This is a genomic window from Arthrobacter sp. efr-133-R2A-63 (assembly GCF_030209795.1).
Classification (GTDB): Bacteria; Actinomycetota; Actinomycetes; order Actinomycetales; family Micrococcaceae; genus Arthrobacter; species Arthrobacter bambusae_A.
On record NZ_JARVRG010000031.1, the window covers coordinates 1 to 108012 of the forward strand.

General features: G+C 64.2%; 90 protein-coding genes and 1 riboswitch. Of the genes, 54 read left to right on the top strand and 36 right to left on the bottom strand.

Annotated features, from left to right (window positions below; genetic code table 11):
* Window positions 1-226 precede the first annotated feature (226 nt).
* From QRN45_RS17225 to QRN45_RS17245, 5 genes are read left to right on the top strand one after another with little or no spacing between them, the layout of a single operon-like run.
* Window positions 227-1222: a Gfo/Idh/MocA family oxidoreductase gene (locus QRN45_RS17225; protein WP_241708203.1), complete on the top strand. Its 996-nt coding sequence runs from the start codon at window positions 227-229 to the stop codon at window positions 1220-1222.
* On the top strand, window positions 1222-2280 hold the full coding sequence (locus QRN45_RS17230; RefSeq protein WP_241708204.1) for a Gfo/Idh/MocA family protein: 1059 nt from the start codon (window positions 1222-1224) through the stop codon (window positions 2278-2280). The genes QRN45_RS17225 and QRN45_RS17230 overlap by 1 nt, the downstream gene beginning before the upstream one ends.
* A 35-nt stretch (window positions 2281-2315) precedes the next feature.
* Window positions 2316-3416 carry a Gfo/Idh/MocA family oxidoreductase gene (locus tag QRN45_RS17235; RefSeq protein WP_284764137.1) on the top strand — a complete coding sequence of 367 codons (1101 nt, stop codon included), beginning with the start codon at window positions 2316-2318 and terminating at the stop codon, window positions 3414-3416.
* Window positions 3416-4234: a TIM barrel protein gene (locus QRN45_RS17240; RefSeq protein ID WP_241708206.1), complete on the top strand. Its 819-nt coding sequence runs from the start codon at window positions 3416-3418 to the stop codon at window positions 4232-4234. Before QRN45_RS17235 ends, QRN45_RS17240 begins: the two co-directional genes overlap by 1 nt.
* On the top strand, window positions 4231-5262 hold the full coding sequence (locus QRN45_RS17245) for a Gfo/Idh/MocA family oxidoreductase (RefSeq protein ID WP_241708207.1): 1032 nt from the start codon (window positions 4231-4233) through the stop codon (window positions 5260-5262). The genes QRN45_RS17240 and QRN45_RS17245 overlap by 4 nt, the downstream gene beginning before the upstream one ends.
* 99 nt (window positions 5263-5361) lie before the next feature.
* Here the strand turns inward: QRN45_RS17245 and iolB are convergent, their stop codons facing one another.
* From iolB to QRN45_RS17270, 5 genes are all read right to left on the bottom strand, one after another.
* Window positions 5362-6255, bottom strand: a complete 894-nt coding sequence (gene iolB, locus QRN45_RS17250) for a 5-deoxy-glucuronate isomerase (RefSeq protein ID WP_284764138.1) — start codon at window positions 6253-6255, stop codon at window positions 5362-5364.
* Between the two features lie 17 nt (window positions 6256-6272).
* Window positions 6273-7013, bottom strand: a complete 741-nt coding sequence (locus QRN45_RS17255; protein WP_078106216.1) for a GntR family transcriptional regulator — start codon at window positions 7011-7013, stop codon at window positions 6273-6275.
* Between the two features lie 248 nt (window positions 7014-7261).
* Window positions 7262-7711, bottom strand: coding sequence for a hypothetical protein (locus tag QRN45_RS17260; protein ID WP_241708209.1), 450 nt, complete (start codon window positions 7709-7711; stop codon window positions 7262-7264).
* The gene (locus QRN45_RS17265; RefSeq protein ID WP_241708210.1) at window positions 7708-8112 is read right to left on the bottom strand and encodes a cupredoxin domain-containing protein; all 405 of its coding nucleotides are present in this window, start codon (window positions 8110-8112) and stop codon (window positions 7708-7710) included. Before QRN45_RS17265 ends, QRN45_RS17260 begins: the two co-directional genes overlap by 4 nt.
* Window positions 8113-8240: 128 nt before the next feature.
* Window positions 8241-9020, bottom strand: a complete 780-nt coding sequence (locus tag QRN45_RS17270) for a gamma-glutamyl-gamma-aminobutyrate hydrolase family protein (protein WP_241708211.1) — start codon at window positions 9018-9020, stop codon at window positions 8241-8243.
* 63 nt (window positions 9021-9083) lie between these two features.
* On the opposite strand from QRN45_RS17270, the gene QRN45_RS17275 reads away from it, so the two are divergent.
* Window positions 9084-10217 carry an LOG family protein gene (locus QRN45_RS17275; RefSeq protein WP_284764140.1) on the top strand — a complete coding sequence of 378 codons (1134 nt, stop codon included), beginning with the start codon at window positions 9084-9086 and terminating at the stop codon, window positions 10215-10217.
* 284 nt (window positions 10218-10501) lie between these two features.
* On the opposite strand, the gene QRN45_RS17280 is transcribed toward QRN45_RS17275, so the two are convergent.
* From QRN45_RS17280 to QRN45_RS17325, 10 genes are all read right to left on the bottom strand, one after another.
* Window positions 10502-11302: an IclR family transcriptional regulator gene (locus QRN45_RS17280; protein WP_284764141.1), complete on the bottom strand. Its 801-nt coding sequence runs from the start codon at window positions 11300-11302 to the stop codon at window positions 10502-10504.
* A gap of 123 nt (window positions 11303-11425) precedes the next feature.
* A complete protein-coding gene (locus tag QRN45_RS17285) occupies window positions 11426-12682 on the bottom strand; it encodes an aminopeptidase P family protein (RefSeq protein ID WP_284764142.1) in 1257 nt (418 codons plus the stop codon).
* Window positions 12683-12714: 32 nt separating this feature from the next.
* Window positions 12715-14118 carry an MFS transporter gene (locus tag QRN45_RS17290; protein ID WP_241708215.1) on the bottom strand — a complete coding sequence of 468 codons (1404 nt, stop codon included), beginning with the start codon at window positions 14116-14118 and terminating at the stop codon, window positions 12715-12717.
* A 280-nt stretch (window positions 14119-14398) separates the two neighbouring features.
* A complete protein-coding gene (locus QRN45_RS17295) occupies window positions 14399-15373 on the bottom strand; it encodes an ABC transporter substrate-binding protein (RefSeq protein WP_284764143.1) in 975 nt (324 codons plus the stop codon).
* 56 nt (window positions 15374-15429) lie between these two features.
* The gene (locus QRN45_RS17300; RefSeq protein WP_284764144.1) at window positions 15430-17463 is read right to left on the bottom strand and encodes an ABC transporter permease; all 2034 of its coding nucleotides are present in this window, start codon (window positions 17461-17463) and stop codon (window positions 15430-15432) included.
* Window positions 17463-18497, bottom strand: coding sequence for a quaternary amine ABC transporter ATP-binding protein (locus QRN45_RS17305; protein WP_078106208.1), 1035 nt, complete (start codon window positions 18495-18497; stop codon window positions 17463-17465). Before QRN45_RS17305 ends, QRN45_RS17300 begins: the two co-directional genes overlap by 1 nt.
* On the bottom strand, window positions 18494-20017 hold the full coding sequence (locus QRN45_RS17310; protein WP_241708217.1) for an aldehyde dehydrogenase family protein: 1524 nt from the start codon (window positions 20015-20017) through the stop codon (window positions 18494-18496). Before QRN45_RS17310 ends, QRN45_RS17305 begins: the two co-directional genes overlap by 4 nt.
* A gap of 8 nt (window positions 20018-20025) precedes the next feature.
* A complete protein-coding gene (betA, locus tag QRN45_RS17315) occupies window positions 20026-21777 on the bottom strand; it encodes a choline dehydrogenase (protein ID WP_264637469.1) in 1752 nt (583 codons plus the stop codon).
* 56 nt (window positions 21778-21833) lie between these two features.
* The gene (locus tag QRN45_RS17320) at window positions 21834-24341 is read right to left on the bottom strand and encodes a GcvT family protein (RefSeq protein ID WP_241708219.1); all 2508 of its coding nucleotides are present in this window, start codon (window positions 24339-24341) and stop codon (window positions 21834-21836) included.
* Window positions 24342-24391: 50 nt separating this feature from the next.
* Window positions 24392-24742 carry a bifunctional 3-phenylpropionate/cinnamic acid dioxygenase ferredoxin subunit gene (locus QRN45_RS17325; protein ID WP_241708220.1) on the bottom strand — a complete coding sequence of 117 codons (351 nt, stop codon included), beginning with the start codon at window positions 24740-24742 and terminating at the stop codon, window positions 24392-24394.
* Between the two features lie 234 nt (window positions 24743-24976).
* On the opposite strand from QRN45_RS17325, the gene QRN45_RS17330 reads away from it, so the two are divergent.
* From QRN45_RS17330 to QRN45_RS17345, 4 genes are read left to right on the top strand one after another with little or no spacing between them, the layout of a single operon-like run.
* The gene (locus QRN45_RS17330; protein WP_241708221.1) at window positions 24977-26173 is read left to right on the top strand and encodes an NAD(P)/FAD-dependent oxidoreductase; all 1197 of its coding nucleotides are present in this window, start codon (window positions 24977-24979) and stop codon (window positions 26171-26173) included.
* Between the two features lie 42 nt (window positions 26174-26215).
* Complete coding sequence (locus QRN45_RS17335) at window positions 26216-27352, top strand: aromatic ring-hydroxylating oxygenase subunit alpha (RefSeq protein ID WP_284764145.1); 1137 nt, start codon at window positions 26216-26218, stop codon at window positions 27350-27352.
* A 59-nt stretch (window positions 27353-27411) separates the two neighbouring features.
* Entirely contained in the window at window positions 27412-28500 is a 1089-nt protein-coding gene (locus QRN45_RS17340) for an S-(hydroxymethyl)mycothiol dehydrogenase (protein ID WP_284764146.1), read from the top strand.
* Window positions 28497-29105: an MBL fold metallo-hydrolase gene (locus QRN45_RS17345; protein WP_241708224.1), complete on the top strand. Its 609-nt coding sequence runs from the start codon at window positions 28497-28499 to the stop codon at window positions 29103-29105. Before QRN45_RS17340 ends, QRN45_RS17345 begins: the two co-directional genes overlap by 4 nt.
* 30 nt (window positions 29106-29135) lie before the next feature.
* Here QRN45_RS17345 and QRN45_RS17350 read toward each other — a convergent pair whose 3' ends face one another.
* Window positions 29136-29960 carry an IclR family transcriptional regulator gene (locus QRN45_RS17350; RefSeq protein ID WP_241708225.1) on the bottom strand — a complete coding sequence of 275 codons (825 nt, stop codon included), beginning with the start codon at window positions 29958-29960 and terminating at the stop codon, window positions 29136-29138.
* Between the two features lie 111 nt (window positions 29961-30071).
* On the opposite strand from QRN45_RS17350, the gene QRN45_RS17355 reads away from it, so the two are divergent.
* Entirely contained in the window at window positions 30072-30809 is a 738-nt protein-coding gene (locus tag QRN45_RS17355; RefSeq protein WP_284764147.1) for a VOC family protein, read from the top strand.
* Window positions 30810-31095: 286 nt separating this feature from the next.
* On the opposite strand, the gene QRN45_RS17360 is transcribed toward QRN45_RS17355, so the two are convergent.
* The gene (locus QRN45_RS17360) at window positions 31096-31767 is read right to left on the bottom strand and encodes a GntR family transcriptional regulator (RefSeq protein WP_078106198.1); all 672 of its coding nucleotides are present in this window, start codon (window positions 31765-31767) and stop codon (window positions 31096-31098) included.
* Between the two features lie 153 nt (window positions 31768-31920).
* Here QRN45_RS17360 and glyA point away from each other — a divergent pair, with 153 nt between their 5' ends.
* The 8 genes from glyA (at window position 31921) to QRN45_RS17400 (ending at window position 42301) form a co-directional block, all read left to right on the top strand.
* The gene (gene glyA, locus QRN45_RS17365; protein ID WP_284764170.1) at window positions 31921-33273 is read left to right on the top strand and encodes a serine hydroxymethyltransferase; all 1353 of its coding nucleotides are present in this window, start codon (window positions 31921-31923) and stop codon (window positions 33271-33273) included.
* Window positions 33270-34490 carry a sarcosine oxidase subunit beta family protein gene (locus QRN45_RS17370; protein WP_078106196.1) on the top strand — a complete coding sequence of 407 codons (1221 nt, stop codon included), beginning with the start codon at window positions 33270-33272 and terminating at the stop codon, window positions 34488-34490. Before glyA ends, QRN45_RS17370 begins: the two co-directional genes overlap by 4 nt.
* A gap of 24 nt (window positions 34491-34514) precedes the next feature.
* Window positions 34515-34844 (top strand): sarcosine oxidase subunit delta, encoded by a 330-nt coding sequence (locus QRN45_RS17375; protein WP_372489641.1) that lies wholly within the window; start codon window positions 34515-34517, stop codon window positions 34842-34844.
* The gene (locus tag QRN45_RS17380; protein ID WP_241708227.1) at window positions 34841-37786 is read left to right on the top strand and encodes an FAD-dependent oxidoreductase; all 2946 of its coding nucleotides are present in this window, start codon (window positions 34841-34843) and stop codon (window positions 37784-37786) included. The genes QRN45_RS17375 and QRN45_RS17380 overlap by 4 nt, the downstream gene beginning before the upstream one ends.
* Window positions 37779-38414, top strand: coding sequence for a sarcosine oxidase subunit gamma (locus QRN45_RS17385; RefSeq protein WP_241708228.1), 636 nt, complete (start codon window positions 37779-37781; stop codon window positions 38412-38414). The genes QRN45_RS17380 and QRN45_RS17385 overlap by 8 nt, the downstream gene beginning before the upstream one ends.
* Entirely contained in the window at window positions 38414-39787 is a 1374-nt protein-coding gene (locus tag QRN45_RS17390; protein WP_241708229.1) for an L-serine ammonia-lyase, read from the top strand. The genes QRN45_RS17385 and QRN45_RS17390 overlap by 1 nt, the downstream gene beginning before the upstream one ends.
* Before the next feature lie 2 nt (window positions 39788-39789).
* Window positions 39790-40689: a formyltetrahydrofolate deformylase gene (purU, locus tag QRN45_RS17395; RefSeq protein ID WP_078106191.1), complete on the top strand. Its 900-nt coding sequence runs from the start codon at window positions 39790-39792 to the stop codon at window positions 40687-40689.
* 301 nt (window positions 40690-40990) lie between these two features.
* Window positions 40991-42301: an S-layer homology domain-containing protein gene (locus QRN45_RS17400; protein WP_284764148.1), complete on the top strand. Its 1311-nt coding sequence runs from the start codon at window positions 40991-40993 to the stop codon at window positions 42299-42301.
* Between the two features lie 11 nt (window positions 42302-42312).
* Here QRN45_RS17400 and QRN45_RS17405 read toward each other — a convergent pair whose 3' ends face one another.
* The gene (locus QRN45_RS17405) at window positions 42313-43812 is read right to left on the bottom strand and encodes a PucR family transcriptional regulator (protein ID WP_241708231.1); all 1500 of its coding nucleotides are present in this window, start codon (window positions 43810-43812) and stop codon (window positions 42313-42315) included.
* Between the two features lie 108 nt (window positions 43813-43920).
* Here QRN45_RS17405 and QRN45_RS17410 point away from each other — a divergent pair, with 108 nt between their 5' ends.
* Window positions 43921-45468, top strand: coding sequence for a purine-cytosine permease family protein (locus QRN45_RS17410; RefSeq protein ID WP_241708232.1), 1548 nt, complete (start codon window positions 43921-43923; stop codon window positions 45466-45468).
* Window positions 45469-45479: 11 nt separating this feature from the next.
* A complete protein-coding gene (locus QRN45_RS17415) occupies window positions 45480-46448 on the top strand; it encodes a polysaccharide deacetylase family protein (protein WP_241708233.1) in 969 nt (322 codons plus the stop codon).
* Window positions 46449-46879: 431 nt separating this feature from the next.
* On the opposite strand, the gene QRN45_RS17420 is transcribed toward QRN45_RS17415, so the two are convergent.
* Window positions 46880-47740, bottom strand: a complete 861-nt coding sequence (locus QRN45_RS17420) for a matrixin family metalloprotease (protein WP_413542321.1) — start codon at window positions 47738-47740, stop codon at window positions 46880-46882.
* A 103-nt stretch (window positions 47741-47843) separates the two neighbouring features.
* Window positions 47844-49022 carry a VIT1/CCC1 transporter family protein gene (locus QRN45_RS17425; protein WP_241708234.1) on the bottom strand — a complete coding sequence of 393 codons (1179 nt, stop codon included), beginning with the start codon at window positions 49020-49022 and terminating at the stop codon, window positions 47844-47846.
* A gap of 267 nt (window positions 49023-49289) precedes the next feature.
* Here QRN45_RS17425 and QRN45_RS17430 point away from each other — a divergent pair, with 267 nt between their 5' ends.
* A complete protein-coding gene (locus tag QRN45_RS17430; RefSeq protein WP_078106185.1) occupies window positions 49290-49478 on the top strand; it encodes a hypothetical protein in 189 nt (62 codons plus the stop codon).
* A 37-nt stretch (window positions 49479-49515) separates the two neighbouring features.
* On the opposite strand, the gene QRN45_RS17435 is transcribed toward QRN45_RS17430, so the two are convergent.
* Window positions 49516-49836 (bottom strand): hypothetical protein, encoded by a 321-nt coding sequence (locus tag QRN45_RS17435; RefSeq protein WP_241708235.1) that lies wholly within the window; start codon window positions 49834-49836, stop codon window positions 49516-49518.
* Window positions 49837-49850: 14 nt separating this feature from the next.
* A riboswitch (SAM riboswitch) is annotated at window positions 49851-49970 on the bottom strand.
* An 85-nt stretch (window positions 49971-50055) separates the two neighbouring features.
* Window positions 50056-51588, bottom strand: a complete 1533-nt coding sequence (locus QRN45_RS17440; RefSeq protein ID WP_241708236.1) for a sodium:solute symporter family protein — start codon at window positions 51586-51588, stop codon at window positions 50056-50058.
* Between the two features lie 303 nt (window positions 51589-51891).
* On the opposite strand from QRN45_RS17440, the gene QRN45_RS17445 reads away from it, so the two are divergent.
* The 3 genes from QRN45_RS17445 to QRN45_RS17455 all read left to right on the top strand — a co-directional run bounded on the left by QRN45_RS17445 (window position 51892) and on the right by QRN45_RS17455 (window position 54502).
* Window positions 51892-52467, top strand: coding sequence for a helix-turn-helix domain-containing protein (locus tag QRN45_RS17445; protein WP_241708237.1), 576 nt, complete (start codon window positions 51892-51894; stop codon window positions 52465-52467).
* A 281-nt stretch (window positions 52468-52748) separates the two neighbouring features.
* On the top strand, window positions 52749-54164 hold the full coding sequence (locus QRN45_RS17450; RefSeq protein ID WP_241708238.1) for an ammonium transporter: 1416 nt from the start codon (window positions 52749-52751) through the stop codon (window positions 54162-54164).
* Window positions 54161-54502, top strand: a complete 342-nt coding sequence (locus tag QRN45_RS17455; protein WP_078106169.1) for a P-II family nitrogen regulator — start codon at window positions 54161-54163, stop codon at window positions 54500-54502. The genes QRN45_RS17450 and QRN45_RS17455 overlap by 4 nt, the downstream gene beginning before the upstream one ends.
* A gap of 69 nt (window positions 54503-54571) precedes the next feature.
* Here QRN45_RS17455 and QRN45_RS17460 read toward each other — a convergent pair whose 3' ends face one another.
* Window positions 54572-56560, bottom strand: coding sequence for an APC family permease (locus QRN45_RS17460; RefSeq protein ID WP_241710173.1), 1989 nt, complete (start codon window positions 56558-56560; stop codon window positions 54572-54574).
* A gap of 209 nt (window positions 56561-56769) precedes the next feature.
* Between QRN45_RS17460 and QRN45_RS17465 the strand changes: the two genes are divergently transcribed.
* From QRN45_RS17465 to QRN45_RS21025, 13 genes are all read left to right on the top strand, one after another.
* Window positions 56770-59496: an exo-alpha-sialidase gene (locus tag QRN45_RS17465; protein ID WP_284764149.1), complete on the top strand. Its 2727-nt coding sequence runs from the start codon at window positions 56770-56772 to the stop codon at window positions 59494-59496.
* Between the two features lie 184 nt (window positions 59497-59680).
* Window positions 59681-60745, top strand: coding sequence for an agmatinase (gene speB, locus QRN45_RS17470; protein WP_078106159.1), 1065 nt, complete (start codon window positions 59681-59683; stop codon window positions 60743-60745).
* Window positions 60742-62394, top strand: coding sequence for a thiamine pyrophosphate-binding protein (locus QRN45_RS17475; protein ID WP_171983411.1), 1653 nt, complete (start codon window positions 60742-60744; stop codon window positions 62392-62394). Before speB ends, QRN45_RS17475 begins: the two co-directional genes overlap by 4 nt.
* 178 nt (window positions 62395-62572) lie before the next feature.
* The gene (locus QRN45_RS17480; RefSeq protein ID WP_284764150.1) at window positions 62573-63055 is read left to right on the top strand and encodes a MarR family winged helix-turn-helix transcriptional regulator; all 483 of its coding nucleotides are present in this window, start codon (window positions 62573-62575) and stop codon (window positions 63053-63055) included.
* A gap of 11 nt (window positions 63056-63066) precedes the next feature.
* The gene (locus QRN45_RS17485) at window positions 63067-65106 is read left to right on the top strand and encodes an MDR family MFS transporter (RefSeq protein WP_284764151.1); all 2040 of its coding nucleotides are present in this window, start codon (window positions 63067-63069) and stop codon (window positions 65104-65106) included.
* Window positions 65107-65355: 249 nt separating this feature from the next.
* Window positions 65356-67089: an ABC transporter ATP-binding protein gene (locus QRN45_RS17490; protein ID WP_241710177.1), complete on the top strand. Its 1734-nt coding sequence runs from the start codon at window positions 65356-65358 to the stop codon at window positions 67087-67089.
* A complete protein-coding gene (locus QRN45_RS17495) occupies window positions 67086-69182 on the top strand; it encodes an ABC transporter ATP-binding protein (RefSeq protein ID WP_284764152.1) in 2097 nt (698 codons plus the stop codon). The genes QRN45_RS17490 and QRN45_RS17495 overlap by 4 nt, the downstream gene beginning before the upstream one ends.
* Before the next feature lie 26 nt (window positions 69183-69208).
* Window positions 69209-69625 (top strand): acyl-CoA thioesterase, encoded by a 417-nt coding sequence (locus tag QRN45_RS17500; protein WP_284764171.1) that lies wholly within the window; start codon window positions 69209-69211, stop codon window positions 69623-69625.
* 51 nt (window positions 69626-69676) lie between these two features.
* A complete protein-coding gene (locus QRN45_RS17505) occupies window positions 69677-70417 on the top strand; it encodes a copper homeostasis protein CutC (RefSeq protein ID WP_284764153.1) in 741 nt (246 codons plus the stop codon).
* A 151-nt stretch (window positions 70418-70568) separates the two neighbouring features.
* On the top strand, window positions 70569-72500 hold the full coding sequence (locus QRN45_RS17510; RefSeq protein WP_284764154.1) for a DUF5107 domain-containing protein: 1932 nt from the start codon (window positions 70569-70571) through the stop codon (window positions 72498-72500).
* A 143-nt stretch (window positions 72501-72643) separates the two neighbouring features.
* Window positions 72644-74878 carry an McrB family protein gene (locus QRN45_RS17515; RefSeq protein WP_241710181.1) on the top strand — a complete coding sequence of 745 codons (2235 nt, stop codon included), beginning with the start codon at window positions 72644-72646 and terminating at the stop codon, window positions 74876-74878.
* Between the two features lie 91 nt (window positions 74879-74969).
* The gene (locus tag QRN45_RS17520; protein WP_241710207.1) at window positions 74970-76160 is read left to right on the top strand and encodes a 5-methylcytosine restriction system specificity protein McrC; all 1191 of its coding nucleotides are present in this window, start codon (window positions 74970-74972) and stop codon (window positions 76158-76160) included.
* A 156-nt stretch (window positions 76161-76316) separates the two neighbouring features.
* A complete protein-coding gene (locus QRN45_RS21025; RefSeq protein ID WP_502870729.1) occupies window positions 76317-76469 on the top strand; it encodes a PLDc N-terminal domain-containing protein in 153 nt (50 codons plus the stop codon).
* On the opposite strand, the gene QRN45_RS17530 is transcribed toward QRN45_RS21025, so the two are convergent.
* The gene (locus tag QRN45_RS17530; RefSeq protein ID WP_078106150.1) at window positions 76411-76878 is read right to left on the bottom strand and encodes a very short patch repair endonuclease; all 468 of its coding nucleotides are present in this window, start codon (window positions 76876-76878) and stop codon (window positions 76411-76413) included. The genes QRN45_RS21025 and QRN45_RS17530 overlap by 59 nt on opposite strands.
* 333 nt (window positions 76879-77211) lie before the next feature.
* Here QRN45_RS17530 and QRN45_RS17535 point away from each other — a divergent pair, with 333 nt between their 5' ends.
* Together QRN45_RS17535 and QRN45_RS17540 are read left to right on the top strand one after the other, a co-directional pair.
* Window positions 77212-78480, top strand: coding sequence for a glycosyltransferase family 2 protein (locus QRN45_RS17535; RefSeq protein ID WP_284764156.1), 1269 nt, complete (start codon window positions 77212-77214; stop codon window positions 78478-78480).
* A gap of 2 nt (window positions 78481-78482) precedes the next feature.
* Window positions 78483-78740 (top strand): hypothetical protein, encoded by a 258-nt coding sequence (locus QRN45_RS17540; protein WP_284764157.1) that lies wholly within the window; start codon window positions 78483-78485, stop codon window positions 78738-78740.
* On the opposite strand, the gene QRN45_RS17545 is transcribed toward QRN45_RS17540, so the two are convergent.
* The 6 genes from QRN45_RS17545 to bioB are packed head-to-tail and all read right to left on the bottom strand — an operon-like array spanning window position 78724 to window position 84217.
* Window positions 78724-79827 (bottom strand): cytochrome P450, encoded by a 1104-nt coding sequence (locus QRN45_RS17545; RefSeq protein WP_284764158.1) that lies wholly within the window; start codon window positions 79825-79827, stop codon window positions 78724-78726. The two genes, QRN45_RS17540 and QRN45_RS17545, sit on opposite strands and share 17 nt — an antisense overlap.
* Window positions 79824-80504 carry a dethiobiotin synthase gene (gene bioD, locus QRN45_RS17550; RefSeq protein WP_241710186.1) on the bottom strand — a complete coding sequence of 227 codons (681 nt, stop codon included), beginning with the start codon at window positions 80502-80504 and terminating at the stop codon, window positions 79824-79826. The genes QRN45_RS17545 and bioD overlap by 4 nt, the downstream gene beginning before the upstream one ends.
* Window positions 80501-81664: an 8-amino-7-oxononanoate synthase gene (locus QRN45_RS17555; RefSeq protein WP_502870730.1), complete on the bottom strand. Its 1164-nt coding sequence runs from the start codon at window positions 81662-81664 to the stop codon at window positions 80501-80503. The genes bioD and QRN45_RS17555 overlap by 4 nt, the downstream gene beginning before the upstream one ends.
* Window positions 81665-81672: 8 nt before the next feature.
* A complete protein-coding gene (locus QRN45_RS17560; protein ID WP_284764160.1) occupies window positions 81673-82998 on the bottom strand; it encodes an adenosylmethionine--8-amino-7-oxononanoate transaminase in 1326 nt (441 codons plus the stop codon).
* Window positions 82995-83192, bottom strand: a complete 198-nt coding sequence (gene bsaP / locus QRN45_RS21030; RefSeq protein WP_078106145.1) for a biotin synthase auxiliary protein BsaP — start codon at window positions 83190-83192, stop codon at window positions 82995-82997. The genes QRN45_RS17560 and bsaP overlap by 4 nt, the downstream gene beginning before the upstream one ends.
* Window positions 83189-84217 carry a biotin synthase BioB gene (gene bioB, locus QRN45_RS17565; protein WP_284764161.1) on the bottom strand — a complete coding sequence of 343 codons (1029 nt, stop codon included), beginning with the start codon at window positions 84215-84217 and terminating at the stop codon, window positions 83189-83191. Before bioB ends, bsaP begins: the two co-directional genes overlap by 4 nt.
* Before the next feature lie 218 nt (window positions 84218-84435).
* On the opposite strand from bioB, the gene QRN45_RS17570 reads away from it, so the two are divergent.
* The 5 genes from QRN45_RS17570 (at window position 84436) to QRN45_RS17590 (ending at window position 91182) form a co-directional block, all read left to right on the top strand.
* On the top strand, window positions 84436-86187 hold the full coding sequence (locus tag QRN45_RS17570; RefSeq protein WP_284764162.1) for a purine-cytosine permease family protein: 1752 nt from the start codon (window positions 84436-84438) through the stop codon (window positions 86185-86187).
* Between the two features lie 232 nt (window positions 86188-86419).
* Entirely contained in the window at window positions 86420-87052 is a 633-nt protein-coding gene (locus QRN45_RS17575) for a DUF6318 family protein (RefSeq protein WP_284764163.1), read from the top strand.
* A 54-nt stretch (window positions 87053-87106) separates the two neighbouring features.
* Complete coding sequence (locus QRN45_RS17580; protein ID WP_284764164.1) at window positions 87107-87994, top strand: hypothetical protein; 888 nt, start codon at window positions 87107-87109, stop codon at window positions 87992-87994.
* Window positions 87995-88146: 152 nt separating this feature from the next.
* On the top strand, window positions 88147-89217 hold the full coding sequence (locus tag QRN45_RS17585; RefSeq protein ID WP_241710193.1) for an alkene reductase: 1071 nt from the start codon (window positions 88147-88149) through the stop codon (window positions 89215-89217).
* A 204-nt stretch (window positions 89218-89421) separates the two neighbouring features.
* A complete protein-coding gene (locus QRN45_RS17590) occupies window positions 89422-91182 on the top strand; it encodes an MFS transporter (RefSeq protein ID WP_241710194.1) in 1761 nt (586 codons plus the stop codon).
* A gap of 38 nt (window positions 91183-91220) precedes the next feature.
* Here the strand turns inward: QRN45_RS17590 and QRN45_RS17595 are convergent, their stop codons facing one another.
* The 3 genes from QRN45_RS17595 to QRN45_RS17605 all read right to left on the bottom strand — a co-directional run bounded on the left by QRN45_RS17595 (window position 91221) and on the right by QRN45_RS17605 (window position 96453).
* Window positions 91221-94886 (bottom strand): TM0106 family RecB-like putative nuclease, encoded by a 3666-nt coding sequence (locus tag QRN45_RS17595; RefSeq protein ID WP_284764165.1) that lies wholly within the window; start codon window positions 94884-94886, stop codon window positions 91221-91223.
* Between the two features lie 92 nt (window positions 94887-94978).
* Window positions 94979-96064, bottom strand: a complete 1086-nt coding sequence (locus tag QRN45_RS17600) for a DUF1648 domain-containing protein (RefSeq protein WP_284764166.1) — start codon at window positions 96062-96064, stop codon at window positions 94979-94981.
* The gene (locus QRN45_RS17605; protein ID WP_284764172.1) at window positions 96061-96453 is read right to left on the bottom strand and encodes a GntR family transcriptional regulator; all 393 of its coding nucleotides are present in this window, start codon (window positions 96451-96453) and stop codon (window positions 96061-96063) included. The genes QRN45_RS17600 and QRN45_RS17605 overlap by 4 nt, the downstream gene beginning before the upstream one ends.
* Window positions 96454-96531: 78 nt before the next feature.
* Between QRN45_RS17605 and QRN45_RS17610 the strand changes: the two genes are divergently transcribed.
* The 6 genes from QRN45_RS17610 (at window position 96532) to QRN45_RS17635 (ending at window position 102535) form a co-directional block, all read left to right on the top strand.
* Window positions 96532-96990 (top strand): nucleoside deaminase, encoded by a 459-nt coding sequence (locus QRN45_RS17610; protein ID WP_078106136.1) that lies wholly within the window; start codon window positions 96532-96534, stop codon window positions 96988-96990.
* Window positions 96991-97122: 132 nt separating this feature from the next.
* A complete protein-coding gene (locus QRN45_RS17615) occupies window positions 97123-97560 on the top strand; it encodes a CBS domain-containing protein (protein ID WP_078106135.1) in 438 nt (145 codons plus the stop codon).
* 109 nt (window positions 97561-97669) lie between these two features.
* On the top strand, window positions 97670-100096 hold the full coding sequence (locus QRN45_RS17620) for a Tex family protein (protein WP_284764167.1): 2427 nt from the start codon (window positions 97670-97672) through the stop codon (window positions 100094-100096).
* A gap of 122 nt (window positions 100097-100218) precedes the next feature.
* Window positions 100219-101628 carry a sensor domain-containing phosphodiesterase gene (locus QRN45_RS17625; RefSeq protein ID WP_284764168.1) on the top strand — a complete coding sequence of 470 codons (1410 nt, stop codon included), beginning with the start codon at window positions 100219-100221 and terminating at the stop codon, window positions 101626-101628.
* Between the two features lie 276 nt (window positions 101629-101904).
* Window positions 101905-102360 carry a hypothetical protein gene (locus tag QRN45_RS17630; RefSeq protein ID WP_241710200.1) on the top strand — a complete coding sequence of 152 codons (456 nt, stop codon included), beginning with the start codon at window positions 101905-101907 and terminating at the stop codon, window positions 102358-102360.
* Window position 102361: 1 nt separating this feature from the next.
* Entirely contained in the window at window positions 102362-102535 is a 174-nt protein-coding gene (locus QRN45_RS17635; RefSeq protein ID WP_216353791.1) for a hypothetical protein, read from the top strand.
* Window positions 102536-102593: 58 nt separating this feature from the next.
* On the opposite strand, the gene QRN45_RS17640 is transcribed toward QRN45_RS17635, so the two are convergent.
* Both QRN45_RS17640 and QRN45_RS17645 read right to left on the bottom strand, forming a co-directional pair.
* Entirely contained in the window at window positions 102594-102992 is a 399-nt protein-coding gene (locus QRN45_RS17640; protein WP_078106131.1) for a DUF1622 domain-containing protein, read from the bottom strand.
* A gap of 18 nt (window positions 102993-103010) precedes the next feature.
* Entirely contained in the window at window positions 103011-103916 is a 906-nt protein-coding gene (locus QRN45_RS17645) for an MSMEG_6728 family protein (protein ID WP_241710202.1), read from the bottom strand.
* A 369-nt stretch (window positions 103917-104285) separates the two neighbouring features.
* Here QRN45_RS17645 and QRN45_RS17650 point away from each other — a divergent pair, with 369 nt between their 5' ends.
* The 3 genes from QRN45_RS17650 to QRN45_RS17660 all read left to right on the top strand — a co-directional run bounded on the left by QRN45_RS17650 (window position 104286) and on the right by QRN45_RS17660 (window position 107091).
* Window positions 104286-105311: an adenosine deaminase gene (locus QRN45_RS17650; RefSeq protein WP_241710203.1), complete on the top strand. Its 1026-nt coding sequence runs from the start codon at window positions 104286-104288 to the stop codon at window positions 105309-105311.
* Window positions 105312-105489: 178 nt separating this feature from the next.
* Complete coding sequence (locus QRN45_RS17655) at window positions 105490-106314, top strand: pullulanase X25 domain-containing protein (protein ID WP_264637476.1); 825 nt, start codon at window positions 105490-105492, stop codon at window positions 106312-106314.
* Window positions 106315-106737: 423 nt separating this feature from the next.
* Window positions 106738-107091 carry a GNAT family N-acetyltransferase gene (locus QRN45_RS17660; RefSeq protein WP_284764169.1) on the top strand — a complete coding sequence of 118 codons (354 nt, stop codon included), beginning with the start codon at window positions 106738-106740 and terminating at the stop codon, window positions 107089-107091.
* A gap of 28 nt (window positions 107092-107119) precedes the next feature.
* Here the strand turns inward: QRN45_RS17660 and QRN45_RS17665 are convergent, their stop codons facing one another.
* Window positions 107120-107875: an ArsR/SmtB family transcription factor gene (locus QRN45_RS17665; RefSeq protein WP_078106162.1), complete on the bottom strand. Its 756-nt coding sequence runs from the start codon at window positions 107873-107875 to the stop codon at window positions 107120-107122.
* Window positions 107876-108012 lie beyond the last annotated feature (137 nt).

The window sequence follows — 108012 nt, forward strand, 5'->3', positions numbered from 1 at the left end:
GAACAACTCGGCGGACACACCCAAGCCCTCAAGGAAGTCCAAGCCGAAGTCGCCGGGGTAACAGAAGTCACCGACGTTGCCGACTCCTCAAGGGAAGGCAGCCCGCGGCACGCCTAGCGCGGAGGCAGCACGGATGGAGACGGGGGTCCGCCAGATGGAGCGGATGGGCCCCCGCTCGCCATGCCACAGCGGGAACGGGAACAACGTAAGTAGACGGGAAGACAACATGCCAATCCGGGTAGGCGTTATCGGCGCCGGCGTTATGGGCGCAGACCACATCAGGAACCTCTCCACCACCATCAGCGGTGCCGAAGTCACCTTCGTGGCAGACCTCGACGCCGGACGTGCGGCAGCCGCAGCGCCGCCATCCGCGCGCATCACCACGGATCCTTCCGAACTGATCTACTCCAGCGACGTTGACGCCGTCGTCGTCGCTTCCCATGACTCAACCCATGCGGGACTCGTGCTGGAGTGCTTTGAGGCAATGACCCCAGTACTGTGCGAAAAGCCGTTGGCCCCCACGCTCCTGGAAAGCCATGAAGTCGTGGAGGCAGAAGCCGACCTCCTGGCCGCAACGGGTGCCCGGCTGCTGTCGATGGGCTTCATGAGGCGCTTCGATCCCGGTTATGTGGCGCTGCGCGAAGCGACCCGGGCACGCACGCACGGCGAGCCTTTGCAGGTCCACTGCACCAGCCGGACCGCCTCCGCGGGACCCGGCGCGAGCTCGGAGTCCGCCATCACCAACTCGGCCATCCACGAGCTCGACATCATCCCTTGGCTGCTGGATTCGCCCATCACCGAGGTGTCCTGGCAGTCGGGGCGGAGTTCCCGGCGCAGCACCGGTGACCTGCGGGATCCCGCCTTCATGCTCCTGCGCGCGGCCGACGGCACCCTGGCCACGCTCGAACTTTTCCTCAACGCGCAGTATGGCTACACCACCCGGTGCGAGGTCGTGTCTGAGTTCGGCACCACGGCACTGCCCGAACCAGCCGCCCTCGATGTCCGGCACGAGGGGAGGCGCAGTACCGAAATCCCCGCCGATTGGCGTCCACGCTTCGCCGACGCTTACCGCCTGCAACTCCAGGCCTGGATTTCAGCCCTAGAAAAGGGGGAGCCTGCGCCCCTCGCCACGGGTGAGGACGGGCTGCGCGCGTCGCAGCTCGCACAAGCCATGATCCGTTCGCTCCACAGCGACGGGGCCTACACGAAGGTGGCCTACTGATGGTTTCATCCGGCCTTCCGGAGTCCGGTCTTCCGGTGGCCCGTGTGCCGGATTCCCGTGACGCGCCAGCGCTGCGTTGGGGGATCATGGGCCCGGGGTGGATTGCCGAACGCTTCACCGAGTCGGTGCAGGCCTATTCAACGCAAGTGATTGCCGCCGTCGGCTCCCGTTCCTTGGAGCGGTCCAAGACGTTCGCGGACGCTTTCGGCCTACCCGCCGCTTATGGAAGCTACGAAGAGCTGGCTACGGCTCCGGACATAGACATCGTTTACGTGTGCACTCCACACAACTTCCACCACGCGGCTGCAGCACTCGCCATCGACGCGGGCAAACACGTCCTCATCGAGAAGCCGATCGGCCTGAACGCTGTGCAGGCGCGCGATATCGCCGCGCGGGCAAGGGCAGCCGGCGTCTTCGCCGCCGAGGCCATGTGGAGCTTCTTCCTTCCGAAGTTCGACGTGATCCGGCAAGTGCTCGACGGCGGGACGCTGGGCACCGTGACAACGGTCCTTGCAGAATACGGCGAGCACTTCGAACGCAGCCACCGCATCTTCGATCCCGCACTGGCTGGTGGGCCCCTGCTGGACCTGGGCACCTACCCGCTGGCCCTCATCATCGAGGTCCTGGGGGCGCCCGAACGATTGAGCGCTTTCGGACAGCCCCACGAATCCGGTGTCAACGCCCAGCTCTCCGCCATCCTGCAATTCCCGGGCGGAAGCCAGGCCGTGATGAATACGCACCTGCATAATTTCACCCCCACAATGGCCACGATCGTTGGCTCCGAGGCCACGTTGACGATCGATGGCCCTTTCAACATGCCCGGCGGTTTCGAGGTCCGGTTTCCGGACGGCACACGGCTTCGCTACAACGAAGCGGCGGGCGGCCATTTGGAAGGCTTGCACTACGAAGCCGCCGCGGTGGCCCGCGCCATCGCCGCCGGTGACACGGAAACCCGACAACGGCCCCTGGCCTCCTCCATCCGGACGATGGACGTCGCCGATGAAATCCGCCGCCAAATAGGCATTGAATTCCCGGGCGAAGGCAACGCGCCCGCCTGAGCAATTGTTGTACTGACTATCGAAAGGACCGGCCCATGGCCTACATCGAACAGCATTCAGCCGAACTTCCCACGCCTGTGCGGCTTGGCCTCATAGGCTCCGGCTGGATGGGAGCGTTCCACGGCGAAAGCATAGCCCGCAGGGTTCCCGGCGCGGTCCTTGCCGCCGTCGCCGATCCCAACGTGGACTCCGCCGCGTCCGTGGCTGCCCAGCTTGGTACGGCGAAAGTCACCGCAGACGCAGCCGACATCATGGCCGATCCGGAGATCGATGCTGTGATCATTGCCAGCCCGGCGCGCTTCCATGCTTCCCTGATCGCCCAGGCCGCGGCCGCGGGCAAACACGTGTTCTGCGAAAAGCCCGCGGGGCAGAGCCTCGAAGAGCTCGACGCCGCGCTCCTCGCCGTCGAAACGGCACGGGTACATTTCCAGATCGGCTTCAACCGCCGCTACGCCACTGACTTCCAGGCCGCCAAGAAGGACCTGGCCGAAGGGATTGTGGGGGAGCCGCAGCTCTTGCGCTCGTTGACGAGGGATCCAGGCACCGGGAGCATCGGACACGCAGCCAGGATTCCGGCCTGGACGATCTTCCTGGAAACCCTCATCCACGATTTCGACACGCTGAACTGGTTCAACGAAGGCGCCGAGCCGGTGGAGGTCTACGCCGTCGCGGATGCTTTGGTGGAACCGGGCTTGCGTGACCAGGGATTCCTGGACACCGCCGTGGTCACTGTCCGCTACAGCAATGGAGCCTTGGCAGTGGCGGAAGCCAACTTCAGCGCTCTTTACGGCTACGACGTCCGGGGCGAAGTCTTCGGCTCCAAGGGCATGGTCCAGGCAGGACGGCCCACTGAAACGGCTGCCCTGAGATACACGGCAGAGGGCCTTTCGGCCGAAACCCCGAGGCTCAACGTGGAACTGTTCCGCGATGCCTACACTGACGAACTCGTGGACTTCACGGCGGCAGTCCGCGCGCGCCGCGATGGCACGCAGCCGCCGTCGGGCGCCTTCACCCTCACCCCAGGAGCTGCTGACGCGCGGCGCGCCTTGGCGATGGCGCTGGCGTGCATCGAATCGGTCCAGCGCGGCGGACCCGTGGAGGTACCTACCGTCTCGAGCAACAAGGCCGGTGTCTGATGCGGCTCGCCGTGTGCGCCGAAATGGTCTTTACGGAGCTGCCGTTCACCGAACGGGTACGCCGGATCCACGAGGCGGGATTCGACGTCGAACTCTGGGACTCGAGGAACAAGGACATTGCAGCACTCAGGTCGAGCGGCGCGGTCTTTTCCTCCATGACCGGATACACCTCGGGGAGCCTGGTTGACGCCGAAACCGCCGACGATGTGGTGAGGACCGCCAAAACGCTGATTCCGACCGCCTTGGAACTCGGCGTCAGCCGCATGGTGGTGCACTCGGCCCAGCTCATCGACGGCAAAGCAGCCCGTCCCGTCTACCGGTCCAACGGCAGCATGTGGATCACGGGTGTCCGGACCTTGGAGCGCCTTGGCGCGCTCGGGGAAAAGCACGGACTGACGTTCTGCCTCGAAAACCTCAACACCGTGCTGGACCACCCCGGAATTCCGCTGGCGCGGGCCAAGGACACCCTCACGCTCGTGGAGGCGGCCGGACACCCCCATGTGAAGATGATGCTGGACCTGTACCACGCACAATTGGGGGAGGGGAACCTCATTGAGCTGGTCCGCACCGCCCTGCCGCATATCGGCGAGATCCAGGTGGCGGACGTCCCGGGCCGTTGCGAGCCCGGGACCGGCGAGATCAACTATCCGGCTGTTGCCCGTGCGCTCGCGGCTGCGGGCTACGAAGGCACCGTCGGCATGGAGGCATGGGCCAGAGGCGACGACATGGCGGCGCTTGAGGCGTTCCGCCGGGCGTTCACGGTTGAGGCCGAAGAGTCCCTGGACAGCTCAGCTTTTTCAACGGAGGTAGCACTATGAAGGACGTCGTTCTCGGGCTGGTTGGAGTAGGGCGGATCGGCGTGATGCACGCCAACAACATTGCAGCCCTCAACGGGGAACTGAATGCGCAGGGCATCAAGGTGCAGTTGCGGCTCACGGATGTGGCCGAAGAACATGCCCGTCGGATCGCGGCGGGGCTCGGCGCGCAATTCCTGCCCTCCGTAGAGGCCTTGATCGCGTCCGGAGCGGATGGGCTGGTCATCGCGACCGGAACGGGCACCCACCCGGAACTGATCCGCGCGGGAGTGGACGCCGGTATTCCGGTGTTCTGCGAGAAGCCCGTGGCCATGAATGTGGCCGAGTCGCTGCCTGTCCTGGAGCATATCCGTGCCAACGATGGTGTGGTGCAGATCGGCCACCAACGTCGCTTCGATGCCGGATACCTCGAGGCCAAGCGCGCCTACCAAGCCGGAGAACTCGGGTGGATCCACTCGCTGCGCGCCGTGACCTGCGATATGGCTCCGCCGCCCGTGGAGTTCCTGGCGACGTCCGGCGGGCTGTTCCGTGATTGCTCGGTCCACGACTTCGACATCCTGCGCTGGTTGACCGGCCGCGAAATCGTGGAGGTCTATGCCAAGGGTTCCAACAATGGCGATCCCGCCATCGGCGAAGTGGGCGATGTGGACACCGCCTTGGCTCTGATCACGTTCGACGACGGGACCGTTGGCACCGTGTCGGCAACGCGTTACAACGGGGCTGGACACGACGTCCGACTCGAAATCCAAGGCTCGAAGCATTCCCTCATGGTTGGCCTGGACGAGCAGACAGCCATGGAATCAGCCGAGACCGGCGTAGCGTTCCCGTCCGGAGAACCTCACAAGACCTTCGCCGAACGCTTCGACCAGGCCTATCGTTCTGAAATGGCAGCCTTCGTTGAACTGGTCCTGGGCCAACGGGAGAACCCGTGCACTCCGGAGGACGCCGTCGCGGCTTCCCGGGTGGCGGATGCGGCGCAGGAGTCGCTCGCGAGCGGGGTCCCGGTCAGAGTGGCACTCGTGACGGCCTAGGCCAGTTAGGCGGTTCCAGGCCCCAACTGACTCGCAGTTGTTGTCGTTTTGGAGGCCCAGAACGACAACAACTGCTAGTCAGTTGGGTGTGGGAACTCCTTAGGCGCCGAACGGCAAGCGGGGGTCGATGTCCTGTCCGTCCCAGCTCTGCCGTACCCACCCGTGGTGGGGGTCGTCGCTGATGAGCCATTCGCGCACGGGCCCCGGGCCGGCCATGACGTTCAGGTAGTACAAGTCGTAGCCGGGAGCGGCCATGGCGGGGCCGTGCCAGCCATAGGGAACAAGAACGACGTCGCCGGTCCGAACCTCCGCGGCAACGTCGATCGGGCGCTCATCGGAGGCGTAGACGCGCTGGTAGCCGATCGCGTCGGCGTCAGCAGGCGCACCGGAGGGGTCGGCCACGCGGGTCTCGAAGTAGTAGATCTCCTCGAGCTGCGTTTCGCCGTCCTTTTCCTCGTCATGCTTATGCGGGGGATAGGAAGACCAGTTGCCCGCGGGCGTGAGCACTTCGCAGACGATGAAACGGTCGGCCTCGAGGGCGGCGGGAGTACCGAAGTTATGGACCTGGCGCGAACAGTTGCCTGCTCCGCGCAGCTCAACGGGGGTCTCCGCGGCGGTCACCAGCCTAGTGGGGTATGACGCGTTGGCCGGGGCGGTCGCGACGGCGACGCGGCCGCCGTCGGGCGAGCTGATGGTGACAGCGGCGTTCGTGCCGGAATACAGGACATCGCTGGGGCCGTGGAAAACCGACGCCCGCCCCGCAAGGGGATAGTCGACGTCGTCGACCGTCACTGTGAAGGCGCCGTTGAGCGGAACCACGATCCGCTCTTCTGCTGCGGCGGGAAGCTCGACGGCGGCGCCCGCGGCGAGCGTGGCGACCTTAAGCCCGGTGTGGGCCCAACCGTCCACGGCCAACGCGGAATCGGAGGTTCCGAGAGAGATGTCCCAATCGCCGTCGTTGGCGGTGCCCAGTGGATAGACCCAGTTGGCCATGGAGTTATGTCCTTGCGTTAGCGCTGTACGAGTGTCATTTCAAAGCTGTAGGAATCGGCCCGATAGACGTGGTGGCCGGTCTCGACCATGCGTCCGGTGTCGTCGACGGCGGTGCGCTCCATGGTGACCAAAGCCGAGCCGACCTCCGCCTCCAAGAGCGGCGCCTGGTAGTCGTTGGCGATCATGGCGCCGATCCGCTGCGAGGCGAGGCGGAAGTTGACCCCGCCGCGGCGGAGGATGGCGTAGAGGCCTTCTGCCTGGAGCATGGATTCGTCCATGGAGGTTATGTCGTCGCGGACCCAGTTCTCCATGAGCGCCAGCGGCTTACCGCCCACTTTGCGCAGGCGGGTGAAGTGGTAGACCTTGGAACCGGCCGGAAGCTGGAGTGCGGTCAGCGTGGCTGCGTCGGCTTCCATGTGCGAGAAGCTGAGGACCTGCGTTGTGGGCTTCTTGCCGTTGTTGGTCAGGTCGTCGTACAGGCTGGAGAGTTCCAGGGGCCGGCGGACCTGGCTCGACACCACCTGCGTGCCGACGCCGCGCTTGCGGACCAACAGGCCCGAACGGACAAGCTCGTCCATCGCCTTGCGCATCGTGGGCCGGGACAGGTTCAGCTGGGCGGCGAGGTCAATCTCGTTGTCCAAACGGCTTCCGGGCTCCAACACTCCGCTGTGGATGGCGGCCTCGATGCCCTGGACCACCTGATGGTACAAAGGCACAGGGGAAGAACGGTCGATAGTGAGGCCAAGTTGATTCGCCATTGCATGCTCCCTCGCATTCCGGGACTGTCCCGGAAGTTGCAAGCATGTCCGCTCATGTTCGCTTGATAGGACATACTGCTTTACTGATGATAGCAGGAGCATTGCGCGGGTCAAGGGTGCCTGAGGTGCGTTTATCGTGCCTTGTCACAGGTTTTGTAGGGACATGTCCAGACATCAGGACGAGGCATCAATTGCCTTAGCCGCGGGTGGGCCTTTCTGCGTCCGGTGCCATCCGGCGTCGGGCGCTTTCAGCGGCGGAGTCGGGCGCTGCTGCGTTGACGGACGTAGCCGACGGCGGCAAGCACCGCGCCCAGTCCCTCGGCGGCCGCGCTGAGGGTCTTCTCGAAAAACCATACGGGCTCGTACATGGACGGGAGCGGACCGATGGCCGGTATGTCGACATATCGGTAGAGGAGGACGGCTATGAAGGCGCTTCCAGCAACTACCACCGCGGCCGCGTAGGCCGGCCGGTTGCCGCGGATCAGGACATACAGGCCGACGAGGATTGCAACAGCGGCCTCGATCCGAAACAGGTTGCCTTCCCCGATTCCACCAGGCGCACCCAATTGGTAGCCGGAGGCCAGATCGAGGTGCACTACAGCGTCGATGCCCAGGGCTGCCGCTATAAGCAGTCGCAGCAGGATGTCCCTCGGCCTGCGGTTCATCGGCTTGCGGCGGGCCGCTTCACGGGTGCTCACTTTACGACCAGCGTTCCGTGCATGTTCGAGTGATAGGCGCAGTGGTAAGGGTAGCTGCCCGGTGTGGTGGGCGCCGTGAACTGCGCTGTCCCGCCCCCGCCATCGATGGCAGCGTCGAACGACTTTCCATCGTCCGAGGTGACCGTGTGAGCCTGGGCGTCCTCGTCCTTCACGGTGATTTTGGCCCCCGGGCTGACCGACACGGGTCCTTGGTAGCCGAAGTCCTTGATGGTAATGGTGAGCGATGGGGAGGTCCCGGAAGGCGGAGCAGTCGAGGAGGCGGCAGAAGGCGGGCTTGACGATGCGCCCTGGTAACCAGTTCCGGATGCCCCGCAACCGCCCACGGCGATCAGGGCGGCCGCTCCAACGATGACCATCATGGCCTTGGGGTTGTTCCTCATGATTGGTTCCCCGCTCCTCGTGTCCGGTGGCGCGAATGTGCTTGCCACATTGATGAGACGAATTCCGGAGCGGTCAGGTTCACGGGAACTAGTACTTTGCTTGCCGCCGGCGGAGGCGGCCCGCTCGGTCACCCCACCGGACGCAGCGTCCTGCAGACCTCCACGAAAGCCTTGAACGGGGCGAGCCGTTCCTCCTCAGGCAGCTGCGAGGCCTCGGGATGCCATTGCACGGATGCCACCCAGCGCTGCGGATCCTCGAGGGCCTCCACTGTCCCGTCCTCTGCGACCGCCGTCACCACCAGGCCATCGCCTACCCGTGCCACGGCCTGGTGATGTCCCGAAGCGATACGCACCGAGTCGCGCGAGCCATAGAGCCCGGCCACCTTGGAATCCGGTGAAAGTTCGACGTCGTGCCACGCCCAGGCGCTGAGCCCACCGTCCGCCGTGGTCACGCCGTTGTGTTCCACCGCAGACGGGTACATGTCCTGGATCAGCGTCCCGCCATAGACAACGTTGAGGAGCTGATGGCCACGGCAGATGCCAAGGGTGGGCAAACCGGCGTCGAGCGATCCACGGGCGACCGCCAAGTCCAGGCGATCCTGGTCGGGGTTCACGTCATAGCAGGCGTCGGTCGCTTCTTCCCCGTAGAGTCGCGGATCCAGGTCCCCACCGCCGGGCAGCAGGACCCCGTTGAGGGATCGGAGTTCGGCGGCCAGCGGACCTGCTTCGTCGGTGAAGGAAGCGTCCAGCAGCACAGGCTCCGCACCGGCGTCGCGCATTAGTTCGACGATGAAGTCGAAGAGTTCATTCGCCTCGACCACGCGGGCATCCGCGCTTTCGGAACTGCTGAGGCGGACAGGAATGCCGATCCGGGGCCTTAAGCTTCTTTGCTGTTCGGAAGTCTGCATCCTCCATGATGCACTGGCCGGTCGACTCCTGCGCAACGGGAACCGCGGGCTTACGCTGATGCCATGAATCCGTCCCGCGCCCTGACTCCCAGTCCCCGCACGCTCGAGATTGAGAGCGTGGCCCATTTCGACAAGCTGCTGAGCTCCGGTGCCGCAACGATGCACGGATGGCACGCCCAGTCGCTAGACCTGCGGGGCCGACGAGCGGACCTCGAGAGGCTGGATCCGCAAGGCGCCATCTTCCTGGGCTGTACCTTCGACGACGGCGTCGAGGACTCCCTGCGCAGCCGCGGCGCCCTCATCTTTCCGAAACTCCGCGGAGTGCCCTTCAACCCGTACCGGGGCAGCCTCTACAGCGCCGCCGAACTGTACGAGGACATTGACTCCACCGAGTACGAAGCAACCCTGGACGCGCAGGTCTATCACTGGAGCATCATGCCGGGGCAGCGGACCAGCCTGGATGCCACCCTCGCTGCCGCGCTGCACGACCACGCGATCGGGGATGCGCTGGACGAGCTCCTGGGCAACGGGGATTTCGCGGGGACCAAGGTCGTGGGAGTCATGGGCGGGCACGCCGCACAACGCGGAACCACGGACTTCCACGACGCCGCGCGGCTGGGGCGGCTCCTGGCTCTGTCGGGCTTCACGGTAGCCACCGGGGGAGGACCGGGTGCCATGGAAGCCGCCAATTTGGGCGCCTACTTGAGCGGCCTGCCCGACGCCGACTTCACCGTCGCGCTGCAATCGCTCGCGGCGGTGCCGGGTTTCCGCCCCTCGGTGACGGCGTGGGCGCGGGCGGCGGCCGCCGTCGTCGGGCAACATCCGAGCGGAACGACGTCGCTGGGCATCCCCACCTGGTTTTACGGGCACGAGCCGCCCAACCTCTTCGCCACACACATCGCCAAGTACTTCGCCAACTCCGTGCGGGAGGCGATCCTGCTGGAGCTATGCAACGGCGGGATCGTATTCCTTCCGGGCTCCGCCGGCACCGTGCAGGAAATCTTCCAGGATGCGTGCGAGAACTTCTACGGCGCCCCGGAAACCGTCACGCCCATGGTGCTCGTAGGTCGCGACCATTGGGAGCGCAAGTATCCAGCGTGGCCCATGTTGCAGAGCCTTGCCGCCGGGAAAGTGATGGAGGGCCGGATCTTCCTGGTGGACAGCGTCGAGGAAGCACTCGCCGTCGTCGCGGGCTAGGCGCCTCACACGGGACATGCCCAGCCAGCCCTGGCTTGGCGTCCCGACCCGGCACTTAGGGACATGTCCAGCCTTGGCCTGGAACATTGGGCATATTGCGAATATGCCCATCTTTGGACTTCAGGGCTGGACATGTCCCTATCGGCGAAAGCATTATGCCCGCTGCTGAGCCCTAGGGCTGGGCATGTCCCTTGGCCGGTTGGTGGACATGTCCATTGCGTGACTTCAGAGCGGGGCATGTCCGGTGCGATGCGGGGATGCCAGGTTAGTGCGGGGATGCCAGGTTAGTGTGGGGGCCGCCCGCCCAGTCGAACGGTGACTTTGCGGGCTGCGTCTTGGCATGCCTCGCCGAGGCTGGCGAGGGTGTCCTGCGAGACCCGGAACTTCGGCGCAGGTATGAGGACGGAGGCCACGATGTCTCCGCGGTGGTCAAAGACAGGCGAAGCAACACCGACTTCTTCGATTGACGTTTCGCCGAAATTGAAGGCCCATCCCCGGGTCACAGACTCCTTGAGCCGGATCAGGTAGGCCTCGAGGGACTCCTCGTCGAGACCGGGCAATCTGATGGAGCCGCTGCGGAGGAGCTTGCGGACGCGGTCGGCGTCTTCGGCGGCAAGAAAGACCTGCACCGAAGAGCTGAGCGCCTCGTTGTAGCGGGCACCCAACGGTGCGAGGTGCTTGACCTGGTGGCGGCTGGCGATTTGCTCCACGCACATGGATTCGCTCCCGTTCCATACCATAAGGGCGCTCGTCTCGCCTGTCCGTTCGCTCAGCTCGCGCAACACGGGATAGGCCACCCGGCGCTCTTCCAGCTCGGCGAGGAGCGGCCCGGCAAGGGCGATCATCCCCAGGCCCAGCCGGAAGCGGCGGGACTCGGGGTCGCGCTCCACCAAGTGTTCCTGTTCGAAGGTCGCGAGGATTCGGGACACCGTGCTCTTGTGCAAGCCGATCCTGCCGGCGATCTCGGTGACACCCAGGAGGGGTTCCTCGGCGGTGAAGCTGCGCAGCACGGCAATGGCGTTCTCAAGTACCGAAGCGCCTCTGGAATCGCCGGTGGCCGGGGTTTCACGTTCTGCTGGGGTCATGATGGTCACTATATGGCTCTTTTAATGGGGACATGCCCAGCCTTGGCCTAGAGCAATGAGCATATGAGTCATATGTCCACTGCTCGGGCGCAAGGCTGGGCATGTCCATGGGTAACGTGGGGGTCAGGCGCCGATGATGTTGTATTCCGGGCCGAAGGGGAACTTGGTGATGTTCTCGGCACCGTCTTCACCGACCACCAGGATGTCGTGCTCCCGGTACCCGCCGGCACCCGGCTGGCCATCGAGGACGGTGATCATCGGTTCCATGGAGACCACCATTCCCGGTTCCAGAACGGTGTCGATGTCTTCGCGCAGTTCCAGTCCGGCTTCGCGGCCGTAGTAGTGCGAGAGGACGCCGAAGGAGTGTCCGTAGCCAAAGGTGCGGTTGGCGAGCAGTCCATGCGAAACATAGATCTCGTTGAGCTCCGCGGCGATGTCCTTGCAGACCGCCCCGGGCTTGATGAGTTCCAGTCCGCGCTTGTGCACGTCCACGTTGATGTTCCACAGCTCCAGGGAGCGTGCATCGGGTTCGCCGTAAAACAGAGTCCTTTCCAGGGCCGTGTAGTAGCCCGAGGTCATGGGGAAGCAGTTCAGCGACAGGATGTCGTGTTCCTGGATCTTGCGGGTGGTTGCCCAGTTGTGGGCGCCGTCCGTGTTGATGCCGGACTGGAACCACACCCAGGTATCGCGGATTTCTGAGTCCGGGAACGTGCGGGCGATCTCGTGCACCATGGCCTCGGTGCCGATCAACGCCACCTCGTACTCGGTGATGCCGGCAGTGATGGCATTGCGGATCGCTTCGCCGCCGAGGTCGCCGATCCGGGCGCCGTGCTTGATGACCTCGATTTCCTCGGCGGACTTGATCATGCGCTGGCGCATCGCGGCCTGGGCGACGTCCACAAGGGTCGCTCCGGGGAAGGCGGCCTGGATCTTGTTGCGGTTGTCCAGGGGAAGGGAGTCGTCCTCGACACCCAGGCGCCGGACGTTGATCCCGCGGGTGCGCAGCACTTCCTGGATGCCGAAGATGTAGTTGTCCCGGCGCCAGTCCGTGTAGACCAGGTTGTCCCCGTAGCTGCGGCGCCACGGCATGCCGGCGTCGATGTTGGCGGTGACCGTGACGGTGTCGTCGGCCGTGACCACCATGGCGTAGGAGCGGCCGAAGTAGGTGAACAGGAAATCGGAGTAGTACTTGATGGAGTGGTAGCTGGTCAGGACAACGGCGTCCAGTTCCTTCTCTGCCATGATCCGGCGAAGGCCCGCAAGGCGTCGCTCAAACTCTGCGTCAGAGAAAGTCAGGGAGACCTTCTCTCCGTTGTTGAGGACCTTGAGGCGCTCAAGCTTGGTGACGTCGCTGACGGCTTCATTCTCGGTGATGGTCATGGGTGGTGTTCCTTTCAATGGGTGGGTTGTTTTCAGTCCTGCTGCAGGGGCTTCTTGGAGGTCTCCACAGCGAAGAGGACCGCGATGAGGGAAATGACGGAGGCTGCCACGAGGTACCAGCCGGGGGCCAGTTGGTTGTGGGTCAGGCCGATGAGGAGTGTTGCCATGAACGGGGCGGTGCCGCCGAACAGGGCGTTGGAGAGATTGAAGCTGACGGCGAAGCCGCTGTAGCGGACCCTCGTGGGGAAGAGCTCGGCGAGGAAGCTGGGCAGCGTGCCGTCGTTGAGTGTAAGCATCGCGCCCAGCAGGATCTGCACCAGGACGATGACCAGGAAATTGCCGGTATCGAGGAGCATGAACGCCGGAACGGTTAGCACCACGAACAGCACGGAAGCGGTGATGAGCATGCGCTTGCGGCCGAACCTGTCCGATGCGATCCCGGTCAGGAAAATGAATCCGATATAGCTGAGGAGGGCAATCGTCGTGGCCAGGAACGATTCGGCTGCGCCGAAGTGAAGCTCCTCGGAAAGGTACGTGGGCATATAGCTGAGGATCACGTAGAACCCGACGGCGTTGAGCAGCACGGCGCCCGTCGCAATGATCAGCTGCTTGCGGTACGTCTTGAACATGGCGAAGGCCGGAGCCTTGACCGCGGTGTCCTTCGCGGCCATTTCGCGGAATGCCGGGGTGTCCTCGAGTTTGGTGCGGATGTAGCGGCCAATCAGGCCCATCGGGGCTGCCAGGAGGAAGGGCAGGCGCCAGCCCCACTCGCCGAGCTGGTCGGCGCTCAGCACCGAACTGAGCAGCGCCGCCAGCAGGGATCCGAGCAGCAGGCCTGCCGCTGTACTGGCGGGTACGACGGCGGCATAGAGTCCGCGTCGATTGGCCGGTGCGTATTCCACCAGGAAGGCTGAGGCACCCGCGTATTCGCCTGCTGCCGAGAAGCCTTGAACAACGCGGACGAGCAGCAGGAGGACCGGCGCCATGACACCGATGGTGTTGTAGCCGGGGATCAGTGCGATGCAGAACGTTGCCACGGACATGAGCACGATCGACAGGGAGAGTGCCTGTTTGCGTCCGAGGCGGTCACCGATGTGGCCCCAGATGAATCCGCCCAGTGGACGGACGAAGAACGAGACGGCGAAGACGCCGAACGTGGCGAGCAGGGCTGTCTGCCGGTCCGATGCGGGGAAGAAGACGGTCGAGATAATCCCGGCAAGGTAGCCGTAGACGGCGTAGTCGAACCACTCGACGAAGTTGCCGATGAAGCTGGCAGTGATGACTCGGCGTCGGGTGTCTTTACTGACTGTGTGGCTGTCGGCTGGCTTTGGTGTGCCGCCCGGGGCGGCTGTCGCATCGGGAAGGCCGGATCCGCCTTTGGATCCGGCATGAGCGCTTCCCGGGATTGCTGCGACGGAGGATGTTTCGTTTTTCATGAATCCACCAAGAACTTTGGGGTTGCATTCAACGCAACGCTGTTGCACCAGAATAGATGTGTCGCGCATCACCGTCAAGGGCTTCCGGTAACTATCCAACTGTCTCGCAATAGATGTCGTCATGGACGCTCAAAACGACAACAAGTGCGAGCTAGTTGGGGAGGGTGGCGCACTCACTGCAACATGGTTGCTTTCTTTGGGTGGAATCTCGGTCCGGAATGCAAAAAAGAAGCTCCCCGGATCCAGGGATCCGGGGAGCTTCAAAGCAAGCGTGAAAGGACTATTTGAGCCAGGCAGCCACCGCATCCGGGTGGGCATCCACCCATTTCTTGGCAGCGGCATCGGGCTTCATGCCGCCCTGGATGTCCGTTGCGACGGAGTTCTGGTCCGCGTTGGTCCATGAGAAGGCCTTGAGCAGTTTCGCGGCGGGAGAACCGCTGTCCGCAAACTTCTTGGCCATCACTTTGTTCAACTTGTAGTCGGGGTAGTCGCAGGCCACCTTCTCGGCGTCGGCATCGCAGCCCGGAGTGTAGGCGGGCAGGCTGACCTTCTTGAGGGGGACCTCGGAAAGGAACCATTGAGGCTCGTAGAAGTACCCCAGCAGCGGCGTCTTGTTCTTCTCCGCCGTACGGAACGACTGGATCAATGCTGCTTCCGAACCGGAGAAGACCACTTTGTAGTCGAGGCCTAGATTCTTGACGAGGGCTTCATCGTTGGTGACGAACGCCGGGTCGCCATCCAGTACCTGGCCTTTGCCGCCCGACTCGGACGTGGCAAACAGGGACGCGTATTTGTTCAGGTTCTTGCTGTCCAGGATGTCCGGGTATTTCTGGACCATCCATGGTGGTACGTACCAGCCGATATGCCCTTCGTTGCCCGTGGGACCAGCGTCCACCGCGACCTTCTGGTCGGTGATGTACTGCTTTGCGAGGTCCTCGTGACCCCAGTTCTCAAGGATGACGTCGACTTCTCCCGAGCCGAAGCCCTGCCAGGAAATCTGTTCCGACAGGTCCTTCTGGACTACAGTGCAACCAAGTTTGTTTTGGGCTATGTAGCTGTAAACAGCCGCATTTGCCGTGTAGCCCACCCATGCGTTGAGGGCCACGTTGACGGTTCCGCAGGGGGTGCCCGAAGCGCCGGCTGCGGCCGCCTGATTGACTGTTGCGCCGCCGCAGCCGGCTAGCAACAGGGCGGCAGCGACGGTTCCGGCGAGCGTGGGAATTGTTCGTTTCAACAGCAGTCCAGCTTTACTCATGGTTGGATCTCCTTGGGTGGGGCAGTGTGTTGGGGGAGTGCGTGAGACTGTGCCCGTTAGTGGGCGGGTGATTTTGCCGAAGGGACTTTTCGGACGGGGTTGGCTGCGGCAGCCTGGGTCATGCGATCCAACAGGATGCCGAGGAAAACGATGGCCAGGCCTGCGGCGAGGCCCTTGCCGAACAGCGAACTTTGGACAAAGCCGGCAACGACGTCGTACCCAAGGCCACCCGCTCCGACCAGCGCTCCGACTACCACCATGGCGAGGACGTAGATCAGGCCCTGGTTGGCCGCGAGGGCCAGGGATTGCCGAGCCATGGGCAGCTGGACCTTCGTGATGACTTGCCAGGGAGTTGAGCCGCTGGACACGGCAGCTTCCATGACGGTGGGCGAAATTGCGGCGATGCCGTCGGCCGTGATCTTGATGGCCACGGGCGCCGCGTAGATGATGCCGGCAATGATGGCGGTGAACCGTGTGGCGCCGAAGAGGCCCAGGAACGGAACGAGGTAGACGAAAGCCGGCATGGTCTGTCCGGCGTCGAGCATGGGCCGCATGAGCTGGTCCACTTTGTCGGACCTGCCCATGGCCACGCCGAAGATGACGCCCAGGACCATGACCACTGCGGTGGCAACGAGGGTTCCTGCCAGGGTGACCATGGCATCGCTCCACAGGCCCAGGTAAATGATCACGGCCAAGCACGTTGCCGTGACCGCTGCCAACTTCCAGCCGCCGAGGGCAAACGCCGCCACGACGATCACGGCAACCAGGAGGTAGAAAGGCGTCTCTGTCAGGAGTGACTGGAACGGGTTGAGGATTCCGTTCGTGACTGCCTCACGGAAGGACACCGTAAAGAGGAAGAGGTTGGTCTGGAGCCATTCGCTCGCGGAGCTCACTCCGCTGACAATGGCCGGTCCAATGTTGAGGTCCTTCGGGAAGGCGGCGGCCCAGAGCATCGTCCGGGACAACTGGACGGTGACGAGCACCACAAGCAAGCTGACGGCCAGCAGAATGTATCTGATTCGCCGCGATATCCGGCGCCTGCGGTTTGCTCCGGGTTCGGCCCGGCGGCTTGCGGCCGTAGTCACGCGGTCCAACACTATGGCCAGCAGGACGATCGACAGTCCGGCATTGACCGCCGTGCCGACGTCGAGCGACTGCAGGGCGCGGATAACCACCTGTCCCAGCCCGGGGGCAGCGATCAGCGCCGCGATGGTCACCATGGACAGCGCGGCCATGGTGCTTTGGTTGATCCCCATGACGATGGTGCGCCGGGCGAGCGGGAGCTGCAGGGTGACGAGCCGCTGCCAACCGGTGGTTCCCAAGGAGTCGGAGGCTTCGCGGGTGTTTTCCGGGATGCATCGGATGCCATGCGCCGTCAGTCGGATGACGGGCGGTGCTGCGTAGATCACGGTGGCGATCACGGCGGAGGCGGGTCCGATCAGGAAGATGAGGGCCAGCGGTGCCAGGTAAACGAAGGTGGGAAGGGTCTGCATGAAGTCGAGGACGGGGGTGATTACTTTGGCAACCCGGCCGTAGACTCCTGCGAGGACTCCGAGGGGGATGCCGAGAGCCAAGGTGAAGAGCACGGCTGTGAGGACGAGGGCGAAGGTGTAAGCCGCTTCCGTAAACAGCCCCTGAAGGCCGAAGAAGACGAAGGCGGCTGCTGTCAGCAGGGCCACGCGGGCGTTGCCCACCGCCAAGGCGATCCAGCTGAGCAGCGCGACGGTTCCCAGCCAGCCGATTTCCGGCAGCCGAAGCCCGGTGGTGCTGGCGGCGAAAACGCCGATGAACAGGTTTGCGACGGCGTCGACGGCGGCCCGGAGGGGTGTGAAAACGTACTGGAAGACGGGATTGTCGGCCCGGTTTGAGGCCACCCAGGCATTGAATTGGTTGAGGGAGCGGTGGAGGTCGGTGAGCTCCGACGCCGGCAGCGTGAGGGTCGCCGTGCCGTGGAGGAACAGGAATCCGACGAGCCAGACGACGCCGGCCCCGCCCAGAAGGAGGGTGCGGCGGCTTAACCGCTTGCGCGGTGCGCGGACGGAAACGAGGCCGGTCTGAACCGGGGCGCGATCGCGGACGAGTGTGGACATCACGCCGCAACTTCCGTGCTGCGGATGACCGACAAGATGCTGTCGCGGTCGATCTGGCCGGTGATCTTGCCGGAGTCTTCCACCAGGACAGGGCACGATGAGTTCATGACGGTGGGAATGGCGTCGCGGATGATCGTGCCTGCGCTCAGGACCGGAGCATCCCCGGGAGTGCCTAGTGCTACGGGATCGGTGATCCACTTGAGTGTCAGGACATCCGCGCGAGGCACCTCGGAGACGAAGTCGGCGATGTATTTGTCCGCAGGCGATCCGACGAGATCGTCGCCTGTGCCGCATTGGACCGTCTCCCCGTTCCGCATGATCAGGATGCGGTCCCCGAGTTTGAGCGCTTCGGAAAGGTCGTGGGTGACGAAAACCATCGTCTTTCCCATTTCTTTGTGCAGCCGGATGACCTCCGCCTGCATATCGCGCCGGATGAGCGGGTCCAAGGCGGAGAACGGTTCGTCGAAGAGGATAGTGTCCGGATCGCCTGCCAAGGCGCGGCCAAGTCCGACGCGCTGTTGCATTCCGCCGGAGAGTTGATCGGGGAAATGCTGCTCGTAACCTTTGAGGCCTACGAGCTCGATGATTTCGCGGGACCTGGCATAGCGCTCGTTCTTGGCGGCGCCACGGATCTGCAGCCCGTAGGACACGTTGTCCAGCACGGTGCGGTGCGGCAGGAGGCCGAAATGCTGGAAGACCATGGACATTTTTCGCCGACGCAGCTCCCGAAGCTCGCCGGTTCCCGCTTGCATCACGTCCTTGCCGTCCACCAGGACGCTCCCCGACGTCGGTTCGATGAGCCGGGTGAGGCACCGGATCAGGGTGGACTTTCCTGATCCGGACAGGCCCATGACGACGAACACTTCGCCCTTCGCGACGTCGAAGTTCATGTCGCGCACTGCGGCATTGCACCCTGTGCGTTCAAGCAATTCGGCCGAGCTCAAAGCCGAGAGCCCGGGATCCTTGGGGATCTTTTCACCTCCGGGGCCGAAGACCTTCCAGAGGTTGCGCACTGATATGTCAGGACTGCTCATTGCTGTACTCCTGCCTGTGACGGCTCGAACCAATGGCTGGGCCCGGGGCTGATGTTTTGCCAGATGTGCTTCGTTTCTCGGTATTCGGCCAAGCCCGCGAGCCCCAATTCACGGCCATTGCCGGACTGTCCGAAGCCGCCCCATTCGGCCTGCGGAACGTACGGGTGGTAGTCGTTGATCCAGACCGTCCCGTGGCGCAACGCTTCGGAGACCCGCTGGGCTTTCGATGCGTCTGCCGTCCACACGGCGCCGGCCAGTCCGTAGACGGTGTCGTTGGCCAGCCGGACGGCCTCTTCCTCGGTGGTGAATGCTTCCACCGTCATGACGGGGCCAAAGGATTCCTCTTGGACCACGCGCATCGAGGTGCTGCACCCGTCCAGCACGGTGGGCGGGTAGAAGCTGCCACCGGCCAACTCCGGGCTGTCCGGAATGAAGCCGCCGCACAGCAGCCGGGCGCCTTCCGCAAGCCCGGCCTGCACATAGGCGTGGACCTTGTCCCGGTGGGCGGTGGAGATCAGCGGGCCTGTCTGGGCTTCCTGGTCGAAGGGCCCGCCCAGCCGGATCCGGCGGGCACGGCGCACCACTTCGGCTACGAATTCCTCGTGGATGGACTCTTCGACGATGAGCCTGGCCCCTGCCGAGCAGACCTGGCCGGAATTCAGGAAGACGGCCGTCAAGGCGTTGTCGATGGCGGCTTCCCGGTCGGCGTCGGCGAACACGATGTTCGGGTTCTTGCCGCCGAGCTCGAGGGCCACTCGCTTGACCGTCTGCGCTGCCGCCACCATGATCCGCTTGCCGGTTTCAAGCCCGCCCGTGAACGAGACCAGATCGACCCGGGGATCCGAGCTAAGTACCGCCCCCACTTCAGTTCCCGTTCCGGTCACGAGGTTCGCGACACCGTCTGGCACCCCTGCTTCCCGCAGGGTGTCCATGAGCAGGATGGACGTGGAGGGTGTCAGCTCACTGGGCTTGAGGACAAATGTGTTGCCGGCCAAGAGCGCAGGTGCAACCTTCCACGAAGCCTGCAGGAGCGGGTAGTTCCACGGCGTGATGAGCCCGCAGACTCCTACGGGTGCATGGACGACCCGGCTGATGGCGCCGGGCCGGCCGGTATCGACCACACGGCCCGCGTCCGTGCCTGCCACGCTGCCGTAGTAGCGGAAGCAGGCTATGACGTCGTCGATGTCGTATTCGGCTTCGACCAGCCGTTTGCCGGTGTCGAGGGCTTCGGCCGCGGCGTAGCCGGCTTTGTCCCGCTGCAGCAGGCCGGCTACGCGGAGCAGGATCGCGCCGCGTTCCAGCTCGGGCATGCCCGGCCAGAGGCCGTCGTCGAACGCTTTCCGGGCGCTCGCCACGGCGGCCTCGGCATCGGCCGCGGTGCACTCCGCGACGTCGGCAACGTGCGTGCCGTCCGCCGGGCAGCTGATGCTCCGGGTGCTTCCGCTGGACTGCTGCCAAGCGCCGTCGACATAGCTGCCGCGCACTGTTGTTTGGATCTGTGAAAGTTGTGGGCTGTTCATGCCGCTCCTTAGTTCCTTGCCGAAGTGGCCTCGGGCTGGCTTTCCAGGCTTTCCAGACTGTCGGGAACCGGCCCGTCCGCCCCCGGAACCGCGCCGTGCCGGTAGAACTCGGCGGCGATCGGCGCGAGGGGTTCGCGGCCCTGAATCAAGTCCGCGGCTTTCTCGGCCAGCATCATGACCGGCGCATAGATGTTGCCGTTGGTCACGTACGGCATTGCCGAAGCGTCAGCCACCCGCAGCCCCGAGATGCCATGCACCCTCATGCTGAGCGGGTCTACCACCGCCATGGGATCGGTGGCCGGGCCCATCTTGGCTGTGCAGGAAGGGTGCAAGGCGGTTTCTGCGTCGCGGGCTACCCAGTCGAGGATTTCCTCGTCGGTCTGGACTGCTGGACCGGGGGAGAGCTCACCGCCATTGAATGGCGCCATGGCGGACTGCTCCAGGATGTTCCGGGAAATCCGGATGGCTTCGACCCACTCGCGCCGGTCCTGGTCCGTGGAAAGGTAGTTGAACTTCATGGACGGGTGGACGGTTGGATCCGTGGAGGTGATCTTCAGGCTGCCACGGGCGTCGGAATACATGGGCCCGATGTGCACTTGGTAGCCATGCTTGGCGTCGGCCTTCTGGCCGTCGTAGCGGACGGCCACCGGCAGGAAGTGGAACATCAGGTTCGGGTAGGCGACGTCCTCGTTGGAGCGCACAAAGCCGCCCCCTTCGAAGTGGTTGGTGGCCGCGGGCCCCTTGCGCCCGAACAGCCACTGCAGGCCGATCCACGGATAACGCCACAGGCTCAGGCTTGGCTGCATGGACACCGGCTGGGTGCAGGCATGCTGGATGTAGACCTCCAGATGGTCCTGCAGGTTTTCGCCCACACCGGGGAGGTCAACCACGGGCCTGATCCCGAGCGATTTGAGGTGCGTGGCGTCCCCGACGCCGGACAACTGCAGCAGCTGCGGGGTGTTGATGGCTCCTCCGCACAGGACGACTTCCTGGGCGTCCACGCTGTGCTGCTTGCCGTTGCGTCGGTAGCTGACGCCCGTGGCCCTGACCTCGGACGTTCCAATGCCGTCGAAGTTGATTTTCGAGACGAGGGCCCGTGTCCTTACCGTGAGGTTGGGCCGGTCCAGGTGCGGCCGCAAGTAGGCGCGCGACGCGGAGAGCCGCTGGCCCTTGTGCACATTGCGGTCGAAGGGACCGAAGCCCTCCTGCCGGTACCCGTTGACATCGCTGGTCCGTGCGAATCCGGCTTCTTGGGCGGCGCGGAAGAAAGCCTGGAAGAGGGGATTGCGCGCAGGGCCGCGTTCAAGGACGAGCGGTCCGTTGTGTCCCCGCAGTTCATCGTCGGGATCCGCGGCGAGGGCGGTCTCCATGCGGTTGAAGTAGGGGAGGCAGTGAGCGAAATCCCAGGTCTCCATCCCGGCGTCGGCTCCCCAGCGTTCGTAGTCCAACGGGTTGCCGCGCTGGAAGATCATGCCGTTGATGGAGCTGGATCCCCCCAGCACCTTGCCGCGGGTGTGGGCGATCCGGCGTCCGTGCATGTGCGGCTCGGGGTCGGATTGGTAGCGCCAGTCGTAGAACCTGTTCCCGCTGGGGAACGTGAGCGCTGCCGGCATCTGGATGAACAGGTCCCAGGGGTAGTCGCTCCGGCCGGCCTCCAGGACCAGGACGGTCTTGGTGCGGTCTGCGCTGAGCCTGTCCGCCAGCACCGATCCGGCGCTGCCCCCACCCACAATGACGTAGTCGAACTTTTCGTTGGCCATTAGTTGAACTCCTTTGAAGTGATCCCCATTGCTTGTGTCCGGTAGCCAGGAGGGCGTTAGCCCCGCAGTTTTTCCATGGTCGGATCCACGAGGGGATCGGCGGAGATGGTGGCCGGGATCCGCTTGCCGAAGTATTCGATCTCGACGGCGTCACCCTCGCCCGCTTCTGCGGGCAGCCAAGCGTAGGCGATGGGCTTCCGGACCGTGTAGCCGTAGGCGGCGCTCGTGACGTATCCGGACGGTTCGCCGCGGTAGTAAACGGGTTCCTTGCCCAACACCACGGACGTGCCGTCGTCGACCGTCAAGCAGCGCAGGCGGCGGTTGACGGGCAGTTCGCGGCGGGCTTTGAGGGCCTCGGCGCCGATGTATCCTTCCTTGTCCTTGCTCACGGAGAAGCCAAGTCCCGATTGGTAGGGTTCGTGCTCCGGGGTCATGTCGGTACCCCACAGCCGGTAGCCCTTCTCCAGGCGCAGGCTGTTGAACGCGCCGCGGCCAGCCGCGATGATGCCCTGCTCCTGGCCCGCCGCGAACAGCAGGTCCCAGAGCCTTTGGCCGTTTTCCGCCGTCGTGTACAGCTCCCAGCCCAATTCGCCTACGTAGGACAGCCGCATCGCTGTGACAGGAATCCCGCCGATCCGGACCTTCTTGGTGCGGAAGTACTTCAGTCCGTCGTTGCTGAAATCGTCGTCGCTCACCTTGGCGATGACGTCGCGGGCGAGCGGCCCCCAGAGCCCTACGCAACACGTGGAACCGGTGATATCGCGGATCTGGACCCACTGGCTGACGTCCTCGGCGGTCTGCTTACGGGCTTCGGTGGTGAAGTAGTCGAAGTCGATGTTGCCGTTCGCGCCCACCTGGAACGTGGTCTCATCCAGCCGGGCAACCGTAATGTCGCTGCGGATGCCGCCGTCGTCGTTGAGGAGCAGGCAGTACGTCACCGCACCCGGCTTCTTGTCGACCTTCCCGGCGCTGAGGCGCTGCAAGAGGGTGACGGCGCCCGGCCCGGAAACCTCCAGCCGCTTGAGCGGCGTCATGTCATAGAGCGCGACGGCGGTCCGCGTCTTCCACGCTTCGGCGGCGGAAATAGGGGAGTGGAACATGGCGGCCCATGAGTCGCGGTCAGGCGCACGCCATTCTTCCGGGAGCACTTCGAGCAAACCGCGGTTGGCCTCGAACCAGTGCGGGCGCTCCCAGCCGTGGGCTTCGAGGAAAAACGCCCCGAGCTCCTTCTGCCGGGCATTGAACGGGCTCAAGCGCAGCTCGCGCGGAGAGACCCTCGGTTGCAGCGGGTGCAGGACGTCGTAGATCTCCACGAAGTTCTGCTGGGAGGTTTCGCTGACGTAGCTCTCCGCGGTCTGGATTTCTTCGAAGCGGGAGACCTCGCATTCGTGGAGCGGGATGCGGGACTGGCCCTCGATGAGGCGCTCGGCCAGGGCTCGGGCCACGCCGGCGGAGTGCGTCACCCAGACGGCCTCGGCCACGAAGAATCCGTCAACGTCCTTAGACTCGCCGACGAGTGGACCACCGTCGGGGGTGAACGAGAAGATCCCGTTGAAGCCATCGGCAATCCGGGCACCCGCGAGGGCAGGAAGGAGTTCCTTGGAGTCTTCCCAGCACGGCAGGAAGTCTTCTTCGGTGAACGGCAGGCGGGACGGCATCCGGTGCTCGGACATGTCAGCCGCAGTAACCTCGGGCAGTTCCCGGAGGTCCACGGGCATGGGCCTGTGGGCGTAGGAGCCGATGCCCATCCGATCCCCGTGCTCGCGGTAGTAGAGGTCCTTGTCCTGGTGGCGAAGGATGGGCATCCATGCGCCGTTGGCGGGGTCAATCAGCCGTGAGGCATCGTTCCGGCCCACGAGCTCGGGCACGGAGGTGGTCTTGACGTACTGGTGGGCGAGCGGGAGGAGCGGCACGGACATGCCCACCATGGCGCCGATCCTGGGACCCCAGAACCCGGCGCAGGAAACCACGATGTCTGCCGGGATCACGCCGTCGGGCGTTTCGACGCCGGTGACCTTGCCTCCGGCCTGTTCAATGCCGGTCACGGGAGTGGAACCGCGGAACGTGACCCCTGCGGCGCTCGCCTTGGCGATGAGCAGGCCAACGGCGCGGGCCGCGGAAGCCAAACCGTCGGAGGGGACATAGAGTCCGCCGAGCACCTTTTCCTGGTCGAGCAGCGGGTAGTGCTTGGCGCACTCGTCCGGATCGATGAGCCGGCCTTCCACACCCCACGACGCCGCGTAGCCCAGCTTGCGTTTGAGGTCCTCCAGACGCTCCGGAGTGGTGGCCACCTCAAGGCCGCCCACCTGGTTGAAGCAGGAGACGCCGGATTCGCTGAGCGAGAGCAGCTTGTCCACGGTGTAGGACGCGAATTGGGTCATGGCCTTGGAAGCATTGGTCTGGAACACGAGGCCGGGGGCGTGCGAGGTTGAGCCGCCCGCCAACGCCAACGGGCCCTGCTCGACAACTGTGATGTTGGTCCAGCCGCGGGTGGACAGTTCATCCGCAAGATTGGCGCCGACGATGCCGGCTCCGATGATGACGACACGGGGTGATGTGGACATGCGGGAAGCTCCTGAATTAAGAGGTGTGGAAGTTTGGGGCTCGCCGGACCCTAGACGTGGCCGTCGATGGTCAACCCAGGTGGAAGGTTCGGGGCGTCCTCGGATTCTTTGACCATGATCTGGCCATCCACCACCAGGACTTCGTGGACCCTGATGGGCAATTTTGCGGGAGGCGCGTCGGCGGCTCCCGTGCGCAGGTTGAACTTTGAAGCATGGAGAGGGCACTCTACCCAGCAGTCCTCCACCCAGCCGTCGGCGAGCGAGGCGTCTTGGTGGGTGCAGGTGTCGTCGAGGGCAAAGAGTTCGCCCTCTTCGGTGTGAAACACGGCAATGGGCGGAGACGTTTCGAGTCGAATCGCGTCCCCCGGAGCCAACGAGCTAAGCGGGCAAGCACTGTGCATCTCACGAACCTTCTTTCACCGGGCTGGTCGAAACCTGTGGGGCGGTTGTCTCATGATCAACGCTGATCACAATACGCAACAGAGTGATCGACCTCACATAGGCTTGTCAAGGGGTTGAATTTCCTGCGCAGATTCCTTGACATGCGATGTGAAGTCGGTCACGCTGTTTCGCATAATGAAGTGTGTTGCGTATGGCGCAATAAAATTTTCGAACGGCTCGGCGAGGAGGAAGCCATGGAGACATTGGCGATCGTGGGCGCATCATTGGCGGGTCTTTCCGCCGCCCGCGCTGCCCGGGCGCAGGGCTTTTCCGGCCGGCTGCTCATCATTGGCGATGAGCAGCAGCGGCCCTATGACCGCCCGCCCCTGTCCAAGGAGTTCCTGGCAGGAAAAATCGGTATCAAGCACGTCATGTTGGAAGCCGGGGAGGCGGATTCAGATGACCCGCTCCAGGCCGAATGGCTGCTGGGCTCGCCGGCGCGAAGCTTTGACGCCGCCACCAGGACCATCACGCTAGGCGACGGACGCGCCGTGGTGGCTGACGGCGTCGTGATTGCCACGGGAGCCTCAGCCCGCACGCTGCCCGAACTCGCGGGCCTAGCCAATGTCTTTACCTTGCGGACTCTCCAAGACGCACAGGATCTGGCCCCGGAGCTCGTTGCGGGCGGCCGCCTGCTGGTTGTAGGCGCCGGCTTTATCGGCGCGGAAGTCGCGTCAACAGCCAAGGGCCTGGGAATGGACGTAACTGTCATCTGCAAGAGCAAAGTGCCTCTGAGCGCTCCGCTCGGTCCGGAGATGGCTGCCGTCATGGCCACACTCCATGGGATGAATGGTGTGGAGCTGGTTTGTGACACGGGAATCGACTCGTATTACAGCTACGAAGGAAATGTGACCGGCGTCCGGCTGAGCGATGGACAGTACCGTTCCGCCGATGTCGTACTCCTTGGTATCGGTGCGGTGCCCAACGTCGGGTGGCTGTCCGGTTCGGGCGTGGAGCTCGACGACGGGGTCACATGCGATCCGATGGGACGGACCAACGTTCCCGGCGTGGTTGCCGTGGGAGACTGCGCGGCCTGGTTCGACCCACGCAGCGGGCGGCACCAACGGGTGGAGCATTGGAGCGGCGCCCAGGAACGTGCCGCCCTGGCCGTGGCCGGACTCTTGGATCACTCAGCCGCGCCTCTTCCGCTCAACTTGCCGTACTTCTGGTCTGACCAATACGGAGTGACGCTCCAGTTCGCCGGCCATGCGCAGGACGCAGAGCGTGTCGAGATCGAGGCGGGGCAGCTCGAGGACCACAGCTTCCTTGCCGTGTACTACCGGGGCGGGGAAGCGGTGGGCGTTCTGGGTGTGAACCAGCCGCGCCTGTTCACCCGTTGGCGCCGGCAACTCAACGCCCGCAACGCCCCGCCCGTCCTGACAACCCCATGAACATCCCAAGCCCCACTGCTTCATCACTGAATAGGAGTCGGAATGACCACTGAAGTTGTTTCCCCCAGCCTGATCCCCACTCTCCCCGGCCACACGTATGTCAGTGAAGACATCTTCCGCGCCGAGCAAGAGCACATCTTTGAACAAATGTGGTTCTGTGCAGTGCGGACCGCGGACCTGGAAAAGGCCGGTTCGTTCAAAACGGTGCAGATCGGCCGCGAGAGCGTGCTCATCAACCGAACCCGCAAAGGCGAAATCCGCGCGTTCTACAACATCTGCCGGCACCGTGGCGTGAAGCTGTGCATGGAGGAGTCCGGTGAAGCCAACCGCTCGTTCCAGTGCCCGTACCACGCCTGGACCTACGATCTCGAGGGAAAGCTCATCGCGGCCCCCAACCTCACCAAGATGCCGGATATCGACCGCAACGAATACGGACTGGTCAAGGTCCACGTCCGCGAGTACATGGGCTACGTCTGGGTCTGCCTTGCGGATGAACCACCGTCGTTCGAGGAAGACGTCATGGGTGCGATCGAGGAGCGCCTCGGTGACCTGCGTGCTGTTGACGACTACGACATCGCGAACCTGAGCCTTGGCCGGCGCATCAAGTATGACGTCAAGGCCAACTGGAAGCTCATCATCGAAAACTTCATGGAGTGCTACCACTGCGCCACGATCCACCCCGAACTCACCGAAGTCCTGCCCGAGTTCGCCGATGGCCTGGCGGCGCAGTATTTTGTGGGCCACGGCGCCGAGTTCGGCGACGACATCAAGGGCTTCACGATTGACGGTTCCGAGGGCCTGGACCGAATCCCGGGAGTGGGCGATGACCAGGACCGCCGGTACTACGCAGTGACCATCAAGCCGAATGTCTTCGTCAACCTGGTTCCGGACCATGTCATCATCCACCGCATGTTCCCGCTGGCCGCCGATCACACGATCGTCGAATGCGATTGGCTGTACCTGCCCAGCGTGGTGGAATTCGGCAAGGACGTGAGCGCTTCGGTGGAGCTCTTCCACCGGGTCAACGAGCAGGACTTCGACGCCTGCGAACGCTGCCAGCCAGCCATGGGTTCCAAGATCTACGCCAAGGGTGGCGTCCTGGTACCGAGCGAGCACCACATTGAGGCGTTCCACAGCTGGGTCACCAGCAAGATCGCTGACGTCCCTGCCGACAGCTAGCCTGAGGAATGTCCGTCGATGTAACGAGCTACCGGAACCTAGGAAAAGGAACACAGCCAATGGTTTACAAAGTAAGGGCGGTCATCGCCAAGGAAAAGAACGCTCCGGTCTCCCTGGAGACCATCCTGGTGCCGGAGCCCGGTCCGGGCGAAGCGCTGGTGGACATCCTCACCTGCGGCGTGTGCCACACCGACCTGCACTACAAGCAGGGCGGCATTACCGATGATTTCCCCATCCTGCTCGGCCACGAGGCCACGGGTGTAGTCAGCGCCGTAGGGCCGGACGTCACCGAAGTAGCGCCGGGGGACCGCGTGATTCTGAACTGGCGTGCCGTGTGCGGGGAATGCCGGGCCTGCGCCAAGGGCCAGCCGCAGTACTGCTTCAACACGCACAATGCCACCCAGAAGATGACCCTGGAGGACGGCACTGAACTTACACCGGCCTTGGGGATCGGCGCCTTCGCAGAGAAGACCCTCGTGGCCGCCGGGCAGTGCACCAAAGTGGACGACGACGTCGATCCCGCCGCCGTCGGGCTGCTCGGCTGCGGTGTGATGGCAGGAATCGGCGCCGCCATCAACACCGGGGAGGTCAAGCGGGGCGAGTCCGTGGCCGTCATCGGCTGCGGCGGCGTCGGCATCGCTGCCATCGCCGGGGCAAGGCTCGCCGGCGCCACGACGATCATCGCCGTGGACATCGACGCCAACAAAATCGAGATGGCTAAGTCCCTGGGAGCCACGCACGGTGTCAACTCCAGCCAGGAAGACCCCATCGAGGCTATCCGGGCGCTGACCGGCGGGAACGGTGCCGACGTGGTGATCGACGCCGTCGGACGCCCGGAGACCTACAAGCAGGCCTTCTACGCGCGCGACCTTGCCGGCCGCGTGGTACTGGTCGGCGTCCCGACGCCGGGCATGTTGCTCGAACTGCCCCTGCTTGATGTCTTTGGCCGCGGCGGTTCGCTGAAGTCCTCCTGGTACGGGGACTGCCTGCCGTCCCGCGATTTCCCGATGCTCGTGGCGCACTACAAGCAAGGCAACCTCGACCTGGACGCGTTCGTGTCCGAACGGATCACCATCGACCAGGTGGAAGAAGCGTTCGCCAAGATGCACGAAGGCAAAGTGCTCCGCTCGGTCGTGGAAATCGCATGAGCGTCACCATCGAAAACCTCGTCACCTCGGGCACGTTTTCGCTCGACGGCGGCACATGGGACGTGGACAACAACGTTTGGATCGTCGGCAACGACGATGAATGCGTCATCATCGACTGTCCGCACGATGCGTCGGCAATCATCGACCAGGTCCGTGGCCGGAAGGTGCGGGCCATCCTGCTCACCCATGCGCACAACGACCACATCGGAGCGGCGCTCGACGTGGCGAACGCCGTGAACGCCCCGATCCATCTGCACCCCGCGGACATGGTTCTGTGGGAGCAGGTGTATCCGGACGCCGGCCCGGACCGTCACATTGCGGACGGTGACGTCTTCGAGGTGGCGGGCACGGCCCTGCAAGCCATCCACACACCGGGCCATTCGCCGGGTTCCACGTGCTTCTACCTGGAAAGCGAAGGCACCGTCTTCACGGGCGACACCCTCTTCAACGGCGGCCCGGGAGCCACCGGCAGGTCCCACAGCGACCACCCGACCATCCTGGCCTCGATCAGGGAGCGCCTCCTGACGCTTCCGGCGGAAACCGTGGTCCGGACCGGCCATGGCGGGGACACCACCGTCAAAGCGGAGAAGGAAAACCTCGCTTAGGCGGCGCGGGATCGCCGGGTTCGGCGGTTTCTACGCGCCGCTGGCTGCGGTGTAACCCATCTTGACGCTGATTGAATACCCGGCCTGCTTGAGCGCATCGAGCAGGCCGGGTATTTTTTCCGGCTCGAAACGGAAAGCCGGGCCGGAAAGGCTGATGGCTCCGATCACGGTGCCGCTGTGGTTGCGGATCGGAACGGCGACGGCGTTGAGTCCGCGCTCGAGTTCTTCATACGTGGCGGCGTATCCGGCCTCCGCAATGACCGGCATTTGCTGCTCCAGCGCGTCGCGGTCTGTGATGGTCTGTGGCGTGTATCGCGCCTGGCCGGCTTCCCTGAGAACTCGGTCACGGGTGGCAGGGGGCAGGGCGGCAAGCATGACCTTGCCGCTGGACGTGGCGTGGAGCGGGGTGAGCCCGCCGATCCAGTCCTGGGTGCCAAGCGTGTTGGGGCCAATGGCCTGGTCCACATTGACCGCGAAATTCGACCGCAGCACGGCCAGGTTGGCAGTCTCAGCGAACTTCTCCGCCAGGGCTTCGAGATCTTCCCGGGCCTCCCTGACCAAGCTGAGGCGGGCCGGAATGGCGCTGGCCAAACGCAGGATGTTGAAACCGAGTTGGTATTTTCCGCGCTCGTGATTCTGCTGGACCATGCCACGGGCGTCCAGGGCGCTCAGCAGTCGCGACGCCGTCGACTTGTGGACGCCCATTTCCTCCGCGATCTCACTCACGCCGGCATCTCCGTTGCGGGCGATGATCTCAAGCACAGTGATGGCCCGGTCCACGGACTGCACACCTGCGTGCTGCCCGGCGGCGGGATCGGTATCGGGGTCGTTGGCAATGCTTGCATCAGCGTCCATGTGGTTCATCGTCTCAAACGCGGTCAAATGGGCAGCCTCTCCTGGCTGCGTGTCCTGGGATGTTGCCAGCCGTGCCGGTCATCTTGGATAGCGGTTATAGGATCGGTCGATATGGCACTGCGACTTGTTCAGGTGAATTTCAAGGCACGCGATGACGCGGTCCTCGGGCGGTTTTGGGCGGAGGCCCTCGGCTGGGAAGTTTCCAGCGAAGGACCCGGCGTGAGCAATGTTGAACCAGTGGGCTTCGCCGGGCCGGACCCCACAGCCGTGTGCGTCGATGTCGTCACCGTCCCGGACCCCGAAAATGTAAGGTACCGCGCGCACCTCGATCTCGCCACCACCTCTGCGACCCATCAGTCGGAGCTGGTGGCGCGGCTGGTGAAGCTAGGTGCGACCCCCGCAGACATCGGTCAGGGCGATGTGCCTTGGACGGTCCTGGCCGACCCGGAGGGCAACCTGTTCTGTGTGCTGGAGCCTCGGCCGATCTACGGGGACACCGGGCCGATCGCCGCAGTGGTGGTCAATTGCGCGGATCCGCGGGCCATGGCCCGGTTCTGGAACGGCGCGATGGACTGGACTCTGCACGAAGTGACCGACGATTTTGCGAGGCTGCGCTCGGCGAAGGGTGTCGGGCCGTACCTGGAGTTCGTCCGGACAGCCGCCGCGGATGCCGTGTCCGGCCGTGTCCATCTCGACCTGAGGCCGTACCGGGGCGATGATCAAGCGGCAGAGGTGGCCCGGCTGCGGGAACTGGGCGCCACGGACGCCGACGTCGGCCAAGGCGATGTGCCATGGGTGTGCCTCGCCGACACGGAGGGCAACGAGTTCTGCGTCCTCACCCCCGGCTGACGCCGCGATCGCCTAAGCCGTTCCTTCTTGGGCCCCGCCGTGCCACACTTGATGGACTATCGAGTGACTGGGGGGATCCGGGTCAGGAGATTGGTATGCGAGTTCTGATGCACCCCCGCACCTCGGGCCACCGAGTGATGGCGAGCCAGCCATGATCATCGGTTGGGCTTACTTCATGGCCGGAGTAATGACGGTTGATGGACTTCTGCTGGGCTTGCTGCTGCTGAACGTGAAGTGGCCCAAACACTGGAAGAGGAACGGCTAGCGGCAGCGGTTTCCCGCGGGCCTAGAGCACCTTGCGGATCGTCTGTTCGAAACTCACCACGTGATGCAAGGCGAGCGCCGCCGCCCGCTCCTCGTCGCCGTCGGCGATGGCGGTGAGCAACTCGGCGTGTTCCGCGACGTGGCCAGTCACGGATGGCATCTTGTCCAGCATGTGGCACCAAATGCGGGTTGCGAGGTTGTCGTACCGGATCAGCACGTCCTCGAGGTGCGGATTGGCCGCGGCCTTGTAGATGAGCCGGTGCACCTGGATGTCGTAGCGCATGAGTTCCTGCTGGCCGGCGTCGTGTGCTTCCAAGCCGCTGATGGCTGCGGCGACCTCGCGCAGTTCTTCCCGCAGCTTAGGGCTGGCCATGCGGGCGGCCCGCCGTGAGGCCAGGGGCTCAAGCAGCTCCCGGATTTCGGAGACGTCGGCGAGTTGGGTGATGTCGACGCCCGTGGCGAAGGTTCCGCGGCGGGGATACGACACCACGAGGTGGTCGCTTTCGAGCCGCTTGATGGCCTCGCGCACCGGGGTCCGTCCGATGCCGAGTTCGGCTGCAATCTGACCGTCGTTGATGGGGTCTCCGGGTTTGATGTCCAGCATGATGAGCCGGTCGCGCAGGAGCAGGTAGGCGTTTTCCGCCAAGGACGTTCCTTGCGTGCCTGTGTCCAGTGCCTCCAGTGCAGTGCTCATGTGTCCTCTCCCGTTGTCACAATTCCAAGTCTGGCGGATCAGTTGCTGCCGGGCTGTTGACGGTTGTGTGATCTCCAACATACTATGGCAACAGTTCTAATATATCAGTTGCTGATTAGTCAGTAAATATAAGTATCTCAAAAGGAGAACATGATGGTTGAACCGCTGATCCGCCCGCTCGCCCTGGCGGACCCGGAGGTTGAACAGGCGATCGCCCAGGAACTCATCCGCCAGCAATCCACGCTGGAAATGATCGCCTCCGAAAACTTCGCCCCTGCAGCCGTCATGCAGGCACAGGGCTCGGTCCTGACCAACAAGTACGCGGAAGGCTACCCGGGCAAGCGCTATTACGGTGGCTGCGAGCACGTGGACGTCATCGAGCAACTGGCTATCGACCGCGTCAAGGCCCTCTTCGGCGCCGAAGCCGCAAATGTCCAGCCGCACTCCGGCGCCCAGGCCAATGCCGCAGCCATGTTCGCGCTCCTCGAGCCGGGGGACACCATCATGGGCCTGGATCTCGCACACGGCGGCCACCTGACCCACGGCATGCGTATCAACTTCTCGGGCAAGCTGTACAACGTCATCCCGTACCACGTCAGCGAATCCGATCTCCGGGTGGATATGGCGGAAGTGGAAGCCCTGGCCCTGGAACACCGCCCCAAGCTGATCGTTGCCGGCTGGTCGGCGTACTCGCGCCACTTGGATTTCGCGGAATTCCGCCGAATCGCCGACCTCGTGGGCGCCTACCTCATGGTGGACATGGCCCACTTTGCCGGACTCGTCGCGGCCGGACTGCACCCCAATCCCGTGCCGTATGCCGACGTCGTGACCACCACCACCCACAAGACCCTCGGCGGTCCCCGCGGCGGAGTGATCCTGTCGAAGGAACAATACGCACGCAAGATCAACAGCGCAGTTTTCCCCGGCCAGCAGGGCGGTCCGCTGGAACACGTGATCGCGGCCAAGGCTGTCGCGTTCAAGATGGCGGCCGAGCCCGAGTTCCAGGAACGCCAGGTGCGGGTATTGGAAGGCGCCAAGCTCCTTGCCGAACGGCTCCTGAAGGACGACGTCGCCGCGGCAGGGATCTCGGTGGTCAACGGAGGCACCGACGTCCACCTCGTCCTGGTTGACCTGCGCCACTCGGAACTGGACGGCCAGCAGGCCGAGGACACCTTGCACCGCATCGGCATCACCGTGAACCGCAACGCCGTCCCGTTCGACCCCCGGCCGCCGATGGTTTCCTCGGGCCTCCGGATCGGCACCCCGGCACTCGCCGCCCGCGGCTTCGGCGCCAAGGAATTCGCCGAGGTCGCGGACATCATCGCGACGGCGCTGATCACCGCCGCAACAAGCGGCACCCTGGGTGACCACACCGCCGTCGAACTCCGCGCGAGGGTGACCGCGCTCGCCGAACAATTCCCGCTATACCCCCACTTTTCCCGGACCGGCAGCAACGACGCCGCTGCCACCGAACGTGAGGCAGAAATGATTGGAGCAGCCCAGTGAGCGCAGACCAACTTCCCGAACACCCGGATTTCCTGTGGCGCAACCCGGAGCCCAAGGCTTCCTACGACGCAGTGATCGTGGGCGGTGGCGGCCACGGCCTCGCCACCGCGTACTTCCTGGCCAAGAACCACGGCATGACCAACATCGCCGTCCTGGAGAAGGGCTGGCTGGCCGGCGGCAACATGGCCCGCAACACCACCATCATCCGTTCCAATTACCTGTGGGACGAGAGCGCCGCCATCTACGAGCACGCCCTCAAGCTCTGGGAGATCCTGCCCGAGGAACTTGAGTACGATTTCCTCTTCAGCCAGCGCGGCGTCATGAACCTCGCCCACACCTTGGGCGACGTCCGCGAAAGCGTCCGCCGTGTCGGTGCGAACAAGCTCAACGGGGTCGACGCCGAATGGCTGGACCCGCAGCAAGTCAAGGAACTCTGCCCCATCCTGAACATCAGCGACAACATCCGCTATCCGGTGATGGGCGCCACGTACCAGCCCCGGGCGGGCATCGCGAAGCACGACCACGTCGCCTGGGCCTTCGCCCGCAAGTGCGACGAGCTCGGCGTGGACATCATCCAGAACTGCGAAGTAACGGGCTTCCTGAAGGATGGCAACCGCGTGGTGGGGGTCAAGACCAACCAGGGAACCATCCACACCGAAAAGGTTGGACTCGCCGCGGCCGGCCACAGTTCCGTCCTCGCCGAAATGGCCGGGTTCCGCCTCCCGATCCAATCCCACCCCCTCCAGGCGTTGGTGTCGGAGCTGCACGAACCCGTCCACCCCACAGTGGTCATGTCCAACCACGTGCATGTCTATGTTTCCCAGGCACACAAGGGCGAACTGGTCATGGGCGCCGGCGTCGACTCCTACAACGGCTACGGCCAGCGCGGCTCCTTCCATGTGATCGAGCACCAGATGGCTGCCGCCGTCGAACTCTTCCCCATCTTCGCCCGGGCCCACGTGCTCCGGACCTGGGGTGGAATCGTGGATACCACCATGGACGCCTCGCCGATCGTCGGACTCTCGCCGGTGGAGAACATGTTCGTCAATTGCGGCTGGGGAACCGGTGGCTTCAAGGGCACTCCGGCTGCCGGCCTGACCTTCGCCCACACCATCGCCACGGGTACCCCGCACGAGCTCAACAAGCCTTTTTCGCTGGAGCGCTTCGAGACCGGTGCCCTGATCGACGAACACGGCGCCGCCGCCGTCGCCCACTAGCCGCAGCCCTTTAGGAGACCAACCATGCTGCTTATCAGCTGCCCCAATTGCGGGCCACGAGACGAAACAGAATTCCACTACGGCGGCCAGGCCCACGTCGCCTATCCGGAAAACCCGGACGCTCTGACCGACCGCCAGTGGGCCGAGTATTTGTTCTACCGCGACAACACGAAAGGCGCTTTCGCAGAACGCTGGGTGCACAGCACCGGTTGCCGCCAATGGTTCAACATGCTCCGCGACACCGTCAGTTACGACATCCAGGCGATCTACAGAATGGGCGAACCGCGCCCTGACCTGGAACGCCCCGTCGTGAACAACCCAGCCGCCACCACTCCGGAAGGAGCAACGAAGTGACCCCGCAGAACGCCCGCCTCGCCACCGGCGGCCGCATCGACCGCAGCATCTCCTGGCGTTTTACCGTGGATGGCCAGGAATTCACCGGCCACCCGGGAGACACCGTTGCCTCCGCACTGCTGGCCAACGGCCGCATCAACGCAGGCAACTCGCTCTACGAGGACCGGGCCCGGGGCATCATGTCCGCCGGCGTGGAAGAATCCAACGCCTTGGTCAAGGTGGCTGCCCGCTTCCCGGGCCATGTCGCCGAGTCGATGCTTCCCGCGACCACCGTCTCCCTCGTGGACGGGCTCAACGTTGAGTTCCTTAACGGCCTCGGCAAGCTCGATCCCAACGAGGACCGCGCCGAGTACGACAAGAAATACGTCCACACCGACGTCCTGGTGGTCGGCGGCGGCGTTTCCGGCCTCGCGGCGGCCCGCGAAGCGGTCCGGACCGGCGCCCGGGTCATCCTGATCGATGACCAGCCCGAACTCGGCGGCTCGCAGCTTTCCGGCTCCACCGCCCCGGAACTCGCCGAGGTGATCGAAGGCAAGCAGGCCCTGGAATGGATCGCCGACGTCGAGGCCGAACTCGTTTCCGCCGCCGAATGCACCGTCCTCAACCGCACCACGGCGTTCGGCTCCTATGACGCGAACTATGTGATCGCGGCACAGAACCGTACGGACCACCTCGGCAGCCCGGCCGCGGACGGCGTCTCCCGGCAGCGTATTTGGCACATCCGTGCCAAGCAGGTGGTCCTGGCCCCCGGCGCGCACGAGCGTCCGCTCGTCTTCGAGAACAACGACCGGCCCGGCATCATGCTGGCCTCGGCGGTCCGCAGCTACCTCAACCGCTACGCAGTCGCCGCCGGGCGGCGGGTCGTCATAGGCACCACCAACGATTCGGCCTACTTGCTTGCTGCGGATCTGCTCGCCGCTGGCGTCAAGGTTGCCGCCGTCGTCGACGCCCGGCCGAAGCTCAGCGACAAGGCCGCGGCCGCCGTCGAGAGCGGCATCCGCGTCCTCGTCGGCAGCGCCGTCGCAGATACCTCCGCCGCGGCGGAGGACGGCCGGATCGACGGCGTCACCATCCGCAGCCTCAACGACGACGGCGAAGTCACCTCGGGCGTCGAACGGCTCGCTTGCGATCTGCTGGCGGTTTCCGGTGGCTGGAGTCCCGTAGTCCACCTCCACAGCCAGCGCCAGGGCAAGGTGCGTTGGGACGATGACCTGGCCGGCTTCGTGCCGAGCTCCGTCGTCAAGGACCAACACGTGATCGGCGCCGGACGCGGAAGCTACGGGCTCGCGGACTGCCTGGGCGAAGGCGTATCCGCGGGCGCCGCGGCCGCCATCGCCGCGGGGTTCAGCTCCGAGACGATGCCCGCCGAGATCAAGGCGCCGGTTGCCTCCGCCCCCACCCGCCAGTTGTGGCTGGTGCCGGGGCAGAGCGGAAACGCGGGGGAGTGGCACCACCACTTCGTCGACTTCCAGCGCGACCAGTCTGTGGCCGACGTGCTCCGTTCCACCGGGGCCGGCATGCGCTCGGTGGAACACATCAAGCGGTACACCTCCATCAGCACCGCCAACGACCAAGGCAAGACGTCCGGCGTCAACGCCATCGGCGTGATCGCCGCGGCACTCAAGCAGGCCGGCGAAGCATCCCGCGGCATCGGTGACATCGGAACCACGACCTACCGGGCACCGTTCACGCCGGTCGCCTTCGCGGCCTTGGCGGGACGCCAGCGCGGCGAGCTGTTCGATCCCGCCCGCGTCACCTCCATCCACCCCTGGCATGTTGCCCAGGGAGCGCTCTTCGAGGACGTCGGCCAGTGGAAGCGCCCGTGGTACTACCCGCAAGCGGGCGAAGACATGGACGCCGCCGTGCTCCGCGAATGCGCCGCAGTCCGCGAATCCGTGGGCTTCATGGACGCCACCACCCTCGGCAAGATCGAGATCCGCGGCAAGGAGGCCGGTGAATTCCTGAACCGCATCTACACCAACGCGTTCAAGAAGCTTGCCCCCGGTTCCGCCCGCTACGGGGTCATGTGCACCCCGGACGGCATGATCTTCGACGACGGCGTGACCCTGCGCCTCGACGAGGGCCGCTACTTCATGACCACCACCACCGGCGGTGCCGCCAAGGTCCTCGACTGGCTCGAGGAGTGGCACCAGACCGAGTGGCCGGAGCTCGACGTGGTGTGCACATCGGTGACTGAACAGTGGACGACGATTGCCGTCGTCGGGCCCAAATCCCGTGCGGTGATCGCCAAGGTCGCCCCGCAACTGGCGGCCGACGGCGGGTTGGACGCCGAAGCGTTCCCGTTCATGACGTTCCGCGAGACCACGCTGGCCTCGGGAGTCCAGGCACGGATTTGCCGGATTTCCTTCTCCGGCGAGTTGGCTTACGAAATCAACGTTCCGTCCTGGTACGGGCTCGACACCTGGGAATCCGTCGCCGCCGCAGGTGCCGAGTTCAACATCACCCCCTACGGCACCGAGACCATGCACGTGCTGCGTGCCGAGAAGGGCTACCCGATCGTCGGGCAGGACACCGATGGCACTGTCACCCCGCAGGATGCCGGGATGGAATGGATCGTCTCCAAGGCCAAGGACTTCATCGGCAAACGTTCGTACAGCCGCGAGGACGCGGTCCGCACCGACCGCAAGCACTTGGTCAGCGTCCTCCCGGCGGACGGTTCGTTCCGTCTCCCGGAAGGCACCCAGCTCGTGGAAAAGGGAATTCCGGTCAACCCGGCATACGGCCCGGTGCCGATGCAGGGCTTCGTGACCTCGAGCTACCACAGTGCCGCTTTGGGCCGGTCCTTCGGCCTGGCATTGATCACCAACGGCCGCAACCGGATCGGCGAGACCCTCGCGGCCTCTGTCGGCGACCAGTTGCTGGATGTCGTTGTGGGAGAAACCGTACTTTTCGACGCTGAAGGGACCCGTAAAGATGGCTGAAACAGCAACCCCCGTAAACCCCGAGGCGCTCCGTGCGGCCCGCCGTAGCCCGGCGTCGCACCTCGCTCCGAGCTTCGAAACCGGCTCCGTTTCCGGAACCGTCGCTTTGAAGGAGATCCCGTTCCAGACCATGGTGGGGGTCCGGGTTGCCAGGGAGTCCGACGCCGGAGCCCGGCTCGCGTCCGTGACCGGCGGCTTGCCGGCCGCCTGCGGGGAGATCAGCGGGAACGAAAGGGCCACTACTTTGTGGCTTGGGCCGGACGAATTCCTGGTGGTCGCACCGGAATCGGCCCACGATTCCCTGGGCGGAGACCTTGTCAGGGCACTAGTGGAGGCACTCGGCGAGGACCCGGGCCAAGTGGTGGACTTGTCCGCCAACCGCACCACCTTCGAACTCTCCGGAGTCCGTGCCCGGGACGTCCTTGAAAAGGGGTGCTCGCTGGACTTGCATCCCCGGGCTTTCCGCACCGGGACGGCCCTGGCCACGGAAATCGGCAACATCCCCGCGATGCTGTTGAAGACCGGCGAGACCAGTTTCCGGATCTTCCCACGGGCTTCCTTCGCCGACTTCCTGGGCCGCTGGCTGCTCGATGGCATGAGGGAATTCGCCTCTCCCGAGGTCCCCTGATGGCACTGAGTGTGCTTGACCTGTTTTCCATTGGCATCGGGCCGTCGTCTTCGCACACGGTCGGCCCGATGCGGGCGGCAAAGCGGTTCACCGATGGCCTGGAATCCTCCGGGCAACTCGCGGCAACGGTGCGCGTCCAGGCAGAGCTTTTCGGCTCGCTGGGCGCCACCGGCCGCGGCCACGGCTCCGATAAGGCCGTAGTGCTGGGACTGCAGGGCCAATCGCCGGAAACCGTAGACACGTCTACTGCCGACGACCAGGTTGCCGCGGCCGCCCTCGACGCCGAATTGCGGATAGCCGGACATCACCGCGTGGACTTCAATTGGGACGAAGACGTGGTCCTGCACCGACGCAAGTCCCTCCCTGCCCACCCCAACGGCATGACGTTCCGGGCACTCGACCACGCCGGGGAAGTGCTTCGCGAACGAAGCTTCTATTCAATTGGGGGCGGCTTCGTCGTGGACGGCGACGCCTCGGGAAGCGACAAAGTGGTCGCCGACAGCACTGAGTTGCCCCACCCCTTCACTACCGCGGACGAGCTCCTGGCTATCTGTGCACGGGAGGACATGTCCATTTCCGATGTCATGCTCGCCAACGAGCTCGTGTGGCGCAGCGAAGCCGAACTACGCGAGCGGCTGCTGCAGATCTGGGCCGTCATGCGCGAATGCGTGGACAACGGCTGCGCCGCGGAAGGGATCCTGCCGGGAGGCTTGAACGTGAAGCGGCGGGCGCCGTCGTTGTTCAAGACCCTCACTGCGGACACCGCCGTGAGCGACCCGCTCCGGGCCATGGAATGGGTCAACCTGTTCGCGCTGGCCGTGAACGAAGAAAACGCCGCAGGCGGCCGCATCGTCACGGCACCCACGAACGGGGCAGCCGGCATTGTGCCGGCGGTGCTGCACTACTACACGAAATTCGTGCAGGGAGCCGACGACGACGGCGTGGTCCGCTTCCTGCTCGCGGCGGCTGCCGTCGGGATCCTGTTCAAGATCAACGCGTCCATTTCCGGTGCCGAAGTCGGTTGCCAGGGTGAAGTGGGCTCCGCCTGTTCGATGGCCGCCGCCGGTTTGTGCGAGGTCCTCGGAGGCACTCCCGAGCAAGTGGAGAACGCCGCTGAAGTGGGCATCGAACACAACCTCGGCCTCACCTGCGATCCCGTCGGCGGGCTGGTGCAGATCCCGTGCATCGAACGCAACGCCATCGCCAGCGTGAAGGCCATCAACGCCGCCCGCCTAGCCCTGCACGGCGACGGCAGCCACAAAGTGTCCCTTGATAAAGCCATCAAAACCATGCGAGAGACAGGAGCGGACATGAAAAGCAAGTACAAGGAGACCTCCCGCGGAGGCCTCGCCGTCAACGTAGTGGAGTGCTAGCCATGACTGTCACACAGAATGAACCCGTTACTTCGGCGCTGCCGGCTACCACCGTTGAGCATGTCCTGACGCTCGACTGCCCGGAGACCCGGGGAATCGTGCATGCCGTCTCCGGCTTCCTCCTGGAACACGGCTGCGACATCATCGAGAACAAGCAATTCGACTCCCAGCTGGATCGCCACTTCTTCATGCGGGTCCACTTCGCATCGGAAGGCGACGAGTCGACGATCGACTCGCTGCGGGAAGCCTTCGCGCCCGTTGCCGAGAAGTTCGGCATGCGCTGGGAACTGCAACGCCAAGGGGCCAAGCGGCGGGTGCTGATCATGGTTTCGAAGTTCGAGCATTGCCTTAATGACCTTCTGTTCCGGGCCCGGACCGGGGAACTGCCCGTCGAGATTGTCGGGGTAGTCTCCAACCATCCGGACCACAGGCGTACGGTCGAGTGGCACGGCATCCCCTTCTTCCATGTGCCCGTTACGGCGGACACCAAGGCGGCGGCCGAGGGACAACTCCTGGACCTCATCGACCGTCTGGACGTCGAACTGGTGGTCCTGGCCCGCTACATGCAGGTCCTCAGCGACGATCTCGCGCGGAAGCTGGACGGACGTGCCATCAACATCCACCATTCGTTCCTGCCCAGCTTCAAAGGTGCCAAGCCGTACCACCAGGCCTACGCGCGAGGCGTCAAGACCGTGGGTGCCACCGCGCACTACGTCAACGGCGAGTTGGACGAGGGGCCGATCATCGCCCAGCAAGTGGTGGAAGTGGACCACACTTTTGGTCCGGATGACCTGGTGGCGGCAGGTCGCGATACCGAGTGCAAAGCACTCAGTAACGCCGTTCGCTGGCATTGCGAAGGCCGGGTGATCCTGCAGGGAAACAGGACGGTGGTGCTGAAGTAAGGCGTGGCGGCCCGACCCGTTGCGGGCCGGGCCTTCCTCGCATATGGTTGCACTTGCCGGTCAGCCGGCAAAACATTGGGGGGCGAGGTACTCGCCATTTTGAAAGGCGCGTACATTCGTGGTCCGTCGACAAGGCGGCATAATAGCCGCTTGCTTTTTTGCCGTCACAGCAGTCGCAGGAGCAGCTGTCCCTGCCCATGCCGTTGATCCAGTCATCACCATCGATCCAACGCCTGCGTGGGCGCAGATCTATGCCAATAACCCGCCGGTGCAGATTCCGTCGTCGGCGACGAGCCTTGACATGAAACTCCCGCCGGACGTTTCCGCTGTGCTCGGCAAGAGCGTGAACAGCACACTCCAGTACCGGGTGTACAACACTGAGGACAACACGGCAACGCCGCTTCTTTCCGGCACCGCCGTGGCCGATTCCTCAACCCTCCACGTGTCTATCCCGATCCCGCAGGGCTTGGCGGGCCTGACACCGGGGTCCATGCAGTATTGTCATGACGCCACGGGGAACTGTGCCAACACCTCGGTCCCGGCCCAGGCCTATTCCGGGTTTGTCGTAGCGGTCCTGGGGACGCCCATCGCGCCGGGAAACGGCGAGATTTTCGTCCAGAGCGGCCTGACGGCCGGAGGGCCGGCAGGGTCATCGACCGTTTCGATGGACCTTGGCCTCCCGCAGGCCCTGCCGCTGACCTTCTTCATCCAGAAGGACTCCACCACCTCGCTGGCTTCCTATACGGACAAGCTGATTTTCCGCAGCGTGCCGGGGTATTTCACCTCGGGCCCGGACAAGACCTGGACGAACGCCTTCCCTTACGGGTACTTCTGGAAGTCAGGCTCTCCCGGAACCAGTATTAATGCCCAGGTGAACTACAGCGCCGACGGAAGCAAGGCGATCGCGACGGTGCCTACTGGCTCCATTCCCCAGGTGTGTTCCACGCACCCGGAATATTTCGTCATGGGCGTCGCAGATGGCGCGATCGATGCTGCGCGGTACGCCCTGGCCCGGGTTGCTTTGGGGTCTCCGCAATGCACCCAGCGTTTCTCCGACGCCCCCCTCAACAGCGGGTTCTACCGCGAGATCCAGTGGCTCGCGAGCCAAGGCATCACCACGGGCTACGGCGACGGAAGCTACGGGGCGACCCTCGCCGTTCACCGGGACGCCATGGCGGCCTTCCTCTACCGTCAGGCCGGCTCGCCTTTCTGGACTCCGCCCGCAAACTCGCCATTCGTGGACATGACACCCAATTCACCCTTCTACAAGGAAGTGACCTGGCTGGCGAACTACGGCATCACCACAGGGTGGGTGGACTCCAAAAACGGCCAACGAAGCTTCCACCCTGGTGACAACATCAGCCGGGATGCCATGGCGGCCTTCCTCTACCGGTTCAGCGGAGCGCCCAGCTGGAATGCCCCGGCGACGTCGCCGTTCAGTGACATCACCCCCCTCTCGTCCTTCTACAAGGAGATCACCTGGCTCGCCGCGGCCAAGGTCAGCACAGGTTACGGCGACGGCACGTTCCGGCCGTTGAGTGCGGTCAACCGTGATGCCATGGCCGCGTTCCTTTACCGCTGGCAGACAGCGTGGTACCTGGGAACCCAGTAGGAGTAAGCGGACTAGAGCCGGGCCAGGCGGGTTGCCAAGTGAAGGGCGGCCAGCCGGCCGGTTCCCCGCGGGTCGCCGCCGCACAGCTCGAAAATCCGTTGGAGCCGGTGGTGCATCGATTGCCTTTCCAGGTGCAGTTCACGTGCGGCCTGGGCCGTGTTGCATCCCGTATCCAGCCATACCGCCAGGGTCCGAACCAGCTCCGAACGCCGCTGCTCGTCGTGCTCGACGACGGCGCCGAGCTGCCGCCGCACGAATCCCTCGCGGGTTGCCGCGTCGAGGCTTCCTTCCGCCAAACGCTCGACCGCGAAGTCCTCGGCGTCGACAACGCCGTTCGCGGCTCCGGATCCCGGGCCGGTTCCCGCGACCGGGATGAGCTCAAGCGTCCGGCGCGCCTCTGCCAGCGACCAGGATGCCTCGCCGATTCCCTGCGCCAGCGGACCCACCGCGATGATCGAGCCGTCGGGGACCTCCAAGGCCTCAAGCGCGTGGAGCAGCGCGATGCGCGCGGCCACGGCCGTGGCGTGGGGGAGTGCGGCCAGGGCGATCAATTCGGCATTGTCCGCATAGCTCGCGCTTTGCGGAACCGCGTGCTGCAGGATGGCGTCGAGCTGGGTCCGAAGCTGACCCGCCGCTGAGGAACGCACCACGACGGCGGCTGCCGAGCCGCTGGCCGGAAACCCCGAGGCCGGCCCCAGCTGCTGCAGTCGCCATGACTGGGTTCCCGAACTGATGGCCCGCATGAGCTCGATGCCGGCAAGTTCCCTGAGTCCGGGCGGCATCCGTTGCAGCAGGGCCAAGCCGAGGATGTCGACGCAGCGTTCGCCCGCTACCCGCGCGAGGTTGGCGTCGCCGTCGTCGGGCACTTCCAACTCCAGGCGGGCGGCCAGCACGCCGCGGACGGGCACATCGACAGTGGTGACGATCCCGGATTCGGGCTGCGCGGCCGCCGTCGCGCTTCCCAAAGTGATGCCCGACGGCGAGACGAGCCTCGCGCCGGCACCTGTCCGGCCGGCCAGCACGGCGAGGAGCTGATCCAGTCCGCCTCCGTGTGCCAGTTCCGCCGCCATGGCATGGCTCGTTTCATCGCCGAACTGCAATTGCGCGACCGATTCGCTGACCAGCAGCGAGTTGATGGCTTGCATGATCCCGACGAACGGGGCCACCTTGCACAACTCGATGATGGGCAGCCCGGTCGCCTGGCCGGCGTCGAGCATTGAGTCCGGAATAGCGGGCAGCTCGGGACCCGTCTCGATGGCCAGAGCGGCGATGCCGCGGGCGGCGAGTTGGCGGACATAGTCCACGCGACGCTCGTCCGAGGCAGTGGCGAGGGCCTGCCCGCCGCTCAGGAGCAGCTCCCCGCCCCGCAGCAGGGGAGCGATGTCCAGCACTTCGCTCGAATGGACCCAGCGGAGCTGCCGGGACAGGGCATCGGGCACATCCGTCCTCAGGACCGGTTCAGCCGCCTTCAGGCTCTCGTGTTCGAAGGCGTCGGCAAGAAGCAGGGACATGACACTCCGTAACTAATTTTCGGAATCTATCGTACACATCGTATCTTGTTGCTGTGATCTGGGGCACATACATTGAAGGAGTCCCTTTCCTACACGGAGGATCCCCCAATGCACGAGAACTTATCCACTGCGACGCCTGGGGCTGCAACGGCGCAGACCGACGTCGAGCAGAACCTGCAGTCCATCCCCGAATCAGCGCGTACCCGCAGCGTAGCGGGCCAATTCTGGATCTGGGCAGGCGCAAACCTTGCCCCGATCAACTGGGTCCTCGGGGCCCTCGGCGTCCAGCTTGGACTGGGCTTTGCCGACACCGTCACCGTCCTGGTGGTGGGAAACCTGATCGGCATGGCGCTCTTCGGTCTCTTTGTCCTCTTGGGGCAGCGGACCGGTGCCACCGGCATGGTCCTTGCCCGGGCAGTCTTCGGCCGCCGCGGCAACTACCTCCCGAGCGCCATCCAAGCCCTCCTGGGAATCGGTTGGTGCGCCGTCAACACCTGGATCATCCTGGACCTGGTGATGGCACTCCTCGGCAAGCTCGGCATGGTCGATCCGGAGCAGCCCAACGTGGGACCCAAGATCCTGGTGGCCTTCCTGATCATGTCCGCCCAGGTCACTATCGCCTGGTTCGGCTACAAAGCCATTGCGGCTTTCGAGAAGTGGACCGTCCCGCCCACCATCGTGGTGCTGATCGCCATGTCCGCCGTGGCGTGGTTCGGCATGAACATCGATTGGGGCTACGCAGGCCCTCCCGGTGCTGTCCTTGAAGGCGGCGCACGCATCGCGGCCATGACTACCGTGATGACAGTGATCGGCATCGGCTGGGGGATCACCTGGTTCACCTACGCGGCGGACTATTCACGCTTCGTCAGCAAGTCCGTCCCCAGGCACAAGGTCTACCTGGCCTCCGTCTTCGGCCAATTCCTGCCCGTGGTGTGGCTCGGCATCCTGGGCGCCAGCCTGGCAACGAAGAGCGGCACGGCCGATCCCGGCCACCTCATCGTCGACAACTTCGGCGTCCTGGCGATCCCGGTGCTCTTCTTGGTACTGCACGGTCCCATCGCGACGAACATCCTGAACATCTACACCTTTTCGGTGGCTGCCCAGGCACTGGACATCAAGGCCAAGCGCCGTTCCTTGAACGTCTTCGTCGGGCTCCTGGCCCTGGTCGGCGTCGTATTCTTCATCCTGCAGTCGGACTTTGCCTCGACCCTGAGCACCTGGCTCGGCGGGCTCGTGGCGTGGGTGGCCGCATGGGGAGGGATCATGCTGGTGCACTACTTCTGGGTGGACAAGCGCAGCCCCGTGGGTGTCGACCGGCTCTTCGACCCCGTGGGTACCCGGCGGCTCCCGGCATTCAACTGGGCCGGGATCACCGCGCTTCTGGTGGGCATCTTTGCCACGTGGCTGTTCATGTACGGCGTCTTGCCGATCATGCAGGGCCCGATCGCCACCGCCATGGGCGGGATCGACTTGTCCTGGCTGGCAGGCGGACTTGTCGCCGCGGCTGTCTACGGCGCTCTCGGCCCACGGGTTCATGCCCGGTACCTTCCGCTGCCATCCGAAGCCGCAGTTTCTCCCGCTGCCGCAGTGCCTTCCGCCGATGGGTCGGCGCAGCCCCTTGCGGAAGACGCCGTCGCCAATCTGGTCAACGACTGAAAGGACGCCCGATGACCACCAATGCTTTTCCTGACGGGGCACACCCGATCGCTTGGCCGGATAACTTCAAGGCCGCGGCATCGTTCACGTTCGATGTCGACGCCGAATCCTGCACCATAGCGCACGACCCCACGAGCACCCGGCGCATGTCCCTCATGAGCCACCAGTCCTACGGTCCGAGGGTCGCCGTTCCGCGACTCTTGAAGATCCTCGAGCGCCAAGAGATCCAGGGAACCTTTTTCATCCCGGGGTTCACTGCGGAAAGCTACCCGGACGTGGTGCGGCGGATCGTCGACGGCGGCCATGAAGTGGCCCACCACGGCTACCTTCACGAACCGATGCAGGGAATCGACGCCGCCACCGAGGCCAACTACCTGGACCGCGGGCTCGAAGCCCTCGCGAAGGTAGCCGGGGTCAGGCCGGTCGGCTACAGGGCGCCGTGGTGGGAACTGAACTGGCATTCGCCGGCGCTCCTCGCGGACCGTGGGTTCCTCTACGATTCAAGCCTGCTCGACGGCGATGCGCCCTACCGCATGGCGGTTGCCACGGACTCGGGTGACTCGCGGGACACTGATTCACGGGACATCGTGGAGATCCCGGTGGACTGGGCTTTGGACGATTGGGAACAGTACGCGTTCTACCCGGGAGTGACCGGAAGCGGAGTCATCGAGAGCCCGGCCAAGGTACTCGAAATGTGGACCCTGGAAGCCGAAGCCCACCACGCCCAAGGCAGTTGCTTCGTCCTGACCAACCACCCGTTCATCTCCGGTCGACCATCCAAAGCCGTTGCTTTGGAGCAGCTGATCGAACGGGTCAAGGCCATGGACGGGATGTGGGTGACCACTTTGGAACGGATCGCTGAACACACCAAGACCACCGTCAACGAGATCCACCGCCACGCCCGCATTGAGGTGCCCTCATACCCGGGCGCAGGAGCCAGCTTCAAGCCCGCGCGGCTGCTGGAAGCCATCCCGAGATAGCTCAGCTGTTGAGCATGCTCTGCCTTGGCCTCGAACAGTGGACATAACCTCTGGAGGCTGTTGAGCATGCTCCGCCTTTGCTTCGAACAGTGGACATAGCAGTTCCATGTCCACTGCTCGAGCTGAACAGGGGGCATGTCCCGCGAGGGGGCGGCTCTGAAGGGTGAGCATGTCGCCCGCGGCTCAGGTCCGGAGCAGGCTCAGCCTTGGGTGGGAGCATTGGACACCTGGAGCATGCGCAGCCGTGGCCACAAGCAGTGGGCATAATGCCGAGAGTCCGTTGGGCATGCGCAGCCTTGGCTTCGAGCAGTGGGCATAATGCCGAGAGTCCGTTGAGCATGCTCAGCGCTGGCCTCGAGCAGTGGACATAGTAGTGCTATGTCCACTGCTGAGGCTGAACAGGGGGCATGTCCCGCAAGGGTGGGCCGGGGTCACAAGTCCGTCCGGCACGGGGCGGTGTGGAGTTTGTAGAGTCCGTTCAGGTCTCCGGCCGCTAGGCCATCCGGGGCGCCGATCTCCGGGTACATGAGCTGGATTGGATCATCGACGTGGTCAAGCCCCACCACATGGCCCAGTTCGTGTTGGATCACCGCGGAGACGTAATGGGCGCCGCCGGGGACATCAAGTAGTTCCGTGATTTGCGGGGCGTCCAGGTCGAGGCTTCCCGTGACGTAGCTCTTGGGTCCCGTGCCGAAGCTGTACATGGTGCTGCCGCCGGTGCCGATGACGGATCCAGTCAACGCCGGAGCCGCCTCGGGAGTGGTCCAGGAAATCAGCAGGGGAGCCCAACGATCTCCGTAGAGCGCGGGCTGGTATGGCTTGCGCTTCTCGGAGGGGATTTCCTTGCTGGTGCCGTCGTCAACGAAAGTCAGGCCCGTGGCGGCAGCGATCTTGGCGATCGCGTCGGCGATGAGCCCCTCGGATCCCGCCGGGGCAAGGGCTGCGTTGACCACATAGTGCAATGGCCGGCACGGGGAGTAACCCACGGGCGTGCCGTCGGCGTTGGTGGCCAGAAACTTGTAGGAACTGCTGGCCACGGCAGGTTTTGCAGGGGAGCCGAGCGGGTGCCCGGCTTCTTCCAGGCCAGGGGGCGGGGTATCCGGCGCCCGGGCGGCTTTTTGTGGCCCCTGCCCGGAGGCCGCCGGCCCGGGGCTGCTTGCCGTGGCCTGGACAGAAGGAGCCAGCTTGGGAAGGAGCCCTGTGAAGCCGGGATCGCCGCGAAGGAAGCCACTGACAAGCACGGCCACGGCAGCAACCGCCGCCACCACCATCAAGTTTCGGAACAGCGCCAGCGCGGTACTGGCGCGCTTGGGCCGCGGGCCGCCGTCGTACCCGTAGTTTGAATGCAAGTCTCCCCCAAATCCTTGATCCCGCCGCCCCGGCGGGCCGGCGCTGCTAACCGATGACAGCGCCGAAGACGAGGCCCAGCCCATACGTGGCCGCAGCCGCACCGAGTCCGATGGCGAGCTGCCGGAGACCACGGGTCAGCGGCGAGGTTCCGGACAGCAAGCCGACGACGGCGCCCGTCGACAGAAGCGCGATGCCCACCAGCGTACCGGCCACGGCAAGTGCCGAGAAGCCCGTCATGCCGAAGATGAACGGCAGGATGGGCACGATGGCGCCCGAAGCGAAGAAGCAGAAGCTCGAGATCGCGGCGCCCCATGCGGAGCCAACGGCCTCGTGCTCATTGACGGTTTCTTCCACTTCGGGGTGGAGCGAAAGGCTTGGATCGCAGTCGCAGCTGTAGAGGCCCATGCGCTCGGCGGCCCGGTGTTCGGCGGATTCGCGGGACATGCCCCTGGCTAGGTACACCAGCACCAGCTCATTGTGCTCGATGTCCAGGGCCGGGGCTGCGGTCAGCGTGGCCTGGGTGGGGCGGGTGGCCTTGAGGAGCTCGAGCTGGGAGCGGACAGAGACATACTCGCCCGCTCCCATGGACAGTGCGCCCGCCAGCAGTCCGGCGATGCCGCTGAACAGGACCACGGTTGCGGGAACTCCGGTGGCCGCCATGCCCATCACGAGGGAAAGGTTGCTGACCAGGCCATCGTTGGCGCCGAAGACGGCAGCGCGGAAGGTACCGGACAACCTGTTGCGGCCGCGGGTCGCCAGGCCGCGGACTACTTCTTCGTGGATCTGTTCGTCAGCCGCCATGGCGCGGGTTGCTGCCGGATCCTTCGCGTACGGCGAGCGTCCTTCAGCCCGTTGGGCGAGGGCCAGCACGAACACCGATCCGAAATTCCGGGCCAGGAAGCCGAGCATTTGGCTCCGAACGGAGGCCGCCTTCGGCATGCCGGCGTGTTGGCCGAGGAGCTTGAGCCAGTGTGCCTCATGGCGGCCCTCGGCCTCTGCGAGGGCCAAAAGGATATCGCGCTCCTCGCCGTCGCGTCGCTGAGCCAGTTGGCGGTACACGGCGGCTTCGGCACGTTCGTCGGCCAAGTACTGCCGCCAGCGCTTGATGTCCGACGACGACGGGGGAGTCTTGGGGGCTGCTGCGTCTTGGGAGGGACTGCTTGAGTCCTGCGGATTGTCTGGATGCGAGTTGTCTGAATGCGAGGGTTTTGTGCGGGGGTGCACCGGGACTCCTGGGTTGCTGGGGCGGGCTTCATCGCCTCATTGCAGCTCCACTTTATCGCCAATTTCCGCGGTTTTTCGGCTGGCAATCCTCACTGGACTTTTTAGGCGCGCCTCAAAAACCGGGAGGCTCGCCGGAGGCCTTGACCGCCGCAGGGGGCAGTGCTGGGATGGATGGACAGGGTCCACGAATTGGCGGGGTGGCGTTGGATCGGCTGCCTCACGTGCCTGTGCGATGGGCTCAGCGGCACGTCGAACGGAGGTTGCACCATGGACAGCACCGAGACCCACGCCCGCCACCCGGACCGTCCCACGGTCGAGGCCGATCCCGCCTATGACTACAGCGAAGACCTGGAGGTGGACGAGGACTGGGAGGAAGAATCCGAGGTCCTGGACGACGACGAACGGGTGGTCCCGCTCGACGCCGAGGAACACCGAGAGGCCGAAGAGATCGAATAGCGCCGACTCGCTGAACTTGGCCGCTAAAAAGCGCTTGCTAGAACGCGCTCAGGATGAAGTGCTTCTGCACGCCCGCACGGTGCCCGGTTGCCGCAACCGTGAGCGTAAGTTTCCGTGTGGCCGGGAACCAGCGGGCGGGCTGAACCGCTTTTGAGAGTGCTTCGGTGATGAGCCGCGGCTCATGATGCCAATAGCGTTCCAGGTTTCCGTCCACCACGAACGTGATGGAGCCTTGGGAGAGGTCGACGCCGGGAATCACCCGGACGAACTCGTCCACCCGACGGGGGCGGGGCAAGAAGAGGGCGCTGGACTGGATAGTGCGGTCGGCTGTGGCGGTGGCGCCGTTTTCGAAAGGCATGGCCTTCTCCTATGGAGTTGCTCTTGCCCGTTCGGTTGTCTCTGGTCCGAACCGGGCCGCTTCTTCATCCGAACCACCCGTGAACATGGGGTTGGCGTGTGGCAAGTCGGAGCTTGGCGCCACATCTCTTGAAGCTGTTCCTACTGTACATGCGACGGCGGCGCCGCACCTCTCGAAGGAGAAAGCGCGGCGCCGCCGTCGTACCTGGTTTTGTGAAACCTAGTGGGTGGCCACCGGGTGGGCCTCCAGCGGGAGTTCCTCCGCGGCCGTTCCGGCAACGCGGCGTTCCCAGGCTTCGCGGACGGCCGGCTCGGTGGGCGGCGTGAGGAGGGAGACCACGAAATAGACGGCGAACGAGGCGCCGAGGCCCCAGTAGATCGGATCGTTTGCGTAGACGCCGTCTTCGCTGGGGATGATTCCCGTGGCGTAGGCGATCAGCAAGGCAAGGGTCAGTACAGACCCGACTGCCATGGACCAGGCTGCGGCAATACCCGTGCCGCGCTTCCAGACCAAGCCGCCCAGGATGGCAACCAGCAGGCCACCTACCAGGATGTCGTAGGCGATGGTCAGGGCCACCACGACGTCTTGCGCCGCCATGGAGATCAACACTGCAACGATGCCCAGGCCAAGGACCCAGTAGCGGTTGGCCTTGACGTCATGCTCGGGATTTTCGGTGTCGTTGGTGTTGATCGTCTTGCCGAACCAGCTGGCCACGAACGGGACCACGTCGGCGCGGGCAACGGTGGCCGCGGCGATGAGGGCTCCGGACGCTGTGGACATCATGGCGGCGACTGCTGCGGCCATGACAAGGCCGCCGATGCCGATCGGCAGGATGTGCGTGGCTACCTCGGCGTAGACGACGTCCTTGCCAAGGGCCTTGACATCGATGTTCGGCAGGGCCACCCGGGCAGCCAGGCCGATCAGGGCGCCGGCCACGCCGTACAGGACGCAGTAGATGCCGGCGGTGGCGCCGCCCCATCGGGCCACCTTGGGGGTCTTGGCGGTGAAGACGCGCTGCCAGATGTCCTGGCCGATCAGCAGGCCAAGGGTGTAGACCACGAAGTACGTGATGATGGTCTGAGCCCCGATGCCGTCCAACTGGAAGAAGCTGGCGTCAACACGGGCACGGATGCCTTCGAAACCGCCTGCCGCGTTGAGGACGAACGGGAGCATGAGGAAGAAGATGCCCACGGTCTTGATGATGAACTGCACCTGGTCGGCGAGGGTGATGGACCACATGCCGCCGATGGTGGAGTAGACCAGGACGATGGCGCCGCCGACGGCGATGGCGAGCCAGCGCTCCCAGCCGAAGAGGACAACGAAGATGGTGGCGTAGGCGCCCGTGGACGTGGCGCACAGCATGAGGGTGTAGGCCAGCATGACGATGCCGGAGGTCTGCGTGGCACGCTGGCCGTAACGCAGGCTCAGCATCTGGGAAACCGTGTAGATCTTCAACCGCTGGATGGTGCCGGCGAACAGCAGGCTCAGGAGGAGGACACCCGAACCGATCGCGACCACCAGCCACATGCCGGAAACGCCGAACTTGTAGCCGAGGCCGACGCCGCCAACCGTCGATGCGCCACCGAGGACGACGGCGGCCATGGTACCGGTGTAGAGCATCGGACCGAGGCGGCGCCCTGCCACCAGGAAGTCGCTGTTGTTCTTGGTGCGCGACTTGCCCCACCAGCCGAAGGCCAGCATGGCGAGCAAATACACCACCACGATCGCAATATTGATGAACGAAGAGTCCACGGTTGGCTCCTGAAAGTGATGCGCAGAGCTCTGGGGGATTCCGACGCCGGTCCGCGGGGTTTCGTGCGGGGTTGCGGAAGGTCTCTGCGCTGGTGATTGGGGAGAGTAGTCTGTGATGTATGCCTCACAAACAACACTTGTTGCCTATGAGGATACGTAGTGATGCGAGTAACAGTCAAGATGCCGTCTCGCCCAGCGGACGCATCGGCACTCCTCCAGCTAGCCAAAGGCCCTGCCACGCCGGCGATCCGGCTACTATTGCTGCAATGACAGGGCCGCATAAACGGCCTGAAAGGTTCGTGAATGAAGGCTCTCCCCGTTGAACCGAGCAACGTCCCTGTTGCCATCGGTTCCAGAATCCGTGCCGCCCGCCAATCGCAGCGGCTCACCATCGAGCAGGTTGCCGACGCCACCGGCCTGACCAAAGGGTTCCTGAGCCGTGTGGAGCGTGACCTGACATCGCCGTCGGTCGCTTCCCTCGTGACGCTTTGCCAGGTTCTTTCGGTGTCCATCGGAGACCTTTTCGCCGCACCGGAGACGCATCTGACCCGGCGCGACGACGGACCACGGATTTCGCTCGGCGGCCAGGGCATCGTGGAGCGTCTCCTGACGGCGCGCTCCGAACGGCGATTGCAGATCCTGCAGGCCTCGATCGAGCCCCGGGGCCGGGGAGAGGCCGAGCTTTACGCCGTCGATTGCGATGTCGACGTCCTGCACGTCGTCAAGGGCCGCATCACCTTGATCCTCACCAACGAGGAGTACGAGCTCGAAGAGGGAGACACGCTGTCCTTCCCGGGCCGCGAACCCCACACCTGGGTCAACCCCACGGACGAGCCCGTTGAGGTGCTCTGGATCCTGGTGCCGGCAGCCAGCCGCTGACGCCGGCGGCTTGCGACACGAGGCTTTGCGATACGCGGCGTTGCGACACGCGGTGTGTAACACGCCTGAAACGTGACTGACTTCAGGATTTAACGCTAGGGCCTTGGGTGTTACGTGCCTGAAATGATCCGTGCCGAATGCTGAAACAGGGCGACTGTACCTTCGAGTCAAGGCAACTCGTCAAGGTCGGTATCCCGTGGGGTACCAGGACCTGTTCGTTTTAAAAATGGTCTCGCCGTGCGGGCGCCATGGAGCGCCGTATATGCAGGAAGGCTCCCGAAATGAACCCAGTATTCTTCAGCGTAGGGCTGGATGTGAACCCCCAGACCCTCGATCCCGGCGCAACAGCCTGGATGCTTGCAGCTTCCGCCCTCGTCCTTCTCATGACGCCAGGTTTGGCGTTCTTCTACGGCGGGCTCGTCAGGATGAAATCCGTCCTCAACATCATGATGATGAGCTTCGGCGCCATCGGCGTGGTCGCGGTGGTCTGGGCCCTGTGGGGCTACGGACTCGCGTTCGGCCCGGATACGATGGGCGGCTTCATCGGAGACCCCTTCGCGAACTTCGGACTCAGTGGCCTGGCCGGCGTTATCGGCGGAAAAGCCCCCGGGCTGCCGGACATGGTCTTCATAGGATTCCAAGCGACGTTCGCCATCATCACGGTCGCGCTGATCAGTGGCGCGGTGGCCGAACGTGTCAGGTTTGGACCATGGCTGCTGTTTGCCGGCCTGTGGGTCACCATCGTCTACGCGCCGATTGCCCACTGGGTGTGGGGTGGCGGCCTCTTCGGATCCACCGGGATCATCGGCAGCAAGATCTCGGCGCTCGACTTTGCCGGTGGCACGGTGGTCCACATGAATGCCGGCATGGCCGGGCTGATGCTTGCGGTGGTGCTCGGCAAACGGCTCGGATTCATGAAAGACCCCAACATCCGGCCGCACAACCTCCCCTTCGTGATGCTCGGGGCGGGCCTGCTGTGGTTCGGCTGGTTCGGATTCAACGCCGGTTCGGAACTGGCCGCCGATGGGATCGCCGCTCTCGCTTGGACGAACACCCTCCTGGCCACGAGCGCCGCGCTCCTCGGCTGGCTGCTCGTCGAAAGGCTCCGCGACGGCCACGCGACGTCCCTCGGTGCCGCATCCGGCGCCGTCGCGGGCTTGGTAGCAGTCACCCCGGCGTGTGGATTCGTGGATCCCATAGGCGCGATCGTCATCGGCATCATCGCCGGTGCCGTCTGCGCGCTGGCTATCGGGCTGAAGTTCAAGATCGGCCTGGACGACTCCTTGGACGTCGTCGCCGTCCACTTTGTCGGCGGCCTGTGGGGGACGCTGTCCCTCGGATTCTTCGCTGTACCTTCCGCGAAGACTGAAGGCGGGCTATTCTACGGCGGCGGATTGAGCCAATTCTGGCCCCAGATATTGACTGCACTCGTCGTCACCGCGTGGACGGCCATCATGACGACGCTCATCGGGCTGGCCATCCACAAGACAGTGGGCATGCGCGTCAAGGAACACGAAGAGCTGGCGGGCATCGACATCACGGAGCACGCGGAAACCGCCTACGAGCTGGCCATGGTCGGCGGATCCTTCAATCCCGGAGAGCCACAGAACGGCAAAACCCCGTTGGGTTCCAGCGGTGAACCAGAAGCCAATTCCAACGGGAAAACAGATCGGATGCGCAGCAAGGCGTCGACGTGAAACTGGTTACGGCCATCGTGAGGCCGGAGCGGATCGACGAGGTCCGGGAAGCCTTGGAACGCTTTGGAGTCAACGGGATGACCGTCAGCCAGGCGAACGGATATGGGCAACAACGGGGCTACACCGAGGTGTACCGGGGCGCGGAATACAATTCCGATCTCCTGCCCAAGATCCGGGTGGAGGTCCTGGCCACGGACGAGCTGGTGGACGGAATAGTGGAGGCCATCATCTCCGGCGCCAGTACAGGCCAGTTCGGGGACGGCAAGATCTGGACCGTCGAGGTTTCCCAGGCGGTGCGCGTCCGGACAGGGGAGCGCGGCGCCTCCGCGATCAGCTAGAAGGACCGTATTGGTGCCGTTCCACGCGTCGGTGCCGCTCCCAGAGGAGCGGCACCGACGCTGCCATGTTCAGCCCACGTGGACCCACGGCCTGCGCGTGATGTCCGGTTCGGCTTCGCGGAGCACTTCGCGGGTCACCGGTGCGATCTCGCCCTCGCCGAAGAAGAGGAACTTGCTCAGGTTGGCGATGGGGTTGCCTTCGGTCCAGCGGAAATAGATGTGCGGCATCAGTCCCGTCACGTCGCGGATGTGGAGGAGCACTGCGGCCAGCGTGTTGGGCACGTTGTTGCTGTGGATCTCGAGGATCTTGAAACCGTGACGGCGTATGCCCTGGACGAGGAGTTCCTGCTCGAAGTCGGAGCTGTCATCGACGATGATCTCGATGAAAATCGCGTCGCTGTCCACCGGCAAGTGGTTGGCCTGCTGGGCGTGCTGCAGCTTCAGCTGGTACCGGTCTGCGCTCAGCCGCTTGGGCTCGTGCGCGATGATCCGGATGGGGCCTTCCTCGTTGGAGGCCGTGAACTCGAGGGCCATCTGGTCCATCTTGATGTGGGTAGCCCTCAGTTCGAAGGACCGGCGTACCCGCGACGCGAAGCTGACCAGGACAATGCCCAGGATGAACAGTGCCGCGATCCTGATGCCGTCCGGGCGTTCCACGACATTGGCCACTGTGGTGTAGGCGAAGACCACAGCCACCACCCCGAAAGCGATGGTCTTGCCCCTCTCTTTTTTCCGGCGTGCGGACAGGGTGACCGCTATCGAGGCCGAAGTCATGAGCACCAGGACGCCGGTGGCGTACGCGCCGCCTTGGGCCTCCACGTTCGCCTCGAAGACCAAGGTGATGATGAATCCAACGGCCGTGAAGACCAGGACCAGTGGGCGGACCGCTTTGGTCCACGCCGGGGCCATGCCGAAGCGCGGCAGGTAGCGCGGCACGAGGTTCAGCAAGCCGGCCATGGCAGAAGCGCCGGCAAACCACAGGATGGCGATGGTGCTGATGTCATAGACCGTGCCGAAGCCGTCGCCCAGGAATTGGTGCGCAAGGAAGGCGAGGGCTCGTCCGTCTGCCTTCCCTCCCGGCTGGAATTCGGCGGCCGGAATCAGGAATGTGGTGATGAAGCTGGAAGCCACCAGGAAGGCACTCATGATGAGCGCCGCCGTCGTGAGCAGTTTGTGGGTGCCGCGGATGCGGCCCGCCGGATTTTCCTCCGTGTCGCTGGGGCTGCCCTTGATCTGTGGCATGACCGCGACGCCGGTTTCGAATCCTGAGAGGCCGAGCGCAAGCTTCGGGAAAACCAGGAGCGCGATGCCCACCATGATCAACGGGTTGCCGTGCTGTTGGTTCAGTGCGGCCCACCAGTCGGTCACCACATGTGCCTCGGTCACTACGTGCACCAAGCCGACCGCGACGACGACGGCGTTCAGCACCAGGTAGATGCCCACCAGAACGACGGCGACGTTGATGGCTTCCTTGAATCCCCGGAGGAACACCACGCCCAGCCCGGCGATGAGCGCCAGGGTGATGGTGATTTCCTGCCCGTGGAGCCATTCCGGGGCAAAGGGGTTTTCGATGGCGTGGGCGCTCGCGTCGGCGGCGGAGAGGGTCATGGTGATCATGAAGTCCGTCGCGGCGAATCCCAGCAAGGCGAGCACGAAGAGTTTGCCGCCCCAGCGGGGGAGGAGCCGCTCGAGCATCGCGATGGAGCCTTCGCCACGCGCGCTTTCGGAAGCGACCCGGCGGTAGACCGGCAGGGCGCCGAGCAAGGTGACGGCGACCAGGACGATCGTGGCCAGCGGCGAGACGATGCCGGCCGCGAGCGCGGCAATCGCGGGCTGGTAGCCGAGCGTGGAGAAGTAGTCGACGCCGGTGAGGCACATGACTTTCCACCAGGACTGGGGCGTGTGGTCCTCGTCCGGTTTGCCGTGTGGACCCTGGCGCTTTCCCGATGTTTCAGGCATTCCGTCAAGCAGCCAACGCTTGAATTGCCCCTGCTTGATGTCTCCCGCGGGTCTGCGCCGGTCAGAGGGTTCGGCAGGCGGCCTGGTCAGCGTTGTCACATGGTCCTTTCGCGCAGCCTGGAAGCTGCTCCAGATGGAGCGTACGGGCGGGGCAGGGAGGGGATGCCCGTCTTTATGGAATCTTTACGCCGCCTGTGAGGGGGGTCACTTCCAGGTGGACACATTCACATCATTTGGCATGTGAGCAGCATCACGTAGCATATAGAACGTCCTATGTTGGATGTGAAAACAATACGAAAGGGCTACGCATGAATAACCCGCTACTCAGTGACAGGGCCAGGGGGCGGCTGCCGTGGAGCAGGCTCGCCGTCTCCATGGCGGCTGCCGCAGCTCTCATGACGTCAACCGTTGTGCCCGCTTACGCTGCGTTGGATCCGTTCCCGAGTCCCAACGTCCCCTCCAACCCTCCGGGAAGCTACGCCGAGCAGGTCCTCGCTTCGAACGGCGACAACGCCATCGACCCCGTCCTGGGCAAGTACTACAGGATCGTCGCGCTCGCGGATTTGGGCGACGGCGTTCTCCTGGCTTCCTACGACGGCCGTCCCGATGGGGGCGATTCTCCTTCGCCCAACTCCATCGTCCAGCGGCGCAGCACCGACGGCGGAAAGACGTGGGGCAGTCCTACCTTCATCGCGCGGGGACAGTTAAGTTCAGCAGGCGTCCAGAAATACGGTTTCAGCGATCCCAGCTACGTCGTGGATAAGGTCACCGGGGCGGTATTCAACTTCCACGTCTACTCCAAGAACCAGGGATTCGCGGGCAGCGTGCTCGGCAATGACGATTCCGACCCCAATGTGATCAGCTCCCAAGTGTCCGTTTCCACCGACCGCGGACTCACATGGTCCACGGACCCCGGCAACCAGCCGACCCTGCCCGTTCCGTCCAGCTATCCGGCGGGTTCGGCCTACGCCGGGTTTGCGGGTCCGCTCATCACCGCCACCGTCAAGCCGAACGGGAGCACCATCAACGGCGTTCCCAACGTCGGCGGAGTGGTCAGCATGTTCGCCTCGTCGGGTGAGGGTATTCAGCTCAAGTACGGAGCGCATGCCGGAAGGCTCATCCAGCAGTTTGCCGGAACCATCGTCCAGCCCGATGGGAACCGCCAGATCCAGGCCTACAGCGTCTATTCCGATGACCATGGCAAGTCCTGGAACATGGGCACGCCCACCGGAACCGGCATGGACGAGAACAAGACGGTGGAACTCTCCGACGGCCGCGTCATGTTGAACTCGAGGGACAGCACCGGCGCCAATCCGCACTTCCGCAAAGTGGCGTATTCCTCCGACGGCGGAGTCACCTACAGCACGCCCGTTGCGGAGACGCAGCTCCCGGATCCGCGGAACAACGGTTCCATCACCCGGATGTATCCGGATGCCGCAGCGGGATCGGCGGACGCCAAGAAGCTGCTGTTCTCCAACTCGCCCACACCCACCGCCGGCGGCGCGCGCGTAGACGGCACGGTCCGCTACTCCGCCGACGACGGCAAGACGTGGGGCTCCTCGCGCGTCTTCAAGGCCGGAAGCATGTCCTACTCCACCCTGAGCGCCCTGTCGGACGGTACTTTCGGCGTCCTGTACGAAGGTGACAACAACACCATCACCTTCGGGAAATTCGACACCGCCTGGCTGAGCCCGGTTGCCGCCGTCGTTGTCCCGGGTGCGGTCACCGTCACGAACGGCGGCAGTGCGCAGCTCAGCGTGACCGTCACCAACAACGACAGCTCGCCGCTTCCCGCGTCGACCGTCAGCCTCGACGCGTTGCAGGATTGGACGTCGACGACGGCGGACCTCGCCTCCCTCGATCCGGGCGCCTCGGCGACTGTGCAGCTGACTGTCGCGGCGCCGTCGTACGCCAAAGCAGGCGCGGTACCCCTGACGGCCAGGTTGAACGTCGGCGGGGCCTCGATGACAGCGCCGGTATCAGTGACCGTTGCGGGTGGTTCTGCAGGCAACGTGGTGGGCGCCTACATTTTCGGTGCCCGCAACGACGCCGGAAGGGACCTGGCAAGCCACCCGTACACGGCGGGCAGCCCAGTGCCCTACAAGTTCCGGGTGTACAGCACGGGCAACGTCACTGAATCCGTTGTCCCCCAGTCCGGCAACTTCCAGCCGTTCCTGCCGCCGGGTTCGGGCAACTGCCGGTTCAGTGCCCTCGGTGTGTGGGGCAATTACCTCTGCGGAACCCCGCAGCACACCGTGACGGCGGACGAAGCGGCGCAGGGATTCTTTGTCCCGATCACTGTCTGGCAGGTAACGGGAGCCGGCGCCGCCACCCAGAATTACACCGTCACGGGTGACGAGGTGGACCTGCTGGTCCGCAATCCCCAGTTGAGCGGATCGGTGGTGTCCACGTTCAACGATGTGGACGGGGACGGGTTTGCCGGTCCGGGCGACACAGTGACCTTCGCCTACACCGTCACGAACACGGGCAATGTGGCCTTGACGGACCTTTCGGCTGCGGCCCTTGGATTGTCCAAGCCGACCCTGGCCGTGGGTGAGTCGGTCAACCTCACCTCCACCTACACACTGACCGAGGCCGACATTGCTGCCAAGCAGCTCCCGGCCACGACCATCCCTGTCAATGCGAACAACGGCGCCAAGCTTGCATCGCTTCAGCTGGACAGGCAAGCCGTCGCCCTGAAGGTCAAGCCTGCCATGCCCGGTTCGGAACCTGCCTTGGCTTCCCAGGAGTTGATCGGTGCCCATCCGCCGCTGGACTTGGGGCTCGGTACGGACAAATACCGCGGCGGCCAGACCGTGACGGTCCACAACGTGGAGTACGGCCAGTGGTACTACGTCTACCTGAACAAGCGCAGCTACCGTCTGGGCTGGTTCTTCCCGTCGCAGCAAAACACGCTGTCCTTCGTCCTGCCCAACGACGTGAAAAACGGCATGGACAGCCTCGTCGTGCTCGATTCGGAAGGCCATCAAGTGTCATTCGGAGACTTCCAAGTGACGCCTTTCGGGAGCAAGTAGCCCGGGCGGGGACATGAGGTGACAAGCTGGGCCGGGCTCCGGGGGAGTCCGGCCCGGTCTTGTTGTGGTCGAACGAAGGGTCCGTTCTACTCGTAAACAAGTGATGCATATAAGGCAACTTTGAGTGTATGATTGGTGTCACAGTCACTGTCCGATCCACCTATTCACAAAGGAGTGGCGCATTTTGGAAGAGCTTCGTATTGAGGCCAACGGCAACCTTGGTCCCATTGATTCGGCCCGAATCCCGCGCTATGCCGGTGCTGCCACCTATGCCCGACTGCCCCGCTTGGACCAGGTATCCAAGGCCGATGTCACGGTGGTCGGCGTTCCCTTCGACTCCGGTGTTTCCTACCGCCCCGGCGCCCGCTTCGGTGCCAACCATGTGCGTGAGGCCAGCCGCTTGCTGCGTCCGTACAACCCGGCCTGGGATGTCAGCCCCTTCGAGAACATCCAGGTCGCCGACGCTGGCGACATGGCGGTGAACCCGTTCAACATCAACGAGGCCATCGAGACCATCCAGCAGAATGCACTGGACCTGACCGCCAATGGAAGCAAGCTCGTCACGCTTGGCGGCGACCACACCATTGCCCTGCCGCTGCTCCGGGCCGCCGCCGAACGCGCAGGCGAACCCGTTGCCATGCTGCACTTCGATGCCCACCTGGACACCTGGGACACCTACTTCGGCGCCGAGTACACGCACGGCACCCCGTTCCGCCGCGCCGTCGAAGAGGGCATCCTGGACACCGAGGCCATCAGCCACGTCGGCACCCGCGGCCCGCTTTACGGCAAGAAAGACCTCGACGACGACCACCGCTTCGGCTTCGGCATCGTCACCTCGGCGGACGTCTACTACCAGGGCGTCCTGGAAACCGTGGCCAAGATCCGGGACCGCATCGGCAACCGCCCGCTGTACATTTCGGTGGACATCGACGTCCTCGATCCGGCCCACGCTCCGGGCACAGGCACGCCTGAAGCCGGCGGCATCACCAGCCGCGAGCTTCTCGAAATCATCCGCGGATTCCGTGGCATGAACCTCGTGGGCGCAGACATCGTTGAGGTCGCCCCGGCCTATGACCACGCCGAGATCACCGGCGTCGCAGCCAGCCACGTTGCCTACGAGCTCGTCACCCTCATGGCCGACAACGCCGTCGAAGGCAACCGCCACGGCGCGCTCAACGGCTATGCCGCCCAGGCCCTGGGCCAGGAATCCCGGCGCCCGGCCGGCTTCGCTCCGGCGGTCACGAAGTGACGGACCAGCGCAACGGCGGGGACCTCGTCGTCGAGACCCTCGAGGCGCTCGGCGCGAAGACGGTCTTCGGGATCCCGGGCCAGCACGCCTTGGGATTGTTCGACGCGATGGGCCGCGGCAATCTGCACTTCGTGTCCTCCCGGGTGGAGAACAACTCGGCCTTCGCCGCTGACGGATATTCCCGTGCCACGGGTGAGGTCGGGGTCCTGTTCCTGTCGACGGGCCCGGGGGCTCTGACATCCTTGGCCGGCTTGCAGGAAGCGTATGCGACCGGCGTGCCGATGGTGGTCGTGGCGAGCCAGATCCCCTTGGACGGTCTGGGTGCGCGCCGGAAGGGCATGCTCCACCAGCTCGATGACCAGAAGGCCTCGGCCGCGAACGTCACCAAGAGCCAGCGCCTCATCCAGCACGCGTCCGGGATTCCTTCGGCCATCCAGGACGCCTGGACCGAGGCCATCTCCTCCCCGCAAGGGCCCGTGTGGATCGAGATTCCGCAGAACGTGCTCCTGGATCCGATCATGGTCCCGCCCGTGGAGGATGCCCTTGCCGAAGCGGCCGACAACCCGCCGCGCGTGGAGCTGATCCGCGAAGCCGTCAAATGGCTCTCGACGGCGGAGCGGCCGGCGATCATCGCCGGCGGCGGCACCCGCCGTGGCCGGGCCGAGAAGTCGCTCCTGTCGATCGCCGAGAAACTCCGTGCCCCGGTCATCTGCACTCCCGGTGGCAACGGGGCGTTCCCGTGGACCCACGAGCTGTCCTTGCAGTCCTGGATCGAAGACCGCCACATGACGGATGTCCTCGAGGACGCCGACGTGCTGATCGTCATCGGTTCCTCCCTGGGTGAGGTAACGTCCAACTACTTCACCTTCGAGCCGCGCGGCCGCATCATCCAGATCGACGCCGAACCCCGGGTCCTCGAGTCCAACCGGCCTGGCCTGGGCATCCGCGCCGACGCCGGCCAGGCGCTTTCCGCGCTCGACGAGGCGTTGCCTCCGGCTGCGACGGCACCGGACTGGCGCGGCGCTACGCCCGAGGCTCTTGTCAAGGAGTCCCTGGCCAAGGTCAGGGCGCGACTTGAAGAGCAGGACCTCGGCAAGGAACTGAAGTTCATGGCCGACATCCGCGAAGCGGTTCCGGCTGACATGCAGACCTTCTGGGACATGACCATCTCGGCCTACTGGGGATGGAGCTGCTGGGATTCCCGCGAGGGCCAGTTCCACTCGGCCCAGGGCGCCGGCGGCCTCGGCTACGGCTTCCCGGCCGCGATCGGCGGTGCCGTGGGGCTGGAAACCGTGGGCAAGCCCGGCCGGGTGCTGGCTGTGTCCGGCGACGGATCCTCCATGTACTCGATCTCCGAGCTGGCCACCGCCAAGCAGCACAACGTCCCGGTCACCTGGCTGATTGTCGACGACGGCGGCTACGGCATCCTGCGCGAATACATGGTGGGCGCCTTCGGCAAGGCCACGGCCACAGAGCTCGCCCGTCCCGACTTCGTCAAGCTCGCCGAGGCCTTCGGTGTCCCTGCCCGCAGAGTGGCCCCGGAGGATGTCGGGGACGCGCTCCGGGAAGGCTTCGCCGCGGACGGTCCCAACGTCGTCGTGGTTGAAACCCTCCTGAAGATGTTCGGCCCCACGCACTTGGGCGACTGACTCAAACCCGCCTCAAACCCCAGCGCGAGCTGGCAGTTGATGACCCCTTTGTCGAAAGACGGGGGCATCTGCTGCCGGCTCGCGCTTGGTGGTTAACGCGCGTCACACATCATTAGTTTCCCAAAGCAATCATTTTGGCGTATAGTTGCTTTAGGCAAACAAAAGTGAGGTGTCTTCCATGGCTGTCGCATCCAGCACAGCAACCGAACTCGTCCATCAGATCTTCGATCTCCAGCGGGTGCTGCGTTGCATCGTGACCTCGAACATCGCGAAAGATGCCGACGTCGGATTCGCGCTGCAGGGTGTCATGCGCTTCATCGGCGAGGGGGAGTCCCGGGCCACGAAGCTAGCCTCCCGCCTCGGCGTCAGCCCCCCGGTCCTCAGCAGGCACATCGCCGAACTCGAGGAACTCGGCCTGGTGGTCCGCCGCCCCGATCCCGCCGACGGCCGCGCGCAATTGGTGGCCCTTTCGGAATCCGGGATTGAGAAGGTCCGGGACTTCGAAGAACAGCGCAGCCTCAACCTGCGGGCCTACCTCGCGGAATGGAGCGAGGAAGACGCCTTGGAAGCAGGGCAGGTCCTGGAGAAATTGACCACATCACTCAACTATTCAGTCCGGGCAACGGTGGCCGGCTCCCACCACTCGAACCACACAGCTTAGGAGCAGCAGCAATGGCAACCCGAATACAAGAACGTTCGACGGCGGTGCCGGCGTCATCCGCGCCCATGACGCACCGCCAGATCATGGAGGCCCTGACCGGCCTCCTTGCGGCATTCTTTACCGCCATCCTGAGCAGCACCATCGTGGCCAACGCCCTGCCGACCATCATGTCCGACCTTCACGGCACCCAAACGGACTTCGCGTGGGTCATCACGGCCGCGCTGCTGGCCAACGCCGCTACCACGCCCATCTGGGGCAAGCTCGCCGACCTCTTCGACAAGAAGCTCCTGGTCCAGCTGAGCATCGTGATCTTCGTGGCCGGCTCTGTCATGGCCGGTTTCTCCCAGAGCATTCCCTTCCTGCTGACGGCCCGCTTCATCCAGGGCATCGCCTTGGGCGGCCTCACCGCTTTGGCCCAGGCCATCATCGGCACCATGATCCCGCCGCGGGACCGTGGCAAGTACTCGGGCTACATGGGCGCCGTCATGGCGGTCGGTACCGCCGGCGGCCCGCTCCTCGGTGGCTTCATCGTTGACAGCCCGCTCGGCTGGCGCTGGACGTTCTTCGTCTGCGTGCCGCTCGCCGTCGTCGCGCTCATCCTGCTCCAGGTGACCCTCAAGATCCAGCACGTCAAGCGCCCGGCCAAGATCGACTGGCTCGGTTCCGTCCTGCTGACCTCGGGCGTGAGCCTGCTCCTCATCTGGGTTTCCTTCGCCGGCAACCCGGACTACTACGACTGGATCTCCTGGCAGTCCGCCCTCATGGTAGGCGGCGGCGTGCTCCTGCTGGCCCTCCTCGTGGTGGTCGAATCCAAGGTGGCCCAGCCCATCATCCCGCTGAAGATCATCTCCCAGCGCACCACCGCTTTGGCGATCCTGGCCTCTGTGGCCGTTGGTATCGCGATGTTCAGCTCCTCCACCTTCCTCGGCCAGTACTTCCAGGTAGCCCGTGGTGCCACGCCCACCGAGGCAGGCCTCCTGACGCTGCCGATGATTGCGGGCAACCTCCTGGGCTCGGTGGTCTCCGGCCAGCTCATCAGCCGCTTCGGCAAATGGAAGCGCTTCCTCCTGGCGGGTACTGTGCTCCTGGCCGGCGGCCTTGCCTTCACCGGCACCATCGACCACACCACGGCGCTGTGGGTCACGTGCTGCTACACCGCGATCTTCGGCCTCGGCCTTGGCTTGCTGATGCAGAACCTGGTCCTCGCGGTCCAGAACACCGTCCGCGCCCAGGACATCGGAACGGCCAGCGCGTCCGTGGCATTCTTCCGCTCCGTCGGCGGTGCGATCGGTGTTTCCGTGCTCGGCGCCATCATGGCTACGCACGTCAAGGACCTTGCCACCCAAGGCTTCGCCGCGGCCCACATCCCGGTGAGCGGTGGCTCGGGCGATGCGAGCATGGACCTGACGGACTTGCCCGCCCCGATCCGCGACATCATGCGTGCCGCCTACGGCGACGCGACAGCCCAGATCTTCATGATCTCCGCCGTCATCGCAGTGGTCGCTTTCCTCGCGGTGCTGTTCATCAAGGAAGTTCCGCTGCGGAAGACCGTGGACGCAACGCCGGAGAAGGAATTGCTGGCGAACGCTTCCGGCGAGGCCGCCATGACGCTGGACACCTCTGCATTGCCGGTCATCGAATCCGCCGAGTTCGCCCAAGCAGCCGACGACGGCGGCACCCCCTTGGGTGCCAGCCGCGCCCGGGCGGCGGCCGAGAAGGAGCACGATGAGCTTGACCTTGAGTTTGCCCGCATCCTCACCCAGGAACGGCCTGACCCCGCCGCCGGCCTGCGCGAAGTCCAGGACCAGCTCGCCCGCACCCAACGCTTGCTGGCCGAGCAACAGCTTCAGCTGAGCAGGGCACAACGCGAACTCCAGGCACGCGTGCACGAACAGCAGGCCACCGCCGTCGAGCAGTCGCGGATCGCCGAGGAGTTGGCCGCGCTGCGCAAGGAACTCAAGCGGGAGCGCCGCCGCCAGGAAAGGGCAGCCTTGCTGCTCCTCGCCGGCGACGCCTCGCGGGCAGGGGAGACGGGGCGGCACGCCGGCTAGGGGAGCCTGGCGGGCAAACGCCTGCGGGACGCGTGGCCGGAGCCGCTGCAGCGAGTTTGGACGCTGCGGCGGCTCAGCTACGTCGCAAGGATGATATTCGGCTACCGATATTTCGTTGAGGCAACGGATTTCGTAGAGTTGAGGGACTAATTCTGTCAGCGCCTGCTGCTATCCATGTGTTTAGTCATTCGCATTATTTAGTCATTCGCACAGTCATCATTCGCGCACTCTCATTAAGGATCCGTGGGCATGCTTGTCACCCTGATACGGCGCTACTCCAAGCCGTATTTGCCGCAGATACTGGCCGTCATCATCTTCCAGCTGGCGTCTACGATCGCCACCCTCTATCTTCCAAGCCTCAACGCAAAGATCATCGATGAGGGGGTTTCCCGGGGGGACACCAACTACATCTGGCAAACCGGTGCCCTGATGCTCGTGGTCGCGCTCGGCCAGGTCATCGCGGCCATCGCGGGGGTCTACTTCGGATCCCGCGTGGCCATGGCCATGGGACGCGACTTGCGCAGGGACGTCTTCCGCAAGGTCAGCAGCTTCTCGGCCAAGGACGTCAACAGCTTCGGCGCGCCCACGTTGATCACCCGCGGCACCAACGACGTCCAGCAAGTCCAGATGCTCATGCTCATGGGCCTGAACTTCATGGTTTCCACGCCCATCATGTGTGTTGGCGGCATCATCATGGCCTTGCGCGAGGACCTCAGCCTCTCCTGGCTCGTGTGGGTCTCCGTGCCCCTGCTGGTGGCCGTGGTTGGCTACCTCGTGGTGAGGCTCATGCCGCTCTTCCGCTCCATGCAGATGAAGATCGACGCCATCAACGGCGTCCTGCGCGAACAGATCATCGGCATCCGCGTGGTCCGGGCGTTCGTTCGTGAACCCTACGAGGCTAAGCGCTTCGGCGACGCCAACAAGGACCTCACCCTGGTTTCGGTCAAGATCGGCAACCTGTTTGTGCTGATGTTCCCGGCCATCGGAATGATACTGCACCTTTCCACGGCGGCAGTGCTGTGGTTCGGCGGCCAACGGGTGGATGCGGGCAACATGCAGGTGGGTTCCTTGACTGCCTTCCTGCAGTACCTGCTGCAGATCCTCATGGCCGTCATGATGGGTACCTTCATGGCCATGATGATTCCGCGCGCATCGGTGTGCGCGGACCGCATCGGTGAGGTCCTCGACGTCGAACCCTCCATCCACGATCCGAAGGCGCCGGTGGCGCCCGCGGAAAAGAAGGGTCGCGTCGAATTCCGCGATGTCACCTTCAAATACCCCGGTGCCGAAGCTCCCGTGTTGAGCAACATCTCCTTCACCGCGGAGCCGGGCCAGACCCTTGCCATCATCGGGTCCACCGGCGCAGGCAAGACCACCTTGGTGTCGCTGCTGCCGCGCCTGTACGACGTCGCGTCCGGCGATGTCTTGCTCGACGGCGTCCCGGTCACCAGCCTGGACCGCGATGAAATCACCAGTCGCGTGGCCACGGTGCCGCAGAAGCCCTACTTGTTCTCCGGAACCATCGAGCACAACCTGCGCTTCGGCAAGACCGACGCCACGGACCAGGAACTCTGGGATGCGCTGGAAACCGCGCAGGCCAAGGACTTCGTCATGGAAAAGTCCTCCGGCCTGAACCGACGGGTGGCCCAGGGCGGCACCAACGTTTCCGGCGGCCAGAGGCAACGCCTCTGCATCGCACGGGCCCTGGTGACGCAGCCCAAGGTCTACCTTTTCGATGACTCCTTCTCGGCCTTGGATGTGGCCACGGACGCCCGCCTTCGCCGGGCGCTGAAGGAAAAGACGCAGGATGCCACGGTCATCATCGTGGCCCAGCGCGTATCCACCATCGCGGACGCGGACCAGATCCTGGTCCTGGACAACGGCAGGATCGTTGACCGCGGCACCCATGAAGAACTCCTGGAAACGTCACCCACGTACCAGGAGATCGTCGAATCCCAGCTGAGCGCGGAGGAAGTGGCATGAGCGAACAGAATCAGCAAAAGCGCGATTGGGCCGCGAAAGCCGAAGCGGCGAAGGCCGCGCGCGAAGCCGCGGAAGCGAAGGACGCAGCAGCTGACGGTGCAGTGACCGCTGTGGACGATGACGACATCGAAGAAACCGAATACACCCCGGGCGAAGCCGACGGCGGAATGTTCGGCAACCTGCCGGCCAAGAAGGCCAAGGCGTTCGGACCGTCGGCCAAGCGGCTCCTCGGGCTGCTCAAGCCGGAGGCCGCCGGAGTCGTCTTCGTCATCGGCCTCGTGGTGGTCTCGGTGGTCCTGAACGTCATCGCCCCGAAGATCCTCGGCAGCGCCATGGACGTCATCTTCGGCGGTGTCATGGGCAAGCAATTGCCTCCCGGAGTGAGCCAAGCGGCCTTCGCCGAGGGCCTCCGCCAGGCCGGCCAGAACAACTTCGCGGACATGGTCTCCAAGATGGAGCTCACCAACGGGATCAACTTCTCCAAGCTCACGTTCCTGATCTCGATCGTGCTCTTGATGTACTTCGTAGCCAACATCTTCCTGTGGGCCCAGGGCTACATCCTGAACAAGATCGTCATGAAGGTCATCAACCGGCTCCGCAATGACGTCCAGGCAAAGCTCAACCGCTTGCCCCTGAACTACTTCGACACCCGCCAGCGCGGCGACATCCTCTCCCGCGTGACGAACGACGTCGACAACGTCCAGCAAGGGCTGCAGCAGGCGTTCGCGCAGCTGGTCAGCTCGGTGCTGACAGTCTTCGGCATCACCATCATGATGTTCATCGTGTCATGGCAGCTCGCCCTCATCGCGCTGGTTGCCCTGCCGCTCTCCGGCGTCCTTGCCGGCGTCATTGGCTCGCGCAGCCAGAAGCTCTTCGCTGCCCAGTGGAAGAACACCGGTTCCCTCAATGGCCAGATCGAGGAATCGTTCTCGGGCCACGAGCTCGTCAAAGTCTTCGGGCGCGACGCGGACATGCTGGAGCGTTTCGACGAACGCAACGAAGCCTTGTACAAGGCCTCGTTCGGGGCGCAGTTCGTTTCCGGCATCATCTTCCCGGCGATGAACTTCGTCTCCTACCTCAGCTACGTGGGCATCGCCGTCGTCGGTGGTTTGCGCGTGGCCTCCGGTTCCATGAGCCTGGGCGACGCCACGGCGTTCATCCAGTACTCGCGTGAATTCACCCAGCCGCTCGGCCAGATTGCAGGCATGGCCAACATGCTCCAGTCAGGCGTGGCTTCGGCTGAGCGCGTTTTCGAGTTCCTGGATGCCGATGAGGAAGAGCCGGAGAACGCGGCCCGCCACCTGCCCCCGCGCACGGACGGCCACGTCGAGTTCGAGAACGTGTCCTTCAGCTACGTCGCAGACAAGCCGCTCATCGAGAACCTCTCCCTCAGTGCGGAGCCCGGACACACCGTGGCGATTGTCGGCCCCACAGGCGCGGGCAAGACCACCCTGGTCAACCTTGTCATGCGGTTCTACGAACTCAATTCGGGGCGTATCACCCTGGACGGGGTGGACATCAAGGAGCTGAGCCGTTCCGAGCTTCGTTCCAAGGTGGGAATGGTGCTGCAGGATGCCTGGCTGTTCGGCGGGACCATCTACGACAACATCAAGTACGGCAACCTCGACGCCACCGAGGAACAGATCATGGAGGCGGCGAAGGCCACGTACGTGGACCGCTTCGTGCGTGCCTTGCCGGATGGCTACCAGACCATCATCGACGAGGAAGGCAACAACGTCAGCGCGGGCGAGAAACAGCTCATCACCATCGCGCGGGCCTTCGTTTCCGATCCCTCGCTGTTGATCCTGGACGAGGCCACGAGCTCCGTTGACACCCGTACCGAGCTGCTGTTGCAGAAGGCCATGGCTGCCCTCCGCACGGATCGCACCAGCTTCGTCATCGCCCACCGCTTGTCCACCATCCGCGACGCCGACACCATCCTCGTGATGGAAAACGGCAGCATCGTGGAGCAGGGCAACCACAACCAACTGCTCTCATCGCAGGGCGCGTACTACCGCCTGTACATGTCGCAGTTTGCCGGTGAGGATGCCGGGGAAACCGTGGTGGATGACTCGACGGCGGTGCACAGCTGAGCCAGCGAATCACCGTCCAAGTGCCGATGCGTTGGGGAGACATGGACGCGTACGGGCACATCAACAACGTCCAGATCGTGCGCATGCTCGAGGAGGCCCGCATCGCGGCCTTCGGTCCGCCCCGCGGTGCCGGACTCCCCGGAGTGGAAGCTCCGGTCTCTGTGTTCGACTCTGTTGAAGACGGAGTCATGACCCTTGTGGTGGAGCACAAGGTCCGGTATGTCCGGACCTTGGAATACCGGAACATGCCGGCAGTCGTCGAGATCTGGGTCGGCGCCGTGAAGGGGGCGAGTTTTGACGTGCACTACGTCATCAAGGATCCCGTGACCGGCCAGGACTGCGTCAACGCCACTACCCATCTGGCGTTCGTCGACGAGTCCACGGGCCGCGTCCGCAGGCTCACTCCCGAACAGAAGCAGCAGCTGGAGCCGTACCGGACCTAGCGAAGCATTGCAGCAGCGCCCTGGGCGCCCCGGTGGCCGTAGAGTTTCCCCATGAAACTCGAGATCGTCGCCGTCGGCGCCCAGGGCGCTGCCGTTGCCGCCGAAGAAGGCGCGGACCGGATTGAACTTTGCAGCGCCTTGGAGCTCGGGGGACTGACCCCGAGCCAAGGGCTGATGGAAGCCGCGCAGGAAGCTGCCGACGGACGGCTGGAGATCCACCCGCTGATCCGCAGCAGGCCAGGAGATTTCCTGTACTCCGACGCCGATGTGGACACCATGGACCGCGAGATCCGGTTCCTGCTCAACCAAGGGGCTCACGGAGTGGTGATCGGAGTCCTCACAGCCGCCGGGGATATCGACGTCCAGGCCACTCGAAAGCTTGCCCACACGGCCCTGGAGACCAACCCCGACGCCCAACTGACCTTCCACCGGGCCGTCGACCATACTCCGGACCCGGCGGACGCCGCCGAGCAGCTCGTGGAGCTTGGATTCACCCGGGTGCTCAGCTCCGGGGGCGCCGCCACGGTGGGAGCCGGGATCGGGACCCTCGAGCGGATGGTCCGGCGGGCAGCGGGGCGGCTTGAGGTCATGGCTGGCGGCGGACTCGCCCTGGACGATATCCCGGCATTGCATGCCGCGGGACTAAGCGCGGTCCATTTGTCAGCCAAGGCCACGGTTTCCACGTGGAAAAACCGTGCGGATTCCTTCGGTGCGCCCGGCGATTCAGACCCGACGGCGTACATGGTCACCAACCGGGACCTGGTGAGGGCCGCCCGCGCCGCCTCCCGCTGACGCCCCCAACTAGCTAGCAGTTAATGTCGTTCTGGGCGCCCAAAACGACATTAAGTGCGAGTCAGTTGGGTGGGTCCCTTTACACGGCGGCGACTTGGGTCAAGGATAGGTGAAGCATTGCGATCGAAAATAGCCTCCAGGAGTCACAAAGATGCAAAACCTGAGCTTCTCCACCATCACTCTGAACATGGCGGAGTTGGGCCCCAATAGCCCGCTGCCCGTGGTCATGGCTGAACTGGACCAGCCGTACAGGATCGGCGACGGGGTCCCGCAGGAACTGCAGGCCGCAGCCCGCTACGGCCAGGTGCCGAACATGTTCCCGTACCTGATGCGGGACGGCTACTCGCGCGAGCGGACCGCCCACGAGGTGCCAGCGGTCGTGCTCGAGAACAGCAAACTGCGGGCCGTTGTCCTCCCCACCTTGGGCGGCCGGCTGTGGGAGCTCATCGACAAGGCCTCGGGCAAACATCTCCTGCACACCCATGGGACCCTGCAGTTCGCCAACATCGCCCTGCGCAAGGCCTGGTTCGCCGGCGGCCTCGAATGGAACATCGGCACCCGCGGGCACTCGCCCACCACGTGCGATCCGGTGCACACCGCGATCGTCAAGACCCCCGAGGGCCACGACGTCCTGCGCATGTGGGAGTTCGAACGCCTCCGCGAAGTGGTTTTCCAAGTGGACATGTGGCTTCCGGAGGACTCGGACGTGCTGCTGACTGCGGTCCGGATCAGGAACCCCCATGGCCACGAGGTCCCCATGTACTGGTGGAGCAATGCCGCCGTTCCCGAGACGGCGGAGACTCGCGTGATTGCGCCCGCCACGGAGGCCTTCGGCAGCGATTACACCACCGACATCGCCCGTGTCCGGCCCACGGAACACCAGGGCCTGGATGCCACCTGGTTGATCAACAGCCCGCACGCGGCGGACTTCTTCTTCGACATCCAGCCCGGGCACCGGCACTGGATTACCGCGGTAGACCACGACGGCGACGGCCTGGCCATGCTGTCGACCAGCCTCCTGCGCGGGAAGAAGTTGTTCGTGTGGGGCCAGGGCGACGGCGGGAAGCGCTGGCAGGAATGGCTCAGCCCCGGTGCCGGCCCCTACGCGGAAATCCAGGCCGGGCTGGCGCAGACCCAGTTCGAGCACCTGGCCATGCCTGCCGGCGCCGAGTGGAGCTGGGTGGAGGCCTACGGCAACGCCAAGCTGGATCCGGCGACCTCCCATGGCAAGGATTGGGCTGCGGCCGTGACCCACGCCAGTGCCCGGCTCGAAGAACTCGTCCCGGACGCGGAGCTTGAAGTGGCCCTCGCCGAAGCCGCGCGGAACTATGCGCTGCACCCGGACAAGATGCTCGTGCGCGGCAGCGCTTGGGGTGCTTTGGAGAGCGCCCGACGCCGACACTCAGGCCGCGCGTGGCTGGACGAAAGCGGCACGCCCTTCGCCGACGATGCAACCCCTGAGGCCACCGAGGAAACAGGCCCGTGGCACAGCCTGCTGGATGGGGCTGGTTTCCTGGGCGCTGAGACCTTCGTGGCTGGGGCCGATTGGGAAGAACTGTTGGCCAAGGATGGCGGTGCGGAGGCGCAGTTCCACCTCGCCACGATGACGCACGCCCGGCAGGACCTCGACGGTGCGATCGCCGGATACGGTTCCGCGCTGATTTCCGACGGTCTCTCGCCACGGTCCACGGTCCTCGCCCACCGGGGCCGCGCCCTCGCGCTGCTGGCCACCGGCAAGGTCGACGAAGGCTTGGCTGAACTGGCCGTCGCGAGCCGGCTGGAGCCGTCCAACCTCCCCCTGCTCAGCGAAGCCATGACCCTCAGCATCCGGCATGGGAACCCCGCGCAAGCACTCGCCTTGGCGAGCGAGGCACCTGCCGGAATGTCCGACGTCGGGCGCGTCCGTTTCCTGATGGCGCTCGCCCTCTGGGGCGTCGGCAACGGCCAGGAGGCTGCAGGGATGCTCCGCGAGGGCATCGAGATCCCGGACATCCGGGAAGGCGAGGACGGGATCGCCGAGCTGTGGCAAGAAGTGTGCCCCGGGGAGCCGGTGCCTGCCCATTACCGCTTCGGAATGCACTGAACTTCCGGAGCGCACAGGCTCGGGGCACATGCGGCAGGAGGCAAGTTGCGGGACGCATGTGGCAGAACGTAAGAGGCGGGGCGCCTGTGGCGGGGGTGCCGACTTTGCTGATGCCAGCACCAAGTTAAACCATGTAAGTTGGCATGGTGACTCCCTCCACCAAAACCCCACTGACCCGTGCCCCCGGTATCTCCAAGGAGATCGAAGATGCGGCCTGGTTCGTGCTGGGCCCGGGGCTGCAAGGCAAAGCCTCGGCGCTCGACGGCAGCACCCGCACTTGGACAGTGGACGCCGCCAGCGAGCTCCTGGAGCGCTTGGAACGCGGCGTCGGAGATGCCAAGGCACCCATGATGACCAACCTGCGCCAAAACCTTGAAGGGGCATCACGCGAGGCCAAGCTGCTCGCCGTCGAACTCCTCTTCCTGCAGTCCTTGCCCCTCGCGCACGAGGTCAAATCGCTCAAGGTCAAGCGCGCCCGCGTGGCCGAAGCCGCGTCCTGGCTCGATCCCGAGCTACAGCTCCCCAAGGAGTTGTACAAGGGCATGACCGATCACGGCGTCATCCGTGACCGGACCGCGGAATTCAACTGGACCATCTGGGACCACCTGACCTGGCTGTGCCGCTTCGTGGCCCACATCGATGGCCAGTCCAACGCGAGTATCACCAAGGCCCTCAAAGACCCGCTGAAATTCCACGAACTCGCCGCGGCGACCCCCGAGGACCAGCCGGCCATCCGGCGCAGCATCGAATACCTGGCGTGGCCCAGCTACTTCGAACCAGTGGTTGCCGACGTCGAGCGGCGCGAAATCCGGGACGCTTTCGCCTCACTCGTTGGCGGCGCGCACGGCGAAACGGAAATCGACATCACCGCGGACGTCAACCGCATCCGGCTGTACTTGGATGAACAGGCGGGCCAGCGCATCGATTGGTACGACCGCCAGCTCGTGAGCCAGTGGCGCAAAGTGGGAGATCCCGGCCGGCGTGCGTGGCTGCTGCGCACGCACCAAGACTCTGCAGAGCTTCTCGCCGCGTGGCGGGACGAGGAAAAGGCGACACTCGACGTCGAGCACCTCCGCGAACTCACCCCGGGCGTGACAGCTGGCCTGGTGCAGCATGCCGTGGACGAGGACTACAAGCACCTTGGCTACGTGGAGCGGGAGGACACCAAGACCGCTGTTTTCGCGTTCCTGACCGTGATGAAGCCCGGCGACCTCGCCCTTTTCCAGAACTCCGGAGCCATCAGGATCGGCGTGGTCCTGGGCGAGCCGGAACACAACGAGGACAACCGCCGGCTCCGCCGCAAAGTGCGTTGGTTTGATGAGACCCACCCGATCGCCGAGGCTCCGCGGCACGTCCAGCGCCAACTCTCCACGTCGGGGATCGTCGTGGACGTCACCAGGGTCATCCAGTCGCTGCAGTCCCTCCTGCCCGCCGAAGCCGAGTCCGACGGCGAGGAAGCCGCCGCCCCGGACGCCGTCGTCGAGCCCGTCATTGAAGGGTTCCGCCCCCTCACCGAAGAGTTCGCGGCTTCCCTCCACATGGAGCTCGAGCCGCTCAAGGAGATCGCCGAACTCCTCGAGGAGAACCGCCAACTGGTGCTCTACGGCCCTCCGGGAACGGGAAAGACCTACCTCGCGAAGCATTTGGCGGCCGAGCTCGCTGGCGACAGCACCGATGAGCGCGTCAAGCTGGTCCAGTTCCACCCGTCCTACGCGTACGAGGACTTCTTCGAGGGGTACCGGCCGGACAAGACCGACGACGGCCAGGTGTCGTTCAAGCTCGTCGCCGGGCCGCTCCGCCGCCTCGCCGAAGAGGCCGCGAAGCCCGGGAACTCCAACAAGCCGTACTTCCTCATCATCGACGAGATGAACCGCGCCAACCTGGCGAAAGTGTTCGGTGAGCTGTACTTCCTGCTGGAATACCGCGACGACCGGATCTACCTTCAGTACAGCCCCAACGAACCGTTCAGCCTGCCGGACAACCTCTACATCATCGGCACCATGAACACGGCAGACCGCTCCATCGCGATGATGGACGCGGCGATCCGCCGTCGCTTCGCGTTTGTCGAGTTGCATCCCAAGGTGGAACCGATCCGCGGTTCGCTCCGGCGGTTCCTCACGGCCCGCGGCCTGGACACCCTCAACGCGGACCTGCTGGACGCCCTGAACGACTCCATCGACGATTGGGACCGGGACTTGATGATCGGCCCCTCCTACTTCATGAAGAACGCGGCCCAGAACCCTGCCGGGCTGCGCCGGATCTGGAAATACGAACTCATGCCGCTTCTTGAGGAGCACTACCACGGTCAATTGAACCGGGCCCAGCTGGAGGAGCGCTTCGGTCTGGACCAGTTGTTGGGTCGACTTGCAGTCCGCTAAGACCGCGCCGCCGCGGCCTACCCGCGCACCGGGTACCGGAAAGCCAGCGGTCCGCACGTTCCCGAAAGCTTCCACGGTGCGGCACATCGTCATGGACGAGCTCTCCGGCGGGATCGTGGACAAGCTTGATCCGGACACAGCCGCCCTCCTCAACTCGAGTGGGCTCGCGAAGGCCTCGCCCATGGGGATGGGCCTTTACCGCATCGAGCCGGTGGGCAAGGTGGGGTCCGTGCGGACGCCGACCGTACAGTTCGAGGTGCGGCCCAAGGACCGCCTCGGCCTGAACCGGCTGCTTTTCTTGCTTAGCTACGCCGGGGACCAGGGATTCCGCGAGGATTCGGTGGCCGCCGTCGAGCACAAGGACCTGTGGAGCGCCCTCGCCGAGTCACTCGCCCAGTTGTCGGAGCGCGCCCTCAGCCGCGGTCCGCTGCAGGGGTATCTCACCGTGGACGAGTCCCTCCGGACGGTCAAGGGCCGTATCCGGATCTCGGACCAGATTTCGCGCCGTCCCGGGATGCTGGTTCCGCTTGAAGTCTCCTACGACGAATTCACCGAGGACATCGCCGAAAACCGCATCCTGCGGGCCGCCCTCGAGCGGATGGGCAAGGTTCCCGGGGTGCGGCAAGATGTCCTGAGCCGCCTGCGGCAGCTCAAGGGAAAGCTCGACGCCGTCACGCGGCTGCAGTCCGGGGCGCCCCTCCCGACGTGGCAGGCCAACCGCATGAACCTCCGATACCACCCGGTCCTGCGCTTGGCCGAGCTCATCCTGCGCAATGCCTCGGCCGAAGCGGGGGCGGGGAAGCAGCAGACCGCCTCGTTTGTGGTGGACATGTCCACTGTGTTTGAAGAATTCGTGGGCGTGGCTTTGCGGGCGGCCATGCGGGCACATCCCGGTGAAATGCGGCTTCAATACGGCGCGACGCTCAACGAAGCTGTGCGGGATTCGGACCGGCTCACAGTGCGCCCCGACGCCGTGCATTTCCTGGGTGGCAGGCCCGTGGTGGTGTACGACTCCAAATACGCCTCGGCTACCGATTCCGGGGCATCGTTGAACGCGGACCACTACCAACTCCTGGCCTACTGCACGGCCTTGCAAGTGCCCACGGCGTGGCTGGTCTACGCGGGCAAGGGGGAGATGAAGCTGCGGCGGATCCTCAACACGGACATCGACATTGTGGAGTACCCCCTGGACCTGTCCCGCCCGCCGGTGGAGATCCTTGCCGCCGTCACGGACCTGGCCCAGCAGTCCTGGGGAGAAGTGGTGCGCCAGGCGCGACGGTGAGGTGCCTGCGTGTTCCGTCCAGGCGGCGGGCGGACTAGCCTGAGAGGGCAAGTCACTGCAGATGGAGGCGCCATGCACAGCAAGAAAAAGAAAAAGTCCTGGAAGGACATAACTCCGGGGCAACGGGTAGGCGTGCTTGTGGTGGGTGCGGGACAGATGGCGTTGCTCATCGCGGCACAACGCAGCATTTCCAAGACCCCCGCGGCCCAGATCAGGGGAAACAAAGCCGTATGGCGGGCCGCAAGCTTCATCAATTTCTTTGGGCCGCTGAGCTATTTCCTGTTCGGCCGCCGTCGAGGAACTGCGTGAGCTGACTCTCCAAGGCCGAACGGTCCCGCAGTTCGCATTCCCACACGGTGAGAACCTCCCATCCTGAGGCTCTCAGCAGTTCGCGCTGCCCGGCGTCGCGCTCCCGGGTGCGGTTGCGCTTGGCTTCCCAAAAGTCCGCGTTGGCCGTCGGAGCGTGCAGGCCTGCCTTGCAATCGTGGAAGTGCCAGAAGCACCCGTTCACGAAAATCACCTTGCGACGGCCGGCAAACACGAGATCCGGGCTGCCGGGCAACTTCCCGCCCGCGGCCCGGCCGTGGAGCCGGTACCGGTAACCCTTGGCATGCAGGAGCCGACGGACCAAGAGCTCGGGCTTGGTGTTCTTGCCCCGGATCTTGGACATGTTCAGGCTGCGTTGCTCAGGCGTCAGCAGGTCGCGGCTCTCGCCCATATCCTCAGTCTACGCAGCGCCCCTGAAACGCCCGCTCACGTATCGCGCCCAAATCCGAAACGCCCGCTCACGTATCGCGCCCAAATCCGAAACCCTCGCTCGATTGATCTTCAGGCTCCCGCGAGAACGTGAATTCTTCCCGCGGTGAACGACTGATAACATTCGCCGGTGAGTCGAGGGATATTTCAGCGTTTAGTAGGCATCGTTATAGCGGTAACAGTTGGCGGTGCGGCGGCTCTCTTGTGGTTCGCTATTGCGTCAACCGGGAATTCTGCAGTCGAGTCGCGGGCCGAGGGCATTGTCCTTGGCGTCTGGAGCGTCCTCTACGATTCCGTGGCGCCGCAACCCCGCGTCATTTTGACGGCCATCGCCTTTGCACTTCTGCTGTCCGCTGGAGTGGCTTTGCTGGAGCGGCGCATTGCCAACAGGTCCCGCCGATCCGCCAATCCCCGGACGCCGCTGGCGCCAAAAATCGTCATGGCGGAAACCCGCGGTATGTACGCCGGCCCGGTAACGGTGACCGTCTTGATTCCGGCACACAATGAAGAAGCTTCGTTGCCGGCCACCATTGCCTCCCTTTTGACCCAATCGCATCGTCCGGAACGCGTGATCGTGGTGGCCGACAATTGCACCGATGCAACCGCAGCCCTTGCGCGCGAAGCCGGGGTTGAGGTGTTCGAATCGGTGAACAATACGAAAAAGAAGGCCGGCGCACTCAACCAAGCGCTGAAGTGGCTGCTGCCTGGCCAAGGCGATAACGACGTCGTGATGGTGATGGATGCGGACACCAGCCTTGACGATGGTTTCCTGGAGGTCGCAGTCTCGCGGATGACCAACGACAGGGCCTTGATGGCCGTGGGTGGCCTCTTTTACGGCGAGGAGGGGCACGGAATTGTCGGCCAGTTCCAGCGCAACGAATATATTCGGTATTCCCGTGAAATCGGACGACGGCGTGGCCGCGTTTTTGTACTGACCGGCACGGCCTCGCTCTTTCGCCCCCGGGCCCTGCGCACTGTTGCCCAGAGTCGCGGTGAGTCGATTCCGGGAATTCAGGGAGACGTTTACGATACGGCAGCTTTGACTGAGGACAATGAGCTCACGATTGCCTTGAAGTCGCTCGGCGGCCTCATGATTTCCCCCATGCAGTGCACCGTCGTCACCGAGTTGATGCCGAATTTCCGCACATTGTGGGCTCAGCGGCTTCGTTGGCAGCGGGGTGCCCTGGAAAACCTGGGGGCCTACGGAGCAACACCCCAGACGCTTCGATACTGGGCGCAGCAATTCGGCATTGGATATGGGGTGATTGCGCTCAGCGCCTACCTGCTACTGATCCTCTTGATGGTTTTGTCGCTGGATAACTGGGTCTGGTTCCCGTTCTGGCTGGGAATCGGGATCGTCTTTTCGATCGAGCGGGTTGTCACTGTGTGGAAGGGTGGCTGGCGGGCACGCCTTTTGGCAGCCACGCTCTTTCCGGAATTGTTCTTCGATATGTTCCTCAACGAGATTTATGTCAAGGGAATCATCGACATTTCCCTTGATCGGCAAGCCACCTGGAAACACCTCAACCATTCACAAAGCGGCGAAACCTCGAAGGCGCAGTAATCATGGCTATTCTTGCTTCCATTCCTACCGGAATCTTGCTTCCCGAAGGAATCCTGCACTCCGATTGGTTTGCCGTTCTGGCGACCTTCGTAGCGATTAATACTTTGATGTATGGCGCGCTGGCCATCGCGAAGATCTTGCCGAAAGTGCACCCCGGCGATTGGGTTCGCACCCGGAATCAGCGATCGGAAACCCGGAGCATCCATCCCGATGCCCCCGCCGTGAACGAAGCTATGGACTTCCTCAAAAACCGACGCTGACCGTCCGCGGTGCCTGGAAGGACAGCAAGCGTAACCACTCAGGGTTCGGGTCTGCCAAACGAACGCCTTGCAGCGCTGCCGCAGTTTCCTGCACGACGACGGCGGCCTCCAGCTCCGCGAGTTTCGCACCAAGGCAGCGGTGGATGCCAGAGCCGAAGGCCAGTCCGTAGGACGTAAGGCCCTGCTCCGACACTGAGTGGTTGCCCGTGAGTTCCAGCAGGATTTCCGCACCGGCCGGTATGTGCCCGCCGTCGAACATCGTGTCCCGTGCGGCAATCCGGCGCCACGTTGGAACGGAAGATTCCGTGGCCAGGACGTGCCGGATGAGGTCCCGGGCCGTGGAGCCGGAAGCTGCGTCGTCCCAGGCAAAGCCGACCGATCCCTCGGCAAGCCGGAATAGCGCCGTGCTGATGAGCTGCGTGGTGGTTTCCTGCCCCGCGATGAGCAAGAAGTACCCGAGGGAACAGATTTCCGGAGTGCTCAGACCGTGCTCCGCCAAGGAGCCGAAGAGATTCCGCCCTGGCGAGGCCACGGCCTCGAGGACGAGATCCCGGAGCCAGCCGTAGAACTCCGCGGCGCTGTGGGCCAGTTCCAGTTGCCGCTCGGAATCCGGCCAACCCCAGAACAGTTCCAGGGAGTCCAAACTCCAGGCCTTCAATTTCGCAAGATCCCGCACCGGGAGTCCCAAAAGCTCCAGCATCACGATCGCCGGCGGGTGCGCAGCCACCGCATGGACGAGATCCACGCGCCCGTCCGCCTTCAGCAGCCCGGCGGCCGTCGCTGCCGCATCCCGCGCGATGCCGCGAATACGTGACTCGAAAGCGCCTACGGTGGCGGGGGTGAAGAACCCGGCCACCACCTTCCGGATACCGGCATGGGAATCGGTATGGTTGCTGGCCAGCACGGGCGGCAATGCGAATCGGGCTCGCTGCAGGACCCGCAAGGACGGTCCGGACAACGGTGTCACAGCGATGAGGGCGTTCGCCGGGCTGAAGTCATCAGGTCGGTGCAGGACCTCCCGCACCGCCGCGGGGTCCCGCAGCACCATATAGGGACATGTCCGGGCGCTGGCAGAAGCGGTACTCATGACCAGGCGCCGCTCAGCCAGTGCGCGCTTGCTTCGCGGAAGGTCACCGGAGGAAGGTCCGCGGCGCGTTCCGGGATCACTCCGAGGAGCGGCCGCGACGCGCCAAGTGTCGCCCGGTTGCCGTGTTCCAGCACGCCCGGGTCGTCCGGCCACGACCCCAGAACGACGCCCCGGATGGCCAGGTCCCTGCGTTCCAGGGCTTCGAGGGTGAGTGCCGTGTGGTTGAGGGTTCCCAAGGCTGGACGGGCAACCACAACAAAGCCTGCATCCGGCCCAAGGTGCCTGCCCAGATCCGCCAGCGTGCCGCCGTCGTGGTCTAGCTCCACAAGAAGTCCACCGGAACCCTCCACGAGGACGTGGTCATGGGTGCTCGCGAGTTCGCGGACCCGCGTGGCATGTGCCGCCAGCGGCGGCAAAGCGACTCTGTCGAGCGCCGCTGCGGGCACGGGGGCGAGGGGTTCTTGAAGCACGACGCCGGCCTCGGCCGTGAGCGGTCCGGCCAAGCGGGCGATTTCGGTGCAGTCGGAGTCGCCAACAGCAGCTCCGCTCTGGCACGGCTTGTACACGGCCACAGACCGGCCCTCAGCCTGCAGGGCGGACGCGAGTGCCGCCGTCGTGACCGTTTTGCCGACGCCGGTGTCTGTCCCGGTGACCAGCACTATTGGTGGCAGTCTCATGGCGTTTCCTCCAAAATACGGCGCAACGTCGCGCACGCGTAGTCGATGTCGTGGGGCGTCAGGGTGGCGCGGGCCGTCAGCCTGAGGCGGGAGACGCCGTCGGGAACTGATGGCGGGCGGAAGCAGCCGACGCGGACCCCGGCCCTGTGCGCGGCCTTGCTTGCCTCCTGGGCAGCAGCGCCGGAGCGCATGGGGATGGATTGCACGGCACCGGCCTGTTGAAAGGGTTCGACGGCGGTGCCCCTCCACTGCAGAAAATGCATCAGTCCCGCCGTGAGGCTGGAAGCGTTCCGGTGGACGGCCGCGGCGCGCCAAGGTTCCGCACGGATGATTCCGACGGCGGCCAGTGCAGCGGCAGCCGACGACGGCGCGAGTCCTGTGTCGAAGATGAAGCTGCGTGCCCTGTTGACGAGGTGTTCCCGGAGCAGCGCGCTGCCCAAGACGGCTCCACCTTGGCTACCGAGTGACTTGGAAAGCGTCGCGGTCAGCACCACGTTGGGGTGGGCGGCAAGTTCCGTTCCGGCCACCGAACCGCGGCCCTGAAACGCGCCGTTGCCCGCCACCCCGAGGCTGTGGGCTTCATCCACGAGGAGCATCGCGTCGTGCTCTTCGGCCAATGCCAGCAACTGGGGGAGCGGGGCGGCGTCCCCGAAGACGCTGTAGATGGACTCGACCGCGATCAAGGCCCGGGGTTCAGTGCGGGTGCGCAGCTGGTGCCCGGTTGCGCCGAGATCGTTGTGCGGAACCGTTTCCACCCTCGAACGACTCAGCCGGAAACCGTCAATGAGCGAAGCGTGGCAATGTTCGTCGGCAACGATGAGGGTCCCGGGTCCGCCGAGCGCCGTCGTGACTCCCAGATTCGCCAAGTATCCGGACGAGAAGACCAACGCTGATTCCATGCCTGTCAGGTCCGCGAGCCCGGACTCGAGTTCCAGGTGCAGCGCAGTGGTTCCGGCAACCAGCCGAGACGACGTGGCACCGGTACCCCAACGGCCGATCGCTTCCCGGGCAGCTTCTGCCAGCCTCGGATCCGTCGCGAGGCCAAGATAGTCGTTGCTGGCCAGATCCACTCCCGGGTCCCCACCGAGGCGCGTCATGGGCGTCCGGACGAGGCCCCGGCGCTCGCGGACCGCGGCCTGCTGTTCCAACCACGCGGTCATGGACCTGCTCATGGGCCGTGCACCTCGGCCACGGCCGCCACCGTGCCTTCGCCCATCCGCCGGACCTCGTCGGCGGTACTGATGTAGGGCGGCATCGCGTAAACAAGGTTCCGGAATGGCCGCAGCCACACTCCGCGCCCGACGGCGGCACTCGTCACGGCGGCGACGTCCACGTCCGTGTTCAACTCGAGGACGCCGACGGCGCCGATCGTGCGGACCTCCTTGACGGCGTCGAGCGCATTGGCGGCTTCGAGGCCAGCCGCGAGGCCCGAGCCGATCCGGGCCACATCCCTGCGCCACGTGCCGTCGTCGAGAATGCCCAAACTCGCATTGGCCACTGAACACGCGAGCGGATTGCCCATGAACGTGGGCCCGTGTAGCAGCGCACCCGCACCGCCGCTCGAGACGCGGGCCGCAACCTCGCCTGTACAGAGCGTCGCGGCGAGCGTGACGTAGCCACCGGTGAGGGCTTTGCCGACGCACATGACGTCCGGAACGATCCCGGCGTGTTCCGCGGCGAACAGCTCGCCTGTGCGGCCGAAGCCCGTGGCGATCTCGTCGAGGATCAGGAGGATCCCGTGCCGGTCGGCGATGTCGCGGAGGATGCGCAGGCATTGGGCGGCGTAAACGAACATACCGCCGGCGCCTTGAAGCACCGGCTCCACGATGATCGCGGCCAGTTCGTTGGTGTGTTCCTCCGCCAGCTGCTCGACGTGCGCCTGCCATTCCGCGATTTCCCCGGGTGGCGCGCCCACGGCGGGTGGCCGCGCAGCGAAAACATTGGCAGCGAGCAGCCCGGGGAACGCCGAATGCATGCCGTCCACGGGGTCGCAGACGCCCATCGCCGCGAAGGTATCGCCGTGGTAGCCGCCGCGGATGCTGAGGAACCGTTGCCTCTTGGGGAACCCCGAAGCCGTTTGGAACTGCACCGCCAGTTTGAGCGCCACCTCGACGGACACCGATCCCGAATCCGCCAGGAAGACCCGCTCCAACCGTGGCCGATCCGCCGCGGAAGGAGCCATGGCAACCAGCCGTTCGGCCAGTTCGACTGCGGGTTCATGGGTGAGGCCGCCGAACATCACATGGCTGAATGTTTCTAGTTGGCGCTTCGCCGCGGTGTCCAGGACAGGGTTCCGGTAGCCGTGGATGACTGCCCACCAGGAGGACATGGCGTCGAGCACCTCATGGCGTCGGCCGGTTTCGTCGCGGAGCCGCAGCGTCACGCCGTCGGCGTCTTCGACTTCCCACAACGGCAGCGTCACCGACACCGGAGCGTACGGATGCCAAAGGCTTGCCCTGTCGCGCTGGATGACGTCACGCTGGATGAGGCTCATGGCGTGACCCGGCCGTGGCGCGAGCATTCCGCGGTCCAGCCGAGCGGCGTGACCTGGACTTTCATGCGGCGACGGCATTGGGCGCAATAGCGTGGGGGCTCCATCGCCAGGCGCTGCTGGCAGCTTTGGTGAGCGTCCGACGTCGGGCGCTCGCCGCACAGACCGCAGTAACTATCCGTGACGTTGGTGCTCACAGCGACTTCTGGAGTTCCTTGATGGGCATGTTCAGCTCGACGAGGAGGTCGAGGTCCGCATCGGCGGGACGGCCCAGGGTGGTCAGGTAGTTGCCGACAATGACCGCGTTGATCCCGCCCATGAGGCCTTCGCGCGTGCCGAGATCGCCCAGGGTCAGTTCCCGTCCGCCGGCGTAACGCAGCACGGTCCGTGGCATGGCGAGGCGGAACGCTGCGATGGCGCGGAGGGCGTCCTTGCCGTCCATGATTCCTTGGTTCTCGAGGGGAGTCCCGGGGCGCGGATTGAGGAAGTTCAGCGGGACTTCGTGGGGTTCGAGGGCTGCTAGCTGGCTGGCGAGTTCGGCTCGCTGGGCGGTGGTTTCGCCCATGCCGATCAGCGCACCGCAGCAGAGCTCCATACCGGCCGCCTTGACCATGTTGCAGGTGTCGAGACGTTCCTCGTAAGTGTGGGTGGTGACGACTTCGGGGAAGAAGCTGCGTGCTGTTTCGAGGTTGTGGTTGTAGCGGTGGACGCCCCACGCGGCGAGCTGGTCCACTTGACGCTGGGTGAGCATGCCCAAGGAGCAGGCGATGTTGATGTCCACTTCCGCGTTGATGCGGTCGATCGCGAACTTGATCTGGTTCATGAGCTTGATGTCCGGTCCTCGGACGGCTGCGACGATGCAGAACTCGGTGGCCCCGGTGGCAGCCGTTTCCTTGGCGGCCTTCACGAGCTCCGGGATGTCGAGCCAGACGCCCCGGACCGGGCTGTCGAACAATCCCGATTGGCTGCAGAAATGGCAGTCCTCAGGGCATCCTCCGGTCTTGATGGAGATGATTCCCTCCACTTCGACGTCCTCGCCGCAGTGCTCCAAGCGGACCTCGTGGGCAAGCTGCAGGGCCTCAGGGATGGCCTCGTCCGGGAGCTCCAGGATCTCGAGCAGCTGGGATTCGCTGAGGCCTTCGCCGTCCGCGAGGACTTGCTCGCGGGCTGTTTCCAGAATCGGATAGGTGGACGTAAGCCTTGGGTTTGGCTGGGTGGTCATGATGCTCCTCGGCCGCTACTTGCAGGGGATGGTGCGTTCCTTCATGACGGTAACGGGCTTGTGGGGAGGTGATTTTGTTGGACGTCCACAAACCCGGAGCTGCAATCTTGGCGGCCGACTCGCTGGATAAGTTACAGCGCGGAAACATCGTGGAGACTCGGTCGTTTCATGCCGCCGATAGCGTCAAGGGCGATGTCCAGACGAGGAAAGTTGCGGGGATGACTGACGATTCGAAGACAACACAAGTGCTTGAACCACCGACGGCGGGTGGCTCCCCAGGAGGAACCGCCGTCGTCGAACCTTCCGAGGCGCTAGGCGCCGGGAGCCGCACGGCGGGCAACGCCGACGCGTTGAGCGCAGCGAAGGAGAGCCTGGAGGACTACACCCTCAGGTTCGCGCCACGGTCCTACCGCAAGTGGGGTGCGGGCGTGGTGGCAACAAGTGCCCTGGGCGGAATTGCCTATTTGGCTGATTTCTCCATCGGGGCGAACATCGGTATTTCTTACGGTACCGTTAATGCGATTCTCGGAATTGTGGTGGCGGCGGTGGTCATTTTCGCCACCGGATTTCCTTTGGCTTACTACGCTGCCCGGTACAACATTGATCTTGACCTCATCACGAGGGGTTCCGGATTCGGCTATTACGGCTCGGTGGTCACCAACGTTATTTTCGCGACGTTCACGTTCATCTTCTTCGCGCTCGAGAGTTCCATCATGGCGCAAGGGCTGGAACTTGGGCTGGGGATTCCGCAGTGGCTCGGTTATGCGGCGTCCACGCTTCTTGTCATTCCCTTGGTGATTTACGGGATGAAGGCCCTGTCCAAGCTGCAGGTGTGGACCACCCCGTTGTGGCTCCTGCTCATGGTGGTTCCCGTGGGGTATTTGGTGATTTCGCACCCGGACAGCATCGGGGAATTCTTCGCGTTCACGGGCAAATCCGGCGCTGAAGGCACCAACCTGGCCTCCGTGATGCTGGCCGCGGGTGTCTGCCTGTCGCTCATGGCGCAGATCGCGGAACAGATTGACTACTTGCGCTTCATGCCGCCCAAGACAGCGGAGAATAGGGTCGCGTGGTGGCGAGCCGTGATCCTGGCCGGTCCGGGCTGGGTGATCTTCGGCGCGATCAAGCAGATCGTGGGCATGTTCATTGCCATTTACCTGATCGCGACCTTGGATCCGGCCGCCTCCGCGCATGCCAACGAGCCGGTGCACCAATTCCTTGGCGTGTACCAGGAAATGATGCCGGCCTGGCTGGCGATGACCTTGGCCGTGGTGCTCGTTGTCATTTCGCAAATCAAGATCAACGTGACCAACGCCTACTCCGGTTCGCTCGCGTGGACCAACAGCTTCACGCGTGTCACCAAGAGCTATCCGGGCCGGATGGTTTTCGTAGTGGTGAACCTGGTGATTGCGCTCGTGCTGATGGAAGCGAATATGTTCGAGTTCCTGAACACCATTCTTGGTTTCTACGCGAATTGCGCCATGGCGTGGGTGGTTACGGTGGCGTCCGATATCGCCATCAACAAATATTTGCTCAAGGTTTCGCCGAAGGTTCCCGAGTTCCGCCGCGGCATGCTTTACGCCATTAACCCGGTGGGCTTCATCTCGATGCTGGTTTCGGCCACTGTGTCGATTGCCGTGTTCTTCGGTGCCTTCGGTTCGGCTGTCCAGCCATACTCGCCGATTTTCGCCGTCGGACTGGCTCTCGTGCTGCCGCCGGTGCTGGCTCTCCTGACTCGCGGAAAGTATTACCTGCGCCGTGGCCACGACGGTATCGATCTGCCCATGTTCGACGCCGACGGCAACCCGAGCGACGCCAAGCTTTTGTGCCACGTGACGGGCCTGGAGTTCGAGCGTCCGGACATGGTCCGCTCTGCCCAGGACGGGCCCGACGGCGAGCCGCAGTTCATCTCTTCGCTCGCCTTGTCGACCGATAAGTCGGGGGAGTTGGTCCTGCCGGCTCAAAGGTAGGCGGGAGTTCGACAGGTCCCATAGGCCTCGACGACGGATGGGCGGCCTGGCCGCGGTCCCGTCGTCGGGGCCTTTGGTTTGTCCTCGTTGTGCTTGTTGTGTCACGCCTCGCTGGTGAAGCGATGCGGGGTAGTGAACCGGGGCCTGTGGATAACTTTCCCGCCAAGATAGGGAAGTGAGCTACCATTTTGGGAAACGTTTAGTCTTGAAAACTATTTGGGGATAGCAAACCATGACTCCACGCACCTCGGTTTCTGCTCGCTCTTTCATTATTGGCAGCCTTGCAACGGTGTTGACGCTGACTGCGTGTGGGAACAGCACCCAGCCGCAGTCTGCGTCACCGACAGTCTCTGTTTCAGCCAGTGCCACGGCTACGCCCTCTCCGACCCCGACGGCTGTTTATAGACCCGCGGACGCCAAGGGGAAGGCCGAGAACGTGCCGGTTCCCGTGTTGCCGGAGGCCGCGAAGGCGAACAGCAAGGAAGGCGTGGAGGCGTTCGCTAGGTACTGGTTCCAGGCGCTTTCGTATGCCTATGAGACTGGGGACATGGCCGTTTGGTCGGCCATGACATCCGCAGAGTGCGTCTTCTGCAATCGAATCAAACAGGGTCTCGAGTCCGCATATGTAAAAGGACGATGGGTTGTCGGTGGGAAGATGACAACTCCGTCGGTTGAAGTAAATTTCAAATCCGAGGCGCTTTCTCAGCAAGTGACGATTCAGACGATCCAAAGCCAGATTGACTACTACGATGCGGATGGGAGCGTGGGGCAGCCGTCAACGCCGCTATCGAACAGCGCATCAGGCATGATTGCTGCTTTCGAGTCAGGTTCTTGGAAGGTCAAAGACCTCGGATTGCTTCGGTAGTGCGGAATGAATCCGCGGAACTTGATAATTTTGGCAATTGCACTGAATGCCATATTGGTCACTTCCGCCGCGCCGGCGGCGGCGAGTAGTGACGACCGCGTATCTTCGGGCTACCAACAAGGTGGGATCGAAGTCACGGCCAGATGGATCCGTGACCCCGAAACCGGCGAATTTATGTCCGCCCCTCTAAACCACCTCAGCGACGACCCCAACCAATACAAAGCAGAGCTTCAATGCCAGGTAGACGACAATGCCTTGGACAAGAAGTGCCTACCCGGGCAGGTGCGATGCCCGCCCCGCGAGCCCGGTGAGAAGCCTGGAACGCCGGTGATCTGGAAGGTCGCGCCTAAAGCGGTTTCGAATCCCACGTGGACTGACTGGAAATCGGGAAACAACGGCCCATCTTGCCTGTACGACCAAAAGCCAGAGGACGTCCTGCCCAGGATCGCGGCGAGAATTGAGAGCGACTTCCGCAACCTTCCCGTCAAAGCGGCGGACTTGGCCACCCAGCCAAGCCCGCACACACTCAAAGGCGCTGAAACCAACATCTTCGCGAACGCCGTTGAGCAGCAATTCGATGTGACGATCCTCGGCCAGCGAGTCCACATAGTCGCAACTCCCGTGGAGTACACCTATGGCTACGGGGACGGCAACAGTCTCGGGCCAACACCGTTTGCTGGCGGCCCGCTTCCGGAGGCGGAATGGGGCCAAAAGACGAGAACAAGCCACGTGTATCAACAGACCGGTGACTTTCAGGTGTCCGTGACCACCACCTTCCGCGGCACCTACTCCGTGAATGGTGGCCCGGACATGCCGATTCCAGGCACCGGACAGTTTGCGTCGCCGTCGCAGAGGGTGAGTGTCTGGCGGTCGATAACGCGCAACTACGCCGACAATTGCATCGTGAACCCACGAGGCGAGGGCTGCCCGGGCGTTCCCTAGGACAGCTGGGAAACACGCCTTCGACGGCGGCACGGTGCCCGTCCGCGGAAGGCGGGGTGCCGCCGTCGTGTGATCCGAGTCTCAACAGGAATAGTTGCAGGCGCGTGGCAGTTGCCGCCAGTGGACCTGTTCCCGTTTGAAAGGCACTGCCCATGTTGTTTTCCCCTTTGACTCTCGGCGAGATTGAACTTCCCAACCGCTTGGTCATGGCGCCGCTGACCCGCCTCCGTTCGGGCGCCGAGGGTGTTCCCGGCCCGCTGGTTGTGGAACACTACCGGCAGCGTGCTTCCCTCGGGCTGATCGTTAGCGAGGGCACCTACCCGACGCCCGCAGGCCAGTCCTACCCCGGGCAGCCCGGCCTCGTCACGGAGGAACAGCTCGCGGGCTGGAAAAAGGTGACCGACGCCGTCCATGCCGAGGGCGGCCGGATTTTCGCCCAGGTCATGCACGGAGGCCGCGTTTCCCACGCGGACATCACCGGCGGCCACGAGATCGTGGCACCCAGTGCCGTGGCCATCGACGGCGAAGTCCGCACCCCGAACGGCAAGAAGCCGTACCCCGTGCCCCGCGAACTGAGCACCGATGAACTTCCCTCGGTAATCCAGGAAATCGTCACAGCATCCCGGAACGCCGTCGAGGCAGGATTCGACGGCGTCGAGCTCCACTCGGCGAATGGCTACCTGCTGCATGAATTCCTGGCCCCCAACAGCAACGTCCGCACTGACAGCTATGGCGGCTCCCCGGAAAACCGTGCACGCTTCGTGATCGAGACCGTCAACGCGGTGGTGGAAGCGCTGGGCGCCAACAGGGTCGGCATCCGGATTTCCCCGGAGCACTCGGTCCAGGGGATCGCCGAGACCGACCCCGCCGATGTCCGCGCCACCTATGAAGTCCTGGTCGACACCATCGCCTCGCTCAACCTCGCCTACCTCAGCATCCTCCACCATGATCCCAAGGGTGAGCTCGTCCAGGACCTGCGCGAGCGCTTCAACGGCACGTTCCTTGTGAACACCGGTTTCGGCGTAGTGACCACGCGGGATGAGGCCCTGGCACTCGTGGCCGACGGTCACGCCGACGCCGTGGTGGTTGGCCGCCCAGCTATCGCCAACCCGGACCTTGCGCGCAGGTGGCGTGAAGGCCTCCCGCTGAACGAACCGGATCCGTCCACGTTCTACGGCGAAGGCGCCAAGGGGTACACCGACTACCCGTTCTACGCCAACTAGGACACCCGAGACCCCGACGGCGGCACCTGCGAAAGGTGCCGCCGTCGCGGTTTAACCCTTCTCGGCCACCGCCTGCCGGCACCCGACGCCCAGGGAGAAACAAAGTAGTCGCCCTTGGGCGGTTCCCAGTGCCGAATTCGGGTTTAGGGTTTTTAGTGAAGTAACAATCCCGAAGCGGCCCCGGCCGGGGAAGGGGTGGTTGTCATGGCAACGAAGACCCAGTTTGTCAGGGGCGGCCGTCAGGCCCGTATCGCGCAAGCGATTGCCAGCCCGCACTACAAATGGACCGTACTGGTCAACGCCACGTTGGGTGTGCTGATGGCGACCATCAATTCCTCCATCATGCTGATCGCCCTGCCTGACATTTTCCGTGGCATCCACGTCGATCCACTGGCCCCCGGCAACACGAGCATGCTGTTGTGGCTGGTCATGGGCTACATGGTGGTCACAGCGGTGTTGGTCGTTACCTTTGGGCGGCTCGGCGACATGTACGGCAGGGTGAAAATGTACAACGCCGGCTTCGCCATCTTCACCGTGTTCTCGGTGCTGCTGTCCCTCACGTGGCTTTCCGGCACCTCGGGCGTCCTCTGGCTGATCATCATGCGTGTCCTCCAGGGCATCGGCGGCGCGATGCTGATGGCCAATTCCACAGCCATCATCACCGACGTCTTCGAGGTCAATCAGCGCGGACTGGCATTGGGCCTGAACCAGGTTGCTGGTATCGCAGGGTCCTTTCTGGGCCTCATCATCGGCGGGCTCCTGGGTCCGCTGGACTGGAGGCTCGTGTTCCTTGTCTCCGTGCCGGTGGGGTTGGCGGGCACCGTCTGGGCCTACCTGAGCCTGCACGACACCGGGATCAGGCAGCCGGCCAAACTGGACTGGTGGGGCAACGCGACGTTTGCGGTGGGTCTGATCGCAGTGTTGGTAGGCATCACCTACGGCATCCAACCGTATGGCGGCAACACCATGGGCTGGACCAACCCATGGGTGCTCACGGCGCTGATAGGAGGAGCCGCGGTGCTGGCAGTGTTCTGCTGGGTGGAGATGAGGATAGAGGAGCCCATGTTCCATCTGGCACTGTTCCGTATCCGTGCCTTCACCGCTGGAAACCTGGCCTCCCTGATGTCCGGCATCGGCAGGGGCGGCCTGATGTTCATCCTGATCATCTGGTTGCAAGGGATCTGGCTTCCCCAGCACGGTTATAGCTTCGAAATCACGCCGCTCTGGGCCGGGATCTACATGCTGCCCCTCACTGCGGGGTTCCTGATCGCGGGACCCGTATCTGGCTGGCTCTCAGACCGCCACGGGGCCAGGCTCCTGGCCACCTTGGGCATGGTGGTGGCAGCGGCCAGCTTCCTGTGGCTGCTGGTGCTGCCGGTGAACTTCGGTTATTTGCCGTTCTCGCTGGCGTTGTTGGTCAACGGCTTGGGCATGGGACTGTTCGCCGCACCCAACCGGGCCGGCATCATGAACGCGCTGCCGCCCAACCGCCGCGGCGTGGGTGCGGGCATGAGCACCACATTCCAAAACTCGGCCATGGTGCTCTCCATCGGCATCTTCTTTTCGCTCATGATCACCGGGCTGGCCCGGACGCTGCCGCAGACGCTGACCTCAGGCTTGATGGCGCACGGGGTGGCTGCCGCGGACGCCGCCAAAGTCGCCCAATTGCCGCCGGTCTCTGTGCTGTTCTCCTCTTTGCTGGGCTACAACCCGGTCCAAACACTGCTCGGACCGAAAGTGCTGAACGCCCTCCCGGCCAAAGACGCGGCCTTCCTGACGGGCCGCTCCTTCTTCCCGAGCCTGATTTCAGGCCCGTTCGCCGAAGGGTTGGCCGTCGCGTTCGCCTTTGCCATCGCCGCGTGCCTGGTGGCCGCCTTCGCCTCGGCCCTGCGCGGCGGCAAGTATGAGTACAAGGAACTTCCGGGTAGGGCCGAGGCAGCTGAGCGGCAGGCATCACCCAACTGACTCGCATTTGTTGTCGTTTTCAGCCCTCATAACGACAACTAATGCGAGTCAGTTGGGCTGCTGCGCTGGCACAGGCCCACAAAACCACCCAGCTGCTCCAGGCCTTCCGGCCTGGTCGGCAGGTAGTTTGTCAGTTTGGGTGAGCGCACGACGACGGCGCGCCACTGACCGCGCGACACCGCCACATTGATCCGGTTGCGTGAGAGCAGGAACTCCATGCCGCGCGGTACCTCGCCGGCAGCGGACGCAGCCATGGACACGATCACCACGGGGGCTTCCTGGCCCTGGAACTTGTCCACCGTCCCGACGCGCACGCCGCGTAGGCCGGCCGCCCTTAGTTCGTGCTGGATGAGCTGGACCTGGGCGTTATAGGCCGCCACCACGAGAATGTCCTGTTCGGCCAGGGGCCGCTCGCCGGATGATTCGCGCGGGTCCAGCCAAGCCAAGCCAAGGTGCGCCCGGACTTGCCGGACTACTTCCGCAGCCTCTTCCGGAGACTGCGTGGAGTTGCCGTGGTGCTGGACGTAGACGCACTCGACGCCGGCCCGGACTCCGGAGAGCCGCCGCCCGGAAGCGGTCGGCGCTGAATGCAGCCGATTATCGTAGGACAGCTCTGACACTGCAGCGCACAAATCCGGGTGCATGCGCCACGACGTCGCCAGGAAGTAGCCGAGCTCCGCGGGGAGCGTGTGCATGCCGTGGGCCAGCCAGCCGAGCGCAGACTCATCCACCGGTTCCGGGTGCTTGCCCTGCGTGACTTGGGGCAACTGCTGGGGGTCACCGAGGAGCAGCAGTCTCTTCGTCGCCCTGCTGACGGCGAGGGTGTTGGCGAGCGAGAACTGACCGGCTTCGTCGATGACGAGCAAGTCCAGGGAACCCGCAGGAACGGTCCGGCCCGTCATGGTCCAGGCCGTGCCGCCGATCAAGCAGCCTCCGGGCGCGGCAAGCAACCGCTCGATGTCGTCCTTGGCTTGCTGGTCCCAGGGAACAGGGTCGTCGTGCTTCATTTCCTTGGCGATGAGTGCAGCGTCCACCCCGGCCTTGACTGCGGCGTGGAGCATGTTCTCGACGACAGCATGGGACTGTGCGACAACCCCAACTTTCCAGCCCGCACGCACCAGTCGCGCGATGACGTGCGAGCCGACGTATGTCTTACCCGTCCCCGGCGGACCTTGAACGGCAAGATATGACTGGTCCAGATCCGACACAGCGGCCGTGATGGCGTCCACGTATGCGTCGTCGCCGGTCCCGACGGCGGGCAGTTCCGCAAGAGTGGCCAGCCGAGGCGGGATTCGTCGCAACAAGTCCAACGCTGGGTCCTTGGGCCACGACGGCAGATGGGAACGCACCTTGATGGCCAGTTCGCTGAGGGCCTTCCGTTGCCCGTCTGTGTTGACCGGAGCGTCGGGCGTCAATGCCATGGGAAGCTGCGCGTATTCCTCGGCACTCTTGGGAAGTCGCTCTGAAATGGCCACGACATCGGAGGCGCCGTCGTCTGCCCCCGAGAGTGAGCTGCCTTCATCAAGGTCGTCGGAATCACCAACCTCGATGACCTCCGTGCCGGCCATTCCCGATCTCCCGAGGGCGCTTTCGTTCTTGCCAAGGAAGGCATCGGGGAGCGGAGGCCCGTACATCCGGAAGTACTTCCTGCCGGGCGCGAAACCGGAACCGTCCGCGGCGTGCCCGAACAGCCGCACCTTCCGGGCCGGATTGCTGCGCGGAGTCGGCTTGGCCCAGTCCTCCAGCACTTCGCCGCCTTCCACGATGAAGCAGTCCCTCGTGTCCTCCCACTCCGAGACTGGCCGGTCCAAGCGGTCGAAGTGTCCCCACCAGAATTGCTTGTCCTCACGCCGGTGAAAGCCGACCGCGGCCGCCACCATCGCCACCGCCCGGTTGTCATCGGAGCGAAGGGAGTCCTCCGGGAAGTCCGCCAGGTAGTCGAGGAGGGCTGTTTCCTCGGGTGCGGCCTCGTACTTTTCCGGCTGGGTCTCCGCGGGCAATTTGGGTCCCAAAGTGGCTGGAAGACCGGGTTCAATGGAGCGCTCCGCTGCCAAGCCCAGCAGCCAATTGCGCAGTTCCAGCGTGGAAAGGCAGTCGTATTCGTTGTAGTCGGAAATACCCGCCAGGATCGTTGCCGCTTCATCTTCGTGGTCCGCGTCCCGGGCGGTGCAGTAGTTGGCGTAGGCAACCACGGAGGCACCGGCGTCGGTCACGTCACCCGAACGCAAATGCTCGCCCATGTACAGGGGTTCGAGTTTCTTGATGCTGTACGAATCGGCGGAGATGCGGATGCTGTGCCGGACGGTGTCGTAGAGGTCCACGAGCACGCCTTCGCGGAGAAGGTTGTCCACGGCGGCTTCGCCGACGGTGTGGATGACAGACAGGTTCCGCAACGCGGTTTTCTCGTAGGCGGCGTAGTGGTAGATCCGCATGTCCGGATACTTCATGCGGCGTTCTGCCACGTACTCGAGGAAATCGATGAACGCTTGCCGCTCCTCGGCCCGCGAGTGTGCCCAGAACGGCTTGAACACGGGAGATCCGCCCGGCTCCGTCGGATTTTCGACGACGCCGAACAAGTACTCGAGTCCCCAACGGCCGGTGAGAGGGTCTTGCCACAAGGGGTCTCCCTCGAAGTCGAAGAAGATGTCTCCGGCGTCGGGGCGGGGGAGCCGGGCCAAGGAATTGGACTCCAGCACGGAATAACTGATGCTCTTTGCCTCGCCGGTCTTGTCCGTGTACCTGACGGTGCCATCGGGGGTGGCTGTTCCGGTTTGGAGTCGGGCTTGTTCCTGCAGGCGCCGCGTGGCGGAATCCGGGGCGTCGGGCATGTCGGCAAGGGCGTCGATGGTGCAGATGCCGTTTCCCATGAGCTTCTTGCGCCGCGTGATCCTCATGCCCGCCACCATCAGCAGGTCCCGGTGGAGGCCTACCTGTTCTTTGCAGTAGTCGCAGCGGCCGCACGCGGTGACTCCGGTCGCGCCCCATTGGACAGGCTCCAAGCCGGATCGGTGCGTGTCCGTCAAAGCGAGGAAGCGGTCCCGGCGCTCACGGAATACCGGCAGGACATCGGCGAGCCGGTGGTTGCTGTGCACGTAGTCGAAGCCGCCCCGGCCGTCCGAACCAGCAGCGTCCCGCTGAATCGTAGCCCCGAGGACAAGGGTCAGATCCGGGGCCGGGGTGATTCCGGCCTTGAGTAGCTGATCGCCATACGCAGCGAGTTGTAGCAGCGCGGTGACCTTGGCGTGGCGGGCGAGCTTGGTGTCGTATACCGCATAGCTGCCATCCGGCTGCTTGACGAGGAAATCGGAGCGTCCATGAAACTGTCCGTCGAAGAACGCGGCCTGGAAGACCACATCCGCGCCGGATCGCAGCGCCTCGATCGACTCCGCATGCTTGGCTTGCAGGGTGGCGCGGTCCATCGCTTCGGCGGGAACGACGTCGAACACGCCCTTACGTGCCAACGGATCCCAGGTGCCGAACTCGGCCACGAAACGGTCCAGCACCCTGTGCTCATGGACGTCGCCCAGCGCGGCGGTGCGCTCCAGCATTTCGTCGACGGCGAAGGCCGGCTTCTGCGCGAGGCCCATTTTCTCGTCCAACGTGCGCAGCAACTGGTACTCGCAGGTGGAGGCCGTCACGAGGTCGCTGGCGGAAAACACCAAATCCTGCGCTTGCCCTGCATCTACCGAATCGAGAAAAAACACCGTGCCCCCAGACCGTTGAGCTGATGAAGCCAAGCTATCAGTGCGGTCCGACAGTAAGGCAGCCCCGGCGTGAGTGCCAGTGCAAAGCGGGGTCAGCCGGCGAAGCGGAGGGTGATCACCAGGCCGATGAGCGCCACCACGCCGGCAAGGAGCATGGCCGCCTTGGGATTGCCGAAATTGAGGGTCCATCCCAGGCCGAAGCGCCGCGGAACCATGAGAGCGTGGTCTTCGCGGTTGACGTAGAACAAGCCGCTCCGCCAGTATTTGTCGTCCTCGCGGTGGGTCAGGCCGGTGTCCTCCTCGCCTTCGTCCCGAGCGCGGTTGTTCCGGGCGAAGACAACCACGGCTACCGCGACGGCGGCCAGGATCGGGAGGACGACCACCAGCGGCGCCCAAGGCGTGACTGTGCCTGTCCACATCAGCAACGACGATCCCAGCATCGCGAGGTCGATCATCGCGAGCAATCCGAGCAGTGCCCTGGCGCCCAGCAGCATGTACCGGCGGTGCCAGTGTGCGGAGCCTGCCGGGTGAGCCGGGTCGATGTCGGGCCGGCTGCGGAAGAGGATCGCCGCGGCTATGCCCACGAGCAGCGCTGTCACGCCGATCTGCACGAAGACCAGTGAAAAGGCGGTGCCGATCGATTTGGCGGCCAATCGGTTGGGTATGCCTTTCGCACCGTAGTGCACCGCGAGCACATCGGGCATCGATGGGTAGCTGATCACGCCGATCACTACAGTAGCGATGGTGACGATCAACGCCGGCGCCAGCCAGAGCCAGGGAAAACGCGGTGGATCGGTCCGCAGTTCGGTATCCACCGCGATGCCTTGGCGCACTCCCTCATACCAACCCCCGGCGGCCTTTGCGGCCCGGATCTCGTGGTTGGCCAGGAAGAAGCAGCCGTACCAGAAGCCCACGAGCACCAGCACCGACAGCGGCAGGAGCAGCGTTTCGCCGGTCATTCCGTAAATGGCAAGGCAGACCCCAATGGCCACGATCCCGCTCAGGAGAACCCGCCAACGGTAGACGCGGGTCTGCCTGACCACTGTCGGGTCGTCGGCACGTTGGGCCGGTACCCGGACCCCGAACGGCACGGTCGGGCTGTTGATCGCTGGCAGGACCAGCGCGATGGCGAGCACCAGTGCCGCCAACGCGGCGCTCAGGACAATGGCAACGGTCATGGTGTTTCCTCCGGCTGCGTGGTTCCAAATGAATCGAGAATCGAGCGGCAGGACTCGAGAACTTCCTCGGGCGAAAGTCCCCGGGCGACGGCTTCGGCGAGCAGGGTCCGTGCCCTCGCCGTCCAGTCCGCGCTGAACAGCGGGTCCGCAACCGTCGTGGTCACCACCGCGCCCGTCTTGCGGTTGAGCTGGATCAGGCCCTGCTGGCGCAAGAGGTCATAGGCTTTGTTGACGGTGTGGAAGTTGATCCCGAAGTCCGCAGCGAGCGCCCTGGTGGCGGGCAACGAACTGCCCTCGGCCAGCACGCCGTCCGCGATCGCCTCTACGATCTGGTCCCGAAGCTGCTGGTAGATCGGCACGTCGCTGGCCAGGTCCACGTTGAGGATCATCACTCCCACCTCCCTCTTTATTATATAAGTTATAGAACAAGTAGCGGAAGATCCCCACCTCCGGAAAGCAGGCTCCGAATGAACCCGTCTGACGCCCCAACCTCCCACGATCCCGCCTTCGAAGCCGCGTACCAGGCGGCCCAAAAGAGCCTTGGCGAAGGTGGCATTCCCATCGGCGCCGCGCTCGCCCGTGGTGGGGTGGTGATCGCGAGCGGGCACAACGAACGCGTCCAGAACGGCGATCCCATCGCACACGGGGAAATGTCGGCCCTCCGCGCAGCCGGCCGGCAGAAGAGCTACCGGGACACCACCCTCTATACGACCCTCGCGCCGTGTGCCATGTGCACGGGCACAATCATCCAGTTCAAGATCCCGCGCGTCGTGGTGGGGGAGGCCCGCACGTTCGACGGCGAATTCGAGTTGCTGCGGTCGCGGGGCGTGGAGGTTGTGGTCCTCGATGACCAGCGGTGCGTTGACATGATGCGCACCTTCCAGGAAGAGAATCCGGAACTGTGGGCCGAAGACATCGCCGAGTAAATCGGGCGGGAGCAACAAGTAATCAGGCAGAGCAAACAGCATCTGGCCATGGCCAAACCCCAAGCGTAGGCTGGCAGCATCGGCGTCGGTGCCGGGGGTCCGCGTCGATACCCAATCGATCAAGGAGGACTCATGAGTGTTGTGCGCGAATTCATGACCACCAATGCCCAATGCGTGAAGGAAGAGCAGTCGCTGCGTGACGCGGCTGTCCTGATGCGCGATCTGGACGTCGGTTCCCTGCCGATCTGCGGCAACGATGGAAGACTCAAAGGATTCATCACTGACCGCGACATTGTGGTCAAGTGCGTTGCTGAGGGATTGGATGCTGACCGCCTGACCGCGGCAGATCTCGCCCAGGGCACGCCGATCTGGATCGATGCCGATGCCAGCATCGATGCAGCAATCGACCTGATGGAAAAGCACCAGGTCCGGCGCCTTCCGGTCATCACCGACCACAAGTTGGTGGGCATCATCAGCCAGGGCGACATCGCCCGGAACTACACCGAGGAGCGCGTAGGCGAATTGGTGGAGCACATCTCCGCCAAGACCCCCATGGCGCAACTGGGCTAACCCCAACTTTCGCACCCATCAAGCGTCACGGCCTCCGGCCGTGGCGCTTCCCCATGTGCAGCACTCGGCTCCGTCTTTAGCCAGGGCAAACTCCGTGAGGCAAAATGTCATGGTGACCCTTCTTCCCCAGCCCCAGTCAGCAGACGCCGCCATCCACGCACTGATCGCCCAAGAGCTCGGCGTGAAGTCCTGGCAGGTCAAGGCCGCGGTTGAATTGCTCGACGCCGGATCCACCGTCCCGTTCATCGCCCGCTACCGCAAGGAAGTCACCGGGACTCTCGATGACACCCAGTTGCGTGAACTCGAGGAACGGCTCCGGTACCTGCGGGACCTGGAGGACCGCCGTCGAACCGTTCTCGAGGCGATTGCCGCGCAAGGCAAGCTGACCCCGGAACTGGAGGCCGCCGTCGTCGGCGCCGATACCAAGTCCCGGCTGGAAGACATCTACCTTCCCTTCAAGTCCAAGCGCCGCACCAAAGCGCAGATCGCCCGCGAAGCCGGCCTCGAACCGCTCGCCGAGGCGCTTCTCGCGAACCCGCAGCTCGAGCCCGAGCGCGAGGCCGCGCAGTACGTTAACGCCGAGCACTCCATCGACGATGCCTCCGCGGCGCTCGCCGGCGCGCGCTCGATCCTCGTGGAACGGGTCTCCCAGGACCCCGATCTCGCCGAAACGCTGCGCGAGCGGCTGTGGACGCAGGGGCGGATGGTGTCGCGCGTGAAGAAGGGCCAGGAAGCCGAGGGGCAGAAGTTCAAGGACTACTTCGAGTTCTCCCAAGTGCCTTCCGGCATGCCGGGCCACCGCGTGCTCGCGCTCTTGCGCGGCGAGAACGACGGCGTCCTGGAGCTCGATCTCGCCGAGGCAGAACCAGCCGACGACGACGCCCTGGCCGCCGCGCGCGGCCGCTACGAGAACGCTGTGGCCAAGTGCCTCGGGGTCGCCGAGCGGGGCCGGCCCGCCGATGCGTGGCTTGTCCAGACCGCACAGATCGCCTGGCGCTCGCGGATTTTGGACCGCCTGAGCAGCGATCTGCGCAGCCGTATGTTCGCCCAGGCCGAGGATGAAGCCGTCCGCGTTTTCGCCGCCAACCTGCGCGATGTTCTTCTTGCGGCTCCCGCCGGAAACCGCGCCACGCTGGGCCTGGACCCGGGACTGCGGACGGGCGTGAAGGTGGCCGTCGTCGATGGCACCGGCAAAGTCGTCGCTACCGATACCGTCTATCCGCACGCCCCGGCCAAGAAATGGGACGAGGCCTTGGTGACGCTGGAGCGTTTGGCGCGGCAGCACGCCCTCGAGCTCGTCGCGATCGGCAACGGTACGGCGTCGCGCGAAACGGACAAGCTCGCCGTTCAGCTCATCAAGTCGCTGGCAGCCTCCGGCGGCCCCACGTTGCAGAAGCTCGTGGTGTCCGAGGCGGGTGCGTCCGTATATTCGGCGTCCGCGCTCGCGGCCGCAGAACTTCCGGGCATGGATGTATCGTTGCGCGGAGCCGTGTCGATTGCCCGGCGTTTGCAGGATCCGCTGGCCGAATTGGTGAAGATCGAACCGAAATCGATCGGTGTGGGGCAGTACCAGCACGATGTCACGGCCGCGAAGCTCGACCGCTCGCTGGACGCCGTCGTCGAAGACTGCGTGAACGCGGTTGGCGTGGACGTGAACACGGCGTCGCCAGCGCTTTTGGCCCGCGTCGCCGGCGTCGGGCCGCTCCTGAGCGAGAACATTGTGGCGTACCGGAACGAAAACGGCCCGTTCGCCAAGCGGGCCGACCTCAAAAAGGTGCCGCGGCTGGGTGCCAAGGCCTTTGAGCAGTGCGCGGGCTTCCTGCGCATCACCGGGGGAGCGGAACCGCTCGACGCGTCCAGCGTGCACCCGGAAGCGTATTCGGTGGCCCGAAAGATCGTGGCCGCCGCGCGTGGGGCTGCGGTGTCATCGCTCGATCCGCAGGCGTTCGTGGATGGGACGTTCGGCCTGCCCACCGTGCGCGACATCATGTCCGAGCTCGAAAAGCCGGGCCGCGACCCCCGCCCGGCATTCGCCGCAGCAACGTTCTCCGAGGGCATCGAGAAGATTTCAGACCTCAAGCCCGGCATGATCCTGGAAGGCACCGTCACCAATGTGGCGGCGTTCGGGGCGTTCGTGGATGTCGGAGTGCACCAGGACGGCCTGGTCCACGTGTCCGCGCTAGCCAACAAGTTCGTGTCAGATCCCCGCGAGATCGTGAAATCCGGACAGGTCGTGCGCGTGAAGGTCCTGGAAGCGGATCCGGAGCGGAAACGGATTTCATTGACCTTGAGGCTCGACGACGAACCCGGCACCGCGGGCGGGTCCGGTTCGCGGGGCGGCGGGCGTGACCGCGGTGCGCGCGGTACTGAGCGAGGCGAGCGGCGTCCGGCGGCGCCGCAGGCTGGACAGGGCGCGAAGGCAGTTCCTGCTAAGGGTGCGCCTGCTCGCAAGGCTGTTCCCGCGAAGGCGGCTCCCCAAGCGCCGGTCAACACGGCCATGGCCGAAGCACTCCGCCGGGCCGGGTTGGGGAAGTAACCCGAAAACCTACAACCCGGCCCCCGACGCCTGACGATTTCGACAGGAATGCTATTGGTTCCCGGACCGTGAGTGGCATGATGTGGAAGAGAAGCAGCCTTAGCTTGTGCCAGGGGGGAGCCATGTTCGGAATGGGCAGGCTGGGAACGAAGACGCGGACTTTCAGGCCCGGATTGTGGCTGTTTGTCATCATCGCCATGGAGTTGGGTGTTGTCTTGGCGGTCGGGCTGCCCTACGTCTCCGGCGATGATCCGTGGGAAACATGGGGATGGCCTGTCTGGATTTCGGATGGGTTTTCCTTGCTCGTGGTGCCGGTTGTGGTTTTCGCGTCATTTTCCTTGGTGCGGCACCAGCGGCGGGAGCGGGACCAAGCGTCAAAGACCAGCCGCTTGATGGATACGGTGCTGAGCACCAGCCGGGAGTGGTTGTGGGCCATAGGACATGACGGGCGCTTCACCTTCTCCAGCCCGGCGGGCGTGGATTTGATCGGATACGAGCCCTCCGAGCTCCTGGGAAGGCATTTCCGCCTGGTTATCGACCCCGACGATCTGGCGAATGCACTGCAAGCAAAAACGTCCACCCAGAACGCCGCCGGGTGGTCCGGACTACACGCCGTGTGCCGCCACAAAGACGGCAGCAGGGTTGTGGTGGAGGTTTCCGGAAGGGCGCTCTACGACGCCGCTGGACAGCCAAGCGGTTTTGAGGGAACCAGCAGGGCCCTTGATCCCCTGACACTTGACGCGCTGGCTACCGGCGAGATCAGAAGCCGCATTAAAGCGATCCTGGCCAGCCGCTCCTTGCTCACAGCCTTCCAACCGATCCGATCCTTGGAAACAGATGCAGTCCTCGGGGCTGAAGCGTTGACCCGGTTCTTGAGTCCGCAGGGCATTTCTCCCGAGGTGTGGTTCGTCGAAGCTGCGGCAGTGGGACTCGATGTTGAGCTTGAGATTCTTGCCCTCGAAACCGCGCTGCGCGCCGCGACCGGGCTGCCACCCTCGTTGTCGGTTTCCGTGAATCTCTCACCACGGGCATGTCTTGACCCACGGTTGCCCGACATTTTTGCGAATGCCGGAATCCCGATGGGGCGGATAGTGCTCGAGGTGACAGAACGCCAACATGTGGTTGATTACGGTCCCCTCGCGGCTGCGCTTGCATCGTTGCGAGGCCGTGGATTGAGGATCGCCGTTGATGACGCTGGATCCGGGTTTGCGTCCATGCGCCACGTCTTGCTGCTTAAGCCGGACGTGATCAAACTGGACAGGGACATCATCGCCGGCATCGACACCGACCAAGGCCAGCGCGCGTTGGGGGCTGCCATGGTCGGGTTCGCCAAGGAAATCGGGGCATCCCTCGTCGCCGAAGGGATCGAAACCGAAGCCGAGCTCAGCGCGGTGGCCGAGCTCGGCATGACCGCCGGGCAGGGCTACCTTCTCGGACGTCCGTCGGTGCGGCCGGAAGACTGGGCACAGTGGGATGAGGCGTTCCAACGCCGGGGAAGACCGAAGACATCGATGAATCCCGGGCCCAACTAGCTCGCAGCAGGTGTCGTTTTGAGCCCTGAAAACGACGTTAACTGCGAGTCAGTTGCATTAGGGATGGCCTGGGCTGGCACTCCTCGGGAACCAGAGTATTCACCAAAGGGCCCAGCGGGCATCTTCGATGAAAATACTCATTCTTCCCAAGCAAGAACACTCATTTTTCCGCCAAACGACACTCAAATCTGCACTAGCAGCACCTAGTCGCAACTTTCCTCTAACAAATGCAACTTATGATGGTCGCCCACTTGCTACAACTCAAAGGGGAGAGAAATGGGCATTGGGAAGAAAGTACGAAGCGTCATTTCGGTTGTCGTTACAAGTGCAGCTCTGTTGCTCGGTGGGATTAATGGCGCAACGGCCGTAACTGTTCCAGCGCCACCACCCGCCGCAACAACGTCGCAATTGCAAACACCTGAACAGATTCAAACCGCAATTTCTGAGGCGTTTGACGGTGATAGCAACCGTCTAGCTTTGCTCCTTGAAAGTCCTCAATTTTCGGAGACGCAAGCGGCACTAAAAATCCGCCTTGAAGGGCGATACGACTTTTCGGGTGAAGCCGTTCTCGTAAATAAAAAGGCACCTGGCGGACCGGTGTCAATAGGATGTGCGTATGCAGGGTTTGGTGTAATCGTGTCTCTTATGGGACCGATAGGAGCAATCGGCTGGGCCGCCTACGGTGCGGGTGTCCTTTTCTCGGCAGGAGGGGTGATCATTTCCTGTGGATAAGGTGAAGACCACGCCTTGGTTGGCCATCGTCACCACCCAGTTGGTTGCAGCCCTTGGTCTGCTGGCGTTGCTTGTTCGATTCGACGCCCGCTGGTATGACTACATTTGGGTTGTTGCCTTGGTGGCCTATGAGATCTTGGTTATCCGGGCGCTCGTCCGTCGGCAGAATAAGTAGACGCAATGACGAAGACGACGGCGATCGGCGCAGTGGGGGCGAGCGTGCGACTCGTGAGTCACGAAGTCGGCAATGCCGGATGGGCTTCCGAGCCTGGGGCGGGAGCCTTCTGCCACGGCCACCGCCCGGTGATCTCAAGCTCGATGGAGAAGCTCAAGAACGTCCGGATCAGCACGATGACCGCCAGGACCCCCACGCTCTCAAAGGTGGGGGTGACTGCGACAGTACGGATGATGTCCGCGGCCACCAGGAATTCGAGGCCAAGCAGGATGGAGCGTCCCAGGAGCTGCCTGTAGGAGCGGTACACCGAAAGCGGCGCCGAGCTTGCCGGTAGGCGTTTGGGCTTGTAACCGCGCAGGGCAAGCGGGACCGACGCGATGGCACCGACAACCATCACGGCGACACCCGCAAAGTCCATGTACCGGCCGACAGCCTCGATGATTTGCTGGAAATCCATCAGTCCCCTTGGCCCGGGTTACGGTGCCGGAATCGGGAAGAACGCCCGGGGATCCTGCAACAAGGCCGGGTAGTCGAAGTCCGCACGGTCGATGATCTTGGTGACCTCGAAGTTGCGTCCGAAACGGCCGTCTTCCAGGGTGATCGGCCGGCCGAGGACCTTGCCCAAGGCAAACTTGGCTCCACCCTCGATGGGGACGAGGACGGACGTGTTGCCGGGGAGCGTGCGGAAGGCCTCGTCCTGGCGTTGGCGGTTGCGGGTGGGCTTCTTCACCAGTTGCTTCGGAGCCTTGCGGGCGGTCTTGCCCGGGCGGCGGGACGTTTCCGATGCGTACACGAACTGGTAACCGTCGCCGTCGCTGTTGGCAGCCTTGGCCTTGCCTGCTGCCGGCATCCCCACCTTGTCGATCTTTTCGGGTTCGACGTCGCCCACCGGGGCGCGAAGCACCCAGATGAAGTCGTCGTAGGGGTCTTCGGGGATGAACTCGTGACTAGGCTCGGGCCAGAGGTACTCAAGGTCGTTCGGAGTGTCCGGGAAGAGTTCGGCGTAGAAGCGGGGCTCCTTTTGGAGCAGCTTGGAGCGGTGGCTCAGGTGGAAATCGGCGTCGCCCAGCCACGGCGGCATCGGAATCTTGGAGGCGTAGTCCGGGTGGGCCGCCTGGGGCGCGAACTCGGTGATGCTGGCGCGGGTGTTGTCCGGGTTGCCTCGGGCGACCCATTCATCCACCATGGCCAGGCCGTAAAGAGTAAGGGCGGGAACGTAGCCCATCCACATGCGGATAGCGGGGTGGGAGGGCCGGCCGAACTCGGGGATCACCAGTGCGCGAAGGATCTGCAGTGCTTCGACACGCTGCTTGCCAAGCCTTGCGGTGTCCAAGACGGCAGCACTTTGCTTGAAATCGGGGAACGGGAGGAAGGTCTGCATCCTTTCAGTTTGGGGGCCGAACGGCATAGATCCAAGTTGACACGGTGTGGCCTTCCCCTCGCCTGTGTTATCGGGCCCCTGAAGAGTGGGGTTTGCAGTAATACTTGTCCCATGGAAGCCCCTTCGGAATTCGATGATGAAGTGCAAGGCGGTTTCGCGTGCTGGTGTTGCGGTTCGGAGTATCCCGCGGCCAAGATCGTCCGGCCTGGGGTCGGTTGACCGCGCTCGGAACGCGGTGATGGTCCGTCGATTGCAGCACCATCCGGTCTTCGGGTCGCTCCTGCGCAGAATCAATCGCTACCTGCCCTGAACCCACTTTGCGAGGGCGTTCAAATGGGGTGCGGTGAGTATTCGTCCTAGTCTTGTCGGGTGGAAACTTTTGGCGAATCGACGACGACGGCGGCACCTCCGGTTGCCGAGCTGCACCTACACATCGAGGGGACGCTTCAGCCCGAGCTGATTTTCGCGCTCGCTGAACGGAACGGGATCGAGCTTCCGTACGCGGATTTGGACGAGCTGCGCGCGCGGTACGAGTTCACGGATCTGCAGTCATTCCTTGATCTGTACTACGCCAACATGGCGGTGTTGCGCACCGAGCAGGACTTTGCGGACATGACCAGGGCATATTTGGCACGCGCCGCGGCCGGCGGCGTGCGGCACGTCGAGGTCATGATGGACCCGCAGGCGCACATCTCTCGCGGAGTGGCACTGGAGACGTGCGTCAACGGTGTGGCGTCCGCACTCGCGACGTCGGTGGAGGAGTTCGGCGTCTCGACGCTCCTGATTGCCGCGTTCCTGAGGGATATGTCCGAGGAATCCGCGCTGGAGGTTTTGGACCAGCTGCTCGCCATGAAGGCGCCCATTGCCGGCATCGGCCTGGACTCGGCCGAGGTGGGCAATCCGCCGTCGAAGTTCGAACGGCTCTACCGCCGCGCGGCGGAGGCCGGACTGCGACGGATCGCGCATGCCGGCGAGGAAGGCCCCGCATCCTATGTGTACGAGGCCCTCGATCTGCTTGGTGCGGAGCGGATCGACCACGGCATCCGCTGCATGGAAGATCCGGCCCTGGTGCAACGGTTGGTGTCGGAGCAAATCCCGCTGACGGTGTGCCCCTTGTCCAACGTCCGGTTGCGCGCCGTGGACACCTTGGCCGACCACCCTTTGCCTGCGATGTTGGCAGCCGGGCTGAATGTCAGCGTGAACTCGGACGATCCTGCGTACTTTGGCGGGTACGTGGACGACAACTTCGAGCAGCTCGTCGCCGTGCACGGCTTGACTGTCGGCGAGCGGGCAATTCTGGCCGCAAACTCGGTGCGTTCGTCCTTCGCTGACGAGGCCCGAAAGGCCTATTTGTTGGCCGAGGTTGCCGAGTGGGAGAAGGCCGCGGGGGAGTAGGGGGCAAGAGGGTACCCCAAGCCCTAGCTACCGACCGGTACCCGAGAGCCTTCCATCACTTGCCGACTTTTGGGCGTAATAGTGGGTCACGACACACGGTGTTTACCAAGAACAGTCGCCAGAATTTACAGAACATTGGCAGACTGCTGAAGGAATGTCCGCCGTTGAAGGAGACCCAGTGGCCAAGTCCACCGTCGAAAAAAGCAGTGTCCGCCTCAAGACCGTCCTGGATGTCTTGGCAGAGGGAACGTGGTCCGAGCAGTCGTTGAACGCCGGCGAGATCCTGGCTGAAGCGATTGTCCGCGTTCCGCTGGACGCCCGCGAGAGTGAACTGCTCAGCGGAGGCATTCCGCGCGGCCACAAGAACCTGACGACGGAGACCGCGAAGCTGGTCAAGGCCGGCTGGCTGGTCAAGGGCCGTTCGGGCTGGACCATCACCGACGACGGCCTGCGTGCCACGGTCGCTTTCGCCAAGCCGGACGAGTTCGCCAGCGCGTTGGCTGAGGGTACGCCTGTTCCGGCAGATACTCCGCTTCCGACGGCCCCCGTCAAGAAGGCTCCCGCCAGGAAGCCCGCGGCCAAGAAGGTTCCCGCAGTGGACAAGGCGCCTGCCGTCGAAGCCGCCGCGACGAAGGCTCCGGCCGCCAAGGCAGCACCCAAGAAAGCTGCCGCACCCAAAGCGGCCGCCGCCGTCGAGAAGCTCGAGCAGCCGTCCGCCGTCGCGATCGCCGGCGACTTCAACACGATTCTCGGGGCGCCGGAGGACTGGGCTCCGCAGTACGACGAGGCGCAAATGAAGTTCAATGCCCGTCGTAAGGTGTGGACCCTCGCGGCGACGCTGCCTGCCGGTTTCTATACGTACAAGATCGCGCTGAACCGCTCGTGGGACGAGAACTACGGCGCGTTCGGCGTGCGTGACGGCGCCAACCACGAGCTGAAGCACGACGGCGGCAAGGTCACCTTCACGTACGACCACGCCACACGCGACATCGTCACGGCCTAGTCCTTCTTTCACGCTTTCTCCAAGTCCAAACGCGGGCTTGGGGAAGCGTGGAGTTGGATTACCTGACGCATGTTTGTCCGTGTGGCGTCATCGCCCGGGGAGTACTTTGTGGAGTCGTATAAGGACCGCAGTGGTTGGGCCTTGGCCGATCACACAGGCGCTCTGGCCGGGTTCACCCGGCCAATCACCCGTAAGGAGAACTGGCGCGTAACGCGCCTGGTCTTCCGGGACGCTCAGAACAACTTGTGGTCCCGGACCAATGCCGGATTGTTGGAAAGAGCAAACCAATCAGGAATCTAGGAGTCCTCGGTGCCGGGATTCTTTGATGGCTGCACAGCGTGTGTCGACAAGGTCGCACCGGGAACAAAGCGTCCGGACTCCAAGGTTAGGGTAGGTCGACAGGACCTAACCGAGGAGCTAGCGATGACCGATGCCACTTTCCGCCACAACGTTGACCGCGAGCGCTTTGAAGTACTGGTTGATGGCCACGTGATCGGCAAGGCCGCGTACAAGGCGTACGACGACGCCGGGTCCCCGCAGCGGATCTTCTACCACACCGTGATCAACGACGAGTTCGGCGGACAAGGCCTCGCGGGCAGGCTCGCCGACGTGGCCCTGAAGGAAACCGTGGGCGAGGGAGTCGGGATCGTGCCGGTGTGCCCTTTCATCAAGAAATTCCTCACCAAGCACCCGGAATACGCGGCAAACACGACTGCACCGACCCTGGCGCACTTGGAGTACCTCAACGCGGCCCTCGCTCCCGCCGCCAGGAGCTAACGGCCGCGGTTCGCCCCGCCGTCGAGCCTCACGAATACATCAATGAACCGGGAGTCGTCAGGACTTCGCCGGTCTCCAGCCAGGTCTTGAGGCCGGAGAGGATCATCGGCCAACCGCCGTAGATCTGGTCGTTGCCGCCTTCGCGAAGATCGCTGTGGGTGACGGTCAGGTGGCAGGAGTCGCCCACCGGTTCGATCTCCCAGGTGACGCGTGATGTGCCTTCGGCTTTGACGTCTTCCCCCCAGAGCGCGCGCATGGTCTGGACGAGCCTGCGCGGGGGATCGACCTCCACGTTCTCGCCTTCGCCGAGGACCATTCCGTTGGCCTTCGGATTGTGCATCTCGTAGTGCCCGCCCGGCGTCCAGTCCGCAGTGTGGGTGTTGCCAAACTGGTACTTGCTGCGGGTGTCGCTGTCCGTGATGGCTTCCCAAAGCCGTTCCGGAGTGGTCTTGATGTAGATTTCGAAGATTTTTTCCACGGGACTTTCCAATCTGGTTTTGAGGTCGCTCAACGCAGCGGCCCATGGTTCTGCATATTTGCTCACCCAGCGGTCGTGGACGAGCCTGATGGGTACCGGATTCAGGTAATGGAGCTTTTCGCGACCACGACGGCGGGTCACCACCAGCCCGGCTTCCTCAAGGATCTTGAGGTGCTTCATGATCCCGAAACGGGTCATGTCGAACCGTGCTTCAAGCGCGCTGAGCGTCTGCCCGTCCTCGCGGAAGAGCTCGTCGAGCAGATCCCTGCGGGTGGGGTCGGAGAGTGCCTTGAAGACGGCGTCCATGGATTCAGGATAGGTGACCATTTAGTCACATGTCAACGAATTCGGGCGGCCTTGTCCCGATGGGCGTTTCATGTCCGGGGTGGCTTTATGTGCGGGTGGGTCTGAAGTGGTGGTTGCGTCGGGGTGTTTGGCGGGGG

Bases quoted from the DNA above. Each gene is read 5' to 3' on its own strand.
- QRN45_RS17225 (WP_241708203.1), top strand. From the start codon at position 227: ATGCCAATCCGGGTAGGCGTTATCGGCGCCGGCGTTATGGGCGCAGAC.
- QRN45_RS17230 (WP_241708204.1), top strand. From the start codon at position 1,222: ATGGTTTCATCCGGCCTTCCGGAGTCCGGTCTTCCGGTGGCCCGTGTG.
- QRN45_RS17235 (WP_284764137.1), top strand. From the start codon at position 2,316: ATGGCCTACATCGAACAGCATTCAGCCGAACTTCCCACGCCTGTGCGG.
- QRN45_RS17240 (WP_241708206.1), top strand. From the start codon at position 3,416: ATGCGGCTCGCCGTGTGCGCCGAAATGGTCTTTACGGAGCTGCCGTTC.
- QRN45_RS17245 (WP_241708207.1), top strand. From the start codon at position 4,231: ATGAAGGACGTCGTTCTCGGGCTGGTTGGAGTAGGGCGGATCGGCGTG.
- iolB (WP_284764138.1), bottom strand. From the start codon at position 6,255: ATGGCCAACTGGGTCTATCCACTGGGCACCGCCAACGACGGCGATTGG.
- QRN45_RS17255 (WP_078106216.1), bottom strand. From the start codon at position 7,013: ATGGCGAATCAACTTGGCCTCACTATCGACCGTTCTTCCCCTGTGCCT.
- QRN45_RS17265 (WP_241708210.1), bottom strand. From the start codon at position 8,112: ATGAGGAACAACCCCAAGGCCATGATGGTCATCGTTGGAGCGGCCGCC.
- QRN45_RS17270 (WP_241708211.1), bottom strand. From the start codon at position 9,020: ATGCAGACTTCCGAACAGCAAAGAAGCTTAAGGCCCCGGATCGGCATT.
- QRN45_RS17275 (WP_284764140.1), top strand. From the start codon at position 9,084: ATGAATCCGTCCCGCGCCCTGACTCCCAGTCCCCGCACGCTCGAGATT.
- QRN45_RS17280 (WP_284764141.1), bottom strand. From the start codon at position 11,302: ATGACCCCAGCAGAACGTGAAACCCCGGCCACCGGCGATTCCAGAGGC.
- QRN45_RS17285 (WP_284764142.1), bottom strand. From the start codon at position 12,682: ATGACCATCACCGAGAATGAAGCCGTCAGCGACGTCACCAAGCTTGAG.
- QRN45_RS17290 (WP_241708215.1), bottom strand. From the start codon at position 14,118: ATGAAAAACGAAACATCCTCCGTCGCAGCAATCCCGGGAAGCGCTCAT.
- QRN45_RS17295 (WP_284764143.1), bottom strand. From the start codon at position 15,373: ATGAGTAAAGCTGGACTGCTGTTGAAACGAACAATTCCCACGCTCGCC.
- QRN45_RS17300 (WP_284764144.1), bottom strand. From the start codon at position 17,463: ATGTCCACACTCGTCCGCGATCGCGCCCCGGTTCAGACCGGCCTCGTT.
- QRN45_RS17305 (WP_078106208.1), bottom strand. From the start codon at position 18,497: ATGAGCAGTCCTGACATATCAGTGCGCAACCTCTGGAAGGTCTTCGGC.
- QRN45_RS17310 (WP_241708217.1), bottom strand. From the start codon at position 20,017: ATGAACAGCCCACAACTTTCACAGATCCAAACAACAGTGCGCGGCAGC.
- betA (WP_264637469.1), bottom strand. From the start codon at position 21,777: ATGGCCAACGAAAAGTTCGACTACGTCATTGTGGGTGGGGGCAGCGCC.
- QRN45_RS17320 (WP_241708219.1), bottom strand. From the start codon at position 24,341: ATGTCCACATCACCCCGTGTCGTCATCATCGGAGCCGGCATCGTCGGC.
- QRN45_RS17325 (WP_241708220.1), bottom strand. From the start codon at position 24,742: ATGCACAGTGCTTGCCCGCTTAGCTCGTTGGCTCCGGGGGACGCGATT.
- QRN45_RS17330 (WP_241708221.1), top strand. From the start codon at position 24,977: ATGGAGACATTGGCGATCGTGGGCGCATCATTGGCGGGTCTTTCCGCC.
- QRN45_RS17335 (WP_284764145.1), top strand. From the start codon at position 26,216: ATGACCACTGAAGTTGTTTCCCCCAGCCTGATCCCCACTCTCCCCGGC.
- QRN45_RS17340 (WP_284764146.1), top strand. From the start codon at position 27,412: ATGGTTTACAAAGTAAGGGCGGTCATCGCCAAGGAAAAGAACGCTCCG.
- QRN45_RS17345 (WP_241708224.1), top strand. From the start codon at position 28,497: ATGAGCGTCACCATCGAAAACCTCGTCACCTCGGGCACGTTTTCGCTC.
- QRN45_RS17350 (WP_241708225.1), bottom strand. From the start codon at position 29,960: ATGGACGCTGATGCAAGCATTGCCAACGACCCCGATACCGATCCCGCC.
- QRN45_RS17355 (WP_284764147.1), top strand. From the start codon at position 30,072: ATGGCACTGCGACTTGTTCAGGTGAATTTCAAGGCACGCGATGACGCG.
- QRN45_RS17360 (WP_078106198.1), bottom strand. From the start codon at position 31,767: ATGAGCACTGCACTGGAGGCACTGGACACAGGCACGCAAGGAACGTCC.
- glyA (WP_284764170.1), top strand. From the start codon at position 31,921: ATGGTTGAACCGCTGATCCGCCCGCTCGCCCTGGCGGACCCGGAGGTT.
- QRN45_RS17375 (WP_372489641.1), top strand. From the start codon at position 34,515: ATGCTGCTTATCAGCTGCCCCAATTGCGGGCCACGAGACGAAACAGAA.
- QRN45_RS17385 (WP_241708228.1), top strand. From the start codon at position 37,779: ATGGCTGAAACAGCAACCCCCGTAAACCCCGAGGCGCTCCGTGCGGCC.
- QRN45_RS17390 (WP_241708229.1), top strand. From the start codon at position 38,414: ATGGCACTGAGTGTGCTTGACCTGTTTTCCATTGGCATCGGGCCGTCG.
- purU (WP_078106191.1), top strand. From the start codon at position 39,790: ATGACTGTCACACAGAATGAACCCGTTACTTCGGCGCTGCCGGCTACC.
- QRN45_RS17400 (WP_284764148.1), top strand. From the start codon at position 40,991: ATGAAACTCCCGCCGGACGTTTCCGCTGTGCTCGGCAAGAGCGTGAAC.
- QRN45_RS17405 (WP_241708231.1), bottom strand. From the start codon at position 43,812: ATGTCCCTGCTTCTTGCCGACGCCTTCGAACACGAGAGCCTGAAGGCG.
- QRN45_RS17410 (WP_241708232.1), top strand. From the start codon at position 43,921: ATGCACGAGAACTTATCCACTGCGACGCCTGGGGCTGCAACGGCGCAG.
- QRN45_RS17415 (WP_241708233.1), top strand. From the start codon at position 45,480: ATGACCACCAATGCTTTTCCTGACGGGGCACACCCGATCGCTTGGCCG.
- QRN45_RS17430 (WP_078106185.1), top strand. From the start codon at position 49,290: ATGGACAGCACCGAGACCCACGCCCGCCACCCGGACCGTCCCACGGTC.
- QRN45_RS17435 (WP_241708235.1), bottom strand. From the start codon at position 49,836: ATGCCTTTCGAAAACGGCGCCACCGCCACAGCCGACCGCACTATCCAG.
- QRN45_RS17445 (WP_241708237.1), top strand. From the start codon at position 51,892: ATGAAGGCTCTCCCCGTTGAACCGAGCAACGTCCCTGTTGCCATCGGT.
- QRN45_RS17450 (WP_241708238.1), top strand. From the start codon at position 52,749: ATGAACCCAGTATTCTTCAGCGTAGGGCTGGATGTGAACCCCCAGACC.
- QRN45_RS17465 (WP_284764149.1), top strand. From the start codon at position 56,770: ATGAATAACCCGCTACTCAGTGACAGGGCCAGGGGGCGGCTGCCGTGG.
- QRN45_RS17480 (WP_284764150.1), top strand. From the start codon at position 62,573: ATGGCTGTCGCATCCAGCACAGCAACCGAACTCGTCCATCAGATCTTC.
- QRN45_RS17485 (WP_284764151.1), top strand. From the start codon at position 63,067: ATGGCAACCCGAATACAAGAACGTTCGACGGCGGTGCCGGCGTCATCC.
- QRN45_RS17490 (WP_241710177.1), top strand. From the start codon at position 65,356: ATGCTTGTCACCCTGATACGGCGCTACTCCAAGCCGTATTTGCCGCAG.
- QRN45_RS17495 (WP_284764152.1), top strand. From the start codon at position 67,086: ATGAGCGAACAGAATCAGCAAAAGCGCGATTGGGCCGCGAAAGCCGAA.
- QRN45_RS17500 (WP_284764171.1), top strand. From the start codon at position 69,209: ATGCGTTGGGGAGACATGGACGCGTACGGGCACATCAACAACGTCCAG.
- QRN45_RS17505 (WP_284764153.1), top strand. From the start codon at position 69,677: ATGAAACTCGAGATCGTCGCCGTCGGCGCCCAGGGCGCTGCCGTTGCC.
- QRN45_RS17510 (WP_284764154.1), top strand. From the start codon at position 70,569: ATGCAAAACCTGAGCTTCTCCACCATCACTCTGAACATGGCGGAGTTG.
- QRN45_RS17515 (WP_241710181.1), top strand. From the start codon at position 72,644: ATGGTGACTCCCTCCACCAAAACCCCACTGACCCGTGCCCCCGGTATC.
- QRN45_RS17520 (WP_241710207.1), top strand. From the start codon at position 74,970: ATGGACGAGCTCTCCGGCGGGATCGTGGACAAGCTTGATCCGGACACA.
- QRN45_RS21025 (WP_502870729.1), top strand. From the start codon at position 76,317: ATGGCGTTGCTCATCGCGGCACAACGCAGCATTTCCAAGACCCCCGCG.
- QRN45_RS17530 (WP_078106150.1), bottom strand. From the start codon at position 76,878: ATGGGCGAGAGCCGCGACCTGCTGACGCCTGAGCAACGCAGCCTGAAC.
- QRN45_RS17540 (WP_284764157.1), top strand. From the start codon at position 78,483: ATGGCTATTCTTGCTTCCATTCCTACCGGAATCTTGCTTCCCGAAGGA.
- QRN45_RS17545 (WP_284764158.1), bottom strand. From the start codon at position 79,827: ATGAGTACCGCTTCTGCCAGCGCCCGGACATGTCCCTATATGGTGCTG.
- bioD (WP_241710186.1), bottom strand. From the start codon at position 80,504: ATGAGACTGCCACCAATAGTGCTGGTCACCGGGACAGACACCGGCGTC.
- QRN45_RS17555 (WP_502870730.1), bottom strand. From the start codon at position 81,664: ATGACCGCGTGGTTGGAACAGCAGGCCGCGGTCCGCGAGCGCCGGGGC.
- QRN45_RS17560 (WP_284764160.1), bottom strand. From the start codon at position 82,998: ATGAGCCTCATCCAGCGTGACGTCATCCAGCGCGACAGGGCAAGCCTT.
- bioB (WP_284764161.1), bottom strand. From the start codon at position 84,217: ATGACCACCCAGCCAAACCCAAGGCTTACGTCCACCTATCCGATTCTG.
- QRN45_RS17570 (WP_284764162.1), top strand. From the start codon at position 84,436: ATGACTGACGATTCGAAGACAACACAAGTGCTTGAACCACCGACGGCG.
- QRN45_RS17575 (WP_284764163.1), top strand. From the start codon at position 86,420: ATGACTCCACGCACCTCGGTTTCTGCTCGCTCTTTCATTATTGGCAGC.
- QRN45_RS17585 (WP_241710193.1), top strand. From the start codon at position 88,147: ATGTTGTTTTCCCCTTTGACTCTCGGCGAGATTGAACTTCCCAACCGC.
- QRN45_RS17590 (WP_241710194.1), top strand. From the start codon at position 89,422: ATGGCAACGAAGACCCAGTTTGTCAGGGGCGGCCGTCAGGCCCGTATC.
- QRN45_RS17600 (WP_284764166.1), bottom strand. From the start codon at position 96,064: ATGACCGTTGCCATTGTCCTGAGCGCCGCGTTGGCGGCACTGGTGCTC.
- QRN45_RS17605 (WP_284764172.1), bottom strand. From the start codon at position 96,453: ATGATCCTCAACGTGGACCTGGCCAGCGACGTGCCGATCTACCAGCAG.
- QRN45_RS17610 (WP_078106136.1), top strand. From the start codon at position 96,532: ATGAACCCGTCTGACGCCCCAACCTCCCACGATCCCGCCTTCGAAGCC.
- QRN45_RS17615 (WP_078106135.1), top strand. From the start codon at position 97,123: ATGAGTGTTGTGCGCGAATTCATGACCACCAATGCCCAATGCGTGAAG.
- QRN45_RS17620 (WP_284764167.1), top strand. From the start codon at position 97,670: ATGGTGACCCTTCTTCCCCAGCCCCAGTCAGCAGACGCCGCCATCCAC.
- QRN45_RS17625 (WP_284764168.1), top strand. From the start codon at position 100,219: ATGTTCGGAATGGGCAGGCTGGGAACGAAGACGCGGACTTTCAGGCCC.
- QRN45_RS17630 (WP_241710200.1), top strand. From the start codon at position 101,905: ATGGGCATTGGGAAGAAAGTACGAAGCGTCATTTCGGTTGTCGTTACA.
- QRN45_RS17640 (WP_078106131.1), bottom strand. From the start codon at position 102,992: ATGGATTTCCAGCAAATCATCGAGGCTGTCGGCCGGTACATGGACTTT.
- QRN45_RS17645 (WP_241710202.1), bottom strand. From the start codon at position 103,916: ATGCAGACCTTCCTCCCGTTCCCCGATTTCAAGCAAAGTGCTGCCGTC.
- QRN45_RS17660 (WP_284764169.1), top strand. From the start codon at position 106,738: ATGACCGATGCCACTTTCCGCCACAACGTTGACCGCGAGCGCTTTGAA.
- QRN45_RS17665 (WP_078106162.1), bottom strand. From the start codon at position 107,875: ATGGACGCCGTCTTCAAGGCACTCTCCGACCCCACCCGCAGGGATCTG.